Source organism: uncultured Polaribacter sp. (assembly GCF_947501385.1).
Classification (GTDB): domain Bacteria; phylum Bacteroidota; class Bacteroidia; order Flavobacteriales; family Flavobacteriaceae; genus Polaribacter.
On sequence record NZ_CANMVP010000015.1, the window covers coordinates 1 to 115259 of the forward strand.

At 32.8% G+C, this 115259-nt stretch carries 101 protein-coding genes, 2 tRNA genes and 1 pseudogene; 50 read left to right on the forward strand and 54 right to left on the reverse strand.

Going from position 1 to position 115259, the window contains the following annotated elements; translation table 11 throughout:
- Positions 1-161: 161 nt before the first annotated feature.
- The 4 genes and pseudogenes from Q0998_RS10795 to Q0998_RS10810 all read right to left on the reverse strand — a co-directional run.
- Positions 162-521 (reverse strand): annotated as a pseudogene (locus Q0998_RS10795) (site-specific integrase); the annotation flags it as partial.
- Between the two features lie 96 nt (positions 522-617).
- Positions 618-702, reverse strand: a tRNA-Ser gene (locus Q0998_RS10800).
- Positions 703-793: 91 nt separating this feature from the next.
- Entirely contained in the window at positions 794-1321 is a 528-nt protein-coding gene (gene rimM / locus Q0998_RS10805) for a ribosome maturation factor RimM (RefSeq protein ID WP_299669893.1), read from the reverse strand.
- 17 nt (positions 1322-1338) lie between these two features.
- Positions 1339-1893 (reverse strand): 30S ribosomal protein S16, encoded by a 555-nt coding sequence (locus Q0998_RS10810; RefSeq protein ID WP_299669894.1) that lies wholly within the window; start codon positions 1891-1893, stop codon positions 1339-1341.
- A gap of 394 nt (positions 1894-2287) precedes the next feature.
- Here Q0998_RS10810 and Q0998_RS10815 point away from each other — a divergent pair, with 394 nt between their 5' ends.
- From Q0998_RS10815 to Q0998_RS10830, 4 genes are all read left to right on the forward strand, one after another.
- Entirely contained in the window at positions 2288-2740 is a 453-nt protein-coding gene (locus tag Q0998_RS10815; protein ID WP_299669895.1) for a PA2169 family four-helix-bundle protein, read from the forward strand.
- Positions 2741-2944: 204 nt separating this feature from the next.
- Positions 2945-7285 carry a DNA polymerase III subunit alpha gene (dnaE, locus tag Q0998_RS10820; protein WP_299669897.1) on the forward strand — a complete coding sequence of 1447 codons (4341 nt, stop codon included), beginning with the start codon at positions 2945-2947 and terminating at the stop codon, positions 7283-7285.
- A gap of 330 nt (positions 7286-7615) precedes the next feature.
- Positions 7616-8920: a D-arabinono-1,4-lactone oxidase gene (locus tag Q0998_RS10825; RefSeq protein ID WP_299669899.1), complete on the forward strand. Its 1305-nt coding sequence runs from the start codon at positions 7616-7618 to the stop codon at positions 8918-8920.
- 138 nt (positions 8921-9058) lie between these two features.
- Positions 9059-9709 carry an HAD family phosphatase gene (locus Q0998_RS10830; RefSeq protein WP_299669901.1) on the forward strand — a complete coding sequence of 217 codons (651 nt, stop codon included), beginning with the start codon at positions 9059-9061 and terminating at the stop codon, positions 9707-9709.
- 57 nt (positions 9710-9766) lie between these two features.
- Here Q0998_RS10830 and gldA read toward each other — a convergent pair whose 3' ends face one another.
- From gldA to Q0998_RS10865, 7 genes are all read right to left on the reverse strand, one after another.
- Complete coding sequence (gldA, locus tag Q0998_RS10835; protein WP_299669903.1) at positions 9767-10708, reverse strand: gliding motility-associated ABC transporter ATP-binding subunit GldA; 942 nt, start codon at positions 10706-10708, stop codon at positions 9767-9769.
- 47 nt (positions 10709-10755) lie between these two features.
- Positions 10756-11526 carry a hypothetical protein gene (locus Q0998_RS10840; RefSeq protein ID WP_299669905.1) on the reverse strand — a complete coding sequence of 257 codons (771 nt, stop codon included), beginning with the start codon at positions 11524-11526 and terminating at the stop codon, positions 10756-10758.
- 3 nt (positions 11527-11529) lie between these two features.
- Positions 11530-12669, reverse strand: coding sequence for a geranylgeranyl reductase family protein (locus Q0998_RS10845; protein ID WP_299669907.1), 1140 nt, complete (start codon positions 12667-12669; stop codon positions 11530-11532).
- Positions 12670-12761: 92 nt separating this feature from the next.
- Entirely contained in the window at positions 12762-15512 is a 2751-nt protein-coding gene (locus Q0998_RS10850) for a TonB-dependent receptor (protein ID WP_299669909.1), read from the reverse strand.
- A gap of 28 nt (positions 15513-15540) precedes the next feature.
- Positions 15541-16386: a GLPGLI family protein gene (locus tag Q0998_RS10855; RefSeq protein ID WP_299669911.1), complete on the reverse strand. Its 846-nt coding sequence runs from the start codon at positions 16384-16386 to the stop codon at positions 15541-15543.
- A 110-nt stretch (positions 16387-16496) separates the two neighbouring features.
- Complete coding sequence (locus tag Q0998_RS10860) at positions 16497-17339, reverse strand: GLPGLI family protein (RefSeq protein ID WP_299669913.1); 843 nt, start codon at positions 17337-17339, stop codon at positions 16497-16499.
- 3 nt (positions 17340-17342) lie between these two features.
- Positions 17343-17708: a hypothetical protein gene (locus Q0998_RS10865; protein WP_299669915.1), complete on the reverse strand. Its 366-nt coding sequence runs from the start codon at positions 17706-17708 to the stop codon at positions 17343-17345.
- A gap of 120 nt (positions 17709-17828) precedes the next feature.
- Between Q0998_RS10865 and Q0998_RS10870 the strand changes: the two genes are divergently transcribed.
- Genes Q0998_RS10870 through Q0998_RS10880 form a run of 3 tightly spaced genes read left to right on the forward strand, consistent with a single transcriptional unit; the run spans position 17829 to position 20774 of the window.
- Positions 17829-19433 carry an ATP-binding protein gene (locus Q0998_RS10870; protein ID WP_299669917.1) on the forward strand — a complete coding sequence of 535 codons (1605 nt, stop codon included), beginning with the start codon at positions 17829-17831 and terminating at the stop codon, positions 19431-19433.
- Positions 19426-20106 carry a response regulator transcription factor gene (locus Q0998_RS10875; RefSeq protein ID WP_299669919.1) on the forward strand — a complete coding sequence of 227 codons (681 nt, stop codon included), beginning with the start codon at positions 19426-19428 and terminating at the stop codon, positions 20104-20106. The genes Q0998_RS10870 and Q0998_RS10875 overlap by 8 nt, the downstream gene beginning before the upstream one ends.
- Before the next feature lie 53 nt (positions 20107-20159).
- Positions 20160-20774, forward strand: coding sequence for a deoxynucleoside kinase (locus Q0998_RS10880; protein ID WP_299669921.1), 615 nt, complete (start codon positions 20160-20162; stop codon positions 20772-20774).
- A gap of 106 nt (positions 20775-20880) precedes the next feature.
- Here Q0998_RS10880 and Q0998_RS10885 read toward each other — a convergent pair whose 3' ends face one another.
- The 3 genes from Q0998_RS10885 to Q0998_RS10895 are packed head-to-tail and all read right to left on the reverse strand — an operon-like array spanning position 20881 to position 23772.
- Positions 20881-22029 (reverse strand): cystathionine gamma-synthase, encoded by a 1149-nt coding sequence (locus tag Q0998_RS10885; RefSeq protein ID WP_299669922.1) that lies wholly within the window; start codon positions 22027-22029, stop codon positions 20881-20883.
- A gap of 50 nt (positions 22030-22079) precedes the next feature.
- Positions 22080-23312, reverse strand: a complete 1233-nt coding sequence (locus Q0998_RS10890) for a sodium:proton antiporter (RefSeq protein WP_299669924.1) — start codon at positions 23310-23312, stop codon at positions 22080-22082.
- A gap of 4 nt (positions 23313-23316) precedes the next feature.
- Complete coding sequence (locus Q0998_RS10895) at positions 23317-23772, reverse strand: DinB family protein (RefSeq protein WP_299669926.1); 456 nt, start codon at positions 23770-23772, stop codon at positions 23317-23319.
- 41 nt (positions 23773-23813) lie between these two features.
- Between Q0998_RS10895 and Q0998_RS10900 the strand changes: the two genes are divergently transcribed.
- Entirely contained in the window at positions 23814-24161 is a 348-nt protein-coding gene (locus Q0998_RS10900; protein ID WP_299669929.1) for an ArsC/Spx/MgsR family protein, read from the forward strand.
- A 302-nt stretch (positions 24162-24463) separates the two neighbouring features.
- Here Q0998_RS10900 and Q0998_RS10905 read toward each other — a convergent pair whose 3' ends face one another.
- The 3 genes from Q0998_RS10905 to Q0998_RS10915 are packed head-to-tail and all read right to left on the reverse strand — an operon-like array spanning position 24464 to position 26722.
- A complete protein-coding gene (locus Q0998_RS10905) occupies positions 24464-24937 on the reverse strand; it encodes a hypothetical protein (protein ID WP_299669931.1) in 474 nt (157 codons plus the stop codon).
- A gap of 11 nt (positions 24938-24948) precedes the next feature.
- A complete protein-coding gene (locus tag Q0998_RS10910; protein WP_299669933.1) occupies positions 24949-25938 on the reverse strand; it encodes a glycosyltransferase family 4 protein in 990 nt (329 codons plus the stop codon).
- A 10-nt stretch (positions 25939-25948) separates the two neighbouring features.
- Complete coding sequence (locus tag Q0998_RS10915; protein ID WP_299669935.1) at positions 25949-26722, reverse strand: hypothetical protein; 774 nt, start codon at positions 26720-26722, stop codon at positions 25949-25951.
- Between the two features lie 175 nt (positions 26723-26897).
- On the opposite strand from Q0998_RS10915, the gene Q0998_RS10920 reads away from it, so the two are divergent.
- From Q0998_RS10920 to Q0998_RS10960, 9 genes are all read left to right on the forward strand, one after another.
- A complete protein-coding gene (locus Q0998_RS10920) occupies positions 26898-27578 on the forward strand; it encodes a thymidine kinase (RefSeq protein ID WP_299669937.1) in 681 nt (226 codons plus the stop codon).
- 4 nt (positions 27579-27582) lie between these two features.
- On the forward strand, positions 27583-28683 hold the full coding sequence (alr, locus tag Q0998_RS10925; protein ID WP_299669939.1) for an alanine racemase: 1101 nt from the start codon (positions 27583-27585) through the stop codon (positions 28681-28683).
- Positions 28684-28738: 55 nt separating this feature from the next.
- The gene (mscL, locus tag Q0998_RS10930) at positions 28739-29146 is read left to right on the forward strand and encodes a large conductance mechanosensitive channel protein MscL (protein WP_299670074.1); all 408 of its coding nucleotides are present in this window, start codon (positions 28739-28741) and stop codon (positions 29144-29146) included.
- A gap of 183 nt (positions 29147-29329) precedes the next feature.
- The gene (locus Q0998_RS10935; RefSeq protein WP_299669941.1) at positions 29330-29866 is read left to right on the forward strand and encodes an RNA polymerase sigma factor; all 537 of its coding nucleotides are present in this window, start codon (positions 29330-29332) and stop codon (positions 29864-29866) included.
- Positions 29863-30624 carry a zf-HC2 domain-containing protein gene (locus tag Q0998_RS10940; RefSeq protein ID WP_299669943.1) on the forward strand — a complete coding sequence of 254 codons (762 nt, stop codon included), beginning with the start codon at positions 29863-29865 and terminating at the stop codon, positions 30622-30624. Before Q0998_RS10935 ends, Q0998_RS10940 begins: the two co-directional genes overlap by 4 nt.
- A 13-nt stretch (positions 30625-30637) precedes the next feature.
- The gene (locus tag Q0998_RS10945; protein ID WP_299669945.1) at positions 30638-31450 is read left to right on the forward strand and encodes a hypothetical protein; all 813 of its coding nucleotides are present in this window, start codon (positions 30638-30640) and stop codon (positions 31448-31450) included.
- Between the two features lie 45 nt (positions 31451-31495).
- Positions 31496-32236: a DUF4097 family beta strand repeat-containing protein gene (locus Q0998_RS10950; protein ID WP_299669947.1), complete on the forward strand. Its 741-nt coding sequence runs from the start codon at positions 31496-31498 to the stop codon at positions 32234-32236.
- A gap of 214 nt (positions 32237-32450) precedes the next feature.
- Positions 32451-32702 carry a type II toxin-antitoxin system ParD family antitoxin gene (locus Q0998_RS10955; protein WP_299669949.1) on the forward strand — a complete coding sequence of 84 codons (252 nt, stop codon included), beginning with the start codon at positions 32451-32453 and terminating at the stop codon, positions 32700-32702.
- Entirely contained in the window at positions 32695-32994 is a 300-nt protein-coding gene (locus Q0998_RS10960; protein WP_299669951.1) for a type II toxin-antitoxin system RelE/ParE family toxin, read from the forward strand. Before Q0998_RS10955 ends, Q0998_RS10960 begins: the two co-directional genes overlap by 8 nt.
- A gap of 159 nt (positions 32995-33153) precedes the next feature.
- Here the strand turns inward: Q0998_RS10960 and Q0998_RS10965 are convergent, their stop codons facing one another.
- Positions 33154-33927, reverse strand: coding sequence for an alpha/beta fold hydrolase (locus Q0998_RS10965; protein ID WP_299669953.1), 774 nt, complete (start codon positions 33925-33927; stop codon positions 33154-33156).
- Positions 33928-34127: 200 nt separating this feature from the next.
- Positions 34128-34841 (reverse strand): pyridoxine 5'-phosphate synthase, encoded by a 714-nt coding sequence (locus tag Q0998_RS10970; RefSeq protein ID WP_299669955.1) that lies wholly within the window; start codon positions 34839-34841, stop codon positions 34128-34130.
- Between the two features lie 93 nt (positions 34842-34934).
- Here Q0998_RS10970 and Q0998_RS10975 point away from each other — a divergent pair, with 93 nt between their 5' ends.
- The 8 genes from Q0998_RS10975 to murI all read left to right on the forward strand — a co-directional run bounded on the left by Q0998_RS10975 (position 34935) and on the right by murI (position 42987).
- Positions 34935-35594 (forward strand): CBS domain-containing protein, encoded by a 660-nt coding sequence (locus tag Q0998_RS10975; RefSeq protein ID WP_299669957.1) that lies wholly within the window; start codon positions 34935-34937, stop codon positions 35592-35594.
- A gap of 107 nt (positions 35595-35701) precedes the next feature.
- A complete protein-coding gene (locus Q0998_RS10980; protein ID WP_299669959.1) occupies positions 35702-36601 on the forward strand; it encodes an NAD kinase in 900 nt (299 codons plus the stop codon).
- A gap of 106 nt (positions 36602-36707) precedes the next feature.
- On the forward strand, positions 36708-37385 hold the full coding sequence (locus Q0998_RS10985) for a DUF6089 family protein (protein WP_299669961.1): 678 nt from the start codon (positions 36708-36710) through the stop codon (positions 37383-37385).
- A gap of 4 nt (positions 37386-37389) precedes the next feature.
- Entirely contained in the window at positions 37390-38133 is a 744-nt protein-coding gene (locus Q0998_RS10990; protein ID WP_299669963.1) for an isoprenyl transferase, read from the forward strand.
- A gap of 7 nt (positions 38134-38140) precedes the next feature.
- The gene (gene bamA / locus Q0998_RS10995; protein WP_299669965.1) at positions 38141-40693 is read left to right on the forward strand and encodes an outer membrane protein assembly factor BamA; all 2553 of its coding nucleotides are present in this window, start codon (positions 38141-38143) and stop codon (positions 40691-40693) included.
- Between the two features lie 65 nt (positions 40694-40758).
- The gene (locus tag Q0998_RS11000; RefSeq protein ID WP_299669967.1) at positions 40759-41571 is read left to right on the forward strand and encodes an OmpH family outer membrane protein; all 813 of its coding nucleotides are present in this window, start codon (positions 40759-40761) and stop codon (positions 41569-41571) included.
- A gap of 13 nt (positions 41572-41584) precedes the next feature.
- Positions 41585-42118 carry an OmpH family outer membrane protein gene (locus Q0998_RS11005; RefSeq protein WP_299669969.1) on the forward strand — a complete coding sequence of 178 codons (534 nt, stop codon included), beginning with the start codon at positions 41585-41587 and terminating at the stop codon, positions 42116-42118.
- A 68-nt stretch (positions 42119-42186) separates the two neighbouring features.
- The gene (gene murI / locus Q0998_RS11010; protein WP_299669971.1) at positions 42187-42987 is read left to right on the forward strand and encodes a glutamate racemase; all 801 of its coding nucleotides are present in this window, start codon (positions 42187-42189) and stop codon (positions 42985-42987) included.
- Here murI and Q0998_RS11015 read toward each other — a convergent pair.
- The 11 genes from Q0998_RS11015 to Q0998_RS11065 form a co-directional block, all read right to left on the reverse strand.
- Positions 42984-43967, reverse strand: a complete 984-nt coding sequence (locus Q0998_RS11015) for a type IX secretion system membrane protein PorP/SprF (protein WP_299669973.1) — start codon at positions 43965-43967, stop codon at positions 42984-42986. The genes murI and Q0998_RS11015 overlap by 4 nt on opposite strands.
- Positions 43968-44097: 130 nt before the next feature.
- Positions 44098-44796: a sulfite exporter TauE/SafE family protein gene (locus tag Q0998_RS11020; RefSeq protein ID WP_299669975.1), complete on the reverse strand. Its 699-nt coding sequence runs from the start codon at positions 44794-44796 to the stop codon at positions 44098-44100.
- The gene (locus Q0998_RS11025; protein WP_299669977.1) at positions 44796-45242 is read right to left on the reverse strand and encodes a FixH family protein; all 447 of its coding nucleotides are present in this window, start codon (positions 45240-45242) and stop codon (positions 44796-44798) included. The genes Q0998_RS11020 and Q0998_RS11025 overlap by 1 nt, the downstream gene beginning before the upstream one ends.
- A gap of 12 nt (positions 45243-45254) precedes the next feature.
- Complete coding sequence (gene ccoG, locus Q0998_RS11030) at positions 45255-46676, reverse strand: cytochrome c oxidase accessory protein CcoG (RefSeq protein WP_299669979.1); 1422 nt, start codon at positions 46674-46676, stop codon at positions 45255-45257.
- A 36-nt stretch (positions 46677-46712) separates the two neighbouring features.
- Positions 46713-47570 (reverse strand): cbb3-type cytochrome c oxidase N-terminal domain-containing protein, encoded by an 858-nt coding sequence (locus Q0998_RS11035; protein WP_299669981.1) that lies wholly within the window; start codon positions 47568-47570, stop codon positions 46713-46715.
- 11 nt (positions 47571-47581) lie between these two features.
- A complete protein-coding gene (locus Q0998_RS11040; protein WP_299669983.1) occupies positions 47582-47749 on the reverse strand; it encodes a CcoQ/FixQ family Cbb3-type cytochrome c oxidase assembly chaperone in 168 nt (55 codons plus the stop codon).
- 5 nt (positions 47750-47754) lie between these two features.
- A complete protein-coding gene (gene ccoN, locus Q0998_RS11045; RefSeq protein ID WP_299669985.1) occupies positions 47755-49950 on the reverse strand; it encodes a cytochrome-c oxidase, cbb3-type subunit I in 2196 nt (731 codons plus the stop codon).
- A gap of 10 nt (positions 49951-49960) precedes the next feature.
- On the reverse strand, positions 49961-50137 hold the full coding sequence (gene ccoS, locus Q0998_RS11050) for a cbb3-type cytochrome oxidase assembly protein CcoS (protein ID WP_299669987.1): 177 nt from the start codon (positions 50135-50137) through the stop codon (positions 49961-49963).
- A gap of 406 nt (positions 50138-50543) precedes the next feature.
- The gene (hemN, locus tag Q0998_RS11055) at positions 50544-51905 is read right to left on the reverse strand and encodes an oxygen-independent coproporphyrinogen III oxidase (RefSeq protein WP_299669989.1); all 1362 of its coding nucleotides are present in this window, start codon (positions 51903-51905) and stop codon (positions 50544-50546) included.
- A gap of 3 nt (positions 51906-51908) precedes the next feature.
- On the reverse strand, positions 51909-52244 hold the full coding sequence (locus Q0998_RS11060) for a cupin (protein WP_299669991.1): 336 nt from the start codon (positions 52242-52244) through the stop codon (positions 51909-51911).
- Between the two features lie 238 nt (positions 52245-52482).
- Positions 52483-54861 carry a heavy metal translocating P-type ATPase metal-binding domain-containing protein gene (locus Q0998_RS11065; protein ID WP_299669993.1) on the reverse strand — a complete coding sequence of 793 codons (2379 nt, stop codon included), beginning with the start codon at positions 54859-54861 and terminating at the stop codon, positions 52483-52485.
- 101 nt (positions 54862-54962) lie between these two features.
- Between Q0998_RS11065 and Q0998_RS11070 the strand changes: the two genes are divergently transcribed.
- Positions 54963-55661, forward strand: coding sequence for a Crp/Fnr family transcriptional regulator (locus Q0998_RS11070; protein WP_299669995.1), 699 nt, complete (start codon positions 54963-54965; stop codon positions 55659-55661).
- On the opposite strand, the gene Q0998_RS11075 is transcribed toward Q0998_RS11070, so the two are convergent.
- Together Q0998_RS11075 and Q0998_RS11080 are read right to left on the reverse strand one after the other, a co-directional pair.
- A complete protein-coding gene (locus Q0998_RS11075) occupies positions 55658-57919 on the reverse strand; it encodes a BamA/TamA family outer membrane protein (protein ID WP_299670075.1) in 2262 nt (753 codons plus the stop codon). The genes Q0998_RS11070 and Q0998_RS11075 overlap by 4 nt on opposite strands.
- Positions 57920-57973: 54 nt before the next feature.
- A complete protein-coding gene (locus Q0998_RS11080) occupies positions 57974-63022 on the reverse strand; it encodes a translocation/assembly module TamB (RefSeq protein WP_299669997.1) in 5049 nt (1682 codons plus the stop codon).
- A 500-nt stretch (positions 63023-63522) separates the two neighbouring features.
- Here Q0998_RS11080 and Q0998_RS11085 point away from each other — a divergent pair, with 500 nt between their 5' ends.
- Positions 63523-64089, forward strand: coding sequence for a hypothetical protein (locus Q0998_RS11085; RefSeq protein WP_299669999.1), 567 nt, complete (start codon positions 63523-63525; stop codon positions 64087-64089).
- A 320-nt stretch (positions 64090-64409) separates the two neighbouring features.
- Here Q0998_RS11085 and Q0998_RS11090 read toward each other — a convergent pair whose 3' ends face one another.
- Positions 64410-65567: a FecR family protein gene (locus Q0998_RS11090; RefSeq protein WP_299670001.1), complete on the reverse strand. Its 1158-nt coding sequence runs from the start codon at positions 65565-65567 to the stop codon at positions 64410-64412.
- Between the two features lie 115 nt (positions 65568-65682).
- On the opposite strand from Q0998_RS11090, the gene Q0998_RS11095 reads away from it, so the two are divergent.
- Positions 65683-66270: an RNA polymerase sigma factor gene (locus tag Q0998_RS11095; protein WP_299670003.1), complete on the forward strand. Its 588-nt coding sequence runs from the start codon at positions 65683-65685 to the stop codon at positions 66268-66270.
- A gap of 205 nt (positions 66271-66475) precedes the next feature.
- Here Q0998_RS11095 and Q0998_RS11100 read toward each other — a convergent pair whose 3' ends face one another.
- Positions 66476-68749 carry a T9SS type A sorting domain-containing protein gene (locus Q0998_RS11100; RefSeq protein ID WP_299670005.1) on the reverse strand — a complete coding sequence of 758 codons (2274 nt, stop codon included), beginning with the start codon at positions 68747-68749 and terminating at the stop codon, positions 66476-66478.
- A gap of 711 nt (positions 68750-69460) precedes the next feature.
- On the opposite strand from Q0998_RS11100, the gene Q0998_RS11105 reads away from it, so the two are divergent.
- Positions 69461-71815 carry a hypothetical protein gene (locus Q0998_RS11105; RefSeq protein WP_299670076.1) on the forward strand — a complete coding sequence of 785 codons (2355 nt, stop codon included), beginning with the start codon at positions 69461-69463 and terminating at the stop codon, positions 71813-71815.
- A gap of 448 nt (positions 71816-72263) precedes the next feature.
- Here the strand turns inward: Q0998_RS11105 and Q0998_RS11110 are convergent, their stop codons facing one another.
- From Q0998_RS11110 to Q0998_RS11155, 10 genes are all read right to left on the reverse strand, one after another.
- A complete protein-coding gene (locus Q0998_RS11110; RefSeq protein WP_299670007.1) occupies positions 72264-73526 on the reverse strand; it encodes a HAMP domain-containing sensor histidine kinase in 1263 nt (420 codons plus the stop codon).
- A gap of 1 nt (position 73527) precedes the next feature.
- A complete protein-coding gene (locus Q0998_RS11115) occupies positions 73528-74202 on the reverse strand; it encodes a response regulator transcription factor (RefSeq protein ID WP_299670009.1) in 675 nt (224 codons plus the stop codon).
- 325 nt (positions 74203-74527) lie between these two features.
- Entirely contained in the window at positions 74528-74998 is a 471-nt protein-coding gene (locus tag Q0998_RS11120; protein WP_299670011.1) for a hypothetical protein, read from the reverse strand.
- A 37-nt stretch (positions 74999-75035) separates the two neighbouring features.
- Positions 75036-76883, reverse strand: a complete 1848-nt coding sequence (locus Q0998_RS11125) for a hypothetical protein (RefSeq protein ID WP_299670013.1) — start codon at positions 76881-76883, stop codon at positions 75036-75038.
- Positions 76880-77491: a V-type ATP synthase subunit D gene (locus tag Q0998_RS11130; protein ID WP_299670015.1), complete on the reverse strand. Its 612-nt coding sequence runs from the start codon at positions 77489-77491 to the stop codon at positions 76880-76882. The genes Q0998_RS11125 and Q0998_RS11130 overlap by 4 nt, the downstream gene beginning before the upstream one ends.
- Positions 77481-78062: a DUF2764 family protein gene (locus Q0998_RS11135; RefSeq protein WP_299670017.1), complete on the reverse strand. Its 582-nt coding sequence runs from the start codon at positions 78060-78062 to the stop codon at positions 77481-77483. The genes Q0998_RS11130 and Q0998_RS11135 overlap by 11 nt, the downstream gene beginning before the upstream one ends.
- 2 nt (positions 78063-78064) lie before the next feature.
- Positions 78065-78658 (reverse strand): hypothetical protein, encoded by a 594-nt coding sequence (locus Q0998_RS11140; RefSeq protein ID WP_299670019.1) that lies wholly within the window; start codon positions 78656-78658, stop codon positions 78065-78067.
- Complete coding sequence (locus tag Q0998_RS11145) at positions 78651-79982, reverse strand: V-type ATP synthase subunit B (protein ID WP_299670021.1); 1332 nt, start codon at positions 79980-79982, stop codon at positions 78651-78653. The genes Q0998_RS11140 and Q0998_RS11145 overlap by 8 nt, the downstream gene beginning before the upstream one ends.
- The gene (locus Q0998_RS11150) at positions 79963-81708 is read right to left on the reverse strand and encodes a V-type ATP synthase subunit A (RefSeq protein ID WP_299670023.1); all 1746 of its coding nucleotides are present in this window, start codon (positions 81706-81708) and stop codon (positions 79963-79965) included. The genes Q0998_RS11145 and Q0998_RS11150 overlap by 20 nt, the downstream gene beginning before the upstream one ends.
- Positions 81709-81726: 18 nt before the next feature.
- Positions 81727-82869, reverse strand: coding sequence for a universal stress protein (locus Q0998_RS11155; protein ID WP_299670025.1), 1143 nt, complete (start codon positions 82867-82869; stop codon positions 81727-81729).
- 462 nt (positions 82870-83331) lie between these two features.
- On the opposite strand from Q0998_RS11155, the gene Q0998_RS11160 reads away from it, so the two are divergent.
- The 4 genes from Q0998_RS11160 to Q0998_RS11175 all read left to right on the forward strand — a co-directional run bounded on the left by Q0998_RS11160 (position 83332) and on the right by Q0998_RS11175 (position 87653).
- The gene (locus Q0998_RS11160; RefSeq protein ID WP_299670027.1) at positions 83332-84126 is read left to right on the forward strand and encodes a universal stress protein; all 795 of its coding nucleotides are present in this window, start codon (positions 83332-83334) and stop codon (positions 84124-84126) included.
- A gap of 167 nt (positions 84127-84293) precedes the next feature.
- Positions 84294-84947, forward strand: a complete 654-nt coding sequence (locus tag Q0998_RS11165) for a succinate dehydrogenase cytochrome b subunit (RefSeq protein ID WP_299670029.1) — start codon at positions 84294-84296, stop codon at positions 84945-84947.
- 8 nt (positions 84948-84955) lie between these two features.
- Entirely contained in the window at positions 84956-86863 is a 1908-nt protein-coding gene (locus tag Q0998_RS11170) for a fumarate reductase/succinate dehydrogenase flavoprotein subunit (RefSeq protein ID WP_299670031.1), read from the forward strand.
- A 46-nt stretch (positions 86864-86909) separates the two neighbouring features.
- Positions 86910-87653, forward strand: coding sequence for a succinate dehydrogenase/fumarate reductase iron-sulfur subunit (locus Q0998_RS11175; RefSeq protein WP_299670033.1), 744 nt, complete (start codon positions 86910-86912; stop codon positions 87651-87653).
- Positions 87654-88384: 731 nt separating this feature from the next.
- Here Q0998_RS11175 and Q0998_RS11180 read toward each other — a convergent pair.
- Positions 88385-88457, reverse strand: a tRNA-Met gene (locus tag Q0998_RS11180).
- 109 nt (positions 88458-88566) lie between these two features.
- Here Q0998_RS11180 and era point away from each other — a divergent pair.
- Positions 88567-89451 (forward strand): GTPase Era, encoded by an 885-nt coding sequence (gene era, locus Q0998_RS11185; RefSeq protein ID WP_299670035.1) that lies wholly within the window; start codon positions 88567-88569, stop codon positions 89449-89451.
- A gap of 2 nt (positions 89452-89453) precedes the next feature.
- Here era and Q0998_RS11190 read toward each other — a convergent pair whose 3' ends face one another.
- The gene (locus Q0998_RS11190; protein ID WP_299670037.1) at positions 89454-89972 is read right to left on the reverse strand and encodes a GTP-binding protein; all 519 of its coding nucleotides are present in this window, start codon (positions 89970-89972) and stop codon (positions 89454-89456) included.
- A gap of 80 nt (positions 89973-90052) precedes the next feature.
- Between Q0998_RS11190 and der the strand changes: the two genes are divergently transcribed.
- Complete coding sequence (gene der, locus Q0998_RS11195; RefSeq protein WP_299670039.1) at positions 90053-91363, forward strand: ribosome biogenesis GTPase Der; 1311 nt, start codon at positions 90053-90055, stop codon at positions 91361-91363.
- Between the two features lie 2 nt (positions 91364-91365).
- Here the strand turns inward: der and Q0998_RS11200 are convergent, their stop codons facing one another.
- Entirely contained in the window at positions 91366-92103 is a 738-nt protein-coding gene (locus Q0998_RS11200; protein ID WP_299670041.1) for a GLPGLI family protein, read from the reverse strand.
- A 427-nt stretch (positions 92104-92530) separates the two neighbouring features.
- Here Q0998_RS11200 and Q0998_RS11205 point away from each other — a divergent pair, with 427 nt between their 5' ends.
- Positions 92531-94918, forward strand: coding sequence for a GAF domain-containing protein (locus tag Q0998_RS11205; protein ID WP_299670043.1), 2388 nt, complete (start codon positions 92531-92533; stop codon positions 94916-94918).
- Here Q0998_RS11205 and Q0998_RS11210 read toward each other — a convergent pair.
- On the reverse strand, positions 94915-96117 hold the full coding sequence (locus Q0998_RS11210) for a Pycsar system effector family protein (protein ID WP_299670045.1): 1203 nt from the start codon (positions 96115-96117) through the stop codon (positions 94915-94917). The genes Q0998_RS11205 and Q0998_RS11210 overlap by 4 nt on opposite strands.
- Positions 96118-96286: 169 nt before the next feature.
- On the opposite strand from Q0998_RS11210, the gene msrB reads away from it, so the two are divergent.
- The 14 genes from msrB (at position 96287) to Q0998_RS11280 (ending at position 109958) form a co-directional block, all read left to right on the forward strand.
- Entirely contained in the window at positions 96287-96742 is a 456-nt protein-coding gene (msrB, locus tag Q0998_RS11215) for a peptide-methionine (R)-S-oxide reductase MsrB (RefSeq protein ID WP_299670047.1), read from the forward strand.
- Entirely contained in the window at positions 96739-97278 is a 540-nt protein-coding gene (gene msrA / locus Q0998_RS11220; protein WP_299670049.1) for a peptide-methionine (S)-S-oxide reductase MsrA, read from the forward strand. The genes msrB and msrA overlap by 4 nt, the downstream gene beginning before the upstream one ends.
- Positions 97279-97314: 36 nt before the next feature.
- Positions 97315-98871 (forward strand): YdiU family protein, encoded by a 1557-nt coding sequence (locus tag Q0998_RS11225; RefSeq protein ID WP_299670051.1) that lies wholly within the window; start codon positions 97315-97317, stop codon positions 98869-98871.
- 16 nt (positions 98872-98887) lie between these two features.
- Complete coding sequence (locus Q0998_RS11230) at positions 98888-99169, forward strand: DUF427 domain-containing protein (protein ID WP_299670053.1); 282 nt, start codon at positions 98888-98890, stop codon at positions 99167-99169.
- Between the two features lie 24 nt (positions 99170-99193).
- Complete coding sequence (locus tag Q0998_RS11235; protein WP_366943640.1) at positions 99194-99382, forward strand: peptide methionine sulfoxide reductase; 189 nt, start codon at positions 99194-99196, stop codon at positions 99380-99382.
- A gap of 63 nt (positions 99383-99445) precedes the next feature.
- A complete protein-coding gene (locus Q0998_RS11240) occupies positions 99446-100390 on the forward strand; it encodes an aldo/keto reductase (RefSeq protein ID WP_299670054.1) in 945 nt (314 codons plus the stop codon).
- Positions 100381-100866, forward strand: coding sequence for a peptide-methionine (S)-S-oxide reductase (locus Q0998_RS11245; protein ID WP_299670056.1), 486 nt, complete (start codon positions 100381-100383; stop codon positions 100864-100866). Before Q0998_RS11240 ends, Q0998_RS11245 begins: the two co-directional genes overlap by 10 nt.
- Positions 100867-100981: 115 nt before the next feature.
- Entirely contained in the window at positions 100982-101596 is a 615-nt protein-coding gene (locus tag Q0998_RS11250; RefSeq protein ID WP_299670058.1) for a hypothetical protein, read from the forward strand.
- A gap of 17 nt (positions 101597-101613) precedes the next feature.
- Positions 101614-102087 carry a (2Fe-2S)-binding protein gene (locus Q0998_RS11255; protein ID WP_299670060.1) on the forward strand — a complete coding sequence of 158 codons (474 nt, stop codon included), beginning with the start codon at positions 101614-101616 and terminating at the stop codon, positions 102085-102087.
- A gap of 3 nt (positions 102088-102090) precedes the next feature.
- A complete protein-coding gene (locus Q0998_RS11260; protein WP_299670062.1) occupies positions 102091-104241 on the forward strand; it encodes a molybdopterin cofactor-binding domain-containing protein in 2151 nt (716 codons plus the stop codon).
- Between the two features lie 4 nt (positions 104242-104245).
- On the forward strand, positions 104246-105265 hold the full coding sequence (locus Q0998_RS11265; protein WP_299670064.1) for an XdhC family protein: 1020 nt from the start codon (positions 104246-104248) through the stop codon (positions 105263-105265).
- Between the two features lie 2 nt (positions 105266-105267).
- Complete coding sequence (locus tag Q0998_RS11270) at positions 105268-105864, forward strand: nucleotidyltransferase family protein (protein ID WP_299670065.1); 597 nt, start codon at positions 105268-105270, stop codon at positions 105862-105864.
- 13 nt (positions 105865-105877) lie between these two features.
- Entirely contained in the window at positions 105878-109576 is a 3699-nt protein-coding gene (locus tag Q0998_RS11275; RefSeq protein WP_299670066.1) for a metallophosphoesterase, read from the forward strand.
- A gap of 4 nt (positions 109577-109580) precedes the next feature.
- On the forward strand, positions 109581-109958 hold the full coding sequence (locus Q0998_RS11280; RefSeq protein ID WP_299670067.1) for a DUF423 domain-containing protein: 378 nt from the start codon (positions 109581-109583) through the stop codon (positions 109956-109958).
- Positions 109959-109963: 5 nt separating this feature from the next.
- Here the strand turns inward: Q0998_RS11280 and Q0998_RS11285 are convergent, their stop codons facing one another.
- The 6 genes from Q0998_RS11285 to Q0998_RS11310 all read right to left on the reverse strand — a co-directional run bounded on the left by Q0998_RS11285 (position 109964) and on the right by Q0998_RS11310 (position 115184).
- The gene (locus Q0998_RS11285) at positions 109964-110809 is read right to left on the reverse strand and encodes a hypothetical protein (RefSeq protein WP_299670068.1); all 846 of its coding nucleotides are present in this window, start codon (positions 110807-110809) and stop codon (positions 109964-109966) included.
- 88 nt (positions 110810-110897) lie between these two features.
- On the reverse strand, positions 110898-111749 hold the full coding sequence (locus tag Q0998_RS11290; RefSeq protein WP_299670069.1) for a YgcG family protein: 852 nt from the start codon (positions 111747-111749) through the stop codon (positions 110898-110900).
- Positions 111746-112183 carry a TPM domain-containing protein gene (locus Q0998_RS11295; RefSeq protein ID WP_299670070.1) on the reverse strand — a complete coding sequence of 146 codons (438 nt, stop codon included), beginning with the start codon at positions 112181-112183 and terminating at the stop codon, positions 111746-111748. Before Q0998_RS11295 ends, Q0998_RS11290 begins: the two co-directional genes overlap by 4 nt.
- Before the next feature lie 8 nt (positions 112184-112191).
- Positions 112192-112794 carry a LemA family protein gene (locus Q0998_RS11300; protein WP_299670071.1) on the reverse strand — a complete coding sequence of 201 codons (603 nt, stop codon included), beginning with the start codon at positions 112792-112794 and terminating at the stop codon, positions 112192-112194.
- 234 nt (positions 112795-113028) lie between these two features.
- Positions 113029-114843, reverse strand: coding sequence for an acyl-CoA dehydrogenase (locus Q0998_RS11305; protein WP_299670072.1), 1815 nt, complete (start codon positions 114841-114843; stop codon positions 113029-113031).
- A gap of 11 nt (positions 114844-114854) precedes the next feature.
- The gene (locus Q0998_RS11310) at positions 114855-115184 is read right to left on the reverse strand and encodes a MerR family transcriptional regulator (RefSeq protein WP_299670073.1); all 330 of its coding nucleotides are present in this window, start codon (positions 115182-115184) and stop codon (positions 114855-114857) included.
- Between the last annotated feature and the right edge of the window lie 75 nt (positions 115185-115259).

Consider the following 115259-nt stretch of genomic DNA (forward strand, 5'->3'; position numbering starts at 1 on the left):
GATTTGTAGGATGGTTGAAGAAAAGCCAGTATATCAAAAATTAATAAAACAGAAGCTAAACGTATAACTCAATAAATAAATTAATGCAATGGTTGTGCAAATAATATTTACAAGTGATAAACAGAAACGATTAAGATAATGTGTTTTTTTTTAAAATTTTATTATTCTCTATTTTGGTATTTTAAATCTTTATTATTAATTTTCTCTAATTTACTTCTTAATGAGGCCATATCTTCACTAACTTTTCTGTCAACTATTTTAGCATAATGCTGTGTGGTTTTTAAAGATTTATGTCCCAACATTTTACTTACTGATTCTATAGACACTCCATTGCTTAGCGTGACCGTAGTTGCAAATGTATGACGCGCTAAATAAAAAGTTAGATTCTTATGAATCCCACACACATCTGCTATTTCTTTTAAATAAGCGTTCATTTTTTGATTGCTTAATATTGGCAGTAGTTTATCTTCATTTAGACATTGCGGATGCTCAGCATATTTTTCAATAATCATTTGTGCTATTGACAACTTAATGAACTTTACGTACTAATTGAAAATGAAAAAACGCCGTAAAACCTAAGTTTTACAGCGTTTTGATTGCGTTTATTAAACTCTAAGCAGAAAGGAAGGGATTCGAACCCTCGATACGTTGCCGTATACACGCTTTCCAAGCGTGCGCCTTCGACCACTCGGCCACCTTTCTAAATTATTATGTTTGCAAATCACAAATTTTATGGATAAGCAATCTTTATGGTAATAAATACTTTACTCGTAACCTTGTTCGTAATAAAAAATTACTCTAAATAAAGTGCTATTAAGCCTTCTGGAGTTGCAACGTGTATCGTATTGTTTTCTCTATCCACTTTCTTAATAAAGTCATCAATCATAGGAATAAAGATTTCTGTTCCTTCTCTATCAATTTCAAAAAGTGGTTGTGCCGCTTTGTCGTTGATATGAACAATCGTTCCTACTTCACCAAAATTAGCATCAACAACAGTAAAACCAATTACTTCATGAAAATAGAATTTATCTCCAGACAGTTTTGGTAATAATTTCATTGGCAAATAAATGCCACATTTTAAAATCGAATCTGCTGCTTCATCAGAATACACATCTTCAAATTGTACGCGTAATTGATTTCCCTTATGCAGCGAACTTTTTTCAATAAAAAATGGAACCAGATTACTGCCAAATTCGACATAAACTGATTCCATTTCTTTGTACAACTCAGGTTCGTCTGTATCTAACTTGATAACAACTTCACCTTTAAAACTATATTTTGTTACGATTTTGCCTAAATAAAAACAATCTTCCTTACGCATAATCGTATTAATTATAGTTATTCAGCTGCTTTTTCTTGTGCTTCATCAATTGTTTCTGGAGCGTCTTCATCAGCAACTTCTAGCGCTTCAATTTCATCAGAAGCATCACCTGCTTCTTCAGTTTCTGGAACTGCAGCCGCAATTCTTGCTTCATTTACCGCTTTTTCAGCAGCAAACGCTTTTGCTTTTGCTTCAGATTCAGCTTTAGATAAACCAGCTTCTTTATCAGAAACTTTGGTAGCTTTCTCTTCTAACCAAGTCGCAAATTTTTCATCTGCTTGTTCTTGAGTTAAAGCTCCTTTTCTTACACCACCTACTAAATGATTCTTTAACATGGCACCTTTATAAGATAAAATGTTTTTTGCAGTATCTGTTGGTTGTGCACCGTTTTGTAACCAAGTTACAGCTTTATCAACATCTAAATTGATTTCTGCTGGGTTTACATTCGGGTTGTAAGTACCTATTTTCTCTAAGTATCTACCATCTCTTTTTGCACGTCCATCAGCAGCAACTATCCAATAGAATGGCTTTCCTTTTTTACCGTGTCTTTGTAATCTAATTTTTACAGGCATAATCTGTTAATTTTTTAAGGTTCTCGACCTTGGTTATTAATAATCTTACCATCTCGTAGTAAGTGGGCGCAAAAATACAAAACCTTTTTAAACTAAAAGGCTAAATTTTCAACATTTTTTATTGGGCGCCTGCCTGCTGAGTAAGTAGGTTTTAACGGGCTTTCCATTATATCTTTTTGCAAAAAGCAAAAAAGATGTCATTTCAATCCCTAACGCGCTCACTAAAACTTAATAAAACTCTTAAAAATATGCTAAAATTCAAATGAGTCAAGAATCAAATCTTTTGCACTAATTTAAAGTATACATCTAACATACATTTGTAGCATCAAACAGATGTAAAACAATACGCATCTCAAAAATAAAAGTATTGAAATTTAAAATGAAAATGATAGTCATGAAGTACACAGAAAAAATTTCGAACAGATTAAACGAATTATTAGAAAAGAATTACGATGCCGAAAAAGGATATTTAAATTCCGCAGAAAGTGTTGATAGTTCTAAATTGAAAATGTTTTTTAAGAACAGAGCATCAGAAAGAAGTCAATTTGCAAAAGAGCTAAGAACAGAAATCTTGTCTTATGGGCAAATTCCAGAAGATGATGGTTCCTTAAAAGGAATTATGCACAGAAATTGGATGTCTTTAAAATCTTTGTTTAGTGCAAATGACGAGGAAGCCATTTTAGAAGAAGCTATTAGAGGTGAAAAAGCAAGTTTTGAGGAATATTGTGAAGTCTTAAAAGAAGATGATTTTGCACCGTCTACAAGAAAATTGTTAGAAGCACAAAAGCAACAAATTCAATCTGCAATTAACTCATTGAAGATGCATGAGGAGCTTGCATCAAAATAAAACGATGTAATTACTAGTAAATATTAGATAAATAATTAAAAAAGTCAATCCTTAACTGGGTTGGCTTTTTTGTTGATAAGTCTATACAAATTAACAACTCTAAATGATGAATGTTTTCGTATTTTTAACCTCCCAAATATTTTATTGAAAACAATTGTCAACATACAATTAAACATTTAACCAATTCAACAATTACACACAAGAATGTACTTAATTTTTGATACTGAAACAACTGGTTTACCTAAAAGTTGGAATGCACCTATTACAGACACAGACAACTGGCCAAGGTGTGTACAAATTGCGTGGCAATTGCATGATAAAATGGGAAATCTTATAGAACATAACGATTTCTTAATTCAACCAGAAAACTATAATATTCCTTATGATGCCGAGAGAATTCATGGAATCTCTACAGAACTTGCTGAAGAACAAGGAATCGAATTAGAAAAAGGTTTAGCTTTATTTAAAGAAGTATTACAAAAAACCAAATTTATTGTGGGTCAGAATTTAAACTTCGATTTGAATATTATGGGATGTGAATTCCATCGATTAGGTATTGAAAATCCATTAACTTCACTTCCCGTTTTAGACACCTGTACAGAAAAAACGGCTTTGATGTGCCAAATTCCTGGAGGTCGTGGAGGAAAATTTAAACTCCCAACTTTAACTGAATTGCACAACCATTTATTTGGTGTTGGTTTTGGTGATGCGCATAATGCAACTGCCGATGTTGAAGCAACAACAAGATGTTTTTTAGAATTAATTCGTTTAAGAGAATTTACCAAAGAGCAATTAGATGTTGATGCAGAATATTTTAAAAACTACTCGGAAGCCAACCCGAAACCTATTCAAGTAATTGGTTTAAAACACATCAACCTAAAAAAGGAAAGTGATAAAATTCGCAAACGCCTTGAGAAATTAAAAAATACAGCAGATACAAAGTCTACTTCAGATGGTTTAGCGGAGTTAAAAGATGTTCAATTTTCGCATCTACACAACCACACACAATTTTCTGTTTTACAGTCTACCATGCAAATTGGCAATATTGTAAAAGCAGCAGCAAAAGACAATATGCCCGCAGTTGCAATGACAGATACTGCAAACATGATGGCGGCTTTTCATTTTGTAAGCGCTATTTTAACGCATAATAAAACTGCAGAAACACCAATGAAACCCATTGTTGGTTGCGAGTTTAATGTTTGTGAAGATCATAAAAATAAATCACAGAAAGACAATGGTTACCAAGTTGTTTTATTAGCCAAAAACAAGAATGGGTATCATAATTTAGCAAAAATGTCTTCGATTGCTTTTGTGGATGGATTTTATTACGTTCCAAGAATTGATAGAGAAATCATTGAAAAATACAAGGAAGATATTATTGTTTTAACTGGAAATCTATACGGCGAAGTTCCGAGTAAAATTCTAAATCTAGGAGAAAAACAAGCAGAAGAAGCATTAATTTGGTGGAAATCTATCTTTAAAGATGATTTTTATATTGAATTAATGCGTCACAATCAGCAAGATGAAACCATTGTAAATGAAACCTTATTAAAGTTTTCTAAAAAACACGATGTTAAAATTGTTGCCACGAACAACACCTTTTATTTAGAGAAAAAAGACGCAAATGCGCATGATATTTTATTATGTGTTAAAGATGGCGAAAAACAAGCAACGCCCATAGGGAAAGGGCGTGGTTACAGATATGGTCTGCCAAATGAAGAATATTATTTCAAATCTTCGGATGAAATGAAAACCTTGTTTGCAGATTTGCCAGAAGCCATCATCAACATTCAAGAAATTGTAGATAAAATTGAAATCTTCACACTAGCGAGAGACGTTCTGTTACCCGCTTTTGATATTCCTGAGGAATTTAAAGACATAAAAGATGAACAAGACAAAGGAAAACGCGGAGAAAATAATTTTTTAAAACACCTAACTTATGAAGGCGCAAAAAAACGTTACGGAGAAATCACAGCATCTATTAAAGAACGTTTAGATTTTGAACTTTCTGTAATTGAAAAAACAGGATATCCTGGTTACTTTTTAATTGTAGAAGATTTTATTCGCGAAGCTAGAAATATGGATGTGGCAGTAGGTCCAGGTCGTGGCTCTGCAGCAGGTTCTGTAGTCGCTTTTTGTTTGTGGATAACCAATATAGATCCGATTAAATATGATCTACTATTTGAGCGTTTCTTAAATCCAGAACGTGTTTCGATGCCCGATATCGATATTGATTTTGATGATGAAGGCCGTGGACGCGTAATGGATTATGTAATTAATAAATATGGTGCAAACCAAGTGGCGCAGATTATTACCTACGGAACCATGGCTGCAAAATCTTCGATTAGAGATACCGCCAGAGTATTAGATTTACCACTTTTTGAAGCAGATAGAATTGCGAAGCTGATTCCTTTAATCAAACTAAAAAATATTTTTGGTGAGGATGCAAAAAGTAAAGGAAAAGTAGCAGGTTTACGAGCTGAAGAAAAACAATTGGTTGAAGAGTTAAAACATATTTCCTTTGGAAGTGATTTGGCTGCAGAAACCATTAATAAAGCCACTATTTTAGAAGGTTCTGTTAGAAATACAGGAATACACGCCTGTGGTGTCATCATTACCCCAGGAGATATTACCAATTATGTGCCTGTTGCTTTGGCAAAAGATTCAGACATGTACGTAACCCAATTTGACAACTCTGTAGTAGAATCTGCAGGTTTGTTAAAAATGGATTTCTTGGGCCTAAAAACGCTGACTTTAATTAAAGACACCGTAAAAATTGTAAAAGCAAAACACAATATAGATTTAGATCCTGAGAATTTTCCTTTAGATGATGAAAAAACATACGAATTGTTCCAAAAAGGAGAAACTGTAGGTATTTTTCAATATGAATCTCCAGGAATGCAAAAACACATGCGCTCTTTAAAACCAACGGTTTTTGCAGATTTAATTGCCATGAATGCATTGTACAGACCAGGGCCAATGGAATACATTCCGAGTTTTATCAACAGAAAACACGGAACAGAAGATATTGAGTACGATTTACCTGCCATGGAAGAATATCTGGCAGAAACCTACGGAATTACAGTCTACCAAGAACAAGTAATGTTGCTCTCGCAAAAATTGGCAAATTTCACCAAAGGTGAAGCCGATGTTTTGCGTAAAGCCATGGGTAAAAAGCAAATTGCGGTTCTAGATAAAATGAAGCCAAAATTTGTAGAACAAGCTGCTGCCAATGGTCATGATGCTGAAAAATTAGAAAAAATCTGGAAAGATTGGGAAGCCTTTGCAAGTTATGCTTTTAACAAATCGCATTCTACTTGTTATGCTTGGATTGCGTATCAAACCGCCTATTTAAAAGCGCATTACCCGGCAGAATATATGGCCTCTGTACTTTCTAACAATATGAATGATATCAAATCGGTGTCATTTTTTATGGAAGAATGCAAACGTATGGGACTAGAAGTTTTAGGCCCAGATTTAAATGAATCGTATCTAAAGTTTTCAGTAAATAAAGAAGGTGCGGTTCGTTTTGGAATGGCAGCTGTAAAAGGTGTTGGCACTGCTGCTGTAAAAGCGATTATTGAAGAACGAGAAAAAAACGGGAATTACACCTCCATTTTCGATTTGGCAAAACGTGTAAATTTACGTGCAGCGAATAAAAAATCGTTCGACAGTTTAGTAAAAGCGGGTGCTTTTGATTCTTTTACAGACACACACAGAGCACAATATTTTTCAGTAGATGAAAAAGGAATTACCTTCTTAGAACGCGCTATGAAATTTGGAAGTAAATATCAGGAAAATGAAAATTCTGCACAAGTTTCTATGTTTGGCGAGGCTTCTAATATACAGTTTCCAGAACCAGACATTCCAGCATGTGAAACTTGGGGAACAATGGAATTGTTATCACAAGAAAAAGAAGTCATCGGGATTTATATTTCTGCGCATCCTCTAGACGATTTTAAAAATGAAATGATTTTTTGCAATGCATCGTTAAAGCATTTTAAAGGTGATATCGCAAAATATGTAAATATGAATTTGTCTTTTGCAGGAATCATTTCAGATGTGCAACATAGAGTTTCTAAAGCCGGAAAAGGTTGGGCCATGTTTACAATTGAAGACTATAGTGACAGTAATGAATTTAGGATTTTTGGGGAAGAATATTTAAAAATGAAGCACTTTTTAGTACCAAATTCTTTTTTGTTTGTACGTTGTACAATTCAGGCAGGTTGGACCAATAAAAATACAGGAATTGTTGGAGAACCAAGAATGAAATTCACCGAAATGAAATTGTTACATGACATTATGGATGAACTCTGTAAAAAAATAACCATCAAAATTCAATTAGAAGAAATTAAAGAAAACACCATTTTAAATTTAGAAACCATTCTAAAAAATAATCCTGGAAAACAAGCGTTGAATTTTACCGTTTGGGATGCCAAAGAAAAAATCGAGGTAAGTCTACCAAGTAGAAATACAAAGGTAAAAGTTTCTAATGAATTGTTGGCTACTTTAGAGAGTCAGCAAATTAACTTTAAGTTGAATTAAGAGATTTAGCAAAATCTAATTAACTCCTGCAAGGTGTCCAAAACCTTGTAGGTATTAACCTCTGTTTAACTTCGACAAGCAGACTGAAACTTTTCGTTTGAATTGATATTGTTAAAAATTAAGTTTTTACAAAATTTTCAGTTGGGAACTGCACAGTTCCGAACTGAAACGTTCTGAACTTTATTACTATAAAATTAGTTCCTTTTCTAGAATCTCCCAACCTTACAAATCAACCTTAAATTAAACTCAATCTTAATAGTAATAATATTAAAAAAGCATTTATTCAAAAATGGATTAATGCTTATTTTTGCAACATATTTTATACAATTAATGATACAAGAAAAAAATGGTACTTGGGTAAGCTGGAATGAAAATCTTACCTATAATTACGAATCTCTTTACAAAGTTACTACTGAAGAAGAATTACAAGAAGTTGTTGAAAAAACGGATAAAATTCGTTTTTTCGGAACCAAGCAATCATCCGCAGATATTGCCGCAGGAATAGAGACTTTAATTGATATTACTTCTTATAATAAGATTTTATCTTACAATGATGCTGAATTTACAGTTACTGTTCAATCGGGTGTAATTTTAGGCGATTTATTAGAAGCTATAGAAGCAAAAGGCTGGTGTATTCCGTGTTTACCAGATATCAACACCATTACCATTGGTGGTGCTTTAGCTACAGGAACGCATGGCACAAGTGGAAAATTATTGTGTGAGTATGTAACAAATTGTACGTTGGTTTTAGCTAATGGTTCTTTGAAGAAAATTGAAGATGGTGATGAATTAATGAATGCTGTTAGGGTTTCATTAGGCGCTTTAGGAGTAATGTCTACCATTACTTTTAAATGTGAACCCATTTATACCTTACATATTAAAGAAGGTCCAGAAAGTGATGCTGAGTGGTTGCCAAAAATTAAAGAAAGATTAAAAAAACATGATTTTTTAAGAATCTTATGGTTGCCTCACACAGATAAAGGCTATGTGATTACTGGTGATAAAATTGATCCTAAAACGAAAATTAAAGAAGATTTGGGTCCTGATTATTTAAAGCATAGAAGAACAGCGTCAAAAATATTATATAAATATTCGCATATTTTTCCTTGGACGACTGCAGTTGCTAACAAAATTTTAGCAAAAAGCTTTTTCAGTACAACAAAAGAACACAAAGGTTCTTTATACCAAGCAACGGTAACAAAATCTAGAGGTTCTACTTTAGAACTCGCTGAATGGACCATTGGTTTGGATAAATTTCCGTTGGTTTTTGAAGAATTGAAAACCGAAATTAATAAATGGAGTAACAGGTCATTTATTCATATTCCTATGGATGTTCGTTTTGTTTATAAAGACAAATCTTGGTTAAGCTATGCCTATAATGAAGATACGGTTACCATGGGTTGTGTTTCAAGAAATGCTGCCACTGCAGATACCTATGAAGCTTTTAAAAGTGTTGAAAAGATATTTTTAAAACACGGAGGAAAACCACATTGGGGCAAACGTTTTACTGCAAAAAATGCGGAATTATCTAAAGTATATGATAAATGGGAAGATTTTAAAGCCTTAAGAAGAAAAATGGATCCAACAAATAAGTTTCTGAATCCGTATTTAACTCAACTATTTAACGAGAAATAAAGGAATTTTCAAAACCAAAATCCTTTATTTTGCCCACCCAAAATTGTAAAGAACAATTTCAACCTCCCCAAAGGGGAGATAAAAAAGAAGCTCCGAGTAATAATTATAGGGAGAATAATTAAATTAAAACTTATAAAAATGTTACCAAAAGGAATATTATTTGATTTTGATGGTGTTATTGTCGATAGTGCAAAAAGTCACAATACCGCTTGGTCTTCTGCCTTTAAAGAATTATTTGGCACAGAAATAGCAGCGTTTCCTAAAAGTCTTTCGGGAAAATCTCCCATGGTAATCGCAGCATATTTCTGCAGCTTCATTGGGAAAGAAGCACAAACTAAAGATTTATTTTTTCTAAAGGACACACATTTAGACGTCAATTTTACAACACCTAAGTTATTACCTGGTGTACATGAATGTACTACATTTTTATCAGAGAAAAGTATTTCATACGGAATTGCAAGTAACGCCACCAAACAGTTTTTGAAAAACAGCATTCATCATTTGAATTTAAATTTTACCACTGTTTTTGGTTTGGAAGATTACGAAAAACCAAAACCTGCCCCTGAAGCATACATTACCTTGGCAAAAGCATTAGATTTTACAGAAAATGATTTTAAAAATATTTGGGTTTTTGAAGATAGTTTAACAGGAACTACTGCTGCAAAATTAGCTGGTATGATTCCTATTGGAATTTTAACGCAGTATTCTGAAGAGCAATTGAAAGAAGCTGGAAGTCAAATGGTTTTTCCAACATTGTTGGAAGCATATCAATATTTGAAAAACTTGTAATTATTTTATAAAAATATAAGAAGATCCTTCAGGTTTTAAAAATCTGGAGAGTTTTTTTTATACTACTGCCTTTCCAGAAATGACAGATTGAGTCAATTCTGTAAATAAACTTTCCAACGTTTTGTTTTCTAAACTCAATTCTAAAATTTTAAAGTTATTTTTTTGTGCAAAATCGAATAGCTTAGGACGCATATCTTCTTCATTTTTAAAAGTAAGCAACCATGTATTTTTGTAAGTATTTTTTGATGAAATTAAATGCTCTAACTGATCGAATTGAGAAACTCCAATTGTAGTATTAAAAACAACTTTTATAACTTGTTCTGTGCTATTCTGAAGTTCAGCAAGTGTTTTATCAACTAAAATTTCTCCTTTTTGAATAATTATTACACGGTCGCAAACTGCCTCTACTTCTTGCATAATATGTGTAGAGAAAAGTACCGTTTTGTCTTTGCCTAATTCTTTAATCAATGTTCTAATTTCTAGCAATTGATTTGGATCTAGACCTGTGGTTGGCTCATCTAAAATCAATACATTTGGATTGTGTAAAATAGCCGCTGCCAAACCCACTCTTTGCTGATATCCTTTAGACAATTGATTTATTTTTTTGTGAGCTTCTGTAGTTAAACCAACTTTTTCGATACAAATTTCTATTTGGCTTTTTTGTGTCCCATTGAGCGCAGTCGAAATGTTAAATATTTCTGCATGAAATTGTAAGTATTCTCTTACATACATGTCTGTATACAACGGATTGTGCTCTGGCAAATACCCAATAGATTTTTGTGCTTTTAGTGAGTCTTGTAAAACATCTATTTCATCTACAAAAACGGCACCTTTTTCGGGCTTTATAAAACCTGTTAAGATTTTCATCATTGTAGATTTCCCAGCACCGTTTGGCCCTAAAAAACCAATAATTTGTCCTTTTCCTGCTGAAAAAGAAACTTCATTCAACGCTTTTTGAGTTTTGTAAGTTTTAGAAACGGAAGTTACTTGTATAGACATGTTACAAAGGTAGTTTGAATAATTAGTATAACGTAAATAGTATATTTTTAGTTTGTAGTGTTTGAATTATTCAACCTTAATTTTCGAACACTTTTCATACGAGACCAAGCTATTTTATGACGCTGCTTATACAGCCATAAGGTTCCCAAATCTAATAGAAAGTAGAAGAAACTAATGCCACTTGGCGGATTTCCACTTGGTAAAAAAGGTATAAGATCCCAAGCTGTTGCTGGCCACCACCAACATTGGTAACTTGTACCCACAATTTCTAAAAACGCAACTGCCAAATACATTGTCAAATAAAACAAACGCTCTCTAGGTTTTTTTCTTAAAATCATTAACGTAGCTGCTGTTAATACAAAACCGAATACATCATTCTTAAAAATTAAAAAGAAGATAGCATATAAAACAATTAAAATAGTAAACGCTTTTTCTAATTTTATACTATTATGTTTAGAATACGATGTCTTTACAAAATATAGAACACCTGCATAGACCAAAGCATGTCCCATGGGAATATAATGAGGTACATTTTCTAACCTATAGGTATACATTCCCATAACTAGTGAAAATAAATATTCGCCAACAAAACCTATAACTACGGCATATATAAGTTGCTCTTTAATCCTTGAATTTACTTTCAATAAAGTGATACAAAATATAACAACCATTATAACATTTGCCAACCACTGTAAATCTTGATAGTTTTCTGTTACATAAACGCTATCAATAAAAAGCCCTATGGAAATATAAAGAAATAAAATTCCGAGAGTTTTTAGAAATGCTGAAGAAAAAGTTTTAGATGTTACTACGCTCATATTTTAAGAGAAAATAGCGTTTCTCAATTTCTTTTTTATTTTTTTGTTGATGTCTTTCGGATAGGTCCTTTCGCCCATTAAAATTTGTGTCATTCCTTCACAAATGCTATCACCGTATTTTTTGATTAAAAAATTTCTAATTTTTTCATTTTCATAAAATAGTTTAGACAAACGCAAGCCCGTTTTTAACTCAGGAATTAAATCTTCATTTAACTTGTTATTGTAAATTTCTGCGGATAGTTTTTCGTCTAAATTTCCTTCAATAATTGATTCAGCAGCCATGATTCCAGAGAATATAGCATTGGATATTCCCTCTGCTGTTAACGGATCTGCAAAACCTGCTGCATCTCCTACTAAAAATACATTCTTTTTTACAAAGCTGTCTGTTCTTGGAGAAACAGGAATTTGAAAACCATGCATTTCTTCAGAAATAATTTCTTTAATGCCTAACGTATCTGTAAGATATGCTCTGTACAACTTTTTAAAATCGACTTTTACTTTTCTAAACGATGCCAAACCGATAGACAAATGGTTTTTCTTTGGAAAACTCCAACCATATCCCATAGGAATTGCATCAAAATCTAAACGAACACTTTTAGAAAGTCTTTTAAAATCTTCGGTATTTACTTCAACCTCATATTCTAATGCAGGAATTAACAAACGAGTTTCTTTCCATCCAGAAAGTTTTGCTGTTGGACTTAAAACACCATCTGCAGCAATTACAAATTTTGTTTGTACGTCTCCTTGAGAAGTATGTAAAATAATGTTTTCTGCAAAAGTGATGTTTTTTAATTTATGATTTTCTAAGAGTGTAATTCCTTTTTCTTTTGCTTTTTCAACAAGAAACTTATCAAAGTCATCTCTCATGACCATACTAATTACGGGTTCTTTTCTTTCTGAAAAAACATGTACACCAGCTTTTTTAAAAAAAGCATCTACTCTAAAAAATTCTTTTTCTACAACTTCACTAACATCAAAAGGCATTTTTCTTCTTCCTCTGTATGCAAAACCTCCTCCACAAGTTTTATACCTTGGTAAGGTTTCTTTTTCAATAATTACTGTAGAGATTCCTTTTTCAGCTAATTTTAACGCTGCCGAAGCACCTGCGGGTCCACTACCAATGATGGCTACATCGAAGAACATATATTATAATTTATTTCTACAAATATATTGTTTAAAATAAAAAATGGCTCAAAAAGTTTGAGCCATTTTAATTAAATATATGTTATGCTATTTTATAACTGATATCTTACTCTTAAACTTACAAATCTTGGCAATATAAAAGTTTCATTAACTGTAAATGAAATAATACTCTGACTAACAGAAGCATTAGAACCTGTTGCTAGTAAGTTACTGCCTACCAACTCATATTCCCATTTTGCATCTTTATCTTTTCTATAGGCTAATGTAGCATTCCAGATATTAAACGAATTTAAAACACTTCCATCTTGTCTTTGTTCTGTATAAGAAAAATCAGATTTTACTGTTAAGGAATTCCAAATATAGGCATCAAAATCAATAGATGGGGCATGTCTTATGGTTTTAATATCTGTTGGTCTAGAACTATTAATTTGATCACTAAATGTTAAATTATAGCGCAGACTTACATTTGGAGCTTTTGTGAAATTTGTACCAATTCTAGTATTAAAACCTCTTGAAATATTTTCATTTGTATTTTCTTCTGAATTCAAAAATTGATAACTTTTATTGTAAGAATAATTACCACCGAATCTTGCTGTAATCTTTTTTATGGTTTTACTAACACTACCAAATGCAGAAAAATTTTCATTGTCTAAAGGCGAATTGATAGAAGTACTACTTCTAACTACAGAACCAGGCTCGAAAATAGTATTATTATTTACTTGGTCTGAAGTTTTTGTATAATTGACTCTTGCAAAAACGCTGCTATTATTAAATAAGTTAAAGCTTCTATAGTTTAAGTTGAAATTATGAGAACTCGCATTTAATAAGCTCGCATTTCCTGCAAAGAAAGAGTTATAGTTATTTGCTACAATACCTCTAGCAATTTGGTTTACATCTGTAAAATTTACTTGTTCTCTATAACTAAAATTTAAACTTTCACTTCGTTTAAACTGCATAATCATTTCAAATTCTGGTAGAAATTTCGTGAATTTGTCTTGAAAAAACTCTGTTTCGTATTGTGTATTTCTCGAATTGTAAGAATGCATTGTAAAGCCTGGTGTAAATGTAAAAATACCTGCTTTTAAACGATATCTTAGTCCTGCATACAAATCTGTAAAATTATACTCTGTATCATTTGTAATCTGCTCATCATCTATGCCTTCAATAGCTGGACTTGGGTCAAACTCGGTTCCATTGTCTAAAATTTGAAAAAATCTAGAATCAAAATTTTGCTTACTTAAAATAGTACCTGCAACAAAATTCAAATTACTTTTTGAATTTAAAATATAGTAATAATCTAATTTCGCATCTAATTGGTTTGATTTTACTTTTCTATCTTGTTCTAAGTTATAGAATTGATTAGACCTGTCTAAGCCTAAACTCTCTGCTGCATCGTCAAAACCATCATTATCAACAGCATCGTTATTATTAGGATTATTTTCTAAAGAAGCAATGTAGAAAGGATCTTCATCTTGTAACAAATGCTGTACCTCTAAAGCAAAAATACTTTTTTCACTGGCCGTATAGAAATAACTAAAATCTTGATTTATAGTATAAGGTGTCGCTTTCTCTCTTTCAACAATATCACTCAAAACCAGAGAATTTACATTGTCTGTTCTAAATTCATTAGAAAAACGACCAGAGATATTATAATTCAATTGATTGTTAAAATCTTTCTTATATATTGTACTAAACCTAAACAAACCTGTATTACTAGTTTGATCTGTTGTATTATCAACAAAATCATCTGGAGTGGCTGGATCTATATAATCTATATCATTAATATTTCTTTGTCCATTACTATTACTAGACCAAATTAAAAAACCATTTAAATCTAATTTTTTATTAGGTGAATAACTAAAGTTTAATGCAGATAGTTTGGTTTCAATTCTATTGGCATTTCTAGCACTCGCTGTTAGAAAACCAATTCCAGCATCTGCAATATTAATGTTTGTACCGTTAGATGGACTCTGACTTTGAAAGCTTCCACCAAAACTTCTTACATCTCTTCTACTTAAGACCACTTCACCAATATTATTTACATCTCCAATAACATTTATGGTATATTTGGGTGTATAATAAAATAATTTTGGTTGAAATAAATACAAATCAGCATCTGGAGAATTTCCAACTCCAGCTGTTACATCTCCAAACCAAAAATTCTTTTTACCTTCTTTTAGCTTGATATTTATCGCAACTCGATCTTGGTTGTTTTGAACACCACTCAACTGACTTACATCCCCATAATTTCTTAAAACCTGAATTTTATCTACGGCATTAGAGGGAATGTTTTTGGAAGCCAATTTAGTATCGCCACTAAAAAACTCTTTACCATCTACCATTATTTTCTCAACAACCTTTCCTTCCACTTCAATTTCACCATCATCATTCACCTCAACACCTGGTAATTTTTTTAAAACATCTTCTAATTTACGTTCAGAACCGTTTTGAAAAGAATCTGCATTGTAGATGATAGTATCTCCTCTTACAGTTACGGGCATTTTAGAGACAATTTCTATACCATCTAGCATGTTATCTTCAAACATGGTAAAGTTTTTACTCATATCTGTAGTACTTGTTTTTACAAACGCACTAATTTCTTTAAAACCAATATAACTTATTTTTATATTGTAAACAGTGTTGGTTTTTAAATCTAACTTAAAGTTCCCTTTCGCATCTGTAAAACCATAAGAAGCTATTCTTTTCGCTACGGTATCTAGTGCGATTACATTTGCCATTTCTAAGGGGGTTCCTACAGAATCTGTTACAACTCCTCTATATTCTATTTGTGCTGAAGTTGCCGCAGAAATCATTAAAATGGCAATTACTAGGATTTTTTTCATGTGTCTTTTATTAATTCATTTTTTTTAATTAGTTTCTACGTCTTCCACCACCTCTACTTCCTCTTGCTTGAAAGCGTTCTTTTAATTCTTCTGTTTTTTCTTTTATAATTTCATTATATTCTTCTCTTGAAACTTCTTTTCCTTTTTTAGGTTCTTCTATTTCTAAAAGACCTTCAGAACTAATAGTAACTTCTGTACAAAGCATTGTTGTTCTTCCTGCATTTAACTCTAAAATTAAACCTGGTAAACCATAATATTTATCTGGTCCAGTACTTACGGGAATTTGTGGTGTATACCAAGCTGTAACGTTTAGCATTTTTTTCTCTATTTCTTTCTCTTCTGTATTTGTAGGATCTTTTTTCTTATCATTTCCTCTGCCTCTTCTCCCAAAAATACTTCCGAAATCAATATTTTTATCTTCTATAGTTAGCGTTGCTTTATAACAGGTATATTGACCAATTTTTTTTGTTTCTGTACCCATTTCCCATTCTGGTTGCTCCATTTCTTCAACAATTAAAAAACGTTTGCTAAATTGCTCTACATCTTCAATCATTTTATTGTCTTTTGTATTTTTATAGATTGAACCTTGCCCATTACTTCTTCCCCAACTTGGCCCAGAAGCTCCTGGTGCTTCTAATGAAACTTCTTCTTTAAAAGAAGATGCTGTTTTATTAAAAGTTAATGTGTATGTTTTTTCTAAGAAGTTTTTCATACGAGCCATAATTTCTTTTTTTCTTTGCTCGCTCATTTGATCTCCAAACCTGCTCATGTCCATGGTTGTTTTAGACATATACACAGCTTTGCCCTGAAAATTCTTCTGTGCAAATGTGGTGATGCTAATGAATGCTAATAGGATTGTAAATAGTGGTTTCATAATTTTTGTATAATTTTTTGTCAAAACTAGTGTTTAAAACTAACCCTTAGACTTAAATAAAACTTAAAAGTTTAATTTAAAAATCAAAAAATTAAACAAAGATTGAAATTTTATCCACCCATTTTAATTTTTACTCCATTTCCTAAATCCATTCCATTTCTACTTTTCATCTTTTCTAACATTTCTTGGGTTTTCTTTTCTTGAATTTCAGTAAACGTTTTTAAGGAAACAACCTTCCCTTTCTCTGGTTCTTTGATTGTAATTTTTTCTGACGGATTTAATACAATCTCTGTACAAACAATTGTTTTTTTACCATCATTTATCTCTAAAATTAAACCGGGTAAACCTTGGTAGTTCCCAGGGCCATTGCTCACTGAAACTTGAGGTGTATACCAAGCTGTAGTAACTACGGTTTCTTTCTTTTTTTCTTCAATAGTTTCACCATCTTTCATCCTAATGTTCTTATGCTCTACTTCTTTTGTATAAGTAGCTTTATAACAGGTATAGGTTCCTATATTTTTAGTTTCAGATGATAATTCCCATGCGTATACAGGTAATGTATCTTTCACTAAAAAACGTTTTCCTTGAATCTCTGTTTGATTTACAAAACGCCTATCTTGAGTATTTTTATAATAAATACTACCATTTCCAGCCCCTCCTATAGAGATTACTCTAAAACTTTTGCTCCCCGCTTGTCTCTTTGGTGCTTTTAATTGCACCTCTTCTTTATAAATAGATGTTGATTTATCAAATTCTAAAATGAATGTTTTTTGGTTCATTTTTTGCATTCGTTTTCTAAACTCTTCTTGCATTTTTTCACTAATACCTTCTTTTTCGCCTCCAAAACTAATATTAGATTTTTCACTCGTTTTATAAATTGCTTTTCCTTGAAAGTCTTGCGCATGTATTGTTGCCACAAATAGAAATGCTACTATTAGAATAATTGTTTTCATAATTTAGTTGTTTTGATGTTTTTTAGAAATTTTAATAATTGATTTTACTCCTTTTTTTGCTTTTATAATTAAAGAGTCTATGTTTTTACTTTCACCAGAAACCTTAAATGAACTTTTAAACTTATTTTTAGATTTTTTAAAATCTAACCCAAAAGTCATTTCAATAATTTCCTTTGGCTTATTGATTTCAAAAGCTTCTTTTACATGTTTCCAATCGATTGTTTTTAAAGCTTCGATGTTATCCACAGTGTAAGAAATCGAGGTTACTTTTACGCCTGATGTTGTTATTTTCTTATGTGTTGAAATCTCTTGCTGACCAAAAATTATGGAAGCAAAAAGAAACATAAATACTACTGGAAATTTTTTCATTAATATGGATTTTAATAGGAACAATACAAAGATGCGTATGAAAATTAGCTTTTTGAGTTAACGAGTGTTAACGACTGTTAACAGCCATGTATTCTTAAAATTACTACCTATATTTGAGGTATGAAAACAAAGAAGTATCAATGGGTTTTTTACTTTATTACCTTCACCATTATTGCTACAATTGGTGTGCAATTGTATTGGAACTATAAAAATTATGAAGAAAATAAGCAAAGAGTTACCAATGAGATTCAGCTAAGTTTAGACAATGCCGTAGAAGAATATTATTCATCTCTTGCCAAAAGCAACTTTATTACTATTGTAAATACTGATGATGGCGATGCTCACAAAAAATCGTTACAAAATAGTAGCATTAGTAATATTCTTAAAAAATTAAAGAAAAACACTTCTAAAAATAATAAGTCTAGAGTAAAAATTAACAATATTAAGATTACTTCTGATGAAAATCTCTCTCAAGAAAAAGTAGATTCTATGATGAATTCTACAAAGAAATTTGTGACAGAATTTAATCTAGATTCAAATTCTCCTTTAAGCAAAAAAGCCGACTCTGTACAAATACTAACCCAATTTACAGATAAAGAAAATGGCTATACCTTGCATAAAAATGGAACAAAAACAGCTGTAAAGTACTACGAAGGAAAAAAAGCAGCAGATAGCTTAAGGTTTATTACAAGTATTAAACCCATTTTTATCTCTTTTTTAGACCAATCTGTAGCATACGAAAAGATAGATTCTCTGATAGAAAAACAGTTGAATCAAAAAGGAATTGATTTAAAAACAAGTTTTCATCATTTAAAAAATGATACTTTATTTCATCAAACAAAAGATTCCATTTTAAATGCTGAAACTTTCTCGGTAAGCTCAAAATCTACTTTTCTTAAAGAAAACGAAGCTTTTCAATTAGTATACAACAATACTAGTTTTGAGGCTTTAAAAAGAAGCTCTTTTGGCATTTTATTATCTTTATTACTTTCTTTAGCCGTAATTTTTAGTTTGTTTTATTTGCTAAAAATCATCAATCAACAAAAAGAATTAGCAACCATAAAGAACGATCTAATTAGCAATATTACCCACGAATTTAAAACCCCAATAGCTACCGTTTCTACCGCAATTGAAGCTATTGAAAATTTTAATGTTTTAGAAGATAAAGAGAAAACAAAAAAATACCTTTCGATGTCTTCTGTTCAGTTGAAAAAATTACATCAAATGGTAGAAAAATTATTAGAAACTGCCACTTTAGATAGCGAGCAACTCATTTTGAAAAAAGAAACAATTGATGTTGTAGAAACCATTGAAAAGTTAGTGAGTAAGCATCAATTTTTAAATTCAGAAAAAGAAATCTCCTTTTCATCTAATCTAAAACCTATTTATTTAAAAGTAGATAATTTTCATTTTGAAAACGCAGTCTCTAACTTGATAGACAACGCAGTAAAATATGGTGGAAATAAGATAGAAATCACCATTAACGCTATTTTAAATACTACTGAAATTTCTGTTGCAGATGATGGAAATGGCATTGATAAAAATCAACAAGAAAAGATTTTCGATAAATTTTATAGAGTTCCAAAAGGAAATACACACGATGTAAAAGGTTTTGGAATTGGCCTGTATTACAGTAAAAAAATCATTGAAAAACACACGGGAACTTTAGAGTTATCCTCTACAAAAAATAGTACCATATTTAAAATAAACTTGCCGAATGAATAACATTAAAGTACTCTTAGCAGAAGATGAAGCTAGTTTAGGAATGATTGTAAAAGAAAGTTTAGCGTCTAGAAAATTTACTGTTTTTCACGCTGTGAATGGTGAAGAAGCTCTGTTTCTTTACCAACAAGAAAAGCCAGACATATTGGTTTTAGATGTAATGATGCCCAAAAAAGATGGTTTTACCTTAGCAAAAGAAATACGATTAGAAAATAAGACAATTCCTATTATTTTTTTAACAGCAAAATCACAAACTAGCGATGTTTTAGAAGGTTTTGAACATGGTGGAAATGACTATTTGAAAAAACCTTTTTCTATGGAAGAATTAATTATTAGAATGAAAGCACTCTTAGATAGAAACGAATTAAAAGGGAATTTAGATGATTTAAAAATTGGAGCATACATTTTTAATGTAACGAAGCAACTACTATCTTATGCTGAGGAAGAAGAAGAACAGTTAACACATAGAGAAGCACAATTACTTTACCATCTTTATGAAAAGAAAAATGAAGTATTAGACAGAACAATAATTTTAAATAAACTTTGGGGAAATGATGATTTCTTTAATGCCAGAAGTATGGATGTTTTTATTTCTAAGCTAAGAAAAAAGTTAAAAAAAGATGAAAATATTCAAATTATAAACGTGCGAGGCTTTGGTTATAAATTGCTTTGTTAATTCTAAAAATTGTGTACCTTTAGCATCACTTTTTAATCTTATATAACTTATATATGCACGTTGCAATTGCAGGAAATATTGGCGCTGGTAAAACTACACTAACCAAACTTTTATCTAAACATTACAAGTGGAAACCCCATTTTGAATCTGTTGATGAAAACCCATATTTAGACGATTTTTATACAGAAATGGAACGTTGGTCTTTTAACTTGCAAGTCTATTTTTTAAATAGTCGTTTTAGACAGATTTTAGAGTTAAGAGAATCTGGTAAAAACATCATTCAAGATAGAACTATTTATGAAGACGCGCATATTTTTGCACCGAATTTACATGCAATGGGTTTAATGACCAATAGAGACTACAACAACTATAGTTCTCTTTTCGATCTGATGGAAAATTTAGTTTCTCCACCAGATTTGTTAATTTATTTACGTGCAGACATTTCTACTTTGGTGGGTCAAATTCATAAACGTGGAAGAGAATATGAAAATTCAATTTCTATCGATTATTTAAGCAGGTTGAATGAGCGTTACGAAGCTTGGATTTCTACGTATAAAAAAGGAAAATTATTAGTAATTGATGTAGATCATTTAGATTTTGTAGACAACCAAGAAGATTTGGGTTATGTTATTGATAGAATTGATGCACAAATCAATGGGTTGTTTTAAGTAGCATTCACTAAAATAATTGTGCTTTAAGATGTCAATCTGAGCCAGTAGAATACTTATAAAAAAACCTCAAAGGTTTTAAAACCTTTGGGGTTTGTAAATTTTACTACAGATTCAACGCGCTATCTAAATCTGCCAATAAATCGTCTACATCTTCAATACCAACACTTAAACGAATTAAAGCATCTGTAATTCCCATTTTTAAGCGTTCTTTTTCAGGAATTGAGGCATGTGTCATAGTTGCAGAGTGATTCACCAGACTTTCTACACCACCTAAAGATTCTGCCAACGTAAAAATTTGCGTACTTTCTAAAAATTTAAAGGCTGCTTCTTTACTCTCATCTTTTAAGCGGAAAGAAACCATTCCGCCAAAATCTTTCATTTGCTTTTTGGCAATATCATAATTTGGATGACTTTCTAAACCTGGATAATAAACGGCACCAACTTTTGGATGATTTTCTAAAAAATTAGCAACTGCGCGTCCGTTTTCGCAATGACGTTGCATTCTAATATGCAATGTTTTGATACCTCTTAGCGCTAAAAAAGAATCCATTGGACTTGCAATTGCGCCCGCAGCAAATTGAATAAAATGAATTTCCTCTGCTAATTCCTTATCTTTTACCACCAAAGCTCCCATAACCAAATCTGAGTGACCTCCTAAATATTTAGTCACAGAATGCATCACAATATCTGCTCCTAAAGTTAAGGGTTGTTGCAAATATGGCGTGGCAAAGGTATTATCTACAGCCACTAAAATAGACGAATTCACATCTTTTACTACCGAACAAATTGCTTCAATATCAGCAATTTTCATTAATGGATTTGTGGGTGTTTCTATCCAAACCAGTTTTGTTCTTTCTGTAATTGCGTTGGAAATATTGTCTACAGAATTCATATCTACGTGTGTAAATTCTAATCCGTATTTTTTAAATAATCTTGTAAACATTCTGTACGTTCCTCCATATAAATCATCTCCTGCAATTATTTCATCTCCTGGATTTAAGGTTCTTAATACACAGTCTATTGCAGCCAAACCTGATGCGAACGCAAAACCATGCGTTCCGTTTTCTATGGCTGCAAGATTATCTTCTAATGCTGTTCTTGTGGGATTTCCTCCTCTTGAGTATTCATATCCCTTATGAACTCCAGGACTTGATTGCGCATAAGTAGAAGTCATAAAAACAGGTGGCATTACCGCACCTGTAGTTTCTTCTGGATTTTGCCCTCCGTGGATTGTTTTTGTATTGAATTTCACTTTTATATATGTATAAACTGTCGGCTATTTTTAGAATAGCGAACCTATGATTATGTGAATTTTTTTATCAATTTACCTACAGTAAGTCCTTGAATAAGTATCGAAAATACCACCACAATATAGGTAATTACTAAAAATAAATCGCGTTCCATAGATTCTGTGAGACTTAAAGCCAATGCAATAGAAATTCCTCCTCGTAAACCACCCCAAGTCATAATTAAATTTGTTTTGGGAACAAAATCTAACTTCTTTGCATACAGTTTTATGGGTAATAACAAAGAAATATATCTGGCCATTAACAATAGGGGAATAATGATAAATCCTGCTAAAATATAACTCGCATCGAAAGTGAGCACTAGAATTTCCATTCCAATCAACACAAAAAGAACAGTATTTAAAAGCACATCTAATAATTCCCAAAATTTATCTACATACATCTCTGTAACTTCACTCATAGAAGATTTCCTAACAGTATCTGTACCCACAAGCAAACCTGCGGTAACCATTGCTAAAGGTGCAGAAACATGCAGTTTTTGAGCAAGCAAAGACCCTCCCATAACAGCCGCCAATGTAATAATTACTTCCGTGTCATAGTCATCGATACTTTTCATCAACCTATAAGTGATCCAACCAATAATAAGTCCTAAAATAATTCCTCCAACGACTTCAACCAAAAATAATTCTGCAATATGACCTGCAGAAATTTCTGTTCCTCCTTTGGCTATTTGATAAATAGTTAAGAAAATGACAACACCTACACCATCATTAAACAAAGATTCTCCTACAATTTTTGTCTCTAGTTTTTTTGGAGCACCTACTTTTTTCATAATTCCTAAAACAGCAATAGGATCTGTTGGCGAAATTAAAGCCCCAAATAATAAACAATAAATAAAATCTACCTCTAATTGAATCATTTGTAAGACATAAAAAACAAAAATACCCGTTAAAAAAGTTGAAATGAGTATGCCCAGCGTTGCAAAAATAAATACGGGTTTTCGTTGTACTTTTAGTTGTTGAAAATTGGTATGCAATGCTCCTGCAAAAAGCAGAAAACTTAACATAATATCTAAAAGAACGGTTTCAAAATCTATACTTGTAATTAGTTCTCTTTCTTTTAACAACAAGGTGTCATCAAAATAACTCAACATAAAAACAGCCAAAGTAAATACAATGGTTATAAGCATCAAACCTATGGTATTTGGCAGTTTTAAAAACTTGGTATTGATGTAACCAAAAGCTGCAGAGAGTACTATTAAAACGGTGGCAATTAAAAAATAATCCATAAAGTTATACTAGTTTTTTAAGGGCTCTAATAATTCCATAATGAATTCCTTCATGAAAATTATTAAAAGCAATGGCTGTTTCTATGGAGTTTAAAACAAACCCCGTGCTTGTTAAATATACATCATAATTCTCAAAAATACCTGCTTCAAAATCTTCTTCTAAAGTATCTGGCAAACCCAATAACAACTCTTTTACCTCCTCAAACGCTTGTTCTGTAAAATTTTGTGTGGGTACGGTTCCTTTTTTATATCCTTCAATTAATTCGTCTGGGCACAAACAGTTTAACCCCGACAATTTATAATGTAATAACTGTTGTGTTACCACCAAATGTGCCACGTTCCAAGCAATATTATTTTTAAAACCAGTAGGAATTGTATGAATTTGTTCTAGAGTTAATCCGTCTAGTTCTTTTAAAACTAAATCTCTAGATTTTCTTAAAACATCGAATTGTATCTTCATTATTATGTTTATTTTTGAAGGAACAAATATAACCGATTCCCATGAAAAAAGTCTATTTTTTACAAACTTGTGGTACCTGCAAAAGAATTCTAAAAGAAGTAAATACCGCTGATTTTGAGTTGCAAGAAGTAAAATCGAATCCTGTAAATGCTGATCAATTAGAAGAAATGCACAAACTTTCTGGAAGTTATGAAGCGTTATTTAATAAAAGAGCAAGATTGTACAAATCAATGGATTTAAAGAATCAAGAAATTTCTGAAGCAGATTATAGAAAATTCATTTTAGATGAGTATACCTTTTTAAAGCGTCCAGTATTTATAGTTGACAATGAAATTTTTATTGGAAATAGTAAAAAAATTGTAGAGGAGTTGAAGAATAGAATGGGTTAGAGATTTCTAACGAATTACTTAATCTTTATACTTTTTTTTAAAGAAAATCTGTCATTCCTGCGAAAGCAGGAATCTATAGGCACGCTCTATAGATTACTGGACTTACAAAAATGACTTCTCGACTCCGCTACCATTAACGTGTTTGTTTAATTAATTGATTTCAAGAAACTTTAATAGTTCTCGACTCCGCTCGAACAGACATACTTATAAGCATTTGTATCACGTTATTTTAACCGTTTGATAAAAATTTTTCTCAAGTCTCGAAGCTACATTTTCAGCAAAAACAGAAATGACAGACTTCATTAAAATGCCATTGAAATTCCCATAGAAGTTCCTTTTAAGATAAAATTAAATGTAGGTTTAAAATTTGAACTCACGTCTGGAGCACTCGCATTGTATAAGTCTACGGCTTTTTTAGTTTTCCTATTATACCCTTTTAAAATAGGAATCGTTGCGACAATTAATGCGGCTCCTGCTCCTGCCAAAACCCATTGCGGATCTCCTCCACCAATGGCTGTTCCTACTGGATAACCGATCAAAGCACCACCTGCACCTCCTAAAATCATTCCCCAAGTTTGATTCGACTTTGCAGATTCCATGAAGTCTAAAGCTTCCGTATTATTTTTCATTAAAACCTTTAATTCTTTGGAATTCAATTTTTTATCATTTTGATAATATACATTCTCTCCAAAAGATTTTTTCATATCAATTTTTTGTGCTTTAATGGTTGAGAATGGTACTACAAAAAGTAGTAAGGTAAAAAACACTTTTTTCATTTTTTTAAGATTTATTGTTCATTCGATTTATATACACTTATTAAATTTTCTGCTTCTTTTGCTGCGCTCCAGTTCTTCAGAATTTCTTCTCTGGCTTGCTTCCCTAATAAAGGAATTTCTCCATTTAATTGTTGTTGTAGTAAATTTTCTAGTTCAGAGATATTTCCTGCTTCAAATAAATAGCCGTTTTCTTGATGTTGAATTAATGAAGAATGAACACCAACATTTTTAGTTGCAATAATACTACAGCCACAAGACATTGCTTCTGCTGTTACCAAAGAAAAACCTTCAGAATAACTGGGTACAACTGCAATTTTTGATGCTTGATAATAAGAAACAATATCTCTTGTTTCATCCATAAAATAAACTTGATTTTCTATGGAATGTTTTTTTGCGATTGCTTTTAATTCCTCCAAAAAAGCAGGCTTGTCAATTTTACCGACAATTATTAAGGCCCAATCTTTATGATTTTTTAAAACTTTTGCAGCTTCTAGCAAGACAATTTGTCCTTTTGCTTTACGAACTCTTCCTGCACAAAGAATCCTATTTTCTTGCAGTATATTTGGCAAAGCTACATGCTCTTTTGGTACAAATAAATCTACAGCTACTCCATGCCCAACAACGGTATTTTCTATCCCCAATTGCGCACTCATACTTTGAATAAGTGTAACTACTTTATCTGCTTTTTTTAGCAGTTTCATTGTGAGCCCAGAAGGAATGGTTTCTGCATGTCGGGTAACGATCAATTTAAATTTTGCTCCAAAAAAACGAAATAACAACATTCTTATCATTTCGTTATTTCTATGACAATGCACAATGACTTCTCTATCAGAAAATAAAATTGATTTTAATTTTGAAGTAGTAATTTTATTGCCCGCAACATTATAACCATACAGATATGTTTCAAATTTCTCATCAAAAAAAGGCAGTACATTTTCTATACTTCTAGTAACTCCTGTTTTGCGTTTGTGGAAATGTGTATGAATTAAGACAGGTTTCAAAGATTCTTTTTTAAATAAATTTACGCGAAACAATCTCCATAAAACGTGTTTCTAGTTCTTCATGCTCCGCCCAATTATAATCTGGTTTTACCATTTTATTGATAAATTTATTTGCTTCTTTTTCTGTTTTAATGGTATTTAATTGAGAAATGACTCTATTAAAATCTTCCTGACTCCCGTCAAATAAATTCTTTACAAAAACAATTCTATCATTCAAACCAATTTGAATATTCCCTGCCAATCTATCGTTTAAAGATTTTGGTTGCGTTGGCTCAAATAAATTCGCCATAATGTCTACAGGAATTGTCCCTTCCAGTTCTTCTTCTAAAGTTGGAGAATTTCGCTCGCCAACATTTTTTGGGTCGTCTTTAAAATTTGTGGGTTTTGTATCTCCATAAATAAGTCCTTCCAAATCATCAAAAGGTTGTTCTAGAGTTTCTTCCTTTTCAACTTCTAAAGATTCTTGAAGTACTGCTATTTTTTCGATTACTTGAGCATCTTCCTTATCAAAACCATCGCCAATTTCTGCCTTTAATTTTCCATTGTCGAGTTCTAAATATTCTTCATCTAATTGATGCACGATAGGTTTAGAAACATCTTCTGTCTCCGCAGCTGCATTCTTTGTTTCTAATGCATTTACAACCTTAGCAATCAATTCTTCTTTCGATGCTTCTAAATTAGGAGTTGTATTTACATATTCTTCAACAAAAGCCAACAAAGATAATTTCTCATAAAGCTCTTGTGATTTTTCTTTTAAAGCAAACACATCTTCTTTATTTTTCATCTGCAAAATGCTGTGTGCTAAACTCATTAAGTCACTTTCCAATTTTTTATGCATACCTTGTCTTTAGATCCTGAAATGAATTCAGCATAAATTATTTTTTACTCGTAAATTTTAATAAATTTGTTGCATACCAAAGTAACACAAAATTTAAAATTCTAAAGCCTAAAATTACAAAATGTTTCTTGAAAATACAGTAAATCATACAGAACAATTTGGTTGGATAGAAGTAATCTGTGGCTCTATGTTTTCTGGCAAAACAGAAGAATTGATTAGGCGTTTAAAACGGGCACAATTTGCAAAACAAAGCGTAGAGATTTTTAAACCTGCTTTAGACACCCGGTATGATGAAGATGAAGTTGTTTCTCATAACGACAATAGAATTCGTTCTACTCCTGTTCCTATCGCGTCAAATATTCGCCTGTTAGCTAATGATGTAGATGTGGTTGGTATCGATGAAGCACAATTTTTTGATGATGAAATTGTAGCCGTTTGTAACGATTTGGCAAACAGAGGAGTTCGGGTTATTGTAGCGGGTTTAGATATGGATTTTAAAGGAAATCCTTTTGGCCCAATGCCAGCACTCATGGCAACTGCAGAATATGTTACCAAAGTACATGCCGTTTGCACACATACTGGGAATTTAGCACATTATAGTTTTAGAAAAGCTAAAAATGACAATATTGTAATGTTGGGTGAAATGCAAGAATATGAACCTTTAAGTAGAGCTGCATATTACAAAGCATTGAAAAAACAACAAGAAGAACTCATTTCTTTAAAAGATACAGCTTCTCAAGTAAAAGATGCTAAAACTGATCTAAAAAATACCGAATCTTCCGAAATTTCGGAACAGCATTAACTATATGAACAACCATGTTACTGTTTTAGAAATTGATGGAAATGCTTTAGAACACAATCTAACTTATTTCAAACAAAAACTAAACCCTAAAACAAAAGTGCTGGCTGTTGTAAAAGCTTTTGGCTATGGTAGTGATGGTGTACAAATTGCCAAATTCCTAGAAGATAAAGTAGATTATTACGCGGTTGCTTATACACATGAAGGTATTGCTTTGCGAGAAGCAGCTGTAAAAACACCTATTTTAGTGTTGCATCCACAAATTCAGAACTTACAAGCGATTGTAAAGTATAGATTAGAACCCAATTTGTATAATTTTAAAATTTTTGATGCCTTTCTAAAACTGGCAGATGAAGCTCCTTTAATGAATTATCCAATTCATATAAAGTTCAATACGGGTCTGAATAGACTGGGATTCTGGCACACAGATTTACCTAAAATTTTGTCTGAGTTAAAACAAACAAATCATATCAAAGTACAATCGTTGTTTTCTCATTTGGCAGCAAGCGAAGATTTAGAAGAAAAAGATTTTACGACCAATCAAATTAATAATTTTGCGCACATAGTAAAACAATTCTACAAACACTTAGGCTATGAACCCATGTTGCACATTTTAAACACTTCTGGCGTAGTAAATTATCCGAAAGCACAATTCGATATGGTTAGAATTGGCATTGGTTTGTATGGTTTTGGGAACGATACAAAAGAAACTTCAGCCTTAAAAAATACCCATAATTTAACATCTATCATTTCTCAGATTCATTTGATAAAGCCCGGAGAAACGGTGGGCTATAACAGAGCTTTTGTTGCGAAAGAACCTACAAAATCAGCAACCATCCCCGTGGGACATGCAGATGGTTTGTCTAGAAAGTTAGGTGATAAAAAAGGATATGTACTCATCAACAATCAAAAAGCACCCATTATTGGCAATGTCTGTATGGATATGATTATGGTAAATGTTACCAAAATTGATTGCAAGGAAGGAGATGAAGTAATTATCTTTAACAATCAAGAAATGCTTCAGCATATTGCTAATATTTCAGAAACCATTGTATATGAAACCTTAACCGCGATTTCACAACGTGTTAAGAAAACGTTAAAACTTTAGCTATTTTTGAGTACTTTAGCCTTACAATCAATTATAAAAACATACTAAAATGGGAATGCTTAAAGAATTTAAAGAGTTTGCAATGAAGGGAAACCTTGTAGACATTGCTGTAGGTTTTGTTATGGGTGCAGCTTTTAAACAGGTTGTAACTTCTTTTACTGGCGGCATTGTATCTCCTTTAATTGGTATGATATTTCAGGCCGACTTAAAGAAGTTAAAGTATATCATGAAAGAAGGCACCTTAAATGATGCTGGAGAAAAAGTAGGCGAAGTTGCGCTATTGTATGGTGACTTTATTACAAGCATCATAGATTTTATCATAGTTGCTTTTGTGATGTTTATGATCATAAGAGGTATTAACGCAACCAAGAAAAAAGAAGCGCCAAAACCAGAAGCTCCAAAAGGACCAACTCAAGAAGAATTATTAGCTCAAATTAGAGATTTGTTGGCAAAACAAAAATAATTTTTATCCATATCATATTTTAAAATCCTGAGCCATGGCTCAGGATTTTTTTATGCATTCAATTCAGTAAATAAGTCATTATAAATTGAAAGTTCAATCTTTCTTAAAAGAAAAAATAAAATAAAATGTAACCTTTTTGTAAATTGATGGTTTTAAGAATAGAAACCAACCTAAAACCGAACTTTGAAACATTTAACTGACGAGGAAATAATGTTGCAAATAGCCAATAATAAGCTAGAAATGCTAACCCTTTTGTTTGATAGATACCATGTACGCATGTACAACTATTTTAATAAAATGGTACAGAACAAAATGGTAAGTGAAGATTTAACCCAAGATGTTTTCTTAAAAATAATAAAATACAAAGCATCTTATAATAATGGGAATTTCGCAGCTTGGATTTTTACAATAGCACGAAACGTTTTTTCTAGTTATTATCAAAAAACAAAAAAAGAACGGGCAAATGAAATTGATGACGATCAATTAGCTAGCGAAGTAGAAATTTCTGAAAGCAAACAAGAAGAATTGGATTTTTTAAACAAAGCCTTGTTACAATTAAAAACTTCAGAAAGAGAACTCATTATTATGCATCGCTTTCAAGAAATTAAATATGAGCAAATAGCGCAGATTATTGGGAGTAGTGAAAATGCTGTAAAAGTAAAAACACACAGAGCATTAAAAAAATTAAAAGAAATATATTTTCAAATAGACAAATCATGAAGTGTACAAAAATTCAAGAGCAGTTCTCACAATATGTAGCGCATTCTTTATCAGAAGTTGCAAATTCTGAAGTACAAGCACACTTAAAAACTTGTGCCGTTTGTACAAAAGAATTAGAAGAACTCACCTCATTTTTAGCCATGCTAGACAGCGAAAAAATGCAAGAGCCTTCTACCAATTTACGTACCAATTTTAAAGAAATGCTTGCGAGTGAAATTAAAAAGAATGCACCCAAAGTTATTCCTTTAGCACCAAAACAAGACTGGAAATCGTATTTAAAAGTGGCGGCAAGTATTGTAATTGTAGTGGGTGCATTTCTATTTGGAAAACATCAAGCAGATGTTACAAAAATTGCCCAAGTACAAGAACAGAACAAAGAAAAAGTATTGGCTTTATTAGAAAACACCTCTGCAAGCAAAAGAATATTAGCAGTTGCAAACGCAGAAGAATTTAATAAAAAAGACACCAAAATTATTGAAGCATTAATTAACCGGTTATTTTTTGATAAAAACGCAAATGTACGTTCAGCTGCAGCAGAAACCTTGTCTAAATTTTCATCAGAAACAATTGTAAGAGATGCCTTTATCAAAGCTTTAGAAACAGATGAAAATGCTTCTGTACAAATAGAGCTGATTCAGATTTTAGCTAAAATTCAAGAAAAAAGAGCCATTGAATCTATGCAAAATCTATTAAACAATGAGGAAACACCCAAATATGTAAAACAACAAGTCGAACTAAATTTACCAAGTTTATTATAAAAATTAAGAAATCATGAAAAAAATATACATCCTATTATTATTTGTGGCAAGTATTGTATCAGCCCAAAAAAAAGAATTCAAATACTCATTAGCAGGCGTTAAAAAAGTAGTATTAGAAAGCGGAACAAAAATTGTTCTAACCGCAGGAAACACAGCTGAATTGGTACTTACAGACAATTCAAAAAAACACAAAGAGCACGAGAACCATAGAAACCATAGAAATGATGAAGATTATCAAAAGAAGAAAGCAGACAAAAGAAAAGGATTAACAGCCGTATACCCTGGCGGAAAAGACAATACAGACGGTTATGGTTTTTCAGTTAGCAAAGAAGGCAACGTACTATACATTACAGATTTGATGTCTTACTACAAAAGAAACGGCATTAATTTAGTGCTTCCAAAAACAATGAATATTTCTGTAAATGCAGGCAATTTAGGCTCAGTCTCTTTAGAAGGTTTTACGGGCGAAGTAGAAGTTGCCACAAATACGGGTAAAATACAAATGAAAAATGTTACTGGCCCAATTACAGCAAACACAAGTGTTGGTAAAATTGACATCGATTTTGACAAAGTGAGTCAGACGTCACCCATCACCATTAGCTCATCAGTTTCTGAAATAGATGTTTCAATTCCTGCCAATACAAAAGCAGATTTAGAATTAAGAACACAAGGTACGGTGTACACAAATTTCGATTTTGAAGCTCCTAAAAAGAAAGGGCTATCTAATGTTAGCGGCAATAAAAGCATTAGCAGCAAACTGAATAACGGAGGCGTAAAGATTTACATTAAATCTTCAATGGGAAATATCTACCTAAGAAAAAAATAAGTTTTATTTCACCAATAACAACAACTAATTCTTAAAACACTAAAAATGAAAAAATACATTATACTCCTAGGATTGTTAATAACCTTTAGCAACCTAACCGCACAAAAAATAGTCACAGAAAATACCAGTAGTAAAAATATTGAAGATGTCTATGTAAACCTAAAGTTTGCAAACAACATCATTATAAAAAACTGGAATAAAAGTGAAATCTCTGTCATAGCAACCGTAAACATAGATGACAACAAACACAACGACTATTTCAACTTTAAAGCCGATAAAATTGGCGGAACCTACAAAGTAACTTCAGATTACGGAGACTATTTTAAAAAGTACCGTAGTTATTATTCACATTCTCACAAAGAAGGAAAAGATGACGAAAACAAAGAAGACGATTGCCATCAACATCAGCAAAACAATATTGTAAATTACGTAATCTATGTTCCTAAAAATATGGCATTAAAAATTAAAAGCATTTCTGGAAGTGTCGAAGCAGCAAGTTATGTAGGTGAATTGAATTTAGATTTGATTAGTGGAAACATCACCATAAAAAAACACTCCAAAGACATGCACTTAAAAACCATTAGCGGAGACATTGATATTTACATTTCTGATGCTAAATTTGAAGCAAAAACACTCTCTGGCTCTGTATACTCAGATTTAGACATCGATTTTGATAAAAACAAAAAAAGAGGCTATGGTTCTAGAATCGTGGCTACTATTAATAAAGGCTCTGCCTATTTAAAACTCAATACCATTAGTGGAGATATTTTCTTGAGAAAAATTTAAACAAATAGTGTATTTCATTTTTACAACAACCATTTTCTTTTGAAGATGGTTGTTTTTAGTTTTGTTTGTTTCTAAAGGTATTTTCATATAACTTCGCTAACTACTGATATAAGTCATTGAAACGACATCATATCAGCGTTAAAGTTCTACGCAATTTGTGAAAATTTTGAGATTATACCAATTTTTGGTATATTTGAATTAAATTAGTTTCAAAATGAACAAAAACACATCAATATCACTCGGGAATTATTTTGACCAATTCGTTCAAAGTAGCATTAGCCAAGGAAGATTTAAAAACGTTAGCGAAGTTATTCGTGCAGGGTTAAGACTTTTAGAAGAAGAAGAAAGCAAAGTGATTGCTTTGAAAAATGCAATCCAAGAAGGAATTGAAAGCGGAATTGCTCACGATTTTGACCCGAAAAAACATCTTGAATCACTAAAAGCGAAAAAACACTCGAATGTCTGAATATAAACTGACGAACAAAGCTGTTACTGATTTATCAAAAATTTGGGAATACACATTTGAAGTTTGGTCGGAAAAACAAGCCGACAAATATTATGATGAATTAATTTCAAATTGTGAGGAAATAGCTGAAAATCCAGATTTAGGAAAAAAATACGAAGGAATTTCAAAACAACTTCTCGGAATTAAAGCAAACCGACACATAATATTTTATCGCACATTAAGTGAAGATTATGTTGAAATAACAAGAATCTTACTCGAAAGAATGGATTTGAAAAAAAGAATAGCTAAATAACAACTGCTAAGCCGTGTATAATTAATGGCTAGTCCTCGCCTACTAACGAATCTCGAAGTTTCGGGACTCGCGGATTTTCTACTCGGTATTTATTTGCTAAATTAGGTCCTTAAAAGCGCCAAAAATTATACACAAACACTTTAGCGAATCTCAAAAAAATTACGCTAAAAAAGCACAAACCTCACTATAAAATTGTTTCGGATTTTCAGCATGCAACCAATGCCCAGCATTCTTTATTTCCACAATTTTAGCATTTGGGAAATGTGCCTCAATGATAGGCACTTCATTGGCTGTAATATACCCCGAGTTCTCTCCTTTTAAAAACAACGTTTTATGTTCAAAAGTTAAAAACGGTGGCAAAGTAGCACCCACTTCAGCATTATTTTCGGTCAGTGATGGGAGGTTAAAACGAAATGCCAATTGCCCTTTTTCTTTCCAATAGACATTCTTCAACAAAAACTGACGAACCCCCAATTCTGGAATAAATTCAGCCAATTTTTTATCGACCAAGCTTCTAGTGTTATCAACAGAAAAATCAATCACATTCAAACCCGCTAAAATGGCATTGTGATGTGGTGGATATTGTTTGGGAGAAATGTCTACAACAATCAATTTCTCAACCAATTCAGGATAGGTAACGGCAAACAACATCGCCGTTTTCCCACCCATCGAATGACCAATGATAATACATTTCTCTAACTGGTGATGTGTGATGTACGCATACAAATCTTCCACCAAAACCTCATAATTGAAGGCATCTTCATGAAAACTTCTCCCGTGATTCCGTTGGTCTATTAAATGCACCTGAAAATCTTCAGAAAACTGATTCCCCAAGGTTTTCCAGTTGTCACCCATGCCAAAATAACCATGTAGAATTAGTAAGGGGGTTCCTTCGCCTTTTATCGTTGAATGTAATATTGGTTTTTTTGGCATTTTTTTATTATTTCACAGAGTTTCGCAGAGAAATCTCAGAGATTCACAGAGTTATTCGATTTTTTCTGAAATTAAATGCACTTATTATTTTTAGTACATATACAATCATAGTATTTTTATTTGAGATTAAAATTTCTCTTTATAATTATGGCAAAGTAACACTAGACTGCAAACTGCCGACTGATTATTGCCAACTGGGTCTATTTCAATCGATGCAAATACATATTCACCACATTTTCTAAGCCCAAATACAAACTTTCAGCAATCAAAGCATGCCCAATAGAGACTTCCGCCAAATTAGGAATCTGTTCTTTAAAAAACTGCACATTATCTAAACTCAAATCATGACCTGCATTGATTCCTAAACCCAAAGTATGCGCTAAAATTGCAGCGTCTGTATACGGTTGTACCGCTTCTTTGTTTCCCAAATCATATTGAGTGGCAAACTCTTCTGTATACAATTCAATTCTGTCTGCACCAATCTTTGCAGCACCTTCAATCAGTTTTAAATCGGTATCAATAAAAACAGAAGTCCTGATACCGTTTTGTTGAAACTCTTGAATTACTTCCTTTAAAAAAGAGGAATGCTTCAACGTGTCCCAACCCGCATTAGACGTAATAGCATCTACGCCATCGGGCACCAAAGTAACTTGTGTAGGTTTGGTTTCCAAAACCAAATCGATAAAAGAAGAGATCGGATTGCCTTCAATATTAAATTCTGTGGTTACCACAGCCGTTAAATCTCTTGCATCTTGGTATTTAATGTGTCTTTCATCTGGTCTTGGGTGAATGGTAATTCCCTCAGCTCCAAAACCTTCTATATCTGCGGCTACTTTTAATAAATTTGGCACATTTCCTCCACGAGAATTTCGTAAAGTTGCTATTTTATTAATATTTACACTTAACTTTGTCATTGTCTAAAATTAGAAAGCAAAGGTAATTTATACCAATTACACTTTCAAATCTAATTGCGATTATTAAATCAATTTATCCTATATTCGTACAGCATGAATATTACAGATTACATATTAAATGAAATCAAACCACTGAGTTTAAAAAGCAGCGTAAAAGCGGCTAAAAAACTGTTTGACAATTTTCCGATCACACATTTTGCTGTGGTAGAAGACAACAAGATTTTAGGTTGTTTTGCGGAAGATGATATTCATACCATAGAAAATAAATCAGATGAATTGGTGGCATATACCCATTTGCTAAGTTCTTTTTTCGCAGATGAAAAGGCAACCGTTTTAGAACTTTTAAAGATCTTTGCAGACAATGATGCTACGATTATTCCTGTTTTAAATAAGGAAAAAGACTATATAGGGTATTATGATTTGTGTGATGTTTTAGACGTCTTTTCTACCAGTCCGTTTATGATTGAAGATAGCGAGACTTTAATTATAGAGAAAATAGAAAATGATTATTCCATGAGCGAAGTTTCGCAAATTGTAGAATCTAACGGTGGAGAATTATTAGGAATCTATATCTCTGAAAGAAACAACGAATTTGTACAATTGACACTTAAAATTATCTCTGAAGACATCCATGAAGTCATGCACGCATTTAGAAGGTATGATTATAAAATAATCTCTACCCATGAAAATGATATTTATCTTGAAGATTTAAAAAGTAGGTCAGAATATTTGCAAAAGTATCTAGAGATGTAACCATCTCAGATGGTTTTTGGTATCAAATGAGTTTGTTCTATTATAAGGGATCATAAAAAACTATGAATTTTAGTGTATTACTTTTAATGAATAGGTAAATAGAAAAAATGAAAAAAGTAGCAGTTTACGGACAATCCTATTCTATTTCAGCTGAGAAAGAAATTCAACTTCTTTTAAGCGTTTTAGAAGAGAACAATATTGTTTGTTTTATAGAAAAAAAGTTCAACAACTTATTAGTAGAAGGCGCTATTTTAAATAAAAAGTACCCGACATTCTCTCATTTTGATGATTTAAATGATTCTTTCGAAGCAATGTTTACCTTAGGTGGAGACGGAACTATTTTAAGAGCTGTCACTTATATTAGAGATTTAGGAATTCCTATGTTGGGAATCAATACGGGTCGGTTGGGTTTTTTGGCAACCATCAATAAAAATACCATTAAGAAAAGTGTAGAACTTATTTTAAATGGAGAGTACTCAATTCAAGAAAGAACCTTATTATCTGTAAAAACGGCTCCCAAAACAGCCGAGTTTGCTGAACTTAATTTCGCATTGAACGAAGTAACCATCGCCAGAAAAAACACTACTTCGATGATTGGTGTAAGCACTCACTTAAATAATGAATACCTTACCAATTATTGGGCAGATGGTTTAATCATTGCAACACCAACAGGCTCTACAGGATATTCTTTAAGCTGTAATGGTCCGGTAATATCACCAGATTCTAAAAATTTAATCATTACGCCTATTGCACCTCACAATTTAAATGCAAGACCCATGGTTATTTCAGATGAGACAACCATTCAATTAGAAGTAGATTCTAGAGAAAAAGATTTTTTGATCTCTTTAGATTCTAGAATCACTACCGTTGCAGAAAATACAAAAGTTTTTATAGAAAAAGCACCGTTTACAATTAAAAGTATCATCCCTAATAATCAATCATTTTTAAAAACGCTTCGCAGTAAATTATTGTGGGGAGAAGATACCAGAAATGAGACCAATCTTTAACCAAATGTTCACAATAAATAAACGAAAAAGTTGTTATTCAAAAAAGACTGAATATTAACTTTATAAAGCAAATTGAAATTCATATATTTGCACGCTATTTTTGAGAATGAAAAACCGTATTTTATTTATCGTATTTATAAGCTTTTCTTCTATTTTAATAGGGCAAGTGTATGAAGTTGGAGTTTCTGTAGGAGGTACAAATTATATTGGTGATATTGGTAGAACCAATTATATCTACCCAAATAACCTAGCTGGTGCGGCTTTTTTTAAATACAATTGGAACCCGAGAATTGCAGTAAGAGCAACATTTAGCCATTTACCAACATCAGGAAATGATGAAAATGCAGATACAGACTTTAAACAAAATAGAGGTTTAACTTTTGAGAATACCATAAATGAATTAGCAGTAGGAATGGAATTTAACTTTTATGAATATGATCTTTCATCAGAAGATAAAAGTTGGACACCCTATATAGTAATAGAATTGGCAGCTTTTAATTACAAGACAGTAGCATCGGAGCCACAACCAAGAAGTTATGTTTTTACCAATAAAACTTCTTACGCAATTCCTTTTGGAGTTGGCTTTAAATCTAAATTGGCTGGTAAATTTGCTTTTGCTATAGAATCGAAGTTTAGATATACATTTGAAGATGACATTGATTATTCTACAAGTAGAATACCATCTTTAGATTTTGGAGGAACAGGAAATGACTGGTATGTATTTACAGGTGTTTCTTTAATTTATACCTTTGGTAGACCCGCTTGTTATACACAAGGATTATAAAACTATGGATAAAAAACTACGTATCGATTTACAAAGAGTACCAAAACACGTTGCCATTATTATGGATGGGAATGGGCGTTGGGCTAAAGGTAAAGGAATGAGCAGGGTTTTTGGGCATAGAAATGCTTTAACCGCGGTTAGAGAATCTGTTGAAACGGCAGCTCAAATTGGTGTAGAAGCCATTACATTATATGCTTTTTCTACAGAAAACTGGAAAAGACCCAAACTAGAAGTAGATGCTCTTATGAGCCTACTCATAAACTCTTTAAAGAAAGAACTACCTACTTTTCAGGAAAATGGTGTGATTGTAAATGCCATCGGTTGTATAGAAAGCTTGCCTCAAAATGCGCAAAAAGCATTAAAAGAAGTGATTGAACTTACCAAAAAAAATAAAAAAATTGTATTAACATTAGCACTAAGTTATGGTTCTAGAGAAGAAATTGTTAATGCAATCAAAAACATATCTAAAAAAGTTGTTAATAAAGAACTTTCTGTAAAAGAAATTGATGAAAAAACTATTAATAACCATTTATATACGTTTAATTTGCCCGAGGTCGATTTAATGATAAGAACAAGTGGTGAACATCGCATCAGTAATTTCTTACTTTGGCAAATGGCCTATGCTGAATTATATTTCACAGACATACTTTGGCCAGATTTTAGAAAAGAGCATTTTTACGATGCAATTATAGATTATCAGAATAGAGAACGAAGATTTGGAAAGACAAGCGAACAAATTACAGAATAAATTTTTTATGAAATTATTTTCTGCAGTACTAGTGTTAACAGCACTTTTTTCTACATTTAGCAGTAATGCACAAGTTAAGAAAGATACCATCATTACTAAAAATGATACGATTCCCAAAAAAAAGGTATCTTTTGAAAAAGGAAAAGAATACATTCTAGGAGGCATCACTGTAACAGGTCTTAAAAAGTTTAGTGAAGAAACCGTTCGGGTTTTTACAGGTCTTAGATATGGGCAAACTATTAAACTTCCGGGTGATAAATTAACAAGTGCTATTAAAAAACTATACGAAAGTAAGCAGTTTAGCGATGTGGATGTTTATCTAGCGAGATTAGATGGCAATACGGTGTATCTTCAATTAGATGTTCAAGAACTTCCGCAATTAAATCAAATAAACCTTACTGGGATAAAAAAATCGAAGGCCAAAGAACTTATCAAAGAGGCTGAATTAACCCAAGGTAAAATGGTCACAGATAACTTATTGGTGACCACTAAAAATTACTTCACAAAAAAATATACAGACAAAGGGTTCTTAAAAACAAAAGTTTCTATAGATACTAAAAAAGATACATCAGACGTAAACATTGTAAATATGTCTGTCTTTATAGATAAGGGCAAAAAAATTAAAATTAAAGACATCAATTTTACGGGTAACGAAGCACTTTCTGGAAAGAAACTAAGAAAATACATGAGCAATACCAAAGAGAAATTTTTGGGTCGTTTTTGGAAAGGTTCTAAATATATAGAAGAAGAATACCAAGAAGATTTAGAAAATATCTTAGACAAATATAGCAGACTTGGTTATAGAGATGCTAGAATTTTAAGTGAAGGTATTTCTTGGAATGATGACAATACCATAGACATTAACATCGAATTAGAAGAAGGTAGACAATACAGGTTTGCTGAAATTATTTTTGTGGGTAATGAAGCGTATACAGATGCACAGCTGCATCAGATTTTAAGAATAGACAAAGGTGATATTTACAACGGTGCTGTTTTAAAAGAGCGTGTAAAAGGAGACAACTCTCCTACTTCCTTTGATATTTCTTCAGAATATCAGAATAACGGTTTCTTGTTTTCTCAAGTAAACGCCGTAGAAACAAAGGTAGAAAACGATTCTATTACCGTTGAAATTAGAATTCGAGAAGATGAAAAAGCACGCATTAAAAAAGTAACTGTTTCTGGAAATGACAAAACGAATGACCATGTAATTTTCAGAGAATTAAGAGTAAAACCAGGCGATTTATTTAGCCGAAGAGAAATTATTAGATCTATTAGAGAAATTGGTCAGTTAGGATTTTTTGATCAAAATGTAACCCCAGATGTAGTTCCCAATTATCAAGACAAAACAACAGACATCAACTTTAATGTAATTGAAAAAGGGGGAAGCCAAATAGAACTACAAGGTGGTTATGGAGGTGGCTCTTTTATTGGTACTTTAGGTTTGTCTTTTAATAATTTTTCAATCAAAAATATTTTTAATAAAGAAGCATACAAACCTTTGCCAACAGGAGATGGTCAAAAACTATCTTTAAGGTTACAAACCAGTAGAACTTTTAGTACCTATAGTTTTTCTTTTACAGAACCGTGGTTTGGTGGTAGAACGCCAAAATCTTTATCTTTTTCTATTTACCAATCGAATCAGTTTCAATTGAATCCACAAACTTTTGAAGTGGATAAAGACAGGCGTTTAGGAATTACTGGAGCTTCTATAGGTTTAGGTCAACGTTTAAAATGGCCAGATGACTTTTTTCAATTGTCACAAACCGTTTCCTACCAAAGTTTTCAGTTAAAAAATTATGGTTTTAGAGTGGGTGATAATGTTTTAAATAACGGAACTTTAAATAACCTATCCTACAATTTAAATCTCAGCAGAAGTTCTGCAGGTCCTAGTTTAATTTTTCCAACCTATGGTTCTGAGTTTTCATTTGGTATCAAAGCAACCTTACCCTATTCTTTGTTTAGTGATAAAGATTATACACAACCAGATAACCTAACTGCAGAGCAACAAAATGATTTCTTAGCAGATAAATTTAAATGGTTAGAATACTACAAATTAAATGCAAAAGGAAAATGGTATACCGCTTTTACAGACAAATTAGTTTTAATGACCAATGCAGAAATGGGATTCTTAGGTTTTTATAATGATGCATTAGGGCAAACACCTTTTGAACGTTACTTTGTGGGTGGAGATGGTATTGCTGTCTTTCAATTAGATGGTAGAGAAGTGGTGGGTTTAAGAGGTTATGAAAATAACAGACTGTCTTCTATCTCTGGGGGAACCATTTATAATAAATTTCAATTAGAACTTAGATATTCGATCACAGACTCTCCCTCTGCCTCTATTTATACATTAGGTTTTTTAGAAGCGGGTAATTCGTATGACAATTTTAGAACTTTTAATCCGTTTGAATTAAAAAGATCAGCTGGTTTAGGGGTACGAATATTTATGCCTGCATTTGGATTATTAGGTATTGATTTTGCACACGGTTTTGATCCTTTACCTGGAGAAATCGAAAAATCTGGTTGGCAAACACATTTTATTATCGGAAGACAATTCTAGGAAAACTGTACATTTGTAATGTCAAAAGTTTTTTTGGCACGGTTTTTTCTAAACACTATACACAAATGAAAAATATTTTTTTATCAATCGTTCTTTTACTTACTGTTAGTATTTCTTGGTCTCAGAGAAGTCAAATTATTGCGTACATCGATATGGAATACATTCTAGAAAATGTTCCAGAATATTTAGAAGCACAAAATACTTTAGATGAAAAAGTGGTAAAGTGGAGGCAAAAATTAGACAAAGAGGCTCGGTACATAGAAGTACTAAAAACAGATTTGGCAAATGAGAAAGCAATCTTAACAAAAGATCTTATTGAAGAGAAAGAAGAAGAAATTTCTTTAAAACAAGATGAATTAAGAAGGTTAGAATCTTTGTACTTTGGCCCTAAGGGAGATATGTTTTTACTAAGAAAACAATTGGTAAAGCCTATTCAAGATCAAGTTTACAATGCCATACAAACCATTTCTGCTAGAAAAAAATATGATTTTGTTTTTGATAAATCTAGTGATTTAGTCATGCTATATTCCAATAAAAAATACGATATTAGCGACCTGGTTTTAGGCACTATTGACAGAACAAGATTAGTTGACAAGAAAAATGCCAAAAAGCTAGAAAAAAGTGCTCCAAAAGAGCCTACAGAGAAACAAAAGCAAGCCTTAGTAAAGAAAGAAGCTATTGTTGCTAAAAAATTATCTGATAGAGAACTAAAAAAGAAAGCGTTAGAAGATAGAAAAAAAGTACTTTTAGAGAAAAGAGAAGAAAAAAGAGAGTTGCTTAGAAAAAAGAAAGAAGCGCTGAAAAAGAAAAAAGAAGCGTTAAAGAAAGAAAAAGAAGACGCAAAGAAAGAGAAAGAAAATCAAGACAATAATAATTAAATTAAAAACAAGAATGAAAAATTTTAAAACGTTACTATTAATCGCTGTATTTACTTTAGGAATAGGTGGTGTTGCAAATGCACAAAAAATAGGTCATATAGATTACCAGAGAGTAATAGACAATATGCCAGAAACAAGAGCATTAAGCGTTACCCTTGAAAAATTAGGGAAGTCTTACCAAAGTGAAATTGAAGGTTTAAAGAAAAAGTTAGAAGCTAAAGTTCAAAAGTATACTACGGAACAAGCAACTCAAACAGAAGCTACCAACAAACAAAGAGCTCAGGAAGTACAAACAGATAAAGCTAGATTTGATCAAGCACAACAAGAGGCTTATCAAGATATGCGAAGAAGAGAAGCACAAGAGCTAGAACCTATTGTAAAGAAAGCTGAAAAAGCAATTGAAGCTATTGCTGCAACAAAAGGGATTTTATATGTATTTGATGCTAAATCTTTAATTGTTAAGAAAGGTGTAGATTTATACGATGCTGCCAAAGCAAAATTAGGATTGTTAAAAGACAAGCCTAAGCAACAACAGCCAAGACAATAATTTCTTTTCCAAAGAAATAAATGATAGAAACCTACTTTTTAAAGTAGGTTTTTTTATTTTTACTCCTTATGAAATCTATTTCAAATGCTATTGGTTTTTTTGATTCTGGTGTCGGCGGAACTTCTATATGGAAAGAAGTAATTGCACTGCTACCAAATGAAAACACTATCTATCTTTCAGACAGTAAAAACGCGCCTTATGGTGAGAAATCAACAGAAGAAATAGTAGCACTGTGTAAAAAAAATACAGCATTTTTACTTCAGAAAGATTGCAAACTAATTGTAGTTGCCTGCAACACAGCTACAACAAACGCTATTGAATATTTAAGAACTCATTATAACATTCCCTTTATTGGTATAGAACCTGCTATAAAACCAGCAGCCTTAATAACAAAAACAAATACCATCGGAATTTTAGCAACCAAAGGAACGCTGAATAGCAATTTATTTGAAAAAACTTCTAGTAACATCAGAAAAAAAATTCAGATAAAAGAAACTATCGGGAAAGGACTTGTAGAACTTATTGAAGGAGGAAAATTGCATTCTAAAGAAATGACAACTTTATTAACTTCTTTTTTAAAACCCATGATTTCTAAAAATATCGATTCTTTGGTTTTAGGCTGTACACATTATCCTTATTTAATTCCACAAATTAGAGCAATTGTTGGTGATAGAATTCAAATTATAGATTCTGGGGAAGCTGTTGCCAAACAAACAAAAGCTATTTTAAGCAAACATCATTTATTAAATACTGATAAAAATTATGTACCGCAACATGAAATCTTCATCAATAAAGAAAAAACTTCTCTAGAGAATTTACTAAAAACTATTGAAGGGAAAAAGATATGTATTACTGAAAAAGATTTTTAAAATCCTCCGTAAATTGAATTGATGTTAGGACATGCAGCTGCTCTAGGCTCTCTCGTCCATAAATTAATTCCTAAAGATATTTGATGAAAGCCAGCATCTGCAAAAAGAACATCATTTAACTGTCTTGTATATGCATAAGAAAACATAAAATTCTTATAATTCAAACCGATTATAGGAGAAATATAAGAAGCGTTATCTATGCTATTGGCATCAAAATTTCTTCTATAAGACAAGGCTCCCCAAAGTTGGGTTTGAGACAACATTTTATACACTTTTAAGTTAAAATCTGCGACTCTTTCACCCAAACCTTCCTTCATTTGAATCATAATAGAAGGTTCTAATTGCACAACATTCTCTTTGCCAAAATAGTAGCCAGCAGATAACACATAATTTCTTAAATCTAATGGTTCTTGAATGTTTAAATTATTTTTTGCGGTTAAGAATAAATTTTTTACAGTAAAATAAGAAGACAATCCTCCTCTATGATAGGCCACACTAAAATCTGCATTGTAATAACTGGTACTTTCTATAATAGCTGCTACTGCAGGATCTCCCGTAAACGTTCTTTGATCTGATTGATTTTGTACAAACGAGAATGCCAAACCAAAAGATAATTGTTCGAACATTCGACCGTCACTCATTGGTAAATGATATGCATAAGTACCTTGCAAACCTTGTTGAGAGTGAAATCCGTTTTTATCATTAAACAACACCAAGCCATAACCTGCATTTGATTCTTCACCAAACTTTGTATGAAAGCTCATTGTTTGTAAAGAAGGCGCATTGGGTACATCAAACCATTGTTGTCTTGCTGTAAATCTTACTTTACTAGAATTTCCAATTCCTGCTGCAGAAGGATGCACTAAAAATACGTTGTCAGACAGATAATCTGTATAAATTGGTAAAGTCTCTTGCGCCTGATTTTTTATTGAAAAAAAAGCAATGCATAAAAGACTAATTCTAATGTAAGTTAACTTCATTAAAGTTCTCGTATTTTTAAAGAAATCAAATATATTATTTTTATTGTTATGAATTCTTTTTCAAAGAAAGATTTAACATAGTATCCAACAAAAAACCAGCATTTTTATTGTTTTACAAATAAACTAAGATTTAATGGCAAGCATTGTTAGCAGAAACTACTTCTAAAACCGGAGTTGGAGAAATGTAAGGAATGCCCAACCCCAAACCTCTTAAAATAAAAAGAAACCCTATAAAAACAACAATTACAGGAATGGTTTTTTGTATTTTTTTTCTAAAAGCACCCTTTGTAAAGTTGCCTACATACACTACCGAGGTCATTAACGGAATGGTACCCAAACCAAATAAAAACATATACAAACTTCCAAAAAAAGCATTGGTTGTAGCCAATGCACCAAAAAGCGCCATATACACCAAACCACAAGGCAAAAATCCGTTTAAAAAACCAATGGTAAAAAAAGTATCGTTTCTTTTGTTTTTGAGTTCTTGTCCTAAAGCATTTTTCACTTTAAAAATAAGTCTACTTATTTTTTTTGAAAAGTTTATTTTTTTAAAAACCTTCGGAAATAAAATAAATAAGATCATGAAGACTCCAACAGCAATCGAAATTTGTTGCTGAAAGCCAAAAAAATAAAATCCTTTCCCTAAAAAACCAAATAGCAAGCCGATGAGACTATAGGTAAACAATCTACCAAAATGATAACTTAAAATTTGAAAAAAGCCTTTTGTTTTATTTTTTCTATCAATTGGCAACATAAATGCTATGGGTCCGCACATTCCCACGCAGTGAAAACTCCCCAACAAACCAAATACAATTGCAGATAAAAACATTAATATTGAATTTCTTTTTTGACTAGGTATTCTTTATTTTCGTAACTAAAAGCCACATGAATGTTCCAACGACCACCTAACAAACGTTTCTCAGGCACGAGCAAATATGTTGTAGAGATTGAAATAGGTATTTCAAAATCTAACTGCTTATTAGATGGTCTATATAGGAACACTTTTCCTTGAATATTTTCTGGTGTAAATTCTTTTGGGAATTCAACTTCCAAACCTTTTTCTGTTCTTTGAATGGTTACTTTTTCTGTTAATCTGATGGCATTTTTTTCTGCATTTATTTCATCTTGAAAATCTAATTCTTTTTGATAATAATTTTCTGTGACCAAATCATATTTAAACGCTTTGTCTGTACTCATCGTAATTACAAAATACATGATAAACCCCATAAATGCCACAATAGCAATAACAATTCCTGTTCCCCAATTGATTTTCATGTTTTCTGTTTTTTATTTATAACTTCTTGGTGCTAAAAAATTGGTTCTTGTTGTTTCAATTAATTTGTCTTCACTATACACTCCTATTTCTAACTTGTCTTTGTCTCCTTTTAAAGCAGCTGCATTTATTTCTATAAATAAAGTACCTTCTGCTGAACCCTGTTTTGGAACTTTAAAATTTTGATGAGAAACCAACTTAATAGTTCCTTTGTGAGAAAGTATTTTATAGCTTACATCTTTAATATCTTCCGTAGTTTTATTAATCACTTTATACGTGTAGACATTGCTTATGATGTTATTTTCTTTGTGTTGATACAATTGTCCTGGCAACCTTAAAAGGGTAGCTTCCACATCATTCCTTAAAAACAACATTCCTGCTAAAATTCCTGTTAAGATAAATAGCACAGCAGAATACCCTTTCATTCTTGCTGAAAATTCAAAAGGCTTTTTCTCCGTGATGTTATCTTCACTTGCATATCTAATCAATCCTTTTGGCAGGTTAATGCTTTCCATGATATGATCACATTCATCAATGCAAGCCGTACAATTTACACACTCTAACTGTGTACCATTTCTAATATCGATCCCTGTGGGGCAAACAACCACACATTGTTTGCAATCAATACAATCTCCTTTTCCAACAGCAGCTCTATCTTCATTTTTTTTGAATTTAGATCTTCCTTTCTCTCTTTCTCCACGCTTATAATCATACGCAACATTAATGGTTTTGTTATCTAATAAAACCCCTTGCAATCTACCATAAGGACAAGCAATAATGCAAACTTGCTCTCTAAACCACGCAAAGACAAAATAGAAAACGCCTGTAAAAATCGTGAGAGAAATCAACGTACTAATATTATCTAAAGGATTTCCTTTAATGTAATTTATAACGGTATCTCCGCCTATTAAATAAGCTAAAAACACATTTGCAATGATGAAAGAAATCACAAAAAAGATACACCATTTTAAAAGTCTTTTTTTTATTTTATCTGCATTCCAAGGTTGTTTGTCTAAACGAATCTGTTTGCCTCTATCACCATCAATTACATATTCTATTTTTCTGAAAACCATTTCTAGAAATATGGTTTGTGGACAAATCCACCCACAAAAAATGCGCCCAAAAACTACGGTAAAAAGAATCACAAATACCACCCCAAGAATCATTGAAATTACCAATAAATGAAAATCTTGTGGCCAAAAAGGAAAACTAAAAATATTAAATTTACGTTCTAAAACATTGAATAGCAAAAACTGGTTTCCATTAATTTTGATAAATGGTGCCGACAGCAAAAATGCTAACAAAAAATAACTAACATAGGTTCTGTATTTATAAAATTTCCCACTCGGTTTTTTAGGAAAAATCCAAGAACGTTTTCCTTCAGAATTCACTGTAGCAATACTATCTCTAAATACTTCGTCCTTGGATATTTCCATTTCAATTAATTATAACTACTACATTTTCTTTTTCAATTATTCTTCTTCCCACTTTTCTCCTTGTGCAGCTTTCGCCTTTTCTGGTGTTGTTCCTTGTAAAGAAATCACATAACTAGACACTTTTGCAATATCTGCTGCTTTTAACGTTTTATTCCAGGCAATCATCCCTTTACCATCTCTACCACCATTATAAATGGTATTAAAAACATTTTTAAGTCCACCACCTAGAATCCAATATTCGTCAGTTAAATTAGGACCTATAGAACCTCCACCATCTTTTAAGTGACAAGAAGCACAGTTTAAATTAAAAACAGCTCTACCTCTATTTAGGTCTTTCTCATCAGTTAATAAAACCACATTTTCTGCTGTAATTAAATCTGTCGCCGTAGACTTATATTCTTTTAACGCAGCTCTCGCCTCCGCAACTGCTTTGTCATATTCCATAATTTGCGTGTCTCCATCTAGTACATGAAATCTCACCAAATACACTACGGCAAAAAGTATGGTTGCATAGAACATATATATCCACCAAGGTGGCAATGCATTGTCTAATTCTTTAATTCCATCATAATCATGATCTAAAACAATTTCCTCTTCATTTTCAATAGACTTTGCTCTCGTCCACTTTACGAGTAATTTTTTGATCCAAAGGTTTGGATCTTCAGGCAAAATCCCGTCTTTTTCATTTTGTAATTCCGTGGCTCTTTTTAGGGCTAAACTATGCACCACTTCCTTTAAAACCACCACCAAAACAAAACCGATTAAAGCCAACCAAACTAATGGATTTTCATAAATATTGAATGGGTTTTCGTACACCATAAACGCTTTTGCAAGTGCTATAAACGTAACAAGTACAAAAATTACATATACTGTAGATTGAAAAGATCTTTTCATTTTTAATATTTTTAATGGTCTAATGGTAGGTTACTCACGGTCTCTATATATTCTTTTTTTGCGGTAAATACCCACCAAAATAAAATGACAAAAAAAGTGAAAAATATCAATAATGATATCAATGGATAAATTTCTATGCCTGCAATACTTTCCATATGATTTTTTACGAATTTTAACATGCTTCCTAGTTTTTAGTGGCTTTTTGATCGTCTTTTACTTTAATATCTGTTCCTAAACGTTGAATGTATGCAATGACTGCTGTAATTTCTCTGTTTTTCATTTCAACAAAAGCTTTCCCGTTTTCTTCTGAATACTTTTTATCTGCATCGTAATTTTTAGCAAAATCTGGATCTGCATATAAGTTTTCTTCTATTGTAGTTCCTTGTGCCAACATGTGTTCTTGCGCATTTGCTATTTCTTCTTCTGTGTACGGAACTCCCAAACGAACCATCACCTTCATCTTTTCTTCTGTAGCAGATTTATCAAGCTCATTTGCTATCAGCCATTTGTAAGAAGGCATAATAGATCCTGGAGAGGTACTTTGAGGATCATACATGTGATTCAAATGCCAACTATCATTATATTTTTGACCAATTCTGTGCAAGTCGGGTCCAGTACGTTTACTTCCCCATAAAAATGGATGATCGTATACAAATTCTCCTGCTTTAGAGTATTCTCCATAACGTTCTACTTCACTTCTAAAAGGTCTTATCATTTGTGAGTGACAGCCCACACAACCTTCTCTAATGTAAATATCTCGTCCTTCTAACTCTAAAGGAGTATAAGGCTTTACACTACTAATTGTTGGAATATTAGACTTGACCAATAATGTGGGTACAATTTGAACAATACCTCCAATTAAAATGGCAATGGTTGCATAAATTGTTAATTTAATTGGTTTTCTCTCTAACCAAGTATGCCAACCTTCTCCTTTAGTTCTATATTTTGGTACTTTCTTTAAAGCAGGTGCTTCTGCTAAATCATCTGTAACATTGCTTCCTGCTCTTACGGTTCTAATTACATTGTACAACATTATAAATGCACCCAAAATATACATACTTCCTCCAATGGCACGCATCCAATACATAGGGATGATTTCGTTTACCGTTTCTAAGAAATTTCCATAGGTTAAAGAACCATCAGGATTGAATTGTTTCCACATAGAAGCTTGTACAAAACCTGCAACATACATTGGTAAAGCATATAAAATAATTCCTAAAGTACCTACCCAAAAATGGACGTTCGCCAATGCAACTGAATACAGTTTTGTTTTAAATAATCGTGGAATCATCCAATACAACATCCCAAATGCAAGGAAACCATTCCAAGCTAATGCGCCTACATGCACGTGTGCAATAATCCAATCACTAAAATGAGCAATTGCATTTACATTTTTAAGAGACAATAATGGCCCTTCAAAAGTTGCCATTCCATACCCCGTAATTGCAACCACCATAAATTTTAAAACGGGGTCTGTTCTTACTTTATCCCAAGCACCTCTTAAGGTTAACAGTCCATTTATCATTCCTCCCCAAGAAGGTGCTAAAAGCATTACAGAAAAAGCGACTCCTAAATTTTGCGCCCAATCTGGTAAAGAGGTGTATAACAGGTGGTGCGGTCCTGCCCAGATATAAATAAAAATTAAAGACCAAAAGTGTACAATAGACAGTCTGTAAGAATATATAGGTCTATTCGCTGCTTTTGGAACAAAATAATACATCAATCCTAAAAATGGTGTTGTTAAGAAAAATGCTACTGCATTATGACCATACCACCATTGTACAAGTGCATCTTGCACTCCTGCATACACAGAATACGATTTTAAAAAACTAACTGGTAATGCAAGACTATTAAATATGTGCAATACTGCAACGGTTACAAAAGTTCCTAGATAAAACCAAATTGCCACGTATAGATGACGTTGCCTTCTTTGCAAAATCGTCCAAATCATGTTGACACCAAAAGCAACCCAAACCAAAGCAATGGCAATATCTATTGGCCATTCTAATTCTGCGTATTCTTTTGATGATGTATACCCTAATGGAAGTGTAATTGCGGCGGCAACAATAATTAATTGCCAGCCCCAAAAGTTAAAATTACTTAAAAAGTTACTTGCCATTCTTGCTTTTAACAATCTTTGAAGCGAGTAGTAGACTCCTGCATAGATTGCATTTCCTACAAAAGCAAAAATTACGGCATTGGTATGTAAAGGTCTTAAACGACCGAAACTTAACCATGAAATTCCGTCTGTTACATTGGGGAATAAAAACATAAATGCTAACAACAAGCCTACTGAGAATCCTACGATTCCCCACAATAAGGTTGCGTAGATGAATTTTTTTACGATTTTATTATCGTAATAAAATTGTTGCATTTCCATAATATAAAATTTAGTCTTTGGTTAATTTTTCTTGTTTTTCTTTTACCAGTTCATCATCAAACAGCATACGAATAGAAGGTGTATATGCATCATCATATTGTCCTTTTTTTACTGAATACATAAATGCGATAAAGAATACAATTGCCACTAAAATACTTAGTGCTAGTAGTAGGTATATTACGCTCATATCTTGCCTGATAATTTGATACATCAAAAATAAGTTGGGTCCAATTCTTAAAATATGACAAATGTCATATTTCTTGAAAAAATGTTAAGGAAATGAAAAAATGAAGATTTGAAGGTTTGAGAAAAATTAAAGTAAAATTCGCTTTTAATTTTGATATAGTTTTCCATTCTGTTTGTCATTCTGAAAGAATCTCACGTACACTTTCTCACTCTTGTGTGGGATGCTTCCAGCATGACAAACTTTACGGTTTGCTTTACACAAAATTTTCCACCCAATTTGTCTTTTTCAAAGAATCTTACCTACAACTTCTCACTCTTATGTAAGATGCTTAGAGCATGACAAATATTACGGTTTACTGCATGAAAAATAAGTGCAATTTGTAAAATTAGTGTCTTTTCTACCCAAATTAAATTGTCATAGAAAACAACTGTGTTTTAGGCTTATTTTTCAATAAATGAAGATCAAAAGCCATGCAAATATTTCGTACAAATGGTCTTGCCTTTTCAGGAATTGAAAGTTTATTCTCATCAATTTGAACCAAACCATCTTTTTCCATTTCTTTTAGCAGTTTTAAGTGCTGCTGAATATTATGAATTTTCAGAGCCTCTTTATCCCACGAAGTGGAAAAATGACACATCATATTTAAAATATGCTTTCTTATAATGCCGTCTTCAGTAGATAATAAATGTCCTCTAAAAATGGGGATTTCTCCCTTATTTACCAACTGCTGATATTCTTTTACCGTTTTTACATTTTGTGCAAACGCATACCAAGAATCGGAAATTGCAGACATTCCTAAACCCACCATTAATTGGGTTTTATTGGCGGTATATCCCATAAAATTCCGATGCAATGTTTTGTTGATGGTTGCCTTATATAAGCTATCGGTTTTTAAAGCAAAATGATCCATTCCTATTTCTTCATAACCCAATGCCGAAAATAGTTTTTTGCCTATTTCATAAAGTGCTCTTTTCTCTTCGTCTTTTGGTAAATCAGACTCATTAAAACCTCTTTGTCCCACTCCTTTTACCCAAGGAACATGTGCATAACTGTAAAATGAAATTCTATCTGGCTGTAATTCTTTGGTTTTATTGATGGTATGAATTACATTTTCTTTGGTTTGAAATGGCAAGCCGAAAATTAAATCGTGACTTACAGAAGTATATCCAATTTCTCTTGACCATTTGGTTACTTTCTTAACCGCTTCAAAAGGCTGTATTCTATGAATGGCTTGCTGTACTTTCTCATTGTAATCTTGCACACCAAAACTAACTCTTGTAAAACCACAATCGAATAAGGTTTGTAATTGTGCTTTGGTGGTGTTGTTTGGATGCCCCTCAAAACTAAAGGCTGATTCAGGATGTTTTTTAGCGATTGAAAAAATACCATCTATTAAATATTGTAGGTTTTCTTTTGAGAAAAAAGTAGGTGTTCCGCCGCCTAAATGCAATTCTTTAATTATCGGAGTTTCGTCAAACAAATTCGCATATAATCTCCACTCCTTTAATACGGTTTCTATATACTCCTCTTCTACTCCGTGCCTTTTTGTAATGTGTTTATGACATGCACAAAATGTACACAGGCTCTCGCAAAATGGCAAGTGGATATAAATACTAATTCCTTCTGATGCATTGCTTTCTAAAAACGATTTCTGAAGCGAAGCAATCCAATCTTGTTTGTCAATTCCGTTTTTGTTCCAATAAGGTACCGTTGGGTAACTTGTATACCTAGGCCCTGGAATGTTGTATTTCTGAATGAGTGATTCCATATTTTATAAAACTTTTTCTACTCTTTTGAAGCTGTCTGATTTTGATAAGGTCAACCGTACAATACTTTCCTCAGTCGCCGTAAGATTATGAACGGTGTTTGAATTTAATGTGATTAAATCACCTGTATTCAACTGTTTTATTTCTGCTTGGATGCCAAAATTTATACTTCCTTTTAATACCTGCACAACAATTGGAAATGGCGCTTTGTGATCTTTCATTAGCTGCCCTTTTTTAAATACAATTCGTATTTCTTTTGAAAAATCGGTTTCTAACAACATTGAAACAGCTGGTTTGCTGGTATTAAATTTTATGTCTTCTAAAAATGAGGCTACTTTCATAATTTTTTGTTTTAAATATTAAAAAAACACATAGGCACATAGTTTATTTTTTTTATATGTTTATGTGGTGTAATTGAACCCTGAACTTCAAACTTTTGAACTTTTGAACATACATGCACTTCGACAAGCTCTTTCCAAATTTCGGAAACGACACTCTTAATTTTAATTGATTTAACGTTTCTCTAACCAGGTGTAATCAATACCTAATAAACCTCTCGACTGCGCTCGAGGAGACATTTTACAACTTTATTTTACTTCCTAAAATATTTGTTGAAATTGTTGTAAAAATTACAATGCTAATGGAACTTAACGGCATTAAAATTGCCGCTATAATGGGTGTTAATTGACCTGTAACAGCAAAGTACAAACCAATACTATTATAACACAAAGACAACACAAAACAGTATTTTATAATTTGAATTGCCTTTTTAGATGCCTTTATAAAACTGCCAATTTTATGAAATTTAGAAGCATCTAAAATTGCATCGCATGCAGGAGAAAACACATTGATATTTTCTGACAAAGAAATACCAACATCACTTTGTGCCAAAGCACCCGCATCATTCAAACCATCACCAATCATGGCTACTTTTTTATCTTTCTTTTGAAGAGCTGCCACTACATTTAATTTATCTGCTGGTTGTTGATTGAATAAAAAAGTTGTTCTTTCAGGTAAAATTTCTTCTAAATAGTTCTTTTCTCCTTCGTTGTCTCCAGAAACAACTGCCAAATGATAATCGTTTTTTAAACTATTAAATAATGATTTTACACCTGCTCTATACGAATTTTTAAATGTGTATTTCCCTTTATAGACTTCATCGAAACAGATATGAACAGAAGTATCTAAAGTTGACTTTTCATTGTTATTTTGAACAAAAGCAGCCGACCCTAATTTGAGGTCAATAGCTTTGTAAGTAACTTGAATTCCTTTGCCTACAGTTTCTTTAAAATTTGAAATTTTTACATTTTCGGCTTCTTTAAAGGTATTGTATAAGGTTCTACTTAAAGGATGATTAGAAGCCCTCAAAGAACTTTTTAAAATGCTTTTTTGTTGCCGATTTAAGGGAACGCCATCATAAGAAATTGTATTTTCTTTGTTGGTTGTTAAAGTTCCTGTTTTATCAAAAATTATAGTGTCTATTTTTGCTAATTGCTCTACGACAGTTGTATTTTTTAAATAGAATTTTTGCCTTCCAAAGATGCGTAACATATTTCCTAAGGTAAAAGGTGCAGCTAATGCAATGGCACATGGGCAAGCTATAATTAAAATGGCTGTACATACATTTAAAGCTTTGCTAGCATCAAAATACAACCAAAAAGCAGTTGCTATTAAAGCAATGGTTAACACTGCAATCGTAAAATTTTTACTAATAGCATCTGTGATGGTTTTAAAAGGCGATGTGTTCTCTTTTTGAAAAATAGCATTGCTCCATAATTGGGTTAAATAACTTTGTGAAACAGAAGCTAAAACTTCCATTTCTAGAACTCCAGATAATTGTTTTCCACCTGCAAACAATTTATCGCCAGATGTTTTTAAAACAGGTACTGCTTCACCAGTAACAAAACTATAATCAATTTCTGCATTTCCGTTGATTAAGATGCCATCTACAGGAATTAATTCCTGATTTCTAATAAGCAATCGATCTCCTTTTTCTACATCGTAAATCTGTACATTTTCTTCTTTTCCTTCAGATAAAATGCGTGTAACTGCAATAGGAAAATAAGATTTGTAATCGCGTTCAAAAGACAAGAAATTATAGGTTTTTTGCTGAAAGAATTTCCCCAATAATAGAAAGAAAACCAAGCCAGTTAAACTGTCAAAAAAACCAGTTCCTAAATCGAAAATAATTTCAATAGTACTTCTGATAAAAAGTACAGCAATACCCAGAGCAATCGGCACATCTATATTTAAAATTTTAGATCGCAAACCTTTATAAGCAGATATAAAATAATCTTTTCCCGCATAAAAAACGACGGGAAGAGAGAAGAAAAACATCAACCACCTAAAGATATTTTTATATTCTTCGATCCAAAAACCGTCCACTTCAAAATATTCTGGAAACGATAAAAACATGACGTTTCCAAAGGCAAAACCTGCAGTTCCAAGTTTGTAAATTAAGCTTCTATCAACTGTTTTTTTGCCACTTTCATAATCTTCTAAACTGATATAAGGTTCGTAACCAATACTGCTTAACAGTAAAACAATTTCTTTTAATGAGGTTGTTTCTGAGTTATAAGTGATGCTCACTTTTTTCTTAGGAAAATCTACCTGAGATGAGGAAATTTCTGATTTTAGTTTGTGTAAGTTTTCTAAGATCCAAATGCAAGAACTACAGTGAATATGTGGAATATACAACGTTATTATCTGTGTATTTCCATCAGAAAAATCTACTAATTTTTGAACAATTTCTTCTGTTTCCAAGAAATCATATTTTCCTTGAATCTCTGTTGGAATGGCTCCTGGATTGTCTTGAAAATTATAATAACCAGTCAAATCATTTTCAGAAAAAATCTCATAAACAGTTTTACAACCGTTACAGCAGAAATTTTTTTCATCCAATTCAATTGAATCATCATCACAAGAATCGCCACAGTGGTAACATTGTGTAGCATTCATATTTACTCTTTTGCCTTTTGCAAATTTCGAATAAGACTTCAATTTAAAACATGATATTTATCAGGTTTTCTATATATTTGAAATCAAATCCACCAAATATCATGAGCAAATGTGAACAATGTATTGTTCGTCAGTTTACTTCTTTAAAACATCTTTCTAAGGAAGAAGTTGTAAGAATGTCTAAATGTAAAACTTCAAAAATCATAAAAAAAGGAGATGTACTTTTTGAAGAAGGAACACCTATAAATGGCATTTTTTGCATCAAAGATGGTGTTTGTAAAGTTTCTAAAATGAGTGAAAATGGAAGAAATCAAATTATTAGTTTGATTCAGCGTGGAGATTTATTAGGAGAACGAAGTTTAATTTCTGATGAAGTATCGAACCTTTCTGCAGTGGCTTTAAATGATATGGAGGTTTGTTTTATACCGAAAGAAGAAATTATTAGAGATTTACAGAGAAACAATGCATTTTCGATGAGTGTTTTAAGAGATCTAGCTACTTCTTTAAAAAATGCGGATAATCTCATTGTAGATATGGCTCAGAAAACGGTAAAACAACGTTTGGCTGAAACGCTTTTATACTTGCATACTAAATTTGATACAAATAGTGAAGGCGCTATCGATATTCAACTTTCTAGAGAAGATTTTTCTAATATTATAGGAACTGCTACAGAATCTGCAATTCGTTTATTATCTGAATTTAAAAAGAAAAAAATTATTGCTTTTAAAGGAAAAAATATTATGATTTTAGACAGTGCTTCCTTAGAAAAAATTGCGCAAGGTTTTCATAATCTTCTCTAAAAAGAATAGCCAATTGCAAAATTAAAAACAGGTTCGTCGATTCTAAAATCCCAACGTTCACCTTCCTCTAATCTAGGATCATGAAAGGGAGCTGCCAAATCAAAACGAATTACAAATCCTTGCACATCTACTCGCAATCCTAAACCAGCACCGATACCCAATTCATTGATAAAATTAGAGGTGAATTTATCTGTCTCTTCTCCATTCTCATCATCAAAAGCATCATTTGAAACTGAATTCCAAACATTACCCGCATCCACAAAAAACGCACCTTTAAAGAAAGAATAAATAGGAAAACGGTATTCTACATTTGCTTCTAAACGAATATTTCCTGTTTTATCGAAAAATGAACTTACTGTTTCAGGATTTGAATTCGGATTTTCATTTTCATTATAAGTTCCAGGACCTAAAGAACGAATATTAAAGGCTCTTACACTATAAGGGCCTCCAGAAAAATACTGTTTTACAAACGGAACAACATCAGAATTGCCATAAGCATACCCGTAACCAGCAAATAATCTTGCGGCAATGGTTTGCGCGTTCTTATCACCAAAATTATAGTGATATCTTGCATCGATGTCTGCTTTTGCATACTGCGCATATTCTAACCCCAAAAATTGTTTAGGTTCTCCAGCATTTTTTTCTTTTCCAAAAAGACTGATACTATTTCCTGCTACATCTACTGTAGAATTAAAGTAAAATTGATGCGTTTGTATCGTATTTAACATTTCATTATAAGTAAAAGAAAAAGTAAGTCCGCTAATAAACTCTTGATTAAAACTACGTTGCAAAAAAGAATTATTATCTAATATCTCTTGAAATTCTGGAGTTGTACTAGACAAGCTTGTATAATTTATAGAAATAGGATTAAATTCATAGGTAATATATCTATTTGCATTCCAAACATATCCAAAATTTGCACTTCCAGATAAAAGGGTATACAATTTACTTCTACTTAAATAATTAACACCTAAACTTGTTTTAGTTTTAGGAATAGAATATTCAAAAAAGTCTTCATTAATAGAAAATGGTGCAATTACTCTAGGAAAAATAAGTTCAGATTTTAAACCCAGATCTAGACTATTTAAACCCGCATTGTTACCGCTAGAAACTTGCGTTTCATAACCAACATTGGTACTGATGTTTAAAGTTTCTCCTCCTTTAAATAAATTTCTATTACTGTAGGTGATTGCCAGTTTTGGTCCTGCAAAATTATTTGATTTTGTAACCGCTTGTAATTCTGCACGAATGGCTCTTTTTGTTAAAGGCGAAAGAAAAATATTGGCCTCTAACAGCCCCAAGTTGTCTGTTACAACGGTATCTAATTCTTTGTATTGAATATTCACAAACTTGTAAGCACCAATGGTAGAAAGTCTTCTTGCTGTATTTTTCGAAGTTATTGGGTCAAAAAAAGCACCTTCTTTTAAAGTGATAAAATCATCTAAATACTTCGGTTTAAAAAACAGCGAATCTTGGTGGTAATTTTTATTTTCAAAACGCGTGATATTAACAGTTGAAGAATCTTTTAAATGGTAATTCGCAAATACGTTAATCCGTTTTATTTTATACGGAATGGTTGCTTTTTTTGGAACTTTTGCTTTTAGTTTTAAAAATAAATCGAATTTTTTATTTTTATATTGATTGGTATCTGCTTCAAAAATTAAAAAATCTGGATTGAAATTATAATATCCTTTCTTCTTTAATTCCACATCTAACCTTTGACGTTCTAGTTTTAGGTTTGCCACATCAAAACGCATATTTTCTGGAAACGGCGAATTTGTTGTAAGGCTTTTTATATCGCTATAAATTGGCGAAACCATACTATCTATTTGATAGCTCGCCATTTTATATGGTGCGGGTACTTTTAAATTGTAAATAATTGCAGCTTCCTTCTCTTTCTCTTGAAAAGTAGCACCAATGGTACTGTAGAAAAAACCATGATTTTCTAATCTATTTCTTAAAATTTCTTCAACTTCTAGTTCATTTACATCAGACTGATAGACTGGTTCTTGCCCAAATTGTTTAAACATCCATTTATTTACAAAACCAGGTTTTTCTTGCTGATTTTTATAGTAATAATACAACCCTAGATGCATCCCTAAAAATTTAGAGTTGGGTGCTGGTCTTACAACCGTTTTTAAATCTTCTTTTAAGTCGTTTACTTTTTGTACAGAAGGGTCTGCATCTATCTCTAAAGTGGCACCTGTGTATAATCTTTTATCTTCTGGAATGTATTTTTTAATCGCACAAGCATACATGAAAAGGCTTCCTAAAAATAAAATGCAAGTATATTTAGTTGTGTTTTTCAAAATTTAATTTGTTTTCTTTTTGGTATTCACTTTTTCTTTGTTTACTTCTTTGACTTTTGCTGCTTTTTGCGCCTCCTCTGCTTCTTTTTTGGCTCTTTGAGATCTTAGAATAGCATCCCACAATTGACTGAATTCATTAAATTCTTTTGTAAAGATTAAAGCAAGACCACTAACAATCGTTTGCCCATCAATCACATTTTCAAACTCACTCTTTCTAAAACCTCTAATGCGATACCTGCCATCTTCTGTAATTTTATATTCTAAACTTACATTACCAATTAAAGGCGTTGTTTCGCCATTTGCACTGCTTCCTTGAATATCTACCTCGCTACCAACTCTAACGGTTAAACGCTCATTAAATAGTTTCTTTTGTGCTGCAATATCTAATTGTGTTCTATCTGTTGGCGCATCTCCTTGATAGTCTGTAAAACTATTCAACCCAAAATCTAATTCGATCCCAGAACCTCCTAAAATCTTATCTGAAAATGCATTTAGTTGCCCAGAAACTGCATCGTTTAAATTGTCTCTTGCAATGGTTGCAAAACCACCAGCACTCCCATCACTTCCTGCATCTGGATAGAATCTATTCAATACTAAAAGTGAGAAAACTTGACGATTTAATTCATCTTCTTGTTGATTCACTTGTTGTAAACGTCCGTATACTTGCCCACCAATTGCGCCTTGTTCATCTTCTGGCATATTTAAACTAAAGGATATTTTTGGCTGTAATAATTCGCCATCAATATTTAAATACACATTAAAGGGTAATACTTGTTTGTATCTATTTCTTACAGCAGTATCTTCTCCAGAAATTTGTGATGCCATTAATGGTGAAGCGGAAGTTTCTATATTGTAAATGGCTCTTACATCTAATTTTGCATCAAAAGGATCTCCTGACCAAGAAACTCGGCTTCCTGATGCCAAAGAAAACTTTCTATTTACTAAATTGTATAAGTTTAATTCATAGTGACCCTCAGAAATTTCATAAGCACCTGTTAAAGATAATCTTCCGTTAGGAATCATTGTAAAGATAAAATCTCCTTCACCAGAAACCTTAAAGTTATCTTCTGTTTCTTCATTAATAATAATGGTAACAGCTGCTTCTTTGTTTATTTTTATTCTGCTAAAAATGTCAAAACCTGTTATGGTTGCTGTTTGTTCTTCAGTCTGCGTTAAAATAGCATTCGGGTTTTCTCTATTTACAAATTCTACAATACCTTCTCTCTCTTCTACATTTGCATAAATGGAAGGAATTACATAGGTTACATTTGTATCTGAGCCTAAGGTTACTTCTGCGTTTAATTTTGGTATTTGCAAATCGCCAGTAAGTCTTGCGTTTGCATTAAAAGAAGCTTTACCATACAGCGACGGATTGTCTTCTTTAGAGGCATTTAATATTCTAAAATTATTTGCTTTTACTTTTAAATCAAATGTTGGGTTTACAAAACTTTCTGTTTTTATTGTGCCAGACAATACTAGTGCATTCTTTTTTGCATCTAAAACCGTAAAATTAGACATGCTAAGACCGCTATTATCTATATGTATAGTTTCATTTTTTAACGTGAATTTTGTATTGAGTTTGGTAATATTAAAATCTGCATTGGTAAATTTTAAATTTCCTTTATATTTAGGCGTTGTAGTTGTGCCCGTAACTTTAAAACCCCCAGAAAAGCTGCCCGAAGTTTCTTTTATTTCACCTAAAGAAAGCGTATTTAATGCTTTCATTTTAAATTCATTAATAAGTACATCTAAATTTAGATTTGCCTCATTATTACTTACAAAATAGTCTCCTTTTATGTCTAAATTTATATCACCACCTTTTAAATTCACATTAAAATCGTAGTTACTATATCCTAAAGATTTTGCATTCATACTTAAATTCCCAAAGTCTGTATTTAAAACTTTTAGCTGACTAATATCTAAATCAGCGATGATTCCTGTATCTCCAAAAGGTTGTTCTAAAACAAAATCCCCACTTAAAATTCCTGTGGTAATTTGTTTTTCTGGATTTAGGTAGTTAAAGACTTCGCTAATTGCAAAATTCTTATAATTAACAGCAATATGATTTTTCTGAATATCTGGTGATTTGTCTGTAACTTCTATAGATTGATTGCCTTTTGTAATTCTAAAATCAGAAAAGCTAATGACAGAATCTGTTAAAATAATTTCATTCGTTTCTGGAATTTCCCACTTATGCTTATTTAAAACTAAATCTTTATTGTTTACCGTAAATTTTAATCGTTCTCTGCTTCCTGTAATGCTTGTATTTACATTCATCAGTTTTTTGCCCTCATGGAATCCTAGAAAATTAAGTGCTAATTCATTGTTTTTTTGATTTCCCGTTATGATTGTTTTAGGAACATCTAAAGGACCTGCAGTAATGTTTTTAAAACCCAAATTAAAATTAAAATTATCTTTATCTGTATTCATAGAAAAAGCCAGACTGTCTAATTCATTTCCGCTATAATTAATATGTGGTGCGGTAATATTAGCGACTAATTTTCTGTCTAATTCTTTAAAATCAACCCCTATTTTAATAGTGTCTAAATCTTTGATATTTACTAAGAAAACATCTTTAATTAAAGGTGTTTGAGAAATTTTAGCTTTCAGTTGTAAATCAACAGGATTGGCAATTGTATCTGGAATGATTGCATCTCTATAAAAATAACTAAAAATATGACGTTGCAAAGCTTTCCCAAAAGTCTGCGGATCTACGTTAGATTGTAAATTTAAATCTAACATTTTATTTTTTACAATTAGTGCAGTAGTATCTTTATCTACAAATGCGTTTGCATTGAGAGGTCCTAACAAATAAGTTCTATCATCATAAACAACAACTCCGTTTTTTATAGTACTTTTTACTGCATATTTTTCTAAATTTCCTTTAAAATTCAAAGAAAGATCCATGCCCGTTTTTACATTTCGATTCATAAAACCTAAACCCTCTAAATCTGCACCAATTACATTTAAGTTAAGATTGGCTTTTGTTGCTATAGAATCTAAATCTACAAAAGCATTTAAATCTACATTTAAGTTGTTATCTTTATATTTAGAAGTAACATTCCCTTTACCATCTTTAAAATCTCCGCTTACACTTAAATCTCTAATGGCATAGTCTTTTAATTGAAATTTAGAAATATTTGTTTTTAAAGTAGCATCTAAATTGTTAATGGTTTTTCCGCTTCCTTTAGAGTTTAAAGTAAGACTTAGATTCCCAAATTTAGGATTCTTTAAAAGCGTACCTACATTATAATCTTCTATTTTTACAGTAAGGTCATAACTTATTTTGTCTGTATTTTTAAAAGTACCTTTTACCGTTGCTTCACCTTGCGTGGTCGTTAATTTTGCATCTGTAGCAATGGCATCTAAAGAGCCCGTTATACTTCCTGTAAGTAATAGATCTTCTGGCAAGCGCACATTTAATTGGCTTTCATCTACCAACTGTAAAATATCTTCACGCTTACTTTCCATTTTAAAATTCGGAATATTTACTTGAAGTAATGCTTGTTTTGTACTATTTTTTATGCTACCAACTGCTGAAATTTGTGTGAATTTTCCCCAATTAATATTTGTGCTATTTAACTCTATAGATGCTAATGTACCTGTTGCATTTAAGTTTCCGTAGATTTTTTTTGCACTTAATTTTTTTAAATATTCATTTTTCTGTAAAGCGGGTTGAAACTTGAAAGCTTCTGTTAACCAAAATTCAAATGAAGGCAAGTTTACACGAACATTGGTCGTTTCTGGAGCCTCTAATAATTGTGGTAGCGAATTGTATCGCATTTCAATAGCTCCAACAATTTTATTGTCATTTAACGCAAGTTCTAAATTACGTATTGTTAATTTATTGTCTGTAACTTTTGCATCAAATGCTAATTTCTTTAGATTTAGATTTGTGTATTCATTAAAATTAAATTGTTTTAACTGCAAACCTGCTTGCTGTTCTTTTAAAAAGATATCAGTGGCGTTTAAGTTTAGGTTTTGTAAAGAAATTGCATTCGGATTGAATACATTCTTCTGAAGTACTGCGTCGTTTAAAAAATATTTGAATGTGTTATTTTCTAAAGCTAAATTATGTAGTTCCAATTCAATTGCTGGCCAAAGTAATGTACTCGAAGTGTTAGTTGTAGCGGTTGTACTGCCATTTTCAGGATAAGATTTCATTCTAACTAAAATCTCTGAATTTTTAAGTTGAACAGTATTTAAAATAAATTTCTTTTCAACTAAATTTAATTCAGGAATCTCAGCATAAAAGTCTTTTAAATCAGCATCTAAAAGAATATCATCTACATTAGATTTATAATATGCTGCTGTATTTTTTATAGTGATGCTTTCTGAAGATAATATAGGCAACGGGATTTCTTCAAATGGTAATACTATTGTTATCGGATTTTGTATGTATTTAATTTTTGCATCAGAAAGTTGAATATCATTTACCTTAAAAATCATTTTTTCAATGTCTATAGCTTCCATCTCTGCTGTAAGAGTACCAACTTGAAATTTACTATCTATAGCCAATACATCGTCTTTAAAATCTACATCAATATCTTTTAAATTTAAACTGCCAACAACAATATTGAATGGTTTTGCTGTTGAATCTTGAACAACTGAATTTGTATTTCCTGAACTAAAAGCATCTATTAAAAACTGAAAGTTATATCCAGAAACTGTGTCTTTTCTAATGATATTTGCTCGTAAACCTTCCCATTCTAAATCATCTACGCCAATAGCATCGCCCTTGATCATTCCCCAAAGTGGAATATTGGCTTCTAAAGATTTAGAATAAATTAATGTATCTCCTTTTTCGTCTTCTAAATAAAGGCCATTTAATTGTACATCCCCATCAAACGTAACAAAAAGTTTTTCTACGGCAACTTCTGTGTTGGTTTTGTCTGAAACATAGTTGACTACTTTGTCTACGATAATATCTTGTCCCCAAGGACTTCTAATAAATAGAATTAGGAGTGCTAAAAATATTAAAATTCCAAAAAGTATACGTAAAGTTCTTCTTAGAAAACGGTATTTTTTCTTTTTAACTATTTTGGTAGACATATATACATTTGATATCGAAACAAAAATACACTAGTATTTGTTTAAAATTTGTCATTAAAGATTAATTCTTTAACGCTATTAAGAAATAATTAACTCAAAACGTAAGTAATTCGTCACAAAAAAAAGAACTAATTAAGTTTAATCGTAAAAAGTCTTACGGAATCCCGTAGCTTCACTTTTTATTATAGTTACCCGTTGTGCATTTTGAGTTAAATGTATTCCAAAATGTCAGTTCGAGTGATTTTTTGATAAAAAAAATCGTATCGAGAACTAGTTTAGAAACGAAAATTCTTATTCTCGATACAAATTTCACTTATTTCAATCGTGAAATTCACTCGAATTGACAGAATTTATCAAAATGCATGACGGGTTATAGTTATAAATTTGAATATCTAAAAGATTCATTTTATCATATTCAAATTTTAGTCAAAATACTATTTAGTGTTATTGCTAAATTAACCAGATTATTTTAATGATATTTTGTACACCGTTAATTATATATGATTTTCCACAGAAAAAAACTACTTACCTCAAAAACCCTAATTGCTTATTTGTCTATTCTGTTTATAAGCAGTCTTATCTTTAGCAACAATTCACATTTACATACTTTTTTCAATTCTTTTTTTGCACCAACTGCAACAATTTCTGTTGACAAAGCAACAGTCTGCGAAAGTGAACTTGTAACGATTACTTTTGAAGGCTTGAACGGTATGGCTCCGTATACTTTTACTTACACTATAAATAACGGTACAGAAGAAACAATTAGTACAAATCCTTCAGAAAACTCAGCTGAGTTGCCTCTAAATATTACCACAGAAGGAACTTATATTTATAAATTAACGAATATTAAAGATAGCACAGGTGCTTCTGAGGTTGTTACAAATCAAACAGTAACTATAGACGTAAATGCGCCACCAACCGTAGCTTTTTCTTTTACATCTAACGTAATGGTACCTTGCCCAAAGCTTGAATTTGCTTGTATGGCAAAAACCATGGTAAAGGCAAAAAGTACAGATAACTTCATTTTTAAGTTGTTTTTTACAATGGGTACAACCTTTTCTTTATAAGTAAAAAGATTTTTCATATTTTTAAATGTTTTAAGTGGTTCATCATTCTTTTTTAATCACTTTCAACCGATCGGATCCCGAGTCGCATTCGGGATTCCGATTTTTTTTATCTTTCGTTTCTTTTATAAAAAGTAGTATGGGGATACGCTCCTTTTTATAATCTAACTATTGGTTTTCTAGTTTCTTTAGTGATCTACTTTGTTGTTTTTGTTTACATAAGCGGTGCTTTTTTTAATAATTTAATATTCTCTTCCGAGGTTTCGGAATGCTAACTGACCTTGTTATACGATTTAGAATCAAAATGCACAACAGGGGTGTTATTATTGTATCACTATTTTATTGTTTACAATTTGATAGTCTATTTTATATACTTTGTTAAAATACTCTAATACCTTTTCTATCGGTTCTTTGTCTACGTTGATACTGGCATTAAAAGATTCTAATGCAATTTTTTTGTTATTGTTAATAATGGTTACATTGTAGAGTCGTTCTAGTTTTGTAGCAATGTTGGCAAAGCTTGCATTTCTAAAGACCACATTCCCTTTTATCCATGAGGTATAAATAGTGGTGTTTACCTCTTGGGTGCTAATCTGCTTGGTTCCTTTTCTAAATACCCCCATAAGTCCTGGGTTTAAAACCGTGGTGGTATGCTTTCTAAACTCTTTGTTTTTATCGTGCATGCCTACTGAACCTTCTACCAAAACCACATTTGTATGAGTATCTTCTGGATATGCTGCCACATTAAATTCCGTACCCAATACACGTACATTTAAGTCTTGTGCATGTACAATAAATGGGTGTTTTTGGTCTTTTGCTACCTCAAAATAGGCTTCTCCCGTAATAATTACCTGCCTGTCTTTGCCTTCTATAAACTTTACTGGGTATTGAATAGATGTGCCAGCATTTAAGTACACTTGCGAGCCATCTGATAGTGTTAATTGAAATCTTTTACCATAAGGAACCGTTAGTTTGTTGTATACCAACTCTTTAATTTCGCTATTTTTTGCATAGGCTAGTGTTTTCCCCTTTTGGTGTCCAAGTACCTGTCCTTTGCTATCTTTTACTTCTTTTTCTTCCGCTGCATTGATAATCTTTACTTGACCATCACTCAACGTTAAAGTGATATTTTCTTCAGGAATGGTTAACTGCTCTTTTTTATCAAAGCCACCATACCAATAAAAGTATCCTGTTGCTAAAAAAACTAAAAATACAGCTGCGTATGTTGTAATTTTTTGAAACCTACGCATGCGAATTACCTTTTGTTCTTTGTGAATCATTTCCAATAATTTTTTCTTGGATTCCTCTGTGTTGAATTTCTTCATAGTATATTCTATTCCGTAATTGGTTCTAATGTAACTTTTAAATACTTTTTTGTTTTTCTCATGTGCTAAAAGCAGGGTCAGCGCATCTAGCTCATCTTTTGATGCATTGCTATTGAGGTACTTAATAATTAGTTTTTCGATGTTTCGAGTACGCATTAATGTTGTGCTTATTTATATCTATTACGCAAGAAATTAACACAACCCTAACCTTTTTATCACTTTTTTTTATACTTTGCATACAAATTACTATTATTTCTATTCTAATTTAATTATGAATTCTTCTTATTCTGATGAACTTTTTTTGATTTCTTCACTAAAAAATGGAGATGCGAAAGCATATACATATCTTATGGATAGGTACCACCATAGACTTTGTATATATGCCACAGGGTTAACACGTGATGATGCTGATGCAGAAGATATTGTACAAAATGTTTTTATTAAAATTTGGAAAAAACGCCAGCAATTAAAAGCAGCCTTTTCTTTGCAAGCTTTTTTATACAAATCTGTCTATAATGCGTTTATCGATTATTATCGAAAACAAAAAAGAATGCTTCCTTTTGAAAAAACCTATATCAATGAACTTTCTGCTATTATTGAAGAAGATGAAAGTACTTTGGAAAGGTTAATTCTCTTAATGCAACGTGAGATTCAGAATTTACCTCCAAAATGCAAACAAACTTTTTTATTAAGCAAACAAGAAGGACTCACCAATATGGAAATTGCAGCATATTTGAATATTTCCGTAAAATCTGTTGAGGCACATATTACCAGAGCATTTTCTACACTGCGAAAAGCCATTGGCGAAAAAATGAATGGTATTTTGTTTTTGTTGTTTGGAAAAGTAACGGGTTTGTAGTTTGCCAAGATACTCTTTTATGCGCGCTAGCAATCTTAAGCTATAGTATTGCAAAGCCATATCTAGAGCTCTCTCAGTAAGAATTCATACAAAAACACAAATAAGCTACCTTGTGAAATTCAGATCAAATAATTATAGGATGTCAATCCATTCATGAATTCGTGGCTAAAATAGGGATAGTAATGAAAGTGACTACCATAAAATACTACCGTTTAATGGCAAGCTTTGTTGTAAAATCACCCAGACTCAAAATATATATTCCAGGATTAAGATAGGAAACATCTATTTGACCTGAACTGCTGAGATAGCCATTGCCAACCATCTGACCAGTCAAATTATAAATGTGGTATGACTGCTGTTTCTCTAAACCTTTAACAGTTACAACTTCAGATGCTGGGTTTGGGAAAACTTGGAGATTTTGAGGCTCTTGATGGGGTATAGAAAGCATATTTAGGTCGCCTTGTATGATAGCTCCGTTAGAAGTTCCAATATATACCTTGCCATCAAAGGCTTCAAAAGCAGTATCTCCCAATAATAAGGGTTCTGTATTTATACCAATGTCTGTCATGTTCCAATGAGCACCATTGTCTTCGGTGTGAAGAAGTATCGTTTGAGCCCTTCCATTCGGCTCTGAAAAGCCAAGAAGCATAGCCATAAGATTTGTTTCGTCTAAACGAACCATTCCTTTAATACTACTTAAATCCAACATAAGGGTGTTACTAACAGAAGGATCAATATTCATTTCAGTCCAGTTTTCCCCAAAATCTGTAGTCATAAAATAATCACCTGATTCAGATTGAACCAGACCAAATCCATCTAGAGTCAGTTGTATAGATTGAGTAGACGCATCTTGAGGTAAGTTTGACATCTCTGACCAGACATTATTCGAAAAACGGTAAGCATTAAGCAATGTTCTCACAATAACCTGATTATTAGGCAGAATAAAAATTGCTGATTGGGAAGGCGAAAGTTGAACAGTGCTAATGACAGATAACTCCTGGGTTCCATCACTTGCTTCCCTATAAAACAATAACGCTTTCTCTGAAGTTGAATACAATAAAGCCATTACAGAATCGTCGGACAGAATCGCAGTCTTAACTAACATATCATTTTCAGGAAACCTGTTCGTCCAATTTTGTCCATTGTCTTCTGACAGATGGAGCGTTCCGAATACATCTACCAATATACAGCGGTCTTCTTTATGGTCAACCTGAAGATATCCTGTAGATGTTGGTGCTTGTGGTGACCCCGCAACGGTTTCCCAAATACCATTATTCCTTTTTAAAATGTAATTGCCATAACCAACTGCCCATGACACATTTTCACCGATAGAAATACTGTAGATATCAGGCAATCCTTGTTGCAAACTGCTCCATGTAAGTCCAGCATCTTCTGATATTAGAATATTACCTGTTGCCCCTGCTATTATTCCTCTGTTACCAGTAAAGGTCATCCGTAAATTAGGAACTTTTAAAAAAAACTGTTCGATACCTTGATTTAGGCTGATTTCTTCCCACGTCAATCCACCATTCGTGGTTCGATAAACAGCATTTGTTGGATCAGAAATATCCAATGATGCTAGCATAATACCGCTCTGAGCCGAAAACCAGTGCATATCACGGATAATACATGAAGATAGAGAACTAAGACCTGGCAATCCGACTTCTTCCCAATTTCCTCCCCCGCCATTCGAACGATAAAGTTTATCAAAAGGAAAAATAAAATTGCGGTTGGTAAGAGAAAGATAAAAAGTGTCATCGTCAGCAAAATAAACATCTAGATACTGGTGATCACTCTCGGGAAACAGGGTTTCTTCCCAGGTTTGCCCCCCATCTTCCGTATAATAAACCAAGGGAGAAAACACCCCTATATTCAACAGAATATCGTCTACCTGATAACCCATTGCAAACCCTCTATCCTCTGATATAAAGTTTACATTACTCAGTCTTCTATAAGGTTTTGTTGAGTCGCTCCATTGTATTTCATTCCAGGTATCACCGCCATCAATTGTTTTGAAAATCTTATTGGCTGTACCAACGGCATACCCTATATTTTCAGATGGAAAATGGACATCAGTAAACCACGCACTGCTCTGGTAAATTGTATTTGGTTCTAGGCTCAGAAGTACCTCCCAATTTTGTCCAGAATCCGTGGTTCGATAAAGAGATTCGCGCTCGGCCATAAACCATTTTGAATCTGATATCAAATGAAAGCCAAGGTGAGGTTCTGGTGCACTGTATGTATTAGACGGAGAACGGAGTGATATACCTTGTGGTAAAGCAGGTAAGTTTTCAATTGAGTTGATATCTGCGTGGTATGATAAAACAGAATTGCCAAAAAAATAAAAATTTTCCGATTGATCTGGTGACTCCACAAAATAAATCCCATTTTGCAGACCCATCGGGTTTTCAAGATTCCAGTTTATTTGTGCCTGGGTATAAAGTGAGAAAAATAATACCAAAAAAAGTACGCTTTTCATGTTTATTAGATTTTACGATTTGATATTGTCTATTTAGAAAATACTATCTTATTTAGGAAAACTATCTGAAATATTCGCATTCTTATATTTTTATTTAGATACATTCTATTATAAAAGGTTGCGTTGCGCCACATCGATTTATGTTCAATATTTTTAATAATGCACTGCTCAAGAAAGAGTGGAAAAGAGCTGAATTACCCTTTCAAAAAGTCAAAAATTGCATTTATAAGTGTTCTCTCGAACTATAGGTTCAAGCGCTCCTAAAAATGAAAAACCTCGACCCAAGGGTACGAGATATCAAGTAGAAATTTATTTTTTATTTCGACGCAGAGCATCGGGGAACCAGACAGCAGGCTGGCAGGTAAAACCCATAGATTCCGCTAAAAAAAAGTGGGATTAGCCTGCCTGCCGGCATAGGCAGGTTCAGCTAGCAATATTTAATTCATTGCTTCGCTTCCGAAGCTTTGGAAGAAAAATTGAGTTTCACTAATTTAACATTAGGAATAAAAAAAATTCTATAAATTTAACGCAACCATTTTATAAGAATAGCATCTCTATTTTATTAGGGTTTCTTAAACCTAAAAATTAAAAAAGCCTATCATGAAGAAGCACAAGCTTACCCTACTAACATGTATTACTTTTTTTATTATAGTTTATACATCTCGCATACACAGTCAAAACCAGGTAATTGTTCAAGATTCAGTCGCCGTTATGAATTTCCATAATGCTTTAGTAGATGCTGGATGGCCTCCTTTTTGGGACGTTACCAAGCCTGTAAGCTCTTACCCTGGAATAACGGTTAATACCTCCAAAAGAATCAGCGGGATTACCATTGACGGGAATACTCTGGGAATACAAGCCAGTCATTTGCCTGACGGTATTCAACACCTCCAAAATCTACAGGAACTGGGCACTTTAGCCATCCAAAATGTTTTGCTGGAAACTATTTCTCCGAGGATAGGCGATTTAACAAGCCTTCGATCTTTACGACTATGGTTCAATTACATTTCAAATCTACCTGCTTCTATTGGTAATTTACAAAATTTACGAACACTTGATGTTAGGGTTAATAGGCTTAACAGCTTACCTTCAACTATAGGGGATTTAACATTTTTAGCGAATTTAACGGTTGAAAATAATCGCCTAATTAACTTGCCTGATGACATTTCAAAATTAAACAACTTGGTTAATCTGAATATCTCCAATAACCAATTACAGACTTTTCCAATATCAATTTCAGAAATTCGATCTTTAAGAGAGATTAGAGCAAGTTATAACGAGATGTCTGGCGATATCCCAGAAATTATCTGGGATAGAAACGAAAATGTAGTTGACCCTATCCCATTATCCTTATATGTCGATCATAATAATTTGTCGGGTAGGGTTTTGGGTGAAGATACAGATGAATCCTTAGTCGATATTTTAGACATCAGTGCCAATAACTTTTTATTACAAGACCTGTTACCAGATTACGAAGATTTACAAACTTTTGGTGCTAGAGTAACGTTCATGCCTCAAAATAAATTTGGAGATGTTCAACAAATCATACTTCCCAGTGCTACGGAAACGACGGCTATTTTTGTGGAAGGCTATCAATCCTTGCCGTCCAATGAAGTACAATGGCTGTTCTATCGTAAATTAAGTGATAGAGGCCTCAACGAGAATCTAGCTGGAACGGAATATCCTTTAGTAAGAAGTAATGATCCAATAAATCAAGGCTTATATTATTGTAAAGTTACAAATCCAGCTATGCCAAACCTTGAAATTATCAGTTACCCTGTTCGTTTTATTTTATCTAATGAACCACCTGTAATTGAAACTGATGCTATTACATTTAGGACAGGTGATAACCCTGCACTTAATATTGATGTTAGCGATGATTTCACATATTTTGACCTTTTGGAGATTACCTACCCAAACGAAACAGAAAACCTACAATTATCATCTGGAAATATCATACCCAAAGTAGCGGGTTGGTTGGGAACAGATTTACTTACGGTATCTGTGACTGATGAACAAAATGCACTCACTACAAAAATTATTCCCATCACCATATTGCCTGAGGAAAATAAGGCACCGCTAGTAACACTTCCCAATATGATATATCCTGGCTTTCTTAGTAATCTTCCCCTTCCCCTTCCCTGCGAACCTGGAACTACAGGTTGTGATGCTTTGTATGTCTGGGAGGCACAAACCTTGATTGATTATTATATTAAAGATGACCTCACAAATCCTGATAATTTAGAATACACGATAAAGGAATGGCAAGCGGGCAGTACTAAGAACGTAAACGAAAAAGTATTTGTAGACATCACTGATCAACAAGGTTGGATGGGTAATGCTATGAATACCTATATTTTAGCTAATAAAGATACCATCGTTAGTCTTACCTTACAGGTAAAAGACCATGAAGGCCTAACAACAGAACGCCCTATACAATTGATATGTTCTACGACAAATCCTGGAAAACCACCATTAGTTTCAGAAATTCCAGATCAGATTATCGATTTTGATACGGAAGCTTTTCCAGATTTAAATCTTAATAACTATGTGACTAATGATTATGAAGAAAATGAAAATTTACTCTGGATCCATTCGTCTGACGCCTCCCTAACTGTAAATCTCGCAGATAGTATAGCCCTTGTAAAACCATCTGTTCGAGACACCCCATTTGCTGTCTTAGTAGATTATTTTGCCATCGAAAAGACAAATGCATGGCACGTGTCTACAGCAAAGGTAAATTATAGGGTATCTGAGGCACTAGATATAGATGAGTTTAATGGTAAAATGTTGCACCAAGATGTAATTTTATATCCCAATCCTGTTGCTGGGGAAAGCGAAGTATACCTAAGGTTTATTGATCGTACAAACGCTGATGGTATCATTACCATTTTTAACATTACAGGTCAAACTTTATTAACGTTTCCGTTTCATAATACGACTAGCAACCTATCTCTTAGCCTTTATTTAAATAAGCTTTTTAGTGTATCGCGAGACAAACTCTATTTTGTAAAAACAACATTAAGCGATGGAAGTTCTAGTGTTTTAAAACTAGTAAGAATGTAATAATAGCATCTTTATTTGAAACCTTACACATTAAAACCCGTTGTGCATTTTGAGTTAAATGTATTCCAAAATGTCAGTTCGAGACCCGAGAAAAATTTATATCAAGCGGTTGGAATGACGTAATGTCTCCTCGAGCGCAGTCGAGAGGTTAAAGAAGGTCTCGACTGCGCTCGACCAGACATATATTAATAATTTGTAAAACAGTAACTTACAAGCTACGTCAATGGTAGTGATTTTTGATAAAAAAATCGTATCGAGAACTAGTTTAGAAACGAAAATTCTTATTCTCGATACAAATTTCACTTAATTCAATCGTGAAATTCACTACCACTGACGTGTTTATATAATTATCTGATTTCAAGTATATTAATAGTTCTCGACTGCGCTCGAACAGACATATTTATAGACTAATTTACGTCATTATAATCGCTCGAATTGACAGAATTTATCAAAATGCACAACGGGTATTAAAATATAATGAAAGCTTATGTTTATTCTCATGGAGGTCATAATTAAGCCGAAACCCATACATTTCACATATTTTCTGATTAATAGCTAAACCCAATCCCAAAGACGTTGTTACTTTATTTCCTCTTTGAAAGCGATTGAACAATTGTGCAGTTTCTATGCTCGAAATCGCTCCTGTATTTATAATTTCGAATTTTTCTTCATTCAAAAGCATTTCAATAAACCCACCTTCTTGATTGTGTTGTACTGCATTTTTAATGAGGTTTGTAAATAAGATATTTGCTAAAATGAGATCACATTTTACCTTAACGGGATACAGTTTTACTTTTATTGTAAGATTTTTAAATTGAATCATTTCTTCCATATTTCCAACAATATTATCAACAATAGTATGAATATCAACACTATTTAGCCTTCTAAATTCTTGATTTTCTATTCTAGAAATCAAAGTCAAAGATTTTCCTATTTTTGATAGTTTATTGGCTTCTTGATAAACCGCTTTTACCCATTGAAGTTCTTTTTTGCTTAGGTTTTGACTTTCTAGAAGAAGCACCATCTTATTGCGAATAATAGCCAGAGGAGTCTGTATTTCATGGGCAATATTTTCATTGAATTCCTTAAGGTTATGAAAATCTTTTTTTACCTGATTCATCAATCCCGTAACAATCTTATTTAACTCTTGAAACTCACTAATGTTTGAAACTTCTAAAGATACTGGATTTTTTTTAGTGATATCGTAATTAGTAACTTTTGATAAGTTTTTAAAAAAAGGTTTCCAGGTCCATTTGTATATCACTTGATTGATAAAGAACAATCCTGTTATTAATAACAATATGATCAATGAAGTCGCTACGAAAAGCCATACAACCAATTCATTCATTTCTAAAAGAATATGATGAATCGAAACCCTAACTTTTTGAGAATCGACCTGTGTCGTAAATTCATACGTACGATAGGGAATAAATTTATTGGCATAGTCCTCATAAATTAAAGTATCTCTGTATTTATTAAGAACAGAAGAATCTTCTTTCAAAGGGTTTATCTCAAATAAATAGTTAGACGGCAGAAATGCTCCTTTTTCTTTAAGACTAAAAATAATACGTTCACTTTCATGTCTCAATATATCGTCTACCTCTTTGCTTACAAAATACCGAATAAGATAGAAGTCGGTTGCAACCATCAATGGAAAAAGAAGTACAAAAAAGACGAGATAGTATTTATTGGTTTTTGTGACTAAATTCATTTTATTCGCTGAATTTGTAGCCTACACTGTAGATTGACTTAATGTAATCGTTTCCTCCAAACTTGGTGATTTTTTTTCTCAGGTTGGCCAAATGTGTATAAATGAAGTTGAAAGAATCTACCATTTCAATATGATCTCCCCAAAGATGTTCAGCGATGGCTTCTTTCGTCAACAATCTATTTTTGTTAGCAACAAAAAAATGAATGATGTCAAATTCTTTTTTGGTTAGATTCATCAAACGGTTATTCACAAAAACCTCATAACTCCCAGGTTTTATCCGAATTTCATTAAAAAGGATTTCTTTACTTCCTTTGTAAACTTTTCTTCTGTATAACGCTTTTATTCTCGCATTAAGCTCCACAAGATAAAAGGGTTTGGTTAAATAATCATCCGCTCCTACTTCTAATCCATTTACTTTATCTCCAACCGCATTTTTTGCAGAAATAATGATAATACCTACATCAATATTCTCTTTCTTCACCTCCTTGATAATATCAAGCCCTGTGCCATCTGGCAGCGTAATATCAACAACCAAAATATCGTAAGGAAAAATCACTGCTTTCATGTAAGCCGATTGATAGTTGGGGGCAATTTCACAGACGTTACCTTGTTCATCTAAAAAATTCTTGATGTCCTTGAGAAGCTCTACATTATCTTCAATAACAAGTATTTTCATAATAGGTAAGTTTTATTTCCATTTGCTATCTGTAGTATCTTTCACCATTCAAATGTTCTTTTACATTTTATTTCTATACCATCAATTGTTATCTTAATATCTTTGTTCCAAAAACAATACTATTCTACTCTCAAGAAACAACAACCTTAAAATCTAAGGAAACACACTTTTTATAATTTATAAAGTTCTAAAAAAAGTTGTGATCAAAACATGATTCTTATCATACCAAAACACCTCTATTTTAAAAGCACTATATGTGAATTCTAAAAAGACCATTATTTTTTGAAAAGAGTGCTTCAGATTGCAGTACTAAATTCATGTCTTGCTATGAAGAAGTTGGCAATCCTGTCATAGTAAATATCATGACGAATAAAGCAACCGTTTCTACTACACCGATAATCATAATATATTTTGCGGTATCATTTGCACCTGCAGCAATAGCATCACAGGCTCTAGCTCCGGCTTTTCCTTGAAATATGGCTGAACCAGCCATAGCAGCACCAGCAAAAAGTCCAATGAGTATTTGCCAGAAATAGGAATCAGGGCTCAGATTCGCATCAGCGATGGCGTTTTTTAGAATCATCCCGTAAATAACCTGAGAAAGTGGTGCACCCACAAAAATGAGTAAAGCAGTTGCTGCTTTATCACCATTGATTATCATTTTTTTCCAAGCTCCAATAGCAGCCATACCTGCTATTCCAGTTCCTATTGCAGATCCTATTGCAGCAATACTTAAAGACACGCCCATGTCTCCTAATCCTTTTACTGTTGTTTCAATGAATGCGATACTTGTCATGATTTCATTTTTAAAAGTTCAATAATTTCTTTATCTATTATTTTGTTGTTAATGATTGTGTTCCTTCGTTCTCAAATGCATCTAATGAAGCTATCAATTTAAATGGCTTATAGGCTTCCCCTGAAAATTGTACCCCAAGATGTCCTGCAAACTCTAACATATTTAAACGGATGCCGTGTACCATGACTGCCATTAATGCCAAGGCAATATTTAATCCATGTCCTAAGAACAAGGCTACCGCTGCCATCACTAAATCTAAAATACCCAACTCTAAAATTCCATTAGGTACTATCATATTATTAAAGCTTGAAGCTACAGCGGCTGTTGCCATACCAACTGCAAAAAGCCGAACATAAGAAACAATATCAGAGAAACCACTGATGAGGCTCAATGGCAAATTGGCCACAGATATCCCCATGCTTTTCAGAAAGTTTTTGCTTTCCACAGCAAATAACGTCACCAATAATGCACCTGCTATAAATAACCAATTGTTCCAGTCTGGTGCAGTTTTCCCCAGTACCAATTGTTCTGTTAAAAAAAACAATCCCCAAACCAGACAAATCCACCCCAGTTCACTCAATGCTTTTATGGAATTTATAAATTGAAAAAGTCGAACGCTATGGGCAATCGTTAAATGTATTGCGCCGATGAGAAAGGAAAGATGCATCATAAACGAAATATTATCTACGCCAAAGCTAGAGATCTCTTGTATGATTAAATTGTTTAAAAAAGGGATGGCTGCAATTTCCTCGGCTCCAAAGTAAGTGCCGCTCAAAACTCCCCAAATAATGGTTGTGCTACTTAATACATACATTAGAAAACGCATTTGGGATGCCATTTTTTTACGAAACAATAAGGTAATCAACAAAAAAACAACTCCATAGCCCGCATCTCCAACAAGCATGGCAAAAAACAATGCAAAAGCAACTAAAAAATAAATAGATACATCTACTTCTTTATAACCTGGCACGATGTCTATAAACTTCATGACGGGATTTATGATACTGATCCATTTGGGATTCTTAATATACACTGGAACATCTTCTGGTTTCTCAGGATCCGATATGTTGTAGCCCCAATGATGTTTTTCAGCAGCAGATATAAAAGCATTAACAGTATACTTTGGAATATAGCCCTTTAGATATTTCAGCCTACCTTTTATATCGCCCATGCCCTCTAAAGTTTGTTGAACTCCCAATCGATCTTTTAAAAAAATAAGATAATCTTCTAAGGATGTTATGCTATTAGATTGGTCTTTCAAAAACAACTCTATTTCAGCAAGTTGTCGTTCTTTCCTTTTGATTTGCTGTCTGATATCATCAATTAACAATTCAGGCAGTACTGCTTCTTTCAAGTTCAGTTTTTCAGATGCGTCTCTTGTAAAGAACGCGATAGGCACCTTGCCGCTCTGTTCGGGGAAAACCGCTATGCAATGGTTTTTGGTTAATGATTGCGCAAGTTGTTTGTCTACCAGATGCAAACGGATATATATATTGTTCTCTTGTAAGTATTTAAAATCTTTGATATCTATAGGTTCACCCCAGGTTTGATACCAAGTTAGCTGTTGGTGAAGTTCATCAAGTCTATTTTTGCATTTTTGTCGAATAGCAACGGTCTTTAATACACGACTTATTATCCGTTTAGGATCCTTTGTATTGAATGCTTCTCTAGTGGTTTGATCATTTTTATTATTTGCATCCTTTTGAAGGATAGCGATTGCACTCTCGGTGCGGTTGATCTCTTCTGCGCACCTTTCTATTAATTCACCAAAAGGTTGATTGACTTCTTTGATATCTACAACACCAAGTTTACCGAGTTCATCTACCGTTTCATCTACTGAATGCGATGTGGTAAAAAGCAGTATTTCCTTCATTCGAACAATCATAATAGCACTTTTTTATCTTGTTTTTTCTTTTTTACAAGCTTAGCGCACCCTATGGCCAGTCGCTCCACATCTCCTAAATAAATTTCAATTTTTCTAATATTATGTATAGTTTCTGGTATAAACACTTCTTTGAGCGCATTTTTCATCCGACGGGCTTCAGCCAATTCTTCTTGTAACAGTTCCCTATTTTTCTTCTCAATAGCCATTATAACATGATTTGTTTTTTGATCCTTTACAACCTCAATCATAGCATCCACCCATAAAGGTGTGGAAAAAAGATCTACTTCTGTGTTTTCAAAAATAATATCGACAAATGCTTTAATGGTCACTCCAACAATTTCTCGCTTCTTATTGATAACACGGTCTACTTTTACTAAATTAGACACATCAACAGCATCCTCAGCCATTACAGCTACCCATTTTTTTGTTTCCTTATTCGCTTGTTCAATCGCTTTTTCTAAACGTTCTATAGTATATTCGATGGTTTGTACAACTTCTTTTAACTGTTGTTCTTTCATTTCGAAAACAGGTAGTGCCGTTCTATATTCTCTGAGTTCTATCTTTAAAGCAGCCAAAGAATTCTTGTTCATTAAAATCTTATCTGCCATGTTCAGTCTTTTTTATGGTTTGTAAAAAAACTCCAAAACCTTTATCGGTATCAAAACTCCACCATCGAAGCAACAACATTAACTTGAGTTTATAGCATATTAAAGCTCCAAAGTCTGTATAATGACCAATGGAGAGTGCTTCCAGTTTATTCCATTGTAACTTGAGTAACTGTATCTCTTCATCTAATGGATTTCCTGGTATTATAGGTAGCCATCCTTTTTTTGATGATGTTTGTTTCGAGTTGTTCCTCCGTAACATACGCAAGTCTTTGATGTCATTTTTCATGGCAAAAACATATTTTGAGAAAGCTGCCAATACCGTATTTTTATTTTTCTGAAATATCATTTTATGGATAGTTTCCAGATTCATTTGACACAGAAGATGGTAATCACTCGGCGTTAGAAACTTTGCTGCTTCTTCATCAAAAATTGTGATTACATTTTTCTCTTGTCCTGAAGATTCAGCATATTTTATAAGCGTAGAAAAAACCTTTGAACGTGTATCTTCTGTGTCTTGAAAAGATAAGTACGGTAAGCTACTTATTAAATATTCCAGATTTCCAGTGATCATATTTACTGTCTGTTTTTTAGTAGATTCATCCACTTTCTGCTTAGGTGGTTATTTAAGAGTTCGGCAACTTCTTCTGGCGTAATATGGTAACTCCAACCTTGGTCTGTATTAGCTATTGACAACCCGTTCAGTATATTATCATCTTTGATTAAGGAGACAATATTTTCTGATATTAGCAAACGCAGATGAACATGATCAGCTAGCTTTTGGTCAAAATCTTCTGAGAGTTTTAACCTTACTTCACTACCAACGTTCTCAATTATTTTTATGACCGTAGATTTTATTAAATCAGGGTTGAAAGCTTCATTAACTTCCTTTTTTAATACCGCCTGAAAAAGCTTCAATAAATCGTTTTGCACGGTAATATAAAGATCTCTGGCCGCTTGCCGAAGTGCGCTTTCTCCTTTGCTGAGGGTAGCTTCTGCCTCTCTCTGGGCTTCTATAAGAATCTGTTTCCTTTTTTCTTCGGCACTCCTCACTATTTTTTTTGCTTGCACCTGCGCATCTTCCACTATTTTTTTTGATGCGATGTCAGCAGCATCAATAGCCTCAGATTTTAGCGTAGCAATCAGCTTATCCAGTGTTTTATCACTCATCGATATTATCTTTTAAAATTTTGAACTTCCCTTTTTCTGGCCAATACCCTTCGATTAATTTTGATGAAAGCCCAACCTCTTCTTTTTTGAAATATTTTGATAAAACATCCCAACATAGATCCAAGGCATCTTCCAGTTCAAGAAAACGGAATGGATCCATCAATTCCTTTTGAAATGTTTTACGGTACTTCAAAAGTCTTAGGGAATAGTCATCTTTTACCGATCCGAATTTCTGTGCTTTCACCTTTTCTTCAGATTCCGATAACAATCGAGCCATGGCATTCATGATGCTTCTATGGTCGTGGCGAGTCTTATCATTAACCTGCTGTTTCAATCTACTTAATGAACCAAATAACTCTAAATACCCGTCTTTCATGTAGAATTGACCTTCTGTGATATACCCAGTATTATCGGGTACGGGATGGGTAACATCATCCATGGTGGTTACTCCAAGAATGGTCAAACTACCAGCTCCATCAATATCAGCGGCTTTTTCGTAACGACTTGCCAATTGTGAATACAGATCTCCTGGATACCCTTGATTGGCTGGTATTTGATCTTGGGCATTGGCTACCTGTCGCAAATAATCTGACCACTGGGTCATATCCGACAATAGCACGAAAACATTTTTTCCTTGAAGCGCGAAACGTTCTCCGACAGCTAAGGCCAAATCTGGCACCATCAAACCTTCAACAATAGAATCTCGATGCGTATGCACAAACATGATGGTCTTGCTTTTACTCCCAGATTCTTCGATTCGTTGCTTAAAATAATGAAACTCATCATATTTTAAGCCTACACCGCCAATAATAATGATGTCTGCATCAGTCTGTGTGGCTATGTTGGCCAATAATCGATTATAAGGTTCCCCAGCTTTAGCAAAAATGGGTATCTTTTGCGACCGTACCAAGGTGTTGAACACATCAATCATAGGTACACCAGTATGAATCATTTCTTTAGGAATCAATCTTTTTACCGGGTTGATAGATGGTCCTGCCACCCGAATCATGTCTGATAGCAGTTCTGGACCACCGTCGATAGGTTGCCCATTACCTGAATAGACTCTTCCTAACATATCATCAGAAAACCCTACCTGTACAGGTTTTCCAAGAAAACGAATTTTACAGTCAGTAGAAACACCAAAGCCACCACCAAATAATTGAAGCGTTACTTGATCACCATCTAAAGCAATAACCTGCGCAAATGCCTTCTCTCCATTTGGGTATATTACCTCTGCGAGCTCTTTGTTGTGCACACCTTTGGCTTTTATACTAAGAATGGCTCGCCCGATACTGTCTATATTCTCATATGTTTTCTGTAGCATGTTTCTTTCGCTTTAATAGATTTAACAGTTTGGACTTTTGTTGCTCAAATTCTATAGCATCGACTCGCATTATATTCCAATCAATATAGGTTTGTCTTATCAAATTAAAATGTGAACGAATTCCTTCTTTTCCTTTGATCGCTATTGGGGCATCAATAATGGCTTTTAACACATCGAACATCAATCGTAAACGGTTTGGTGAGGTGACGCCATCTACGTCATGAAAGCTATTCTGCTGTAAAAATACCGCATCGACCAACTCGGCTTTTTGATACTGAATATAGGTTTCGTCGGTTATTCCCTTTTCTCCCATCAGAATAATATTTGCAGCAATACTCTTGCCTTCTCGAAGCAGTTCTAGTAGGAAGGATACTTCTTCTTTGGTTAGCAATGAGGGATATTTAGAATTACTATCGATACGATCAATAGCCGGATATTTTCGGGCATCGGATAATGCTCTTGACAATCCCCAGAAAGCACCCGTGCTCAATAGAGTAGCTTGTGTAACAGGTTCATCAAAATTTCCACCTGCTGGAGATACAGTACCTATAATACTTAGCGATCCTGTATTTCCATCCGCAAGAATGTCAACACCTGCACGGTCATAAAATGCTGAAATAAGCGTAGAAATGTACATTGGAAATGCTTCTGGACCAGGAATTTCTTCTTTTCTACCTGAAGTTTCTCGAAGTGCTTGCGCCCAGCGTGATGTTGAATCGGCTAGAATCAGTACGTTTAGTCCTTGTTTTCGGTAGTATTCTCCTATCGTTGTAGCTAGATATACCGATGCTTCACGTGCCGCCACGGGCATGGAAGAGGTGTTCCCTACAATGAATGTACGATCCATCAAAGAATTCCCTGTTCGTGGATCTATTAATTTGGGAAAGTCCTTAAACACTTCCACAGCCTCACCAGCACGTTCTCCACAGGCGGCAATAATTACAATATCTGCTTGTGAGTGTCTGGCTAGGCTGTGTTGTAGTACTGTTTTACCTGCTCCAAAAGGTCCTGGATTACATGCCGTTCCTCCATAAGCTATCGGAAATAGGGCATCAAGGATTCTAATACCTGTTGGCATTGATTCTATGGGAACAGAACGTTCATAAAAAGGCATCGGCTTTTTTACGGGCCAGTCGAATGCCATTTTTAAGGACATAGAAATACCCGAAGCATCTTGAATCATAGCAATATCTTCTTCTATAGTGTAGTCCCCTTCTGGTGCAATACGTTCAACCGTATAGTTGCCTTGTACTGAAAAAGGCACAAAAATCTTGTGTTGAAACATTTTCTCGGGCACATAACCAAGTATGGATCCCCCAGTAACTATGGCTCCGATAGCTACAGATGGGGTAAAGTGCCATGTTACGACAGTATCTAAGGGTTCTACAATGAGACCTCTTTCAAGGAACCATTCTTTTTTTGCGAGTTCGTATAAAGGGTTTTGAAGACCGTCTGTTACAGAACTCAGTATGCCAGGACCTAATTTCACAGACAAGGGAAGGCCAGAGAACTCTAACAAATCACCTACTTTCATCCAGCTAGTATCTTCAAAGACCTGTAGGTAGGCTATTTTACCTGGCTTCACATCAATCACTTCTGATTTGAGACGTGTACCATCCTCTATGATAATATATGCTACTTCACCATTCATCACCGCTCCTTCTATAATTCTAGCACCAACCAATGATTCATTTACGCTGACTACTTTTCCTTTTGCTTTTTGCATTCTTTTTAGGTGTTTTTTTTAGCTTCCTCTTAGCTTACGTACCTCTTCTTCTATTTTCGTATACCAAATTTTATCCTTTATTTCCATTCCTATTTCTCTATACTTTTCTGCTTTTTCAGAATCGTTCAGTTTTTCATACACTTTAGCCAATCCAAAATAAGCGGGTACATGCATGTTGTTGATATTTAAACATGCCTTTAATTGAACAATTGCTTCTTGGTAAAAACTATCTTCCATTAGTTGTACTGCATTCTTATAGAGTTTTTCTATATCACGAATATTTATTTCCAACTGTAAGCTAATCATATCCTCTGATTTTAAGGTAAGAAAAGAGCAGGGCACTTCTCGAACTACCTTTTCTGTAACACTTCCTATGATCAGACGGTTCAACCCAGTTCTTCCGACAGTTCCCATAACAAGTAAATCAACCATTTTTCGGGAAATTGTACTGAGTATTTCTTCGGCAGGATTTCCTTTAGGTGTTTCTTTGATCCACTGTAAATCAGACAGATTGAAATTCTTCAGAAAATCATCAAATTTCAATTTATGTTGAGCACAGCGTGTAGTATTTTCTTCTTCTCTGTCCTTTTCAGATGTAAACCAAGTGGAACCTTGCAATTCGCAGACTCCGAGAATGGTCAATTCTGCCCTAAATCGACGAGCCATAATGATGGCAGTCTTAAGAGCTCGTTTTGAGGCTTCAGAAAAATCAACTGGACAAAGTATTTGTTGTACATTAAGAGATGTACCTTCTTTTACTACAAAAACAGGTTTTTCACTTTTTTGAATGATTCTTTCGGTTGTGGTTCCCAACTGAAATCGGTCTCCTTTTTGGCGTTCTCCAGAGCCTGTTATAATGAGATTGGCATTAACATCTAATGCAACCCGAACAATACCATCATGTGGTGAACCGAAGGTTAAAACTGGTTTTCCTGCATCTGCTCCTCCACTTTTTATCTTCTTTGCGGTCTCCTCTAACTTCAATAAAGCCATTTCACGCAACAATAATCTTGCTTTTTCTGTCACAGTATCGTCAGGAATAATATGAACTGGAATAATCTCCGATTGAAAAATCTTTGAAAGCTCCATCGCAGTTTCTAATACATTTTTAGAGGATTCACTAAAATCCTGTGCCATTAAAATCTTATCTAATATTTTCATTTTTTTTTAATGTGGTGCCTGTTTATCTAATTAGGTTCTTACACTTATCGGTTATTGAATCCATGATATTCAGACAGATATTCATATTGATTTTATTTTATAAAATTATTATCTAATCCTTTAGAAAAACTTAAGAAGAGTATTCGACTTAAAAAATAGTTTCTATAAAAAGAGTCTTTTCATTAATTCTAAAATGTGTCTAAACAAATCAGCCACATCTAACCTTATAGAAATCACATGAAATTAACCCATGATTCTTTTCATTACTTCAAAGAAGAATCAACAAACGGTTTGTATTTTCAATTTAAGCTTTAGTTCACCGTTTTCTAGTTTCTAAAGGTTTGCTAAAGATTCTGTTCCTAAATTTGTATAAAAAGTAAGATAGATTAATAAGGTTTATGAGGAAGCATGCCTTATAAATTCCAATTGAGATACTACACTTACATTAAAATATTGTGTAAAATGAATAAGATTCTTGTTCCTGTAGATTTTTCAGGCACTTCTTTAAACGCTTTGTCCTATGCCATTCAATTATTTGATGGTTCGCCAGTTGAAATAACAATTCTTCACGTTTACGGAGCAAGGTCAAACGCGGCTTTGCTTATGAAATCAATAGATAGTGTACTATTAAAAGATGCACGAAACCAAATGGATGAATTGATGCAAAAAATACAAAAAGAACATCCTGATGTTTTTCTAAAACCCAGATTAACTAACAACTATGCTATTTCTGCTATTGCATCCTCAGGCAATAGTGGTAACTACGATTTTATAGTTATGGGCACTAAAGGAGCTAGTGGACTCAAAGAAGTTTTTATTGGAAGCGTAGCTGGTGGTGTCATTTCTAAAACTACTGCTCCTGTAATTGTTGTTCCAGAAGGATACAGTTTTCATCCTCTAGATGAGATTGTTTTTGCCATCAGCAACAATAACTTTTCTAGCGAAACAGTAGATCCTTTACGTAAGATTGCAGCAATGCACAAAAGTAAAATCAAAGTGCTTCATATCTCAGATAAAAAAACAACAGATATTCAACTGGCTTTAAATACTATAAAAGATTTAAACCCTTCCGTAACCTATGCCTTTGGTACTGGTAACACGAACCGAGACCTAAACGATTACCTCACAAAAGACCATTCTGGATTGCTTTGCCTTGTGCGAAGTAAGAAAGGATTTTTTGATCGTATTTTAAACGAAAGTGTTACTTTAAAACAGACCTTTAATAGCCCTATACCACTACTTATGTTACATAATTAAATCTATAAATATGAAAGAATTATTTATAATACTGCCAATAACTTCTGCATTTGCTCTTCTTAGTTGTGGTTCAACAAAAAATACTCCAAAAACTCCGTTTCAAAATCTAAACCTAATAAAATTGAGTTACCTATAGTTTCATATTCATTCAAAAAGATAAAAAATCGATGTTTTTTAGAAAAGGAATCATTGCACTTACTGGTTTGTTTTTGTGTCTTTTTTTGATTGTACACCTATCAGCCAATTGTATTTTATTATTACCAGAGGAAACTGCCAGAGGGCTTTACAATTCGTATTCAACAACCTTAAGGGAAAGTCCATTAATCAAGATTGTAGCCTATGTGTTGTACTTATCCATTATTTTTCATGTTGTGTATGCCTTTTTAATTACCCTAAAAAATCGCAGGGCGAAACCACATCGTTATTTGGTTAGTAACTCCAAAGAGAATAGCAGTTGGACTTCTCAAAACATGGGACTTTTAGGTATTATGGTATTGTTGTTTATTGTAGTTCACTTGGCTAACTTTTGGGTACGTATTAGATTGGGACTTGGCGAAGAAGTTAGCATAGATTCAGCGGGTTATACCGATGTCTATGAAGTTACTTATAGCCTTTTCCAAAATATATATTATGTGGTATTCTATACACTTTTGATGATTCCTCTTGGGTTACATCTTAATCATGGATTGAAAAGTGCCTTCAAGACCTTGGGATTCTATCATAAAAAAGGACTGCGAATAATTGCCAAAGCATCTTTAGTATATGCAGTTATTATGTCTATAGGCTTCGGTATTATTCCTGCTATTGTATACTTTAAATAACTGTTAAGATGCTAAATTCAAAAATTCCAAAAGGGCCTTTAGAAAATAAATGGCGTAACTACCAGATAAAGTCACAACTGATCAATCCTGCCAACAAGAAAAAGTTAAATATCATCGTTGTAGGCTCTGGTCTCGCAGGCGCAGGTGCTGCCGCTACCTTGGGAGAACTTGGCTATGACGTAAAGTGTTTCTGCTACCAAGATTCCGCCCGTAGGGCCCATTCCGTTGCTGCACAGGGCGGAATCAATGCCGCGAAAAATTACCAGCATGATGGTGATAGTGTATGGCGCATGTTCTACGATACTTTAAAAGGAGGCGATTTTAGATCTCGTGAAGCCAATGTTTACAGGTTGGCCGAATTATCAGCTCCACTTATTGATCATTATGTACAACAGGGTGTCCCTTTTGCGCGCGAATATGGTGGGGTGCTAGTCAATCGTAGTTTTGGTGGTGTACAAGTGCAACGTACATTCTATGCTCGTGGGCAGACAGGGCAACAGCTTTTGTTGGCCGCTTATTCGCAATTGTATAAAATGAAACGGGCAAAAAAAGTAGAAATGTACCCACGCCATGAAATGTTAGATTTGGTTGTCATTGACGGAAAAGCCAAAGGTATTATAGTAAGAGATTTGGTTAGTGGAGAGTTAAAACGATTTGCCGCTGATGCAGTGGTATTAGCCACAGGAGGCTATTCCAGAGTTTTTCGCCTTTCTACTCTAGCTATTGGATGTAACGGTAGTGCGCTTTGGAAATCCCATAAACGAGGTGCTTATTTTGCTGCGCCTAGTTTTACACAAATACATCCTACCGCCTTGCCGCAAACCAGTGAAGCCCAATCAAAACTTACCTTGATGTCAGAATCACTACGAAATGATGGACGCATATGGGTGCCGAAAAAGAAGGGAGATGACCGAATAGCAAATCAGATTCCTGAAGAGGAGCGTGACTATTATCTGGAGCGACTCTATCCTAGTTTTGGAAATCTCGCCCCTAGGGATATTGCTTCAAGGGCAGCCAAAGAACAGATTGATGGTGGTTATGGGGTTGGGCGACTCAAAAATGCGGTCTATTTAGGTTTTAAGCACGCCATTGCGCGCCTTGGTATCGAGACCATAAAAGATAGATATGGCAATCTTTTCGCTATGTACAAAAAGATTACAGGCGTAGATGCCTATTTAGAACCCATGCAAATATCACCGGCGGCCCACTTTTCCATGGGAGGTCTTTGGGTAGATTATGAGTTGATGACCACCATTCCAGGATTGTATGCCATTGGCGAGTGTAACTTTTCGGATCATGGAGCCAACCGTCTGGGAGCGAATTCCTTGTTACAGGCCAGTATCGATGGCTATTTCGTATTGCCTAATACTATCAACAATTATTTGGCAGAGGAATTGAAAGCCGACCATCCAACGACGAAGCATCCAGAGTTTGATAAGGTGCAAAAAGAAGTGGAACAGCAAATAGCTAAGTTGCTCTCGATTAAAGGCAGCAAAACAGTAGATTATTTTCACCGTGAACTTGGTAAGGTTATGTGGCAGGAATGTGCTATGAGCAGAAACAGGAAAGGACTGGAAAAAGCGATTGTCCAAATTAAAGAACTACAAGAGGCCTTTTGGAACGAAGTCAACGTAACTGGTAGTGACAAAGAAATGAATACCGAGTTGGAAAAAGCCCTACGCTTGTCAGATTTTATAGCCTTAGGCCTCCTCATGTGTACAGATGCACTACAACGAGAAGAGTCCTGCGGAGCCCATTTCAGGGAAGAATACCAAACAAAAGATGGTGAGGCCATGCGCATTGATGATACATTTTCGTTTGTTTCGGCTTGGGAGTACAACAAGGGTCATTTTAAACTTCATAAAGAAGCATTGGAGTTCGAAAATGTGAAACCCACCGTACGAAGCTATAAATAACGATTACAAAACCATGATACAATAATACCAAAACCGAAAAAAAGAAATGAAGGTAATATTCAAAATCTGGAGACAGGACAACGCAAATACGAAGGGCGGTTTTAAGTCGTACGAGGTAGACCAGCTTACAGAAGACATGTCTTTTCTCGAGGCGCTGGACCATCTAAACGAATTATTGGTAGGGCAAAACGAAAAGGTCATTGCCTATGAATACGATTGCCGGGAAGGAATCTGTGGGCAGTGTGGTGTGTTTATCAACGGGCGGGCACATGGGCCGCATGATCATATGACCACATGTCAATTGCATATGCGAAGTTTTAAAGAGGGACAAACCATCGTCGTAGAACCTTGGAGAGCAGCTGCTTTTCCCGTAATCAAAGACTTGGTGGTAGACCGTTCTGCATTGGATAGTATCATAGAACAAGGCGGTTATATCAGCGCTAAAACTGGTACAGCACCAGAAGCTAATGCTCTACTCATTGGTAAAGCCGTTGCGGACAAGGCTATGGATGTTGCAGCCTGTATTGGTTGTGGCGCCTGTGTGGCCACTTGTAAAAACGCCTCTGCAGTATTATTTACTGCTGCAAAGGTGAATCATCTAAACAGCTTGCCCCAAGGAGAACAGGAAGCCTCAAAGCGGGTACTGGAAATGACCCAGCAAATGGAACTAGAGGGATTTGGGAGCTGTACGTTTACAGGTGCTTGTGAAGTGGAATGCCCTGAGGGGATATCTATTGTTAATATCGCAGAGATGAATGCCCGAAGAACCAAAGCAAAATGGTTGAGTTAGTCACCTTTTAGACACTGTTAATTATTCTTTCTATAGCGATTTAACAATTGTGTGAAAAATCATTTTCTATTCACCATGTACTTAATATACAACTCCAAAAGGTTGGAAATTAAGCAGTCGTTTATTTTTATTATTTCCCCAAACTATAAAGACATAATTCATGTTTAAAAATTGGAGTACCATCAAATACACCTCGATGAAAAGAAAAAACACGAAATAGTTCCATTACCAATTACGGAATGTTAAGCAAGCAGACTTAATTTCAAAGTTTGAAGATGGAATGGGATGAATACATTGTTAACTTTAGGTTGATATTTGTTAAAATATTCGAATGTACAATTAAAATTACCTCATGTAAATATTGATTTTCTAATGGCTTTATAAGAGATCTATGTATTACTAATAACTAAAAGATGAAATAAATTCCTTTTCTTAGACGTCTTAATTTCAGTGACAAGATGGTTTAGATTTAGTTGTAAATCATTCTTTAAATAGTCGTATAACGAAAATTTTTTCAATTTCTCGTTTAAAGGAGGGAATATTTCATGCATCATTCTCTTTTTTGAAATAGAACAACAAATTTAAAAACGAACGTCTATTTGAATGTTACGCCAGTATTATTTTTATAGTGCTAATATATTAAAAACACTCGATTGATATTTTTTATTTATTTACAAAAATTTCAATTTAAGGCATAAAAAAAGAGTAACCATTTCTGATTACTCTTGTTGTAGCGGGAACTGGACTCGAACCAGTGACCTTCGGGTTATGAGCCCGACGAGCTACCTACTGCTCTATCCCGCGATTTGGACTGCAAAGATACAATACAATCTAAGAACAATCCAAATTTTATTTTAATTATTTTTTAATGCTCTAAATTCTAATCAACTATAAAAACAATTACCTTTGCAACATGACACATAAAGCTGGTTTTGTAAATATTATTGGAAATCCTAACGTAGGTAAATCAACATTAATGAATGCTTTGGTAGGAGAAAAACTATCTATTATTACTTCTAAAGCACAAACTACAAGACATCGAATTTTAGGGATTGTAAATAGAGACGATTATCAGATTGTTTTTTCTGACACTCCTGGTATTATAAAACCTGCTTATGAATTGCAATCTTCTATGATGGATTTTGTGAAATCTGCCTTAGATGATGCGGATATTCTTATTTATATGGTAGAAGTTGGTGAGAAAGAACTTAAAAATGAAGGCTTCTTTAAAAAAATAATCAGCAGTGAAATACCCGTTATTTTATTATTGAACAAAATTGACAAGTCTACTCAAGATGAAGTGGAAGAAAAAGTTAACTATTGGAAAGAAAAAGTACCAAACGCTTATGTATATGTAATTTCTGCTTTAGAAGGCTTTAATATTGGAAGCTTGTCTGAAAAAATTGTAGAATTACTACCAGAAGCGCCACCGTATTACCCTAAAGATCAATTAACCGACAAGCCAGAACGTTTTTTTGTAAACGAAAAAATTAGAGAAAAGATCTTAATTCATTACAAAAAAGAGATTCCGTATTCTGTTGAAGTAGAAACAGAAGAGTTTAGTGAAGAAGAGCATATTGTTAGAATTCGTTCTGTTATTATGGTAGAACGCGAAACTCAAAAAGGAATTATTATAGGTCACAAAGGTTCGGCGATCAAAAGAGTTGGCGCAGAAGCACGAAAAGATTTAGAAAAATTCTTTGAGAAAAAAGTGTATATAGAATTGTATGTAAAAGTAAATAAAAATTGGCGTAGTGATAAAACACAACTGAAGCGTTTTGGATATAACAACAAATAGCTCTAGATAATTTGTATCATAAAATTATGTAAAGCTTCCATTTGAGGTTTTCCTGTCTCTTTTCCTATTTTACCTAAAAAATACAAGACCATCCAAATACATGGTAAAGCAACCATCATTACTACAGGGAAAAATATAGCTTCGTTTAAAGATATTTTGGTGTACAAAAGCACGCAAAAACCTAAAAAGGAAACTCCTATTACAAAATGAATAAATATAAAGAGTGTCCAAACTTGTGGTTTTGGACCAAAAAGACCTTTTAGCAAAGCTTTTTGTTCTGATTTCTCTATAATTTCTAAATGCAATTGAGGAGACCAAAAATGTTCTTCTTTTTTGGGTACTGAAATAAAAATATGTCCATCTACAATACTTCCTCTAAAAGGAATTTCATCACTTTTAAAAGATTTAGAAAATCGATTTAAAACTGTTTCTTTGCTTTCTTCTAGATCGATCACAAACCTTGGTCTTAAAAAAAACTCATTATTTCTTTTTTCTATAATTACTTTCGATTTTTCTTTCATAAAAATCTATTTTATAACAGTTTAAATTTACGATTAATTATCATACAGTAAATTGTATCTTTGCAAAAAATTCAATCAAAATGAATAGCATTGTTGCCATTGTAGGAAGACCAAATGTAGGGAAGTCAACACTTTTTAACAGATTAGTTCAGCGTAGAGAAGCCATTGTAGACTCTGTTAGTGGCGTTACTAGAGATAGACATTATGGAAAATCTGACTGGAATGGAAAAGAATTTTCTGTAATTGATACGGGGGGTTACGCTATTGGCTCTGATGATATTTTTGAAGAAGAAATTAGAAAACAAGTTGCTTTAGCAATAGAAGAAGCAGATATTATTGTTTTTGTGGTTGATGTTGAAGAGGGCATTACGCCAATGGACGCGGAAGTTGCCAAAGTTTTAAGAAAGGTTAAAAAACCCATTTTTGTTACCGTAAATAAAGTGGACAATGCAATGCGAGATGCAGATGCCGTAGAATTTTACAATTTAGGTTTGGGCGGTTACCATACAATTTCTTCTATAAACGGAAGTGGAACTGGTGACTTATTAGATGCTATAGCAGAAAAAATGCCAGCGCCAGAAGAAGTTGATTTAGAAAAAGAAGAATTGCCAAGATTTGCAGTTGTAGGAAGACCTAATGCGGGAAAATCTTCTTTTATTAATGCTTTAATTGGTCAAGATAGAAATATTGTAACCAATATTGCTGGAACTACAAGAGATGCTATCGACACAAAATACAATAGATTTGGATTTGATTTTAATTTGGTAGATACTGCTGGGATTAGAAAAAAATCGAAAGTAAAAGAAGATTTAGAATTCTATTCTGTAATGCGTGCTGTACGTTCTATAGAGTACTCAGATGTAATTATATTAGTAGTAGATGCAACTCGTGGTTTTGAAGGGCAAGATCAAAATATTTTTTGGCTGGCAGAAAAAAACAGAAAAGGAGTTGTAATCTTAATCAATAAGTGGGATTTAGTTGATAAGGAAACCAATACCATGCGTGATTTTGAAGCCATGGTTAGAAAGCAAATAGCCCCTTTTACAGATGTGCCAATTGTATTTATTTCTGTATTAACAAAGCAACGTATCTTTAAAGCCATAGAAACTGCTGTAGAGGTTTTTGAAAGAAGAAAAAACAAAATAGCTACAAGTAAGCTGAATGATGTAATGTTAGATATCGTAAAAAGTTATCCACCACCAGCAACAAAAGGGAAATTTGTAAAGATTAAATACTGCATGCAGTTGCCAACTCAAACACCTCAGTTTGCATTCTTCTGTAATTTACCACAATATGTTAGAGATCCTTACAAACGTTTCTTAGAAAACAAACTTAGAGAAATCTACGATTTTTCTGGTGTGCCAATTACAATTTATTTTAGACAGAAGTAACTTTAATTTTCTTCTTTCATCAATGTACCAAAAGCTTTTAATTTTTCTTTTAAAGTTGTTTTGGTTTTTGCGGTAGGTTTAATTATGGTGATATTTTTGGGATTGATTTCTATTTTCTTTGCTAGAAAAACATCATTCCCTTTTTCTATTTCTAAAATTAAACTAGGTAAACCGAAGTAATTTTTAGGTCCAAAAGCAACAGGTATTTCTTGTGTATACCAAACAATAGTTTTCTTTTTTCTTTCATCAACAAGAACCGCTTTTTTGCTAGTATAACCTAAAATCTTTTTTTCTTCTTTTTCTAAGTTCCATTTGGGTTCTTCAAAATAAACCAATTCATGTTCAAAGCTCATGTTTTTACCCATGTAATATTTGTCTTCTGTATCTAATTCAATATAATATTTATTACTTGAACCAGCTAAAGTAGAAGACATGTTAATTCCATATCCATTTCTACTCTTTAGTTCCTCTAAATCGCTTTCAGATAGGCTATAATATGATTTTTTGTTTCTAAACTCTAAGACAGAAACAACTGCCTTTGTTTTTAAAATTGTACCAAGTACCATTTCTTTAATAGTTTCGTTTTCGTAAAATTTTATTTGAGATTTTAGTATCATATCAGGCGATAAAATCTTTTCAACAGTATAATAAACCCTACCTGAGATAATTTTTTCTTTTTGTGTGAACGCAGAAATAGCAATAAACAAACCCATTGTGAGTAATAAGAATTTCTTTTTCATGTCTTTTTATTTTAAAATTACCCGTTGTGCATTATGATAAATTCTGTCAATTCGAGACCCGAGAAAAAATTTTATCAAGCGGTTGGAATGACGTAATGTCTCCTCGAGCATTACTGAAATGAAAAGTCATTTTCATTGAGAGTACCTAGCGAAGCTATCGAGAGGTTAAAGAAGGTCTCGACTGCGCTCGACCAGACATATATTAATAATTTGTAAAACAGTAACTTACAAGCTACGTCAATGGTAGTGAATTTCACGTCCCGAAGTTTCCTTTAGATTTTTTTTATTAAAAAATCACTTGAACTGATATTTTGGAATATATTTAACTCAAAATGCACAACGGGTAAAATTACAAAAAAGTAAGTAAATTATAATCAAAACGACTATTCATTTACAATTTTGTAAATTTGCAGGTAAAAGCAAAAAAATGAAAATCGTAGAACCTAATTTAGCAAATAATGTTGAGTTGCCGCTGCAACTGAATATTTCTTTTCAAAAAGTTCTTGTGCTCTTTGAAAAATATGCTGACAAAGAATTCGAAAAACACCCATTTCATGCGACAGCATTAGAAATGATAAAGATTTTTGAAGAACATCCTAAACTAAAAGAGGGCTTTTCAGATTACTCTTTGCTTGAAAAATACAAAGAAAAAATAGATTTACTACTAGAACCTTTATTTCCTGAACCGTTAAGATTAAATGAAATAAAAGCGGCTAGTGTACCATTTTCATTTGCATCCTTTAAATTTTCTGATCGTTTTAAAAACATACTAGAAAATGCTGGTGATGATTACGAATTAAGCGTAAGAAACTTCGAGGATGAAGGCATGTATATTATGGCATGTACCTTTATTTTAGGTTTTGTATATAACTATACTATTGATACCAAAAGACCTTTTTACTTTGATATTCCAGATAAAAATACTGGAACCATGAAGTATTACAGAGCTACTTTTAATGGTGATTTCTCTGAAATTATAGCGACCGAAAATGCTCCAAAAATTACACAAGATGATTATAGAAAGTTATTAAATAGTTTTAATGATATTGAATTGTGGAAACAAAAATTCCCGCCAAATAGTTACATATTCAAAGGCTTCGGAATTATTAATTTATTCGATGTTACCTCAGAAGAAATGTTGTCTGCTATTAAAGCGAATTTATTAGAAGGTGGAGATCAGTTAATCTTTAAACTTCAAAATAATTTAAGAGACTTTTACAGCATTAGAGATTTAAAATTAGGCTACTCTATCTTTGATAATTTAAATGATAAAATATGCGAAACTTCCATAGGAAAATCTAACAGTATCATATTAAGTAATAAAGAAGAAATAGATTGCTCTTCAGGTTATTTTTGTGATGGTATTGTACAAAAAGTTTTTGTAGATTATGAAACTTTTGTCATTTCAGATATTGAAGAATATGGCAAAGAAACAGATAAAAATCTTTTTTACCAGAGTTTGTACGATAGCGGAATTCAAAGTATTATTTTAATTCCAATTAAAACTACAAAAAATGGAGATCTCGCCTTGTTGGAAATTGCATCACCAAATGCGTACGATTTAAATTCTGTAAATATCAACAAGTTAAAAGATATCATTCCTGTTTTTGAAGCTGCCGTTAAAAGAACTTCAGAAGAACGTCAAAATGTATTAGAAGCAACTATTCAAGAAAATTATACCTCTATACACAACTCTGTAAAATGGCGTTTTTATGAAGCTGCAGAAAAATACCACATCGATTCTCAAACAAATGAAAATGCAAAATTAGATGAAATTATTTTCGATGATGTATACCCATTGTTTGGTCAAAGTGATATAAAAGGTTCTTCAGAAGCTAGAAACAACGCCATAAAAGAAGATTTAATTACCCAATTAACACTGGCCATTTCTGTGTTAAAAGATGCTTGTCAAAAAGAAAAATTACCTATCTATAATGAGTTAATGTTTCGGGTTTCCACCTATTTAAAAGATGTAAAAGAAGATTTAAATGCAGGGGATGAAATTAACATTTTAGATTTTCTGCAAACAGAAATTTATCCTGTTTTTAATCATATTAAAGACCTTACAAAAGAACTTTCTAAGAAAGTAAAAATTTACATGAACCGTTTAGATAAAGATTTAAACGTAGTTTATGAGAAAAGAAAAGATTACGAAAAAAGCGTCACTCTTATCAATGAAAAACTAGCTAAATTTATAGATAAGAGACAAAAAGACGCGCAAAAAATGTTTCCTCATTATTTTGAGCGTTATAAAACCGATGGTGTTGAGTTTAACATTTATATTGGTGCATCTATTTCTAAACAAAAACCTTTTGATGAGTTGTATTTATACAACCTACGTTTATGGCAACTACAAGTCATGTGCGAAATGGAAAACATTGCCTTCTCTTTGGTTGATAAAATGCCAAATAGTTTAAGAGTTGCTTCTTTAATTCTAGTGCATAGCAACCCAATGGCCATTAAATTTAGGATGGATGAAAAACAGTTTGATGTTGATGGAGCGTATAACATTCGCTATGAAATCATTAAAAAAAGAATCGATAAATCGCACATTAAAGGTAGCGAAGAAAGAGTTACACAACCTGGTAAAATTGCCATTATTTACTCTCAAGACAAAGATGCTTTAGAATATATAAAGTACATCAACTTCTTACAATCTAGAAATCAATTAGGAAAAATTGAGTTTCTAGAATTGGAAGACCTACAAGGTGTATCTGGCTTAAAAGCATTGAGAATAGAAGTAATCTATCACAAAGATTTTGATGAAAAAAAAGCCATTACACTAAATGACCTAATTAAACAAATTGAAGCCTAGACTGGTGCTCCTTTAAGTTTAAACGAAATACCAAAAGCAATTACACTAATAATGATGCCTGCCATAAAAACGGTGTATGTAAGTCTTAATATTTTATATTTTCTACTCAGCACCAAACCTAAAAAGTATAAATCTTTAGTTAAAGAACCATAGAGGTAATCTCTGTCTGTCATCATTTCAGAAATTCCCCATTCAAAATCTTCTAATTGCATTTGATGAAAATTACCGAAGAATAATAAATTTACTTTTTTATTAGCAACATCTTCTTTTGTAAATGTACCCTCAGTAACATTAGGTCTTGTTGCTAAAATAGATAAGATGATAGAAACCACCGTAAAACAAACAAATATTATTGTAGGTATTAATAAGTGAGAATTTGAAGGATTGTCTAATTTTGGCAATAAATTAGACAACGCTAAAGAAACAATAATTGCATTTACAGACAACAAAATATTTGCTTTTGTATCTGCAATATCACTTAAAGTAATATGGTTTCTTAAGGCAACTCTAAACATCGTCTCAACACCACGCTCTGGAACTTCACTTTTATTTTTCTTTAAGTCTAATGCTGTTTTTTTCTGTTTAAACTTTTTATTTTCCTTTTTTAATTTATTCTGATTCTTTAAAAGTTTTGCTAAGTTTTTCTCTTTGTCTTTGCTCCAGTTCTTTAAAGCAAAATCTGTATGATATCTATGTTTTTGAGTGAGAAAAGATAAGTTCAATTCTATCCATTCTTCATTTTTATACTTTTTATCTAAAGATAGCTCCCACTCTTTTCTTAGTAAAGAAGTATAATCAGAAAAATTATTAGAAGCTAAATGTGCAGAATCTGCATCTTTAATAATTTCTTCTAAAATATTTTTAGGTACATGATTCATTTTTGTTGCCAATATAATTTCAGAAATTACTTGAATTCTTTTTTCTGAAATATTTTTAGCTTTTAAGAATTCTGTAGCTATTTTTACACTTCTTTCTTCATGATCTTTAGACCCTTCAATAAAACCAGTATCATGAAACCATGCAGCAATTGCTAGATTCTCTGCAGTAGTTTTCTCTATTTCTGAATTTTCTGCAATTTCATTTGTTTTTTCTACAACTCTTTGCGTATGCGCAAGATTATGATATACATAATTTGCATTCAAATTTTTACTTAATAAATTAAAAACGAATTTTTCTACTTCAATTATTAATGTGCTCATCGTAAAATTTTATATAAAAATAAACAATTAAAAATGGTTTATTTTATTTGAATTATGTCGTAAATTTAAGTATTGCTATCAGCAACTGCAAATTTATTTTTTTTGTAAGTTGAAGCACTGTTTTTCGTCTAAAAAAGATCATTCATATAAAAATAAAAAAGAATCAAATATGCTTACTTGGAAAGAAATTATCCGTTTCGCAACAAAAGGAAACCCTACCCCGAATAAAAGAGTAGAAAAAACGGAGACAGAGTGGAAAAAAATATTAACTCCAGAACAATTTAGAATCACCAGAGAAAAAGGAACCGAAAGACCACATACAGGTGCTCTGTGTAGTATTTATGAGGAAGGCCAATACAAATGTGTATGTTGTAACACTCCTTTATTTGACGCTACGATAAAGTTTGAATCGAGTTCTGGATGGCCTAGTTTTACGCAACCTATCACAGAAAATGCAATTAAATACTTTAAAGATGTTTCTTTTGGTATGGTTAGAGTTGAAGTTTTATGCAATACATGTGATGCGCATTTAGGACATATTTTTCCTGACGGACCCGCACCTAGTGGCTTGCGTTATTGTATTAATTCTGAAGCTATGCACTTAGAAAAAAGAGGAAGTAAATGAGTAATAAAAATAGAAAAGTTGCCACTTTAGGAGGGGGTTGTTTTTGGTGTACAGAAGCTGTATTTCAAGAAGTAAAAGGTGTAGAGCAAGTAATTTCTGGATATGCTGGCGGAAACGCTCCTGGAAAACCAACCTATCGAGAAATTTGTTCAGGTTTAACAGGTCATGCAGAAGTAATTCAAATTACTTATAATGAAACGGTTATATCTTATCAAGATCTTATTGTTATTTTTATGACCACACATGACCCAACAACGTTAAATAGACAAGGCGCAGATAAAGGTACTCAGTACAGATCTGTAATTTATTATCATAATGAAACACAACAGAAAATTGCAGCCGAAGTTTTAAAACAAATTCAGTCTTACTATGATGATAAAATTGTTACCGAAATTACTCCGTTAGCAATTTTTTATGAGGCAACTCAGGAACATCAAGATTTTTATAAGAATAATAACGGACAAGGATATTGCACTTTTGTAATTGAACCAAAATTGGCGAAATTGCGCAAGTTACATTCAGATAAGCTGAAATAATACAAGAGACTTAAGTCTCTTGTAAAAAAAAGTAATATGAAATTAAACATAAAAAATGCTTTTATTGAAGAGTTGCCCGCAGATGCGATTAAAGAAAACTCAAGAAGACAAGTAGAAAATGCTGCCTTTTCTTTTGTGTCTCCAAAAAAAACTGCAAATCCTGAAGCCATTCATGTTTCGCCAGAAATGGCTTTAGAATTGGGTATTTCTGAAAAAGAAACCCATTCTAATTTTTTTAAAAACGTAGTTACCGGAAACGAAGTATATCCAGATACAAAACCATATGCCATGTGCTATGCTGGACATCAATTTGGTAATTGGGCAGGTCAATTAGGAGACGGAAGAGCTATTAATTTATTTGAAGTTGAGCACAATTCTAAAAATTGGAAAGTACAATTAAAAGGCGCCGGAGAAACACCTTATTCTAGAACAGCAGACGGTTTGGCCGTTTTAAGATCTTCTGTTAGAGAATATTTATGTAGTGAAGCCATGTTTCATTTAGGCGTCCCAACAACTCGCGCATTGTCTTTGAGTTTGTCTGGAGATAAAGTTTTACGAGATGTTTTATACAATGGAAATGCTGCCTATGAAAAAGGAGCAATCGTTTCAAGGATTTCGCCATCGTTTTTACGCTTTGGAAGTTTTGAGATATTTGCGGCAAGAAATGATCCTAAAAATTTAAAAATCTTAGTAGATTATACTATAAGACATCATTTTTCACATCTAGGAAAGCCTTCTAAAGAAACCTATATCCACTTTTTTAAAGAGGTTTCTGAGCGCACTTTAGAAATGATTCTTCATTGGCAAAGAATTGGTTTTGTACACGGAGTAATGAATACAGATAACATGTCTATTTTAGGCTTAACAATTGATTATGGTCCTTATGGTTGGTTAGAAGGTTTCGATTTTGGCTGGACACCCAACACAACAGACATACGAAACAAACGCTATAGATACGGAAACCAACCAAATATTGGCTTATGGAATTTGTATCAGCTCGCAAATGCTTTGTACCCTATTATTGAAGATGTGGAACCTTTAGAAACAATTTTACATCAGTATAAAGTAGACTTTGAAAAGAAATCTTTAAGAATGATGCAATCTAAATTGGGTTTATTTTTGGATGATGAAAACGATTTAAAGCTTATTCAGCATTTAGAAGATATTTTACAGTTGACCGAAACAGATATGACGATTTTCTTTAGAAATTTAAGTAATTTTTCTGAGGAAAATTCAAATTTAGCATTGATTAAAAAAGCCTTTTATGATTTCGAAAATATTTCTGAGGAAGTAAAAAATCAATGGAATTTATGGTTTCAAAAATATGCAGATCGATTAAAAAAAGAATCCCTTTCTTCCGAAGAAAGAAAGAAAAAAATGGATGCTATAAATCCTAAATATGTGTTGCGAAATTACATGTCGCAATTGGCAATCGACGCAGCAAATCAAGGTGATTACTCTTTAATTGATGCATTATTTCAACTATTAAAAAAACCGTATTCAGAACAACCAAAAAATGAAAAATGGTTTGCAAAAAGACCTGAATGGGCAAGAAACAAAGTAGGGTGTTCTATGTTATCTTGCAGTTCTTAACATTAAAAATACTACTATGAAAGCAATTTGGAATGACGAAATTATAGCAGAAAGTAATGATACTGTTGTTGTAGAAAACAATCATTATTTTCCAGAAAACAGTATCAAACAAGAATATTTTATACCAAGTACCGCAAGAACAACTTGCCCTTGGAAAGGTGAAGCTTCTTATTATTCAATAGTCGTTAATGGAAAAGAAAACAAAGATGCCGCTTGGTTTTATGGAAGACCTTTTCCGGCTGCAACTCACATAAAAAATCGGGTGGCTTTTTGGAAAGGAGTCACCATTACTGAATAAAATAATCATCAATAATTTTAAATTATGGATATTTTAAAATTCATTCAAAACCTATCAGAAGGATATTCAGAGGCAATTTACAATCAGAAAAAGTACAGCATCACAAAACAAACTTTTAACAATGGAAAGTCTTATAAAATCTACGGAAAAGAATTACAAGGAACAGATTTTATCAGCTTAAATTATACATTACTTCTAAAAAAGAGCTTTTAAAACCTTGCGAAATGCCCGCTAAAAAAGTAATTCATTTTTTAGAAAACAGTAAACTTTTATAAAATGAAATTAGGATTAGGAACAGCAGCTTTAGGGAGACCTCAGTACATTAATGTTCGTTTAAAAGATACAGCGTTTTCAAATTTAGAAGAATTTAGAAAACAAAGTTTTTACGTTTTAGAAAAAGCCTATAATTCAGGAATCAGATATTTTGACACGGCTCCTGGTTATGGTTTGGCAGAAGAATTAGTGTTAAAATGGTTGCAAACTAAAAATGATAGTTCTATTGAAATCGCTACAAAATGGGGGTATACTTATACTGCAAATTTTGATGTAAATGCAACAATTCATGAAGTAAAAGAGCATAGTTTAGCAAAATTGAATGAACAATGGAACTTCTCTAAAAAATTGCTTCCCTATTTAAAAGTATATCAAATTCATTCTGCAACTTTAGAAACTGGCGTTTTAGAAAACACAGCAGTTTTAAAACGATTGGCTTTTTTAAAGAAAGAACACAATCTAAAAATTGGATTGACAACTTCTGGTACAAATCAAGTTGAAGTCATAAAAAAAGGATTAAATGTTTTGATTGATGGAAAACAATTATTTGATGTTTTTCAAGTGACCTATAATTTTTTAGACCAAAGTTTACAGGAAATTGCGAATGAATTAAATCATCAAAATAAAAAAATTATTATCAAAGAAGCTTTGGCAAATGGCAGAGTTTTTAGAAATTCTGATTATCCGAATTATAGTGATATATATTCTACTTTAGAAAAATTAGCTGATACATATAAAGTTGGTATTGATGCTATTTCTCTTAAATATTGCGAGCAAACAATCTCAAAAAGCACAGTTTTAAGTGGTGCAAGCGATCAAAAACAATTACAAGAAAATTTAAAAATGAATTTGTTTTCATTATCAAATGAAGACATCGAAATTTTAAATTCATTTAGAGTTCCCAACGAATTGTATTGGAATGAAAGAAAAAAATTGACTTGGAATTAACGAAAATAGCTTTTGGTGGTGGATGTCATTGGTGTACAGAAGCCGTTTTTCAATCTTTAAAAGGTGTTAAAAATGTAGCACAAGGTTTTATTGCTTCAAAAAATAAAAATGCCACCTTTTCTGAAGCTGTAATTGTTGCATTTGATGCTGCTAAAATCGATTTAAAAATTTTAATTGAAATTCATTTATTGACTCACAAAAGCACAAGTAAGCATTCTTTTAGAAATAAATATCGGTCTGCGATTTATTTTTTTAATACAAATCAACAAAAAAAAGTAATACAAATTCTTGATGAATTACAATCCAATTTTAATGAGAAAATCATTACTAAAATAATTGAATTAAAAAAATTCAAACCTTCATCTGAACAATTTCAAAATTACTATCAAAAGAATCCTAACAAACCTTTTTGTGAAAAATATATCCATCCGAAGTTAGCATTGTTAACTAGAGAATTCTCAAAAAACCTAAAGTAATTTCATTCTAAAATATTGCATCTACTTCATTCACTATTTTCCCAAATAAATTATTGCTAATTTAGCTAAAACTAGTAAATTCAAAATCTGTTTTGCTATCTACAAATTAAACTTTATGAAGAAACCTAAAATTCTATACATTATTCCATTGCTTTTATTGGGGGGAATTCTGCTCGCATCTAATTACTCAACCAATAAAACTGAATATATTTCTATAAAAAATACAAGAATTATTTCATCAGAAAACAAAGATAATTTTAACAAAATGATGGATGTATTAACGCATCCAAGGTGTATGAATTGTCACCCAAGTGATAATGTTCCAAAACAAGGCATGGAAAGTCATCCTCATTATTTTGGAATGAAGGGTGGTAAAGAAGACCATGGTTTTGAAGCTACCAAATGCATGACTTGTCATCAAAAAGAAAACAATAATTATTCTGGAGTTCCAGGAGCTCCACATTGGGGTTTAGCTCCACAATCTATGGCTTGGAAAGGTTTAACAAGAGCAGAGATTGCAGCAGTAATGTTAAATATCAATAAAAATGGTGGCAAAACGCCTAAAGAAATAGAAAAACATTTAACGGAAGATGATTTGGTTTTATGGGCTTGGAATCCTGGAATTGATGCAGCTGGAAATAAACGAGAAAAACCACCACTTTCTGAAGAAGAATACAAAAAAGTTGTAACAGCCTGGTTTGCAAATGGAGCAATTATTCCAGAAAATTAATCACCTAAAAAAGATACATGAAAATATCATTTACTATAAATAATAAAGAAGTTTCTGTTGCTATTGAAGATGAAAATACTCCTCTTTTGTGGGTTGTTAGAGATCTTTTAGATTTAAAAGGAACAAAATTCGGTTGTGGAAAAGCAGCATGTGGCGCATGTACTTTGCATGTAAACGATGTTGCCGTGCGCTCTTGTTCTTATGCAGTAAAATTTGCAGAAGGCAAAAACATAACCACCATTGAAGGTTTAGGAAATGAAGAAAACCCACATCCTGTGCAACAAGCTTGGATAGAAGAAGTGGTACCACAATGTGGGTATTGCCAGCCAGGATTTATGATGGCAACTGCTGCTTTATTGAAAGAAAATAGCAATCCTACAGACAAAGATATTGATGATAATATTATAAATATTTGTAGATGTGCAACCTATTATAGAATGCGAAAAGCCATTCATAGAGCTGCTGAACTAACTAGAGAAACTAAAAATTAAGCCATGAGCAAAAACATATCCCGAAGAAGATTTTTAGTAAGAGGTGGTTTAGGCACTGTAGGAGTTTTAGCAATAGGAACCTATGTTTTTAGAAACCCTATTCGAAGACAAATAATTGATTTTGCAGAATCTTTTGTTGCGCCATATTCAGGTTCAGGAACAAAACCAAACTTATGGTTCGAAATCACAAAAGATAATATGGTAATACTTCATTCACCAAAAGTGGAAATGGGTCAAGGAACTTTTACAGGTTTGGCACAAATTGCTGCAGACGAGTTAGACATCAATATCAATCAAATTCAAGTAATTGCAGCATCTACAGCAAGTGGCGTTGTAGATAGTTTAGGAACTGGAGGTAGTTTATCTGTAGCTTCTATGTGGCAACCCATGCGTGAAATGGCAGCCACCATGCGTGAAATGATCAAAATGGAAGCGTCAAAAAAATTAAACATTCCTGTTGAAAGTTTATCCACAGAAGATGGAATTGTTTCTGGAAATGGAAAACAAATAAGTTATGTTGATGCAGTAAAAGATGTTACTGAATGGGAAATTCCTGAGACTCCAAAATTAAAAGCTGTTAAAGAGTATAAATTAGTTGGCAAACCAATTGCTAGAATCGATTTAAAAGCAAAAGTTTTTGGAGATCCTATTTTTGGGATGGACGCAGAAATGGAAAATATGCTGCATGCAGTTGTTATGAGACCAGAATATATTGGCGCCACTTTTAAAAGTGTAAATTTCAACAAAGCTGAAAAAATGCCTGGTGTTGTAAAAGTTGTTCAAATTGATGATTGGGTGGGTATTATTGCAGAAACCTATGCACAAGCTTTGGCTGCAAAAATGGAAGTTGATGTAGCATGGAACATTCCCAAAAAGTGGACAGAAGAAGAAATTAGAAATTTAATTTCTGTAGGAAATGGCAATGAAATGATGGTTCAAAAAGAGGGTGATGATTTGGAAAAAGATGATAAAAACACTATAGAGCTAGAGTTTAAAAGTCCAATGGGAGCTCATGCTCAAATAGAACCCAATGGAGCAGTTGCTTCTTATAAAAACGGTAAAGTAACGGTTATTATCTCTACACAAGTTGTTGGTATTACTCAAAATCAAGTTGCAAAAGCGCTAGATTTAGATACTGAAGATGTACATATTATACCAACATATTTGGGAGGTGGTTTTGGGAGAAGGCTAAATACCAATCATGCTATCCAAGCAGTAAAAATGTCTAAAGCAATTGGCAGACCAATAAAGTATTTTTTTACTAGAAAAGAAGAATTTCAGAATGATATGTTTCGTCCGCCAACGCATCATATTATGAAAGGAAAGTTAAATTCAGAAGGATTGATTGCGAATTTAGAACATCATTTTTCAAGTGGAAATGTAGCAATAGATTCTGCATTAATGCCAGCTATTGCACACACTATTTTGGGTGCAGATTTTGGAGCCATTCGTGGAGGAAGTATTCATTACAGTGCAATTAAAAATATTCGTGCAGTACAATGGCATAAAACACTGCCTTTTGCAACGAGTTGGTGGCGAAGTTTGGGTTTATTGGCAAACACTTTTGCGATTGAAAGTTTTGTAGATGAATTGGCATTAAAAGCAAATAAGAACCCGATTGCGTTGCGTTTGGCGCAAATAAAGAACAACGAAGAAGGAATTCGTTTAAAAAACGTAATTGAAAAAGTTGCCAAAGAAGCCAACTATTCTGATGCAATTGTAAATGGAAAAGCAATGGGTTTTGCCTGTTCTACAGATACAGGAACACCTTGTGCACAGGTGGTAGAAGTTTCTATAGTTGATGACGAAATTAAAGTTCACAAAGTAACTTGTGTAATGGATTGTGGAATTGCCGTAAATCCAGACCAAGTAAAAGCACAATGCGAAGGCGCAATGATCATGGCAATGAGTGCAGCAATGCACGAAAAAATGTACATTGAAGATGGCCAATTACAACCCACAATTTTTGGTCCTTACGACATGGCGTTGATGAAACATGCTCCTAAAGAAATAAATGTTCATTTATTGCAAGGAGTAGACAAACCATTACCTGTTGGTGAACCTCCATTAGGACCCATTGCAGCTGCAATAGCAAACGCTGTAAGAAGATTAACAGGGAAAAGATTGACAGAAATGCCCTTAAAATTGACTTAAATTTATGTTGCACGAATTGAAAGAAATCATTCAGCAAGCATTTATCAAGCAACTAAAAGGATTGAAAAATGTGCTGGTTACCGTGGTCGCGCTAGAAGGTTCCTCTTACAGGAAACCTGGAGTTCGAATGCTTATTACTAGTGATGGTTCTTATATAGGTGCTGTAAGTGGTGGTTGTGTAGAAAAAGAAATCATAAGAAGAGCACAATCAGTCTTTAAAAGTAAAATTGCAAAAATAATAACCTATGATGGTCGATATCGATTAGGTTGTGAAGGTATTTTATACATCTTAATAGAACCTTTTTATATTGAAAACCATTTTTTAAATACATTTTTAAAAGCCTTAGAGAATAGAGAAACAATAAAAATTGATTCCTATTTCAAAAAAGAAGATGAAAGTATGGGCAACTTTGGTTCTATCCTTACATTAAATAATTCTCAACAGTTTATATTCTCAGACACTTTTAATATAAGAACTGCAAAAACTAAAAATTGGTTTAGTCAAAAATTAGACCCCTTGTTTCGATTATTGATTATAGGCGGTGAACATGATGCTGTAAAGTTGTGCAAAATAGCTTCAAATTTAGGTTGGCAAATAGAGGTTATAACAGCTGCAAAAGATTCAAAAAATATTGAAGATTTTCCTGGAGCTCACATTGTAATTGGTGAAACTCCAGAAACCATTCAGTTTTTTAATATTGAAGAAAACACTGCGATCGTTTTAATGAATCATAGTTATGTACAAGATTTAAAATACTTAGTGCAACTATCAAAGTATCAACCAAAATATATAGGTGTTTTGGGAGCACCAAACAGAAGAGAGAAACTTTTTAACGAGCTTTTTGATTTTGCTCCAGATACAAAAGAAGAATTTTTAGATATTATTTACACACCCGCTGGTTTGCATATTGGCGCAAAAACACCAGAAGAAATTGCAGTCTCTATCATTGCAGAAATTTTATCTACAACAAGAGAAAAAGAACCTTTTTCTTTGAGGCAATTAAAAGGAAAAATTACTACTTAAAAATGAAAGATGTTGCTATTTTAGTTTTGGCCGCAGGAAAATCTTCTCGAATGAAGACTCCAAAACAATTGGTAAAAATTGGAGCTGATTTTTTACTAGCAACCGTATTAAAGAAAGCCAAAAGTCTAAATACAAATAATGTTTACTGTGTTTTAGGGGCAAATGCTGAAAAAATTAGAGAGAAAATCTCTTTAGCAAACATTCATTTTATTGATAATAAAAATTTTGATAACGGTTTGAGTTCTAGCATTGTTTCTGGGATTGTTGAAATTGAAAAGAAAGCACAAAAATACGATGCTGTTTTGATATTGCTAGCCGATCAACCTGCAATAGAAAAAGAGTATTTAGATGAAATGATTGGTTTTTCTAGAAAATATCCTACGAAAACAATAGCCTCTAATTATAGCTACAGAGCAGGTGTTCCAGCAATATTTCCAAAAGAATATTTTTTTAAATTAAAAGAACTCACTGGAGATTTTGGCGCTCAGGAATTACTAAATAATCATAAAAATGTAATTTTATTTGATAGACAGACCAATTTTATAGATATTGACACCGAAAAAGACCTAAAAGACTATAATAACTCTATTTTAAAATAGTTATTTTTACGCTATGAAAATTATTAAACAAATACTATATATTCTTATTTTTTCTATCTTAATTTCTGCCTGTGCAACTATTAAGATGCAAGTGGTAGATGATCACAAATACGTTTCAAGAAACGATTCTTCTAAAGTTATTCATTCTTTTTACCTGATTGGAGATGCTGGTAATTCTGATCTAAATAAAAAAGATTCTGCCTTATCCTACCTCGAACAAGAAATAAAAACTGCAAAAAAGAATTCCACCTTAATTTTTTTAGGAGACAATGTGTATCAACGAGGCATTCCCAAAGAGAATTCTAAAAATTATAAATTAGCAAAACATAGGTTAAAAGTACAAACAGACATCGGAAAAAAATTTCCAGGAAAAACTTATTTTATACCAGGAAATCATGATTGGTATAGTGGTTTAAAAGGGCTTAAAAGACAAGAAAAACTTGTAGAAGAAGCTTTGGGTAAAAATACTTTTTTACCAGAAAAAGGGTGTCCTTTAGAAAAAATTGAAGTGAACGATGACATCAACATCATTGTTGTTGACACCCATTGGTATGTAACAAACTGGGACAATCATCCAGGAATAAATGATGAATGTGAAATTAAAACAAGAGAGAAATTTTTCGAGGAGTTTGAAGGGCTTTTAAAGAAATCTCAAGGAAAAACTACTTTAATTGCGCTGCATCACCCGATGTTCACAAACGGCCCTCATGGTGGGTATTATTCCTTTAAAAGTCACTCAAAACCATTGCCAATATTAGGAACAACCCTTAATATTTTAAGAAAAACTTCTGGAGTTACAAATACAGATCAACAAAATGAAAAATACAATCTCTTAAGGAAACGTATTATTAGTTTAGCACAACAAAATGAAAAAGTAATTTTTGTTTCTGGTCATGAGCATAGTATTCAATACATTGTTCAAGATAATGTACCACAAATTGTAAGTGGTTCTGGCTCAAAGATAACAGCTACAAAAAATGTGAATGGCGGTATTTTTTCTTACGGAACGCAAGGTTTTGCAAGATTAGATGTATATGAAGATGGTGCCTCTACAGTACATTTTTATACAGCTAAAGAACGTAAAATAGTTTTTGAAGCAAATGTATTTAAAAAAGATAGTGTCGTAGAATTTAAAGATTTCCCAAATTCAAAACTATCTGAAAAAGAAGCTGCAATCTACACAGATTCTGAAGTAAAAAAGGGAAAAGTGTACAAGCTACTTTGGGGAAAAAGATATCGTAAATATTTTGGTCAAAAAATTATTGCTCCAACAGTAAATTTAGACACATTATATGGCGGTTTAAAACCTGTTAGAAAAGGTGGCGGACATCAATCAAAATCGCTAAGATTAGAGGATAAAGAAGGTAAAGAATACGTAATGAGAGCTTTGCGAAAAAACGCAGTGCAATACTTACAAGCAGTTGCTTTTAAAGATCAATATGTAGAAGGGCAATTTAAAAAAACCTATACAGAAGATTTGTTGTTAGATGTTTTTACAGGATCTCACCCATACGCACCCTTTACAATTGGTAAATTAGCGGAAGCGATAGATGTTTATCATACAAAACCAATCTTATTTTACGTGCCAAAACAAGAAGGTTTAAAAGATTTTAATTCAGAATTTGGTGACGAATTGTACATGATTGAAGCTAGAACTTCAGAGGGTCATGGAGATAAAGAATATTTCGGGTTTTCTGATGAAATTATCAGTACAGATGATTTGAGAAAAAACTTAGCTAAAGATGAGAAATACGTTTTAGACGAGGCTTCTTACATACGAGCGCGTTTGTTTGACATGTTAATTGGAGATTGGGACAGACATCAAGATCAATGGAGGTGGGCAGCATTTGAAGAAGGTGAAAAAGTTGTTTACAGACCCGTGCCAAGAGACAGAGATCAAGCGTTTTCTATTTTTAGTGACGGTTTTTTGATGAATCTTTTAACAAGTGCCATTCCTGCATTAAAAGGAATGCGTTCTTATGAAGAAGACATTAAAAATCCAGAACATTTTAGCTTGTCTGCGTATCCATTAGATATGAGATTGATTAGAGAGTCTGGTAAACAAAATTGGGACCAGCAAGTAGCCATCATTCAAAATCAAATTACAGATGAAGTTATAGAAAATGCTTTTTCTAACTTCCCAAAAGAAATTAGATATGAGTCTATTAACGATATTAAAAGAAAATTAAAAGGACGAAGAAAAAATCTTCAAAAAATAGCTGATAAATATTTTAAACACCTCAACAGATTTCAAGTAATTACAGGAACCAATAAAGATGATTGGTTTGAAATTAACCGTTATGTAAATGGCGATACTGAAGTGATTGGATATCGAATTAAAGATGGTAAAAAAGCAGATATTTTTCATAAAAGAAGGTATAAAAGAAACATCACAGAAGATATTTGGGTCTATGGTTTAGATGATGATGATTATTTTGAAGTAAATGGTGCCACAGGAAAAACACCAATAAAAATTAAGCTTATTGGAGGTTTAAACAATGATATTTATGAGATAAATACACCTAAACTTGTAAAAGTGTATGATTATAAAACGAAGAAAAACACTTTTAAAACCAAGAATTTCAATAAGAAAATAACAGACGATTATAAGACAAATACTTATAATTACATGAAATTAATGAGCAAAAGCAATTTGATTTCTCCCGCAATTGGTTACAATCCAGATGATGGTTTAAAAATAGGGCTAAAAAATACGCTTTTAGTTAATGGATTTGAAAGAAACCCGTTTACCAGAAAACACATTATAGAAGGTTATTACTACTTTGCAACAGATGGGTACGAATTAAAATACAACGGTGAGTATGCCAATATTTTAGACAAATTAAATTTAGGTTTTAATGCTGAGTTTAATAGTCCTAATTATGCTAAAAACTTTTTTGGTTATGGTAATAACTCCATCAATTTAGAGGCAGATGATTTAGAAAATAGAGATTACAACAGAGTAAAAATTAGAAAATTTCAAGTAGGTTCTTTTCTAAAATGGAGAGGAGATTTAGGAGCAAAAATGACATTTGCGGCAAATTTTCAAAGTTTCGATGTAGAAAGAACAGCTGATAGATTTTTAGAAACTCAATACGCTGCGGGCAATCCTATTTTTAATGCTCAAAACTTCTTTAATACAGAAGCTAACTATTATTATCAACATTCAGACAATGTCGCTTTCCCAACATTAGGATTAGAATTTAATGCGCTCTTAGGCTATACCCTTAATTTGGAGGAAGCTAAAAACTTTTCTTATGCAACCTCTTCTTTAGCGATTACACATAAATTAATTCCGAATGGAAAATTAGTTTTAGCATCTAAAGTTGATGGTCACTTTACCTTTGGTGATGATTTTGAATTTTACCAAGCAGCTTCTATTGGTGGTAACGAAGGACTACGTGGTTATAGAAATGAACGTTTTACTGGTAAAAATGCATTTTATCATACCACAGATGTCCGTTACAATATTAGTAATTTAAGAACAGCTATTTTACCTATTCACATAGGTGTTTATGGTGGTTTTGACTATGGAAAGGTTTGGGGAACGCCAACCACATTGACCGTAATGCCAAAACAATCTGCAGTACCAAACACTTCTTATGGTGGTGGAATCTTTTTAAATGCTGCCAATATATTAACCACTAGTATTGGTGCTTTTCATAGTAATGATGGTGTACGAATTACGTTTAATTTAGGATTTGATTTTTAAAGTCATGCATCAATTCGCAATTTTAACTGGAGCAACATTTGGTTTTCTAGCCATTATTTTAGCTTCCTTTGGCGCGCATTTCCTAAAGAAAAAACTGACTCTAGAACAGTTACAGAGTTTTGAAACGGGTGTAAAATATCAAATGTACCATGCCATTGTTTTAGTTGTTTTGGGTTTTCAGTTTACTTCAGAACTAACCATAGACAACTACATTGTGTATGCCTTTGTGATTGGTATCCTATTATTTTCGTTTTCTATTTATGGTTTGGTCATTTCATCTGCAAACAATAAAAAACTAACGTTTTTAGGCCCCATTACACCTTTAGGAGGTTTATTTTTAGCTTTGGGCTGGGGATTGCTGATTTATAAATATAGTTTTTAAAATCTCTATTTGATTTTCAACTCATACAAATTACCTCCAGAGCCATGTGCTCTTTCGTCTGTAATTAATAATGTATTGGCATCTTTAAAAGTAACACTTTCTTTTTGAGAACGGTGTTTTAAATCGATGGTAGTTACTTTTCCAGAAAGAAATTTATCGCCTTTAAAATCTGTAAAAATCAACACGTTTTTTTGAGAAAGCAATGCTACTTTTTTTCCATCGCTTGAAATATCCGCAGAAGTAATCCAACATTCTAAATTTTTACAATTCTCAAATTCATCTACAATTTTAGCAGTATATTTTCCCTTTGTTGCAGGAATTTTATACAAAGTAGTTTTACCGTAATTTCCTTTTACCCTACTTTTTGTTACAATATATAGTGCCTTTTTAAAGTAGAAAAAACCCTCAGTATCAAAATATAGATTTTCTTTTTTAGGTGGAAATTTATACTGATTCGGATATTCAAATTCTATTTCTGCTACTTCAGCATTCTTTTCATCCAACTCATTTTTATTGACAATAATAATCGATAAATTTTTTCTCCGATTTCGATTGTTCCCAAAATCACCTATATAAATAGTTCCATTTTCATCAGAAGTTAAATCTTCCCAATCGTGGTTTTTAGCTTTTATGTAAACCTCTTTTATTATTTTTCCTTTCTCGTTTAAACCGTATAGTTCAGATTTATTTCCACCATCATTAATCATCCAAATTAAATTAGATGTTGGCGCTACTTCTGTTCCAGAAACTTCCTCTAACGTTTTTGGTAAATCTGCCAATAATTTTAGTTGCCCAAAATTCTGGCAACTAAAAAATAAAAATAAACTAAAAAACATAGCAAGCTTTTTCATGAATACAAATTTTTAATTCAAATCCTTCAGGTTTTTAAAACTTGAAGAATCTATTTTTCAACATAGTAAAAAATTACAAATGGACTGTTTACCAGCCACCAGAAGCGCCTCCACCTCCAAAACTTCCACCGCCGAAACCGCCACCAAAGCCACCTCCGCCAAAACTTCCGCCACCAGAAGAACCGCCAAAACCACCAAAGCCTCCTCCGCCTCTACCAGCGTTGCTTAAAATGATTGTGCTTAAAATGGTATCTGCAAGTGTGCGTTTTCTATAGCGTTTATTTCCACCTCCGTTGTTCTTATTTCCTCTAGAAACTAAGATAAAAAAGATGATCACTATCAATATAAAAAAAATAGCTCCAGGATCGAAACCTTTAGCATCTTCTTTACGCGTTCCTTTAAATTCTCCATTTAAAGTTCTAAAAATATAATCTGATCCTTTGTTTAAACCTTCATAGAAATCTCCTTTTCTAAATTCAGGAAGTATGACTCTTTCTATAATTCTTTTCGATTGAAAATCGGTTAATAATGGCTCGGCTCCTTTACCAACTTGAATGGTTATTTTTTTATCGTCTTTTGCCAACAACATCAACACACCATTGTCTTTTCCTTTTTGACCGATTCCCCAAGCTTCTCCCCACTGTGCCGCTAAAAATTTTATTTCTTCACCTTTAGTAGAAGAAATGATTGCTACAACAATCTGTGTTGAAGTGGTGTCTGAATAACGTATTAACTTACTTTCTAAATTCTTTTTTTGAGAAGGTGACAATAGGTTTACATAATCATAAACACTGGTTTCAAATTTAGGCTTGTCAGGGATTTGATATCCTTGAGAAAAAAAATTTAAAGAGAAAACAAAAGCTATAAGTGTTAGTATTTTTTTACTAAAACCCTTCATCTGAATACTGCCTACTAAATGCTGCTTACTTGAATAACTCATCCTTTAGAAATCTCATTTGAAAGTTCGTCTTCATCATCAATCTGCCAAGGAAAATGAGCTTTTAATTCTTCACCAGCTTTTAAAATGCCAGCTACAATTCCTTGTTTAAAATTTCCATTTTTAAAATGGTTTTGCATCGCATCTTTAGTAGTGTCCCAAAAATCTTTTGCAACAACGTTATGAATACCATTATCACCATAAATTACAAACTTATGGTCATTTACAGCCACATAAATTAAAACGGCATTGGCATCTTTGGTATTGAACATCTTTAAAAGATGAAATACTTCTAGCGCGCGCTCATAATGATCTTTCTCTGAAGAAGCCTCAATATGCACACGTATTTCACCAGAAGTATTTTTCTCTGCAATTCTTATAGCAGAAATAATCTCTTTTTCTTCTGCGGGAGTAAGAAATGCTTCTACTTTATTCATCTTATGTTTTATTTTTTAAAATCGAAATTAACATCTGGTGCATTTTCTGAACCTGCATTTGCTTTGTAACGCGCCATTTCATCAAAATCTAAAATACCTGCTAGAAATGAATTCGGAAACGTTTTTATGTGTTTATTGTAATTGTTAACGCCGTTATTAAATTTATCTCTTGCAATGTTAATTCGGTTTTCTGTACCTTCTAATTGACTTTGCAGCTCCAAAAAATTCGCATTTGCTTTTAATTCTGGATAACGTTCTACTGAAACCAATAATTTTGACAAAGCACCTGTTAAACCAGCTTGTGCTTGTTGAAATTGCGCCATATTTTCTGGTGTTAAATCGCCAGCATTTATTGTAGTTGAAGTTGCTTTAGAACGTGCCTCAATAACTTGTGTTAAGGTTTCTTTTTCAAAATCTGCAGCGCCTTGTACTGTTTTTACTAAGTTACCAATTAAATCGTTTCTACGTTGGTAAGCACTTTCTACATTAGACCATGTTGTTTTTGCATCTTCCTGCAAAACAACTGCTTCATTATTAAAACCTTTTACCCAATTATAGACTCCAAATACAATAACAATAATTACTATTACAGGAATTAACCACTTTTTCATAATTTCTATCTTTAAATTTTAGTTGATTTTTTTATTTTACAAATTTACTTAATATTCTTGACAAATTAAAGGGATATTGAACCATCTAATATAATTTATACCTGTAATAAATTTGTGTTTCTAAAGCCTACAATAGGTGCCAATCCTTTTGCGTTTGTTTTCCTAATTCTTTGCTAGAACCTGAGATTATTAAGACTTTTCTTGCGGAATTATATTGTTTTGAGATAGGTGTCTTTATAAAATATATTCTTTGTCTTTTTTGATGGTAACCACTTCATCACTCATTAAAGATGCTGCTAGTGAATTTGTTTTAGGAACTTCATATTTAAAATAGAATTTCATGGTATGAATTTTACTTTCATAAAATATTTCTGAATATTTTCTTTCAGTATTAGACAATTCATGTTTAGCATCAACTCCCATCTCTAACCACAACCAACCTAAAACAACTATGCTCATATATTCCATAAACAAATTAGCATCTGCCAAATAACGTTCATAATTTCCTTTTATGGCAAAAGGCATTAAGTGATTCAGTACTTTTTGAGAAAGTTTTAATGTATCCTCTAAAATAGTTCCGTATGCTTTTAAATCTTGGTCGGTAGAAGCGGCAATAATGGTTTTTAAAATTTCAGCAGATAACAATTCCAATGCTTTTCCATTTTGCAGCGTTACTTTTCTACCTAATAAATCTTGTGATTGAATTCCCGTTGTACCTTCATACAACGCAGAAACTCTAATATCTCTATAATATTGCTGCAGTGAAAAATCTGTACAAAAACCATAACCTCCTAGCACTTGCAAACCATTATCTACAGCCTCTGCACCCGCTTCTGATGGAAATGTTTTTACAATAGGAATGATCATCTCTAATAATAAATTGTACTTCTCTTTTTCTTCTTGCGAAGTGGCCGTTGTTAAAATATCATGGTATTTTGAAGCCAACAAAACCAAACTCAAAGAACCTTCTACAATCGATTTTTGCAACAATAACATCCTTCTCACATCTGGATGTTCTATAATTAAACTCTGTTTTTCTGTTGGATTTTTCTTTCCGTCTGCAGATAATTTTCTTCCTTGGGGTCTTTCATTTGCGTATTGTAAAGATGCTCTGTAAGCTGCCATTGCAATGCCAGCAGCACCTCTACCAACGGCTATTCTTGCGCCATTCATCATTAAAAACATTTGATTTAAGCCCTTGTGTTCTTCACCAACAAGCCAACCTCTACAATCATCAGAATCTCCAAAACCTAAATGGGTTGTGCAGTAACCCCGCTGTCCCATTTTTTGAAAATCGGCAATGGTCATTACATCATTGTATTCTAATGTTTCGTCTTCTTTTGGTCTATTTTTTGGTACTATAAAAAGTGAAATTCCTTTTGTTCCTTTTGGGGCGCCTTCAATTCTTGCCAACACTAAATGGACAATATTTTCTGCAAATTGATGATCACCTCCAGAAATAAATATTTTCTGTCCAGAAATTTTATAAAAACCTGCTGCTGTTGGTGTTGCTTTGGTAACAATATCAGACAATGAGCTTCCTGCTTGAGGTTCTGTTAAACACATGGTACCTCCCCAAGTTCCAGACAACATATTCGGAACATAAATTTTGTTCAATTCTTTATTCCCAAATTCAATAATTAATTCGGCAGCACCACCTGTTAAACCTGCATAACTTGGTAAATTATTATTGGCTGCATCCATAATGTACATTGCTGCCTGTAATACAGTAAAAGGAATTTGCAAACCACCGTCTTCATAATTGAAACAAGCAGCAATGATGCCCATTTCTCCAGATTGATGCATTACTTTCTGCACCTGCTTGTGAACCAGTACGGTGCCGTCTTTATAATATGCAGGAGTTTCATCCATTTCTTTGAAATAGGGATGCAATTCTCTGTCAGAAAATTCTTTTACAGAATCTATGAATAAATCTAGAGATTCTAGATCGTGTTCTTGAAATCTTTCTCTAGAAAGTAAATTTTCTAGCTTGTGAACATCATAAAGTATGTATTTGAGTGTTTCTATATCTACATACTTTTTTGACATTTTGTGAAGTTTTATAGTTGATTTTTTATTTCGGTTAATGCTGCTTTTACAGTTTCTAACCTACTGATAATTTCATGATTATAAATGGTAGAATCTGGGTTCTTTTTCAATTTTTGCTTTGCACCTTCTAAAGTAAATCCTCTTTCTTTTACTAAGCTGAAGATAAGTTTAAAATTTACAATATCATCCGCAGTAAACAGCCGATTTCCTTTGGCATTCTTTTTAGGCTTGATAATGTCAAACTCCTTTTCCCAAAAACGAATCAAAGAGGTATTTACATCAAAAGCTTTGGCAACTTCTCCTATTTTATAATAACGTTTTTCTGGTAAATCTACGTGCATTCAGTATTCAGTATTCAGTATTCAGTATTCAGTATTCAGTATTCAGTATTCAGTATTCAGTATTCAGTATTCAGT

Excerpts from the sequence above, each read along its gene's own strand:
- rimM (WP_299669893.1), bottom strand. The coding sequence starts at position 1,321 with ATGCGTAAGGAAGATTGTTTTTATTTAGGCAAAATCGTAACAAAATAT.
- Q0998_RS10810 (WP_299669894.1), bottom strand. The coding sequence starts at position 1,893 with ATGCCTGTAAAAATTAGATTACAAAGACACGGTAAAAAAGGAAAGCCA.
- Q0998_RS10815 (WP_299669895.1), top strand. The coding sequence starts at position 2,288 with ATGAAGTACACAGAAAAAATTTCGAACAGATTAAACGAATTATTAGAA.
- dnaE (WP_299669897.1), top strand. The coding sequence starts at position 2,945 with ATGTACTTAATTTTTGATACTGAAACAACTGGTTTACCTAAAAGTTGG.
- Q0998_RS10825 (WP_299669899.1), top strand. The coding sequence starts at position 7,616 with ATGATACAAGAAAAAAATGGTACTTGGGTAAGCTGGAATGAAAATCTT.
- Q0998_RS10830 (WP_299669901.1), top strand. The coding sequence starts at position 9,059 with ATGTTACCAAAAGGAATATTATTTGATTTTGATGGTGTTATTGTCGAT.
- gldA (WP_299669903.1), bottom strand. The coding sequence starts at position 10,708 with ATGTCTATACAAGTAACTTCCGTTTCTAAAACTTACAAAACTCAAAAA.
- Q0998_RS10840 (WP_299669905.1), bottom strand. The coding sequence starts at position 11,526 with ATGAGCGTAGTAACATCTAAAACTTTTTCTTCAGCATTTCTAAAAACT.
- Q0998_RS10845 (WP_299669907.1), bottom strand. The coding sequence starts at position 12,669 with ATGTTCTTCGATGTAGCCATCATTGGTAGTGGACCCGCAGGTGCTTCG.
- Q0998_RS10850 (WP_299669909.1), bottom strand. The coding sequence starts at position 15,512 with ATGAAAAAAATCCTAGTAATTGCCATTTTAATGATTTCTGCGGCAACT.
- Q0998_RS10855 (WP_299669911.1), bottom strand. The coding sequence starts at position 16,386 with ATGAAACCACTATTTACAATCCTATTAGCATTCATTAGCATCACCACA.
- Q0998_RS10860 (WP_299669913.1), bottom strand. The coding sequence starts at position 17,339 with ATGAAAACAATTATTCTAATAGTAGCATTTCTATTTGTGGCAACAATA.
- Q0998_RS10865 (WP_299669915.1), bottom strand. The coding sequence starts at position 17,708 with ATGAAAAAATTTCCAGTAGTATTTATGTTTCTTTTTGCTTCCATAATT.
- Q0998_RS10870 (WP_299669917.1), top strand. The coding sequence starts at position 17,829 with ATGAAAACAAAGAAGTATCAATGGGTTTTTTACTTTATTACCTTCACC.
- Q0998_RS10875 (WP_299669919.1), top strand. The coding sequence starts at position 19,426 with ATGAATAACATTAAAGTACTCTTAGCAGAAGATGAAGCTAGTTTAGGA.
- Q0998_RS10880 (WP_299669921.1), top strand. The coding sequence starts at position 20,160 with ATGCACGTTGCAATTGCAGGAAATATTGGCGCTGGTAAAACTACACTA.
- Q0998_RS10890 (WP_299669924.1), bottom strand. The coding sequence starts at position 23,312 with ATGGATTATTTTTTAATTGCCACCGTTTTAATAGTACTCTCTGCAGCT.
- Q0998_RS10895 (WP_299669926.1), bottom strand. The coding sequence starts at position 23,772 with ATGAAGATACAATTCGATGTTTTAAGAAAATCTAGAGATTTAGTTTTA.
- Q0998_RS10900 (WP_299669929.1), top strand. The coding sequence starts at position 23,814 with ATGAAAAAAGTCTATTTTTTACAAACTTGTGGTACCTGCAAAAGAATT.
- Q0998_RS10905 (WP_299669931.1), bottom strand. The coding sequence starts at position 24,937 with ATGAAAAAAGTGTTTTTTACCTTACTACTTTTTGTAGTACCATTCTCA.
- Q0998_RS10915 (WP_299669935.1), bottom strand. The coding sequence starts at position 26,722 with ATGAAAAATAAAGAAGATGTGTTTGCTTTAAAAGAAAAATCACAAGAG.
- Q0998_RS10920 (WP_299669937.1), top strand. The coding sequence starts at position 26,898 with ATGTTTCTTGAAAATACAGTAAATCATACAGAACAATTTGGTTGGATA.
- alr (WP_299669939.1), top strand. The coding sequence starts at position 27,583 with ATGAACAACCATGTTACTGTTTTAGAAATTGATGGAAATGCTTTAGAA.
- mscL (WP_299670074.1), top strand. The coding sequence starts at position 28,739 with ATGCTTAAAGAATTTAAAGAGTTTGCAATGAAGGGAAACCTTGTAGAC.
- Q0998_RS10940 (WP_299669943.1), top strand. The coding sequence starts at position 29,863 with ATGAAGTGTACAAAAATTCAAGAGCAGTTCTCACAATATGTAGCGCAT.
- Q0998_RS10945 (WP_299669945.1), top strand. The coding sequence starts at position 30,638 with ATGAAAAAAATATACATCCTATTATTATTTGTGGCAAGTATTGTATCA.
- Q0998_RS10950 (WP_299669947.1), top strand. The coding sequence starts at position 31,496 with ATGAAAAAATACATTATACTCCTAGGATTGTTAATAACCTTTAGCAAC.
- Q0998_RS10955 (WP_299669949.1), top strand. The coding sequence starts at position 32,451 with ATGAACAAAAACACATCAATATCACTCGGGAATTATTTTGACCAATTC.
- Q0998_RS10960 (WP_299669951.1), top strand. The coding sequence starts at position 32,695 with ATGTCTGAATATAAACTGACGAACAAAGCTGTTACTGATTTATCAAAA.
- Q0998_RS10965 (WP_299669953.1), bottom strand. The coding sequence starts at position 33,927 with ATGCCAAAAAAACCAATATTACATTCAACGATAAAAGGCGAAGGAACC.
- Q0998_RS10970 (WP_299669955.1), bottom strand. The coding sequence starts at position 34,841 with ATGACAAAGTTAAGTGTAAATATTAATAAAATAGCAACTTTACGAAAT.
- Q0998_RS10975 (WP_299669957.1), top strand. The coding sequence starts at position 34,935 with ATGAATATTACAGATTACATATTAAATGAAATCAAACCACTGAGTTTA.
- Q0998_RS10980 (WP_299669959.1), top strand. The coding sequence starts at position 35,702 with ATGAAAAAAGTAGCAGTTTACGGACAATCCTATTCTATTTCAGCTGAG.
- Q0998_RS10985 (WP_299669961.1), top strand. The coding sequence starts at position 36,708 with ATGAAAAACCGTATTTTATTTATCGTATTTATAAGCTTTTCTTCTATT.
- Q0998_RS10990 (WP_299669963.1), top strand. The coding sequence starts at position 37,390 with ATGGATAAAAAACTACGTATCGATTTACAAAGAGTACCAAAACACGTT.
- bamA (WP_299669965.1), top strand. The coding sequence starts at position 38,141 with ATGAAATTATTTTCTGCAGTACTAGTGTTAACAGCACTTTTTTCTACA.
- Q0998_RS11000 (WP_299669967.1), top strand. The coding sequence starts at position 40,759 with ATGAAAAATATTTTTTTATCAATCGTTCTTTTACTTACTGTTAGTATT.
- Q0998_RS11005 (WP_299669969.1), top strand. The coding sequence starts at position 41,585 with ATGAAAAATTTTAAAACGTTACTATTAATCGCTGTATTTACTTTAGGA.
- murI (WP_299669971.1), top strand. The coding sequence starts at position 42,187 with ATGAAATCTATTTCAAATGCTATTGGTTTTTTTGATTCTGGTGTCGGC.
- Q0998_RS11015 (WP_299669973.1), bottom strand. The coding sequence starts at position 43,967 with ATGAAGTTAACTTACATTAGAATTAGTCTTTTATGCATTGCTTTTTTT.
- Q0998_RS11020 (WP_299669975.1), bottom strand. The coding sequence starts at position 44,796 with ATGTTTTTATCTGCAATTGTATTTGGTTTGTTGGGGAGTTTTCACTGC.
- Q0998_RS11025 (WP_299669977.1), bottom strand. The coding sequence starts at position 45,242 with ATGAAAATCAATTGGGGAACAGGAATTGTTATTGCTATTGTGGCATTT.
- ccoG (WP_299669979.1), bottom strand. The coding sequence starts at position 46,676 with ATGGAAATATCCAAGGACGAAGTATTTAGAGATAGTATTGCTACAGTG.
- Q0998_RS11035 (WP_299669981.1), bottom strand. The coding sequence starts at position 47,570 with ATGAAAAGATCTTTTCAATCTACAGTATATGTAATTTTTGTACTTGTT.
- Q0998_RS11040 (WP_299669983.1), bottom strand. The coding sequence starts at position 47,749 with ATGTTAAAATTCGTAAAAAATCATATGGAAAGTATTGCAGGCATAGAA.
- ccoN (WP_299669985.1), bottom strand. The coding sequence starts at position 49,950 with ATGGAAATGCAACAATTTTATTACGATAATAAAATCGTAAAAAAATTC.
- ccoS (WP_299669987.1), bottom strand. The coding sequence starts at position 50,137 with ATGAGCGTAATATACCTACTACTAGCACTAAGTATTTTAGTGGCAATT.
- hemN (WP_299669989.1), bottom strand. The coding sequence starts at position 51,905 with ATGGAATCACTCATTCAGAAATACAACATTCCAGGGCCTAGGTATACA.
- Q0998_RS11060 (WP_299669991.1), bottom strand. The coding sequence starts at position 52,244 with ATGAAAGTAGCCTCATTTTTAGAAGACATAAAATTTAATACCAGCAAA.
- Q0998_RS11065 (WP_299669993.1), bottom strand. The coding sequence starts at position 54,861 with ATGAATGCTACACAATGTTACCACTGTGGCGATTCTTGTGATGATGAT.
- Q0998_RS11070 (WP_299669995.1), top strand. The coding sequence starts at position 54,963 with ATGAGCAAATGTGAACAATGTATTGTTCGTCAGTTTACTTCTTTAAAA.
- Q0998_RS11075 (WP_299670075.1), bottom strand. The coding sequence starts at position 57,919 with ATGTATGCTTGTGCGATTAAAAAATACATTCCAGAAGATAAAAGATTA.
- Q0998_RS11080 (WP_299669997.1), bottom strand. The coding sequence starts at position 63,022 with ATGTCTACCAAAATAGTTAAAAAGAAAAAATACCGTTTTCTAAGAAGA.
- Q0998_RS11085 (WP_299669999.1), top strand. The coding sequence starts at position 63,523 with ATGATTTTCCACAGAAAAAAACTACTTACCTCAAAAACCCTAATTGCT.
- Q0998_RS11090 (WP_299670001.1), bottom strand. The coding sequence starts at position 65,567 with ATGCGTACTCGAAACATCGAAAAACTAATTATTAAGTACCTCAATAGC.
- Q0998_RS11095 (WP_299670003.1), top strand. The coding sequence starts at position 65,683 with ATGAATTCTTCTTATTCTGATGAACTTTTTTTGATTTCTTCACTAAAA.
- Q0998_RS11100 (WP_299670005.1), bottom strand. The coding sequence starts at position 68,749 with ATGAAAAGCGTACTTTTTTTGGTATTATTTTTCTCACTTTATACCCAG.
- Q0998_RS11105 (WP_299670076.1), top strand. The coding sequence starts at position 69,461 with ATGAATTTCCATAATGCTTTAGTAGATGCTGGATGGCCTCCTTTTTGG.
- Q0998_RS11110 (WP_299670007.1), bottom strand. The coding sequence starts at position 73,526 with ATGAATTTAGTCACAAAAACCAATAAATACTATCTCGTCTTTTTTGTA.
- Q0998_RS11115 (WP_299670009.1), bottom strand. The coding sequence starts at position 74,202 with ATGAAAATACTTGTTATTGAAGATAATGTAGAGCTTCTCAAGGACATC.
- Q0998_RS11120 (WP_299670011.1), bottom strand. The coding sequence starts at position 74,998 with ATGACAAGTATCGCATTCATTGAAACAACAGTAAAAGGATTAGGAGAC.
- Q0998_RS11125 (WP_299670013.1), bottom strand. The coding sequence starts at position 76,883 with ATGATTGTTCGAATGAAGGAAATACTGCTTTTTACCACATCGCATTCA.
- Q0998_RS11130 (WP_299670015.1), bottom strand. The coding sequence starts at position 77,491 with ATGGCAGATAAGATTTTAATGAACAAGAATTCTTTGGCTGCTTTAAAG.
- Q0998_RS11135 (WP_299670017.1), bottom strand. The coding sequence starts at position 78,062 with ATGATCACTGGAAATCTGGAATATTTAATAAGTAGCTTACCGTACTTA.
- Q0998_RS11140 (WP_299670019.1), bottom strand. The coding sequence starts at position 78,658 with ATGAGTGATAAAACACTGGATAAGCTGATTGCTACGCTAAAATCTGAG.
- Q0998_RS11145 (WP_299670021.1), bottom strand. The coding sequence starts at position 79,982 with ATGCTACAGAAAACATATGAGAATATAGACAGTATCGGGCGAGCCATT.
- Q0998_RS11150 (WP_299670023.1), bottom strand. The coding sequence starts at position 81,708 with ATGCAAAAAGCAAAAGGAAAAGTAGTCAGCGTAAATGAATCATTGGTT.
- Q0998_RS11155 (WP_299670025.1), bottom strand. The coding sequence starts at position 82,869 with ATGAAAATATTAGATAAGATTTTAATGGCACAGGATTTTAGTGAATCC.
- Q0998_RS11160 (WP_299670027.1), top strand. The coding sequence starts at position 83,332 with ATGAATAAGATTCTTGTTCCTGTAGATTTTTCAGGCACTTCTTTAAAC.
- Q0998_RS11165 (WP_299670029.1), top strand. The coding sequence starts at position 84,294 with ATGTTTTTTAGAAAAGGAATCATTGCACTTACTGGTTTGTTTTTGTGT.
- Q0998_RS11170 (WP_299670031.1), top strand. The coding sequence starts at position 84,956 with ATGCTAAATTCAAAAATTCCAAAAGGGCCTTTAGAAAATAAATGGCGT.
- Q0998_RS11175 (WP_299670033.1), top strand. The coding sequence starts at position 86,910 with ATGAAGGTAATATTCAAAATCTGGAGACAGGACAACGCAAATACGAAG.
- era (WP_299670035.1), top strand. The coding sequence starts at position 88,567 with ATGACACATAAAGCTGGTTTTGTAAATATTATTGGAAATCCTAACGTA.
- Q0998_RS11190 (WP_299670037.1), bottom strand. The coding sequence starts at position 89,972 with ATGAAAGAAAAATCGAAAGTAATTATAGAAAAAAGAAATAATGAGTTT.
- der (WP_299670039.1), top strand. The coding sequence starts at position 90,053 with ATGAATAGCATTGTTGCCATTGTAGGAAGACCAAATGTAGGGAAGTCA.
- Q0998_RS11200 (WP_299670041.1), bottom strand. The coding sequence starts at position 92,103 with ATGAAAAAGAAATTCTTATTACTCACAATGGGTTTGTTTATTGCTATT.
- Q0998_RS11205 (WP_299670043.1), top strand. The coding sequence starts at position 92,531 with ATGAAAATCGTAGAACCTAATTTAGCAAATAATGTTGAGTTGCCGCTG.
- Q0998_RS11210 (WP_299670045.1), bottom strand. The coding sequence starts at position 96,117 with ATGAGCACATTAATAATTGAAGTAGAAAAATTCGTTTTTAATTTATTA.
- msrB (WP_299670047.1), top strand. The coding sequence starts at position 96,287 with ATGCTTACTTGGAAAGAAATTATCCGTTTCGCAACAAAAGGAAACCCT.
- msrA (WP_299670049.1), top strand. The coding sequence starts at position 96,739 with ATGAGTAATAAAAATAGAAAAGTTGCCACTTTAGGAGGGGGTTGTTTT.
- Q0998_RS11225 (WP_299670051.1), top strand. The coding sequence starts at position 97,315 with ATGAAATTAAACATAAAAAATGCTTTTATTGAAGAGTTGCCCGCAGAT.
- Q0998_RS11230 (WP_299670053.1), top strand. The coding sequence starts at position 98,888 with ATGAAAGCAATTTGGAATGACGAAATTATAGCAGAAAGTAATGATACT.
- Q0998_RS11235 (WP_366943640.1), top strand. The coding sequence starts at position 99,194 with ATGGATATTTTAAAATTCATTCAAAACCTATCAGAAGGATATTCAGAG.
- Q0998_RS11240 (WP_299670054.1), top strand. The coding sequence starts at position 99,446 with ATGAAATTAGGATTAGGAACAGCAGCTTTAGGGAGACCTCAGTACATT.
- Q0998_RS11250 (WP_299670058.1), top strand. The coding sequence starts at position 100,982 with ATGAAGAAACCTAAAATTCTATACATTATTCCATTGCTTTTATTGGGG.
- Q0998_RS11255 (WP_299670060.1), top strand. The coding sequence starts at position 101,614 with ATGAAAATATCATTTACTATAAATAATAAAGAAGTTTCTGTTGCTATT.
- Q0998_RS11260 (WP_299670062.1), top strand. The coding sequence starts at position 102,091 with ATGAGCAAAAACATATCCCGAAGAAGATTTTTAGTAAGAGGTGGTTTA.
- Q0998_RS11265 (WP_299670064.1), top strand. The coding sequence starts at position 104,246 with ATGTTGCACGAATTGAAAGAAATCATTCAGCAAGCATTTATCAAGCAA.
- Q0998_RS11270 (WP_299670065.1), top strand. The coding sequence starts at position 105,268 with ATGAAAGATGTTGCTATTTTAGTTTTGGCCGCAGGAAAATCTTCTCGA.
- Q0998_RS11275 (WP_299670066.1), top strand. The coding sequence starts at position 105,878 with ATGAAAATTATTAAACAAATACTATATATTCTTATTTTTTCTATCTTA.
- Q0998_RS11280 (WP_299670067.1), top strand. The coding sequence starts at position 109,581 with ATGCATCAATTCGCAATTTTAACTGGAGCAACATTTGGTTTTCTAGCC.
- Q0998_RS11285 (WP_299670068.1), bottom strand. The coding sequence starts at position 110,809 with ATGAAAAAGCTTGCTATGTTTTTTAGTTTATTTTTATTTTTTAGTTGC.
- Q0998_RS11290 (WP_299670069.1), bottom strand. The coding sequence starts at position 111,749 with ATGAGTTATTCAAGTAAGCAGCATTTAGTAGGCAGTATTCAGATGAAG.
- Q0998_RS11295 (WP_299670070.1), bottom strand. The coding sequence starts at position 112,183 with ATGAATAAAGTAGAAGCATTTCTTACTCCCGCAGAAGAAAAAGAGATT.
- Q0998_RS11300 (WP_299670071.1), bottom strand. The coding sequence starts at position 112,794 with ATGAAAAAGTGGTTAATTCCTGTAATAGTAATTATTGTTATTGTATTT.
- Q0998_RS11305 (WP_299670072.1), bottom strand. The coding sequence starts at position 114,843 with ATGTCAAAAAAGTATGTAGATATAGAAACACTCAAATACATACTTTAT.
- Q0998_RS11310 (WP_299670073.1), bottom strand. The coding sequence starts at position 115,184 with ATGCACGTAGATTTACCAGAAAAACGTTATTATAAAATAGGAGAAGTT.